Below are 113,461 nucleotides of genomic sequence, written 5' to 3' on the forward strand. Positions count from 1 at the left end.
GGGGACCCTGTGGGAGAGTAGGACACCGCCGAACAATCATTCAGAAAGGGCCTCCAGCCGTCAGGTTGGGGGCCCTTTCGCATGCCCGGAAACGGGGATGGCAGGATCGGACCCATGAGTTACCGAGTACGACGGGTGTCGGCGGACGAGTGGCTGGCGCTGCGTGAGCTGCGGCTGGCGGCCCTGCGGGACACTCCCACCGCCTTTGTGACGCAGTACGCCGATGAGCGCCTGACACCGGACGACGAGTGGCAGGCCAGGGCGTTGCACGCGTCCGGGGCGGCGGCGCTGCCCGATGGCCGGCGCACGGCGACGCTGGTGCTGGAAGCTGCGGAGTCGGGCCGCTGGTGCGGGATGGTGAGCGCGTTTCAGGAGCCCGAGGCGGTCAAGCCGCAGGTGCATCTGGTCGGTGTCTATGTCGCCCCTGCGGACCGGGGGCGGGGTGCGGGGGCGGCCGAGGCGCTGGTCCGGGCCGCGCTGGAGTGGGCCTGGGACGAGGGCGGCGCCGAGCGGGTCCGGCTGTTCGTACGGGAGGACAACCAGCGGGCGCTGTCCTTCTACCGACGGTTGGGGTTCGCGGAGAGCGGCGTGACCATGCAGTATCCGCCGGACCTGTCGTTCACCGAGTACGAGATGGAGTACCTGGCGCACTGAACCTGGACCCGGGCGGCCCCGCCGTCACAGGCGGCCGGCGGCCTTGAGGGCCAGATAGGCGTCGGCCAGGGCCGGGGGGAGGTCGGCGGGCGGGGCGTCCACGACGGTGACGCCGTGCCGGATGAGCCGGTCGGCGGTGCGGCGGCGGTCGGCGCGGGTCTGCTCGGCGGACGCGGCCCCGTACACGGCGTCGAGCGTGCCCCGGGCGGCGGCCAGTTCGGCCACCCTGGGGTCGCTCACCGAGGCCACCAGCACCTCGTGGCGGCGGGTGAGGCCGGGTAGCAGCGGAAGCAGCCCCTGCTCGGCGGGGGCGCTGTCCAGGCTGGTCAGCAGGACGACCAGCGAGCGGTGCGGCACCCGCTTGAGCACCGCCGCCGTCAGCGCGCGGAAGTCGGTCTCCACCAGGGCGGGTTCCAGCACGGCCATGGCGTTGACGAAGGACGGCAGCACCTCGGCGGCGGCCCGGCCCTGCACCGAGGCCCGGGTCCGCAGGTCGTGGGCCAGCAGGTCGACCCGGTCGCCGGCCCGGGTGGCCAGGGCGGCCAGCAGCAGTGCGGCGTCCAGGGCCGCGTCCAGCCGGGGGGCGTCACCGACCCGGCCGGCGGAGGTGCGGCCGGTGTCGAGCACGATCAGGAGGTGGCGGTCCCGCTCCGGCCGCCAGGTGCGGACCGCGACGGCGGAGCGCCGGGCGGAGGCGCGCCAGTCGATGGACCGTACGTCGTCACCGGGGATGTACTCGCGCAGGCTGTCGAACTCGGTGCCCTGACCGCGGACCAGCAGTGAGGTGCGGCCGTCGAGTTCCCGCAGCCGGGCCAGCCGGGAGGGCAGGTGCTTGCGGCTGGTGAACGGCGGCAGCACCCGCACCGACCAGGGCACGGTGTGCGAGCCCTGCCGGGCGGCCAGCCCCAGCGGGCCCGTCGAACGGATCGTCACCCGGTGGGCCCGGCGGTCCCCGCGCCGGGTGGGGCGCAGCACGGTGGTGGCCCGGCGGCGCTCGCCGCCGGGGATGTCCAGCCGGTGCCGGGAGGCGGCCTGCTCGGTGCCGGGCGTCCAACTGCTCGGCGGCCAGGCGTCCCGCAGCCGGGCGCGCAGCCGCCGCCGGCTGGGGTTGCCGACGGTCAAGGTGACCTGCGCGGACTCCCCGAGCCGTACCGAGGTGTCGCCGGACCGGGACAGTTGGAGGGTGCGGACCGGGGCGGCCAGCAGCAGATCGGCGGCCACCCCGGCGAGCAGCACTCCGCAGACCAGGCCGAGACCGGCGGCGGACGGCAGCAGCAGGCCCACGACGAGGACGCCGGCCAGGGCGAGCAGGGCGGTGCGGCCGGTGAGGGCCATGGCGGCGCTCCTAGGGCGGGGTCAGCGGGGGACGGGCACGTGCGCGAGGACGGTCTGGATGACCGAGTCGGGGGTGACGCCCTCCATCTCGGCCTCCGGACGCAGTTGCAGCCGGTGCCGCAGGGTGGGCAGGGCGAGCGCCTTGACGTCGTCGGGGGTGACGTAGTCGCGCCCCGCCAGCCAGGCCCAGGCGCGGGAGGTGCCGAGCAGCGCGGTGGCGCCGCGCGGCGAGACGCCCAGTGCGGTCGAGGGCGATTCGCGGGTGGCCCGGCAGATGTCGACCACGTACGCGAGGATCTCCGGCGCGACGGTCAGCCGGTCGATCTCGGCACGGGCGGCCTCCAGGTCCTCCGGTCCGGCGACCGGGCGGACCCCGGCGGCGTCCAGGTCGCGGGGGTTGAAGCCGGCCGCGTGCCGGGCCAGCACCTGGACCTCGTCGTCGCGGGTGGGCAGCGGCAGGATCAGCTTCAGCAGGAAGCGGTCCAGCTGTGCTTCGGGCAGCGGGTAGGTGCCCTCGTACTCCACCGGGTTCTGGGTGGCGGCGACGAGGAAGGGGTCGGGCAGCGGGCGGGGGATGCCGTCCACGCTGACCTGGCGTTCCTCCATGGCCTCCAGCAGTGACGCCTGGGTCTTGGGCGGGGTGCGGTTGATCTCGTCGGCCAGCAGCAGGTGGGTGAAGACCGGCCCCGGCTGGAAGGAGAACTCGGCGCTGCGGGCGTCGTACACCAGCGAGCCGGTGACATCGCCGGGCATCAGGTCGGGGGTGAACTGGATGCGCTTGGTGTCGACCCGCAGGGCCTTGGCCAGGGTGCGGACCAGCAGGGTCTTGGCCACGCCGGGGACGCCCTCCAGCAGCACATGGCCACGGCAGAGCAGCGCGACGACCAGGCCGGTGACGGCCGGGTCCTGGCCGACGACGGCCTTGCCGATCTCGGCCCGCAGCGCCTCCAGGGCCTGCCGGGGGTCGCGGGCGGTCGCCACCGGGGTGGGCCGCGCCGGGTGCGGGGGCCGGGCGTCGTGCTCGGTCACGGCTGTCGTACCTGCCTTTCCAGGGTGTCCAGATCGTCGGCGAGCCGCAGTAGGGCGGCGTCGTCGGCCGGGGCCGCACCGTACAGCAGTGCCTGCGGCTCGGCGGGGGTGCGGTCGCCGGGGAGGCGGGCGGCGACGGCGGCGGTGAGTGCGGCCGGGTCGGCCTCCGGGCGGGCGGGGAGGCCGAGGGTGGCGGCCAGCCGGGCGCGGGCGGCGCGGCGCAGCGCGTCGGCGGCCCGGTCGCGGGCCCGAGCGCGGCGGTAGAGGCGGGCGCGGCCCTCGGTGGTCTCGGCGGCGCGGACGACCACCGGGAGGTTCTCCGGGACGACCGGGCCGAGGCGGCGGGCCCGCCAGGCGGCGGCGAGCAGGGCGGCCACGCCCGCCTGGAGCAGCCCCCAGCGCCAGCCGGCCGGCAGCAGGTCGACCAGGGTGCGGTCGCCCTCGCCGGTGGCGGCGGAGTGGTCGTAGTCCGGCAGGTACCAGACCAGCCGCTGGTGGGCGCCGAGCAGTCCGAGGGCGAGGGCGGCGTTGCCGTCGTCGTCCAGCCGGTCGTTGGTGAGGAAGCGGCCGGAGCCCAGGACGACGGTGTCGCCGCTGGAGGGCCGGCGGCTGTCGACCAGTGTGGGCCGGCCGTAGCGGAGGTAGCAGCCCTGGGCGGGGCCGGAGACCTGGTAGAGCGCGCCGCCGAGTTCGGCGCTGCCGGCCCGAGCGGCCTCCGGCAGTGAGCAGCCGGGGGCGGCGCTCGCGGAGGGGACGGTCAGCGTCCTGCCGCCGCTGGTCACCGGCCGGACGCCGGGGGCCAGGGCGTCCAGCTCGTCGCGGCCGGGGGCGATGAGGACGACGCGGCCGCCGTGGGCGTGCACGGCGCGGTCCAGTGCCTGCGACTGGTCGGGGGTCAGTACGTCCGGGCCGGGGAGCAGCACGGTGACGGGGTGGCCGTCGTCCAGGGCCTGGCCGGGGGCGGCGGTGTCCACGGTGACGCCCTGCTGCTCCAGCAGCCGGGCCAGCGCGCGGCTGCCGTCGGGGGCGGTGGAGCGGGGGTCGAGCGCCGGGTAGCGGGTGCTGCCGCTGAGTGCCGCGTACAGCAGGCCGCCGATGAGCAGCACCAGGGCGGCGGCCAGCAGGCCACGGGAGCGCTGCCACAGCCGGGCGGCGGTGGGGGCCAGGGAGGTGGCCGTGGGGGAGGTGGCCGTCGGCGTCATGCGGGGCCTCCGCTGCGGGCGGGCGCGGTGGCGGCCTGGGCGGGGCGGGCGTGCCGCAGGGCGTCGTCCACCTCGGTGACCTGCTGGTAGGCCTGGGGGTCGCCGGGCTTGCCGCCGTAGCTGACGGCGTCGAAGGTGCGGACGGCCCGGCGCAGCGCGGCCGCGTGGTCGGGCAGGGCGCGGCCCGCCTCGGCGGCGGCCTCGTCGGCGGTGCGGCCGGGGCGCTCGTCCAGCAGCGCGCGCTCCTCCAGGGCGCGTACGACGGCGCGAGTGCGCTCCCGTACGGCGTCGTCCCAGCGGGCGGCGGCGGCGTGCTGTTCGGCGGCGGCGCGGTGCTCGGCGGCGGTGCGGGGGCGGTCGTCGAAGAGCGCGGCGCCGGTGGTGCGCGGCGACCGCCGGGGCGCGCCGAACCGCCACCACAGGGCGAGGCCCGCCGGCAGCAGGACGACCAGCAGCACCAGCAGCCCGGCCCGGCCGCCGACACCGGTGCCGCCGACCTGGTCGAGCATCCGGTCGAACTGCTCCCACACCCAGTGCAGCAGACGGGTCAACAGGCCGGGGTCGTCGCGGTGGTACGCATGGTCGGACAGCTCCCGCCGGGCCGCCTCCCGGGCCGCCTCCCGGGGCAGGATGACGGGGACGCCGCCGTCCGTGAGGACGGCGGCGCGCAGCTGCTCCCCCCGGCCGCCCACGCCGGTCAGGCCCCGGGAGCGGTGTCGCCGAAGCCGGGCAGGCCGGCCGCCCGGCCCAGTTCGATGTCCAGCGCTTCACGGCGGATGCGCTGGTCGATGTAGAGGAGCACATTGATCGCCGAGGTGACCGGCAGCGTGACGGTGGAGGCGATGGCCGTCCCGATACCCACGATGACCAGGGTGGAGAGCGGCAGGGTGTAGCTGTTGCCGGTGGAGTCGTCCAGCACCCCGCCGAGGCCGCCGACGGCCAGGCCGACGATGGTGGCCGGCATCACGATGATCACCGAGACGAAGCCGGTCACCACCCGGCCGAGCAGCGTGACGCCGAAGATCCGCCACCAGCTGCCGCGCACCAGCCGCGACGAGCGGGACAGCGACGCCTTGACGCCCTGCTTCTCCAGCATCAGGGCGGGCGCGGCCAGCGAGAACCTGATCCACAGCCAGACGATGCAGCCGACCGCCGCCAGCAGGCCGAGCACCAGCAGCGGCATCCAGACATCGCGGCCGCTGCCCGCCAGCGCGGCCAGGCCGGCCGGGAGCAGCAGGACGCCGCCGACGGCCACCAGCAGGGCCGTCAGCGTCAGCACCAGCCCCACCATCGGCAGCAGCCGAGGTCGGGTGGCGGCCCATGCCTCACCGAACGTGACCGGTCGGCCCAGGACGGCCCGGCTGACCACCACCGTCAGCAGCGAGGTGGCGATCAGCCCGGCGAAGGTGAGCACCAGGGAGTTCACCAGGCTGCCCGTCGAGGTGGAGCCGCTGCCGGACAGGGCGTCGGCGCCGGACAGGGTGGTGGTGCTGCCCCAGCCGATCAGGGTGGTGGTGAGCGTGCTCACCACGGCCACCAGCAGGGAGATGCCGAGCGCGGTCCGCCAGTAGCGGCGGGTGGTGGACACGGCGCCGTCCAGGACCTCGCCGACGCCCAGCGGGCGCAGCGGGATGACGCCGGGCTTGGGGGACGGCGGTGCGCCCCAGCCGGGGAAGCCGGGGGCGCCGGGGAAGCCCGGGGGCGGGCCGCCGTAGCCGTAGCCGCCGCCCGGGTACGGGGGCTGCGGGCCCCAGCCGGGGGCGGCGCCCCAGGCGGGCGGCCCCTGCGGTGCGGCGGGCCCCGGCGGCGGGCCCTGCGGTGCCGACGGCCCGGGAGCGCCCGCCGGTGCGGGGGCGCCGCCGGTGGGGCGGCCGTCCTCGCGGGGCGGCTCGGGCGAACCGGGCGGTGCCCAGCCCGGAGTGTCGGTCATCGCTGCTCCTTCGAGGGGACATACGGGCGAGGGGACATACGGGCGAGGGGACATACGGGATGAGGTGCGCGCCCGTGTGGCGCCCATCGTGCCATGGTGCGATCGAACGCCGTACCCGGTCCGGGGGACCGGTGGCCGGTGGCGGCGGGGGAGACGGCGGCGCAGAGCTGTTCGAATTCCCGGTTGCCGTCCGTTCTGGTGGCGCACCGGTGCAGACTGGGCCAATGGCCGACTTCACCGCTGCCCCGCCGGGCGCGCCCCCACCCCTGCGCTGGGACGACTCCCCGGACGGCCCCGCCCTGCTGCTGCTCGACCAGACCGGGCTGCCCGCCGAGGAGCGGGAGATCGCCTGCACCAGCATCCCCACCCTGGTCGACGCCGTCCAGCGGCTGGCGGTGCGCGGCGCCCCGCTGCTCGGGCTGGCCGGTGCGTACGGGGTGGCGCTGGCCGCCGCCCGGGGCGGCTCGGTGGACGACGCCGCTGAGCGGCTGGCCCGAGCCCGGCCCACGGCGGTCAACCTGGCCCTGGGCGTGCGCCGGGCCCACGACGCCCACCGGGCGCACCTGGCCGCCCGGCCCGGCGACCTGGCCGGTGCGGCCGCCGCCGCGCTGGCCGCCGCCCGCGCGCTGCACCGCGAGGACGCCGCCGCCAGCGCCGCCATGGCCCGCCACGGGCTGGCGCTGCTGGACCGGCTGGCCCCCGGCGGCGCGCTGCGGCTGCTCACCCACTGCAACACCGGCGCCCTGGTCTCCGGCGGCGAGGGCACCGCCCTGGCGGTCGTGCTGGCCGCGCACCGCGCCGGGCGGCTGAACCGGCTCTGGGTGGACGAGACCCGGCCGCTGCTCCAGGGCGCCCGGCTGACCGCGTACGAGGCGGCGCGGGCCGGGCTGCCGTACACCCTGCTCGCCGACAACGCCGCCGGGTCGCTCTTCGCCGCCGGGCGGGTGGACGCGGTGCTGATCGGCGCCGACCGGATCGCCGCCGACGGCAGCACCGCCAACAAGGTCGGCAGCTACCCGCTGGCGGTGCTGGCCAGGTACCACGAGGTGCCGTTCGTGGTGGTCGCGCCGAGCACCACGGTGGACCCCCGGACGCCGGACGGGGCGGGCATCGAGGTGGAGCAGCGGGCCGCCCATGAGGTGGCCGAATTCGCCGGGGTCGCGGTTGCGCCCCCGGGGGCGGCGGCGTACAACCCGGCCTTCGACGTCACTCCGCCGGAACTGATCAGCGCGATCGTCACCGAGAAGGGCGTAGTCTCCCCCGTGGATGTGAGCGGGATGACACGGTTGTGCGCCGTGTCACCATCGAGTGATGAGACGATGTGAAGCATGAAGGGACGCGTCCTGGTCGTCGACGACGACACCGCACTGGCCGAGATGCTGGGCATCGTTCTCCGTGGCGAGGGTTTTGAGCCCTTCTTCGTCGCGGACGGTGACAAGGCTCTGGCCATGTTCCGGGAGAGCAAACCCGATCTGGTGCTCCTCGATCTGATGCTGCCCGGCCGCGACGGAATCGACGTCTGCCGGCAGATCCGGGCCGAGTCCGGGGTGCCGATCGTCATGCTCACCGCAAAGAGCGACACGGTGGATGTGGTCGTCGGCCTGGAGTCGGGGGCCGACGACTATGTGATCAAGCCGTTCAAGCCCAAGGAGCTGGTGGCCCGGGTACGCGCCCGGCTGCGCCGCGCCGAGGAGCCCACCCCCGAGCAGCTGGCCATCGGTGACCTGGTGATCGACGTCGCCGGGCACTCCGTGAAGCGGGACGGGCGGTCCATCCCGCTCACCCCGCTGGAGTTCGACCTGCTGGTTGCGCTGGCCCGCAAGCCCTGGCAGGTCTTCACCCGCGAGGTGCTGCTCGAACAGGTGTGGGGCTACCGGCACGCCGCCGACACCCGGCTGGTCAACGTCCATGTGCAGCGCCTGCGCTCCAAGATCGAACGGGACCCGGAGCGGCCCGAGATCGTGGTGACCGTGCGTGGCGTCGGTTACAAGGCCGGGCCCAGCTGACGTGAGCGGGCAGCACTACCAGGACTCCCCGCCCGACGGTTCGGTCGGCGGGGAGTCGGCGTCCGGGGGCGGTTCGCCGCGCGCCGGCCACGGCCGGGTGCGGCCGCTGGCCAGGCTGCTGGGCCGGCAGGTCAAGCGGCCGTTCCGGCGCAGCGCGGCGCTCTGGCGGCGGTCCATCCAGCTCAGGGTGGTCGCCACCACCCTGCTGCTGTCGCTCGGCGTGGTGCTGCTGCTCGGCGTCGTCGTGGTGGCACAGGTCCGCACCGGGCTGCTGGGCGCCAAGCGGCAGGCCGCCGAGAGCCAGGCCAGGGGCGGCTTCTCGGTGGCCCAGAAGCAGATCGAGGCCGCCAACGACGTGCTGCCCAAGGCCGCCGCCGGTGCCCCCGACCCCGCCACCGAGGACATCGGGGACTGGATCACCAAGCAGATGGAGCAGCTGGCCAGCAGCGGCCAGGGCGTCTACTCGGTGGTGGCCCTGGTGCCCTCCGCCGCCCTGGTGCAGCCCGGCGACGGCCCCGGCGTCAGCAGCCAGCGCAGCACCGGCAACGTGCTGCCGCAGTCCATCCCCCAGCAGCTCCAGCAGCGGCTGGCGGCGCACCCGGGCACGGTGGGGGAGCAGCCCACCACCATCCTGCGCGACCGGGGCGACGACCGGCGCCGCGAACCGGGCCTGGTCATCGGCAAGCAGCTGACCGGCCCGGACAACACCGACTACCAGCTGTACTACGTCTTCCCGTTCGGCCAGGAGACCAGGACGCTCGGCCTGGTCACCACCACCCTGGCCACCGCCGGGGTCTTCGTGGTGGTGCTGCTCGGCGCCATCGCCTGGATGGTGGTCCGGATGGTCGTCACACCGGTCCGGATGGCCGCCGGGATCTCCGAGCGGCTGGCCGCCGGCCACCTCGACGAGCGGATGAAGGTCACCGGCACCGACGACATCGCCCGGCTCGGTGAGTCCTTCAACGAGATGGCCAATGCGCTCTGGGCGCAGATCCGCCAGCTGGAGGAGCTCTCCCGGGTGCAGCGGCGGTTCGTCTCCGACGTCTCGCACGAGCTGCGCACCCCGCTGACCACCGTCCGGATGGCCGCCGACCTGCTGTACGAGGGCCGCGAGGACATGGACGCGGCGTCCGCCCGCTCCGCCGAACTGCTCCAGGGCCAGCTGGACCGCTTCGAGTCGCTGCTCTCCGACCTGCTGGAGATCAGCCGTTTCGACGCGGGCGCCGCCATCCTGGACGCCGAGCCCGCCGACCTGCGCGAGATCGTCTCCCGGGTGGTCGAGGCCGCCGAGCCGCTGGCCCAGGCCAAGGGCAGCGCGCTGCTGGTACGCGGCGCCGAGGAGCCGGTGATGGCGGAGGTCGACCCCCGCCGGATCGAGCGCATCCTGCGCAACCTGGTGGTCAACGCGCTGGAGCACGGCGAGGGCCGGGACGTGGTCGTCCGGCTGGCGTCCGGTGACGGCTCGGTCGCGGTGGCCGTACGCGACCACGGCATCGGCCTCAAGCCCGGCGAGGCGTCCCGGGTCTTCCACCGCTTCTGGCGGGCCGACCCGGCCCGGCAGCGCACCACCGGCGGCACCGGCCTCGGGCTCTCCATCGCGCTGGAGGACGCCCACCTGCACGGCGGCTGGCTCCAGGCGTGGGGCGAGCCCGGCGGCGGCTCGCAGTTCCGGCTGACCGTGCCGCGCACCCGGGGCGCCGAGATCGGCCGCTCGCCGCTGCCGCTGGAGCCGGAGGACTCCCGGCACAACCGCGGCCTGGGCGCGCCCGGCACCCCGTACCGCCGGATCGCCAGGACCGGTGCCACGGCGCTGCCCGCCGGGGAGACGCCCCCGGAGGCGCCGGAGAACGGCGGCGGCGGCTTCGGACCCGGGCTCGGCGGGGTGCTCACCATCGGCCCCGGGCTGGGCCCCGGCGCCCGGTCGGCACGCCGGCCGACGGCCGACCCCTCCGATGTACGGGCCGCCTCGGCGGGATACCGTGCGACCGGCGCGCATGTGGTGGTGGAGCGCGGCACAGGACAGCCGGGAGCGGCCGGGTCCCCGCCTCCGGGCGAGGACGGGGAGGAGCGGCACCGTGCCGAGGAGGACTGACCGGCGGCTGCTCGCCGCAGCCCTGCCGCTGACGCTGCTGCTCGCCGGGTGCGCCGCGATGCCGGACAGCGGGGACGTGTCCGAGGTCAGCGCCGCCGAGCGCGGCGACGACCAGAACCTGCAGGTCCGGGTCTTCCCGGTGCACCCGCTGAAGGGCCTCGACCCCCAGGAGCTGTTGCAGAACTTCCTGGACGCCACCATCGGTGACGAGGCCGGGTACGACACCGCGAAGGAGTACCTGACCAAGGAGGAGGCCGCCCAGTGGCGGCCCGAGGCGGGAGTGTCGGTGCTGGCCGACAATCCCCGGGTGCGCGCGGGCAGCATCGGGAAGACGCAGGCGCGGGTGACCGTCGAGGGCACCCGGGTGGCGGTGCTGGACTCCAACAAGACCTTCAAGCCGTCGGACAGTGCCTTCCACGCCGCGTTCTCCTTCGAGAAGGAGAACGGCGAGTGGCGGATCTCGCAGCTCCCGGACGGCCTGATCGTCAACCAGACCAACTTCCGCAATGTCTATGAGCGGGTCAACCGCTACTTCTACGCGGCCGCCGACCCCTCCCGGCCGTCCGCCCGGCCGCCGGCGCTGGTGCCCGACCCCATCTACCTGCGGCGCCGGATCGACCCGCTGACCGCCGCCGCCAAGGCCCTGGCCGCCGGTCCCTCCCGGTGGCTCGCCCCGGCGGTGACCTCCGCGTTCAACGGGGTGACCGTGCTGTCCCGGCAGGTCGGCCCGGACGACGCCGGGGTGGTGCAGGTACGGGTGAGCGCGCGCGGGCTGAGCAGTCGGCAGGAGGACTGCCGCCGGATGGCCGTGCAGCTGCTGCGCACCTTCAAGGACCAGTCGGGCAACGGGGTGGAGCAGGTCGATGTCTCCGGCCCCGACGGCGGCGGCTGCCAGATCTCCGGCCAGGAGGCCGGCCCCTTCGCCAACCAGGACATGCTCGGCGAGATCTACTACCAGGACTTCGACAGTGGGCGGCTGCTGATGCTGGGGGTCGACGAGGTCTCCGGTACGCCGGTGGCCGGACCGCTCGGTGAGGCGTCGCCGCAGCAGCCCCGGGCGGGCGCCATCGCGGTGCGCCGCGACGCCACGCTGGCCGCCGAGGTGACGCTGGACGGCCGGGAGCTGCGCGAGGTGGGCCTCTCGCAGGGCGCCAAGGCCGGGCCGGTGCTGGTCAGCAGCGCGGGGCCGAAGCCGCAGCAGGCGCTGTCGCTGCCCAGCTGGGACGGGAACGGCGACCTCTGGGTCGCCGACCGCGACCCGGCCGCCCCGAGCGTGAAGATGGTGCGGGGCGACCGGGCGTACCCGGTCTATGTGGAGGGGCTGGAGGGGCGCACCGTCCAGGGGCTGAAGCTCTCCTCGGACGGCACCCGGGTCGCCCTGCTGCTGGCGGACCCCGCCGGTGTGCGGACGGTGGCGATGGGCCTGGTGCGGCACTCGGGGACCGAGACGGCTCCGCAGGCGGCCATCACCGGCCTTCAGCCGGTGGCCCCGCAGCTCGTGGACGTCACGGCGGTCTCCTGGGCCGACACCGACCAGTTGGTGGTGCTGGGCAAGGAGGCCGAGGGCGTCAAGCACCCGCAGCTGGTCGGCGTCGACGGTTCGCGCGACGAGGACACGACGTTGCAGGCCATCGACGGCATGACCCGGGTGGCGGCGGCGGAGGACCCGCACGCGCCGGTGTACGCGGACTCCCAGGACCACAAGATCTACCGGCTGGAGCTCAATGGGCAGTGGCGTGCGGTGGCCCGCAACGCCATCGCGCCCGTCTACCCCGGCTGAGCTCGGCCCCGGTTGTGTGCTGCCCCTGCTGAGCTTCATCCCGGCCGACCTACTCCGGCCGGGTCGGCGTCGCCCGACCCACCCGCCGTACGGTGGCAGCCACCGTGGCCGCCGCCGGTAGCGCCGCCCCGGCGGCCGTGACGGCGCGGGCCGCCTCCGCGAGGGTGGCGCCGGTGGTGACCAGGTCGTCCACCAGGACCACCCGCCGCCCGCGCAGCCCGGCAGCGGCGGCGGGCCGCACCGCGAGCGCACCGGCGAGATTGCGGCGGCGGTCGGCCGCGCCGAGACCCGCCTGGTCGGCGATCGCGCGCACCGGCCGCAGCACGGCGGCGGCCCGGCAGGGGACGCCCGCCCGGCGCAGCTCCCGGGCGGCGGCGCGGGCCAGTCGGTGCACCGGGTCATGGCCCCGGGCGCGCACCGCGTGGCCGGCGGAGGGCACCGGCACCAGCAGCAGCGGCCGCCCGTCCGCCGGGTGGCGGGCGGTGGCGGGCACGGCGGCGGCCAGCGCCCGGCCGAGCGGCCCGGCCAGCCGCAGCGCGCCACGCTCCTTGTGGGCGAGCAGCAGGCCGCGCACGGCCCCCGCGTAGGGCGCGGCGGCGTACACCGGGGGCAGGCCGGGCGGCGGCGGGTCGGGGCGGACCGGGCGGCCGACGGCGCTCTCCAGGGCATGGCGGCAGTCGGCGCACAGCTGGGTGCGGCCGCTGCCGCAGCCGGCGCAGCGGCTCGGCAGCAGCAGGTCGAGCAGGGCATCGGGCAGGCCGGGGCGCCGGTCGGCGGTCGCCGGGTCCATGGGGAGGGAGTTGCTGGGGGCGGAGTCGCCGGGGGCGGAGTTGCTGGGGACGGGATTCACGGCGGTGGGGCTCATGGCGGCGGGATTCACGGCGGCGGGTGCTCCTCTCGGCGGGTGCGTCGGGCACCACACTGCGCGGCGGCGGGCCACGTTGGGGCCGGTTCGCGCCCCGTTCATCCGAACGGGGGTATGGCTGGGGGCTCAGGTGTACGAGTGGCGGCGCGCGATCGGGCCCCGTCCGCCGGTGTGCGCTCGGGTGCGCCCGTACGCGGGTCGCTCACAGGGCGGAATCTGCGGGGGAGGTGTTCCATGGGGTTTCAGCCGTCCCTGGTGGGGAGGAAGGGGGGAGAGAGGCAGTTCCGCCCGCCGGTCCGGCCGCTGGGTGAACCGGAGGGCGGCGGGGCTGCGGACTCGGTGGGCCGAGCGGGGCCTGGCCCCGCCCGGCGTCAGCGCAAGGGAACGGAGTTCTGCGTGGACATCGTCGTCAAGGGCCGCAAGACCGAGGTGCCCGAGAGGTTCCGCAAGCACGTGGCCGAGAAGCTGGAGAAGATCCAGAAGTTCGACGGCAAGGTGATCAGCCTTGACGTCGAGGTGTCCAAGGAGCGAAACCCGCGCCAGGCGGACCGCAGCGAGCGCGTCGAGATCACGGTGCGCACCCGCGGCCCGGTGATCCGTGCCGAGGCCTGCGCCGGCGACGCGTACGCCGCACTGGACATGGCCAGCAGCAAGCTCGACGCACAACTGCGCAAGGCCGCCGACCGCCGGCGGGTGCACAAGGGCGGCACCGGCCGTACGCCGATGAGCGTGGCCGAGGCCACGGCGGCGCTGGCCGCGCTGCCGGAGACCTCCCCGACCGCCGAGGAGCAGCGGGCGGCGGTGACGCGGACCCGGATCGGGTCGCTGGAGGTGGAGGGCGACGGGCCGCTCGTCGTCCGGGAGAAGGTGCACGCCGCCGCTCCGATGGCGCTGGACCAGGCGCTCTACGAGATGGAGCTGGTGGGGCACGACTTCTACCTCTTCGTCGACACCGACACCGGACTGCCGAGCGTCGTCTACCGCCGCCACGGCTACAACTACGGCGTGATCCACCTCAAGGCCGACGGCTCCGGGCCCAACGGCGAGTTGGGCGGCGCGGGCGGTGCCCTCGGCGAGGCGGACGAGGTCTAGCGGACGAGGCCCAAACGGGTCCGGCCGCCCGGCCCCCGAGCGCGGGCTCCGCGCCGGGCCGGGTGAGCGCGGATCGTACGGAGGCGTCCGGCCCGGTGGCAGTTGCCGGGCCGGACGCCGTCGTCCGGTGGCCTCGTCGGATGCCCGATCGGATACGGACGGCCGCTGAGTGTGATCGCGTTCCCTGTCGCCGTGGAATGATGGCGCACAATCCCCGAGCAGCACAGGGGTGTCCGACCAGGCACGTGGCCACCGCACCGGCCACGAGGGGGAGGAGCGTATGGGGGAGCGTTTCAGCAGGGGACCGGCCGACCGGGGCGGTCCGCCGTCCGCCGCCGGGCCGCCCGAGGAGCCGCAGGGCGGCGCCGAGCCGATCCGGGTGCTGGTGGTCGACGACCATGCCCTGTTCCGGCGCGGGCTGGAGATCGTACTGGCCCAGGAGGACGACATCCAGGTGGTCGGGGAGGCGGGGGACGGCGCCGAGGCCGTCGAGAAGGCCGCCGACCTGCTGCCGGACATCATCCTGATGGATGTGCGGATGCCGCGCCGCAGCGGCATCGAGGCGTGCACGGCCATCAAGGACGTGGCGCCCAGCGCCAAGATCATCATGCTGACGATAAGCGACGAGGAGGCCGACCTCTACGAGGCGATCAAGGCCGGTGCCACCGGCTACCTGCTCAAGGAGATCTCCACGGACGAGGTGGCCACCGCGATCCGCGCGGTAGCCGACGGCCAGTCGCAGATCAGCCCGTCGATGGCCGCCAAGCTGCTCACCGAGTTCAAGTCGATGATCCAGCAGCGCTCCGACGACCGCCCGCTGGTGCCCGCCCCCCGGCTCACCGACCGTGAGCTGGAGGTGCTCAAGCTGGTGGCGACCGGGATGAACAACCGGGACATCGCCAAGCAGCTCTTCATCAGCGAGAACACCGTGAAGAACCATGTGCGCAACATCCTGGAGAAGCTCCAGCTGCACTCCCGGATGGAGGCCGTCGTCTACGCGATGCGGGAGAAGATCCTCGAAATAGGCTGACGCGCGTCGCTCAGCCTGCCGACACGGCCGCGGTGAGCGGGCCCGCCAGGGACTCCGGCACCACCCGCTCCACCCGCACCGCGTCGCACCCCACCCAGCCGGCCGCCTCCCGCAGCGCCCGTGCCATCGGCTCGACCGCTCCGGGCGACACCAGCGACGCCTGACGGGCGATCAGCGTCCGCCCCTCGCGCGCCGGGTCGACCCGCCCGACCAGCCGGCCGCCCGCCAGCAGCGGCATCGCGAAGTAGCCGTGCACCCGCTTGGGCCGGGGCACATACGCCTCCAGCCGGTGGGTGAAGCCGAAGATCCGCTCGGTGCGGGCCCGGTCCCAGATCAGCGAGTCGAACGGGGAGAGCAGCGTGGTGCGGTGGCGCCCCCGGGGCGGCGCGGCCAAGGCGGCGGGGTCGGCCCAGGCCGGGGCAGTCCCGCCGCCGCGACCCCACCCCCGCACCGTCACCGGGAGCAGCCCGGAGTCGGCCACCACCGCGTCCACCTGCTCCGCCTTGAGGCGGTGGTAGTCCGCGAGGTCGGCCCGGGTCGCCACCCCCAGCGCGGCCCCCGCCTGCCGGACCAGTCGGCGCAGGCAGCTGCCGTCGTCCGGCTCCTGCGCCAGCAGCTCGGCGGGCACCGCGCGCTCGGCCAGGTCGTAGACCCGCTTCCAGCCCCGCCGCTCGGTGCAGACCACCTGGCCGATGTCCAGCAGCCACTCGATGGCGATCTTCGTCTCGGACCAGTCCCACCAGGGGCCGCCCTTGCGCGCGCCGCCGAGGTCGGTGGCGGTCAGCGGCCCGTCGCCGCGCAGCCGGGCCAGCACCTCCGCGCAGGACCGCTCGGCGTCCGTCAGCCGGTGCCAGCGGTGCCCGCGCGCGACGAAGGCCCGCCGCCGGAAGGCGAACAGCGGCCACTCCTCGATCGGCAGGATGCACGCGGCGTGCGACCAGTACTCGAAGCTGGTGCCCGCCCCCCAGTAGGCGCCCTCCACCGCCGACCGGTCCACCGCGCCCAGTCGCGCGTACGGCACCAGCTCGTGCGAGCGGGCCAGCACCGAGATGGTGTCCAGCTGGACCGCTCCCAGGTGGCGCAGCACGCCGCGCACCCCGCCCCGGCGGTCGGGCGCGCCGAGCAGCCCCTGGGCGCGCAGGGCGATGCGGCGGGCCTCGTCGGCGGACAGCTCGGCGGTGGGCTTGGGCGACGGCGCTTCGGTCATGCCCGGCAGCGTAGAGAACACCACTGACAATCGGCCTGGGGAGTCGGCAACCGCCCCGGCGGAGCGGTCAGCCGTACGGCCCGGCCAGGGCGCGGGCGGCCGGGTCGGTGAGCAGCAGTGCGCCGACCCAGGCGTCCTGCCGGGCCCCGCGCTGGTCGAGGTAGCCGCGCAGCGTCCCCTCGAAGGTGAAGCCGACCCGGGCCACCACGGCGCGGGAGGCGTCGTTGCCCACCGCCGCCAGCCACTCCAGGCGCTGGATGCCCAGCGAGCGGAAGGCCCAGTGGGCGATGGCGGCGACCGCCTCCGCGGTGTAGCCGTGGCCCCGGTGCTCGCGGGCCGTCCAGTAGCCGATCTCCGCGTTCCCCGGCCGACCGGGGAGGGAGAGCCCCACGGAGGAGGCCAGCAGGTCGCCTTCCCGGGTGAAGGCGCCCCAGTGGTAGACGGTGTCGTTGCGCCAGCCGTCCGGTGCGATCCGGTTGACGAAGCCCTCGGCGTGCTCCCGCAGATAGGGCGAGGGGACCGAGGTCCAGCGCTGGACCTCCTCGTCCTGGCAGGCCCGGTGCACGGCCTCGGCGTCACCGGGCGACAGCGGCCGCAGGGTCAGCCGAGCGGTGTGCAGGGTCACGGGTTCCATGCGCCCGAGTATCGCGGAACGGCCGACGGCGCGGACAGCCCGCCGGGTCGGGAACACGGCGGTTCCGTCGTACGTCGTGAAGGGTGCACGGGGCGCGGCGGCGCCCGTTTCGTCCGGCAAGGCATGGCATGAGTAGGATTGCCCGGCCGGATGACACGGGATCACAGCGTCGACGGACCTCCCGGGGTGCTTGCCTCCTCGCATACGATGGCCGGTGCGGTGGGGAAGCTCCGCCGTGCAGTCGTGCGCCCGCAGTCGAGTGTCCGCAGTCGAGTGCCAGTCCAGGCAAGGAGCCCACTCACGTGTCCGTCTTCGACAAGATCCTGCGCGCCGGCGAAGGCAAGATCCTTCGCAAGCTGCAGCGGATTGCCGCCCAGGTCAACTCCATCGAAGAGGACTTCGTCAACCTCACGGACGCCGAACTTCAGGCGCTGACCGACGAGTACAAGCAGCGGCTGGCGGATGGCGAGACCCTCGACGACATCCTGCCCGAGGCGTTCGCCACCGTTCGGGAGGCGGCCAAGCGCGTGCTCGGCCAGCGCCACTACGACGTGCAGATGATGGGCGGCGCAGCGCTGCACCTCGGGTACGTCGCCGAGATGCGCACCGGCGAGGGCAAGACCCTGGTCGGCACGCTCCCGGCGTACCTCAACGCGCTGACCGGCAAGGGCGTCCACCTGATCACGGTCAACGACTACCTCGCCGAGCGCGACTCGGAGTGGATGGGCCGGGTGCACCGCTTCCTCGGCCTCGAGGTGGGCGTGATCCTGGCGAACATGACGCCGGCCGAGCGCCGCAAGCAGTACGCCGCCGACATCACCTACGGCACCAACAACGAGTTCGGCTTCGACTACCTGCGCGACAACATGGCGTGGTCGCAGGACGAGCTGGTGCAGCGCGGCCACAACTTCGCCATCGTCGACGAGGTCGACTCCATCCTGATCGACGAGGCCCGTACGCCGCTGATCATCTCCGGCCCGGCCGACCAGGCCACCAAGTGGTACGCCGACTTCGCCAAGCTGGTGCTGCGCCTGAAGCGCGACCGCGACTACGAGGTGGACGAGAAGAAGCGCACCGTCGGCATCCTGGAGGACGGCGTCAGCCGGGTCGAGGACTACCTCGGCATCGACAACCTCTACGAGTCGGTCAACACCCCGCTGGTGGGCTTCCTCAACAACGCCATCAAGGCCAAGGAGCTCTACAAGAACGACAAGGACTACGTCGTCATCAACGGCGAAGTCATGATCGTCGATGAGCACACCGGCCGCATCCTGGCCGGCCGCCGCTACAACGAGGGCATGCACCAGGCGATCGAGGCCAAGGAGGGGGTGGAGATCCAGAACGAGAACCAGACCCTGGCCACCATCACCCTCCAGAACTTCTTCCGCCTCTACGACAAGCTCGGCGGCATGACCGGTACCGCCATGACCGAGGCGGCCGAGTTCCACCAGATCTACAAGCTTGGCGTGGTGCCGATCCCCACCAACCGCGACATGGCGCGGGTCGACCAGCCGGACCTGATCTACAAGACCGAGCCCGCCAAGTTCCGCGCGGTGGTCGAGGACATCGTCGAGAAGCACGAGAAGGGCCAGCCGGTCCTGGTCGGCACCGTCTCGGTGGAGAAGTCCGAGTACCTGTCGCAGGAGCTGCGCAAGCGCGGTGTGCCGCACGAGGTGCTCAACGCCAAGCAGCACGAGCGCGAGGCGCAGATCGTCGCGCAGGCCGGCCGCAAGGGCGCCGTCACGGTGGCCACCAACATGGCCGGCCGTGGCACCGACATCATGCTGGGCGGCAACGCCGACCACCTGGCCGCCGCCGAGCTGGCCCAGCGCGGGATCTCCCCGGCGGAGACCCCGGAGGAGTACGAGGCCGCCTTCCCGGCCGCCTTGGAGAAGGCCAAGGCCCAGGTCAAGGCGGAGCAGGAGGAGGTGCAGGCGCTCGGCGGCCTGTACGTCCTCGGCACCGAGCGCCATGAGTCCCGCCGGATCGACAACCAGCTGCGCGGCCGTTCCGGCCGCCAGGGCGACCCGGGCGAGTCCCGGTTCTACCTGTCGCTGGGCGACGACCTGATGCGGTTGTTCAAGGCCGGCATGGTCGAGCGGGTGCTGGCGATGGCGAACGTCCCGGAGGACGTGCCGATCGAGTCCAAGATGGTCACCCGCGCCATCGCCTCCGCGCAGTCCCAGGTCGAGCAGCAGAACTTCGAGATCCGGAAGAACGTCCTCAAGTACGACGAGGTGCTCAACCGGCAGCGCGAGGTCATCTACGGCGAGCGCCGCCGCGTCCTGGAGGGCGAGGACCTCCAGGAGCAGATCGGCCACTTCATGGACGACACGGTCGACGCCTATGTGCGGGCGGCGACCGGCGAGGGCTTCGAGGACGAGTGGGACCTGGAGAAGCTCTGGACCGCCCTCAAGCAGCTCTACCCGGTCAGCGTCGCGCTGGATGAGCTGGAGGAGGAGGCCGGCGGTACGGCCGGTCTGACCTCCGACTTCATCGAGGAGGCGGTCAAGGAGGACATCCGCGCCCAGTACGCGGCCCGCGAGGAGCAACTCGGCTCGGAGATCATGCGCGAGCTGGAGCGCCGGGTGGTCCTGTCGGTGCTGGACCGCCGCTGGCGCGAGCACCTCTACGAGATGGACTACCTCCAGGAGGGCATCGGCCTGCGGGCGATGGCCCAGCGCGACCCGCTGGTGGAGTACCAGCGCGAGGGCTTCGACATGTTCGGCGCCATGATGGAGGGCATCAAGGAAGAGTCCGTCGGCTACCTGTTCAACCTGGAGGTCCAGGTCGAGCAGCAGGTCGAGGAGGTCCCGGTCGAGGACGCCGCCACCCCGGTGGAGCTCAGCAAGGCCGAGGAGAGCCGCCCGGAGATCCGCGCCAAGGGCCTGGAGGCCCCGCAGCGCCAGCGCCTGCACTACAAGGCCCCGTCGGTGGACGGCGAGGGCGGCGTGGTCGAGGGCGAGTTCTCCGAGGACAACGCCACCGACGGCGAGGACGACGGGCTGACCCGCGCCGAGCGGCGCAAGGCCGGCAAGGGCCGCCGCCGCAAGAAGTAGCGGTCGACGCGACAGCGGACGGAGGGCGCCACCCCGGCACGGCCGGGGGCGGCGCCCTCCGTCATGGGCGCGGCGGGGCCGGGGCTCAGCGGGCGTCCACGGTGGCGCACTGCCACTGCTGCGACCGGGGGTGCCGCTCCAGCCGGAAGGCCAGCATCCGGCTGCGCGGGCCGAGGTCCACCCGCGCGCAGACCTCCAGCACACCGGGCGCCGGCGCGCTGTCGTACACCCCGCGCACCACCGGGCGGCTGCCGCCCGCAGCGGGCCGGAGCGCGCCCCGGCGGACCAGCAGCGCCAGCTCGCCGTACGCGGTGTGCGTGGTGTGCCGCGACAGCTGCCCGGCCGGCCGGGCGCCCGCCATCACCTCGACCAGCCGCAGCGCGAACCGGGTGGCCAGGTCATTGAGGTCGCTGCGCGGCGGTGCGCAGCGGGCCGCGCCCGGCGCCCCCGCCGCCGGGCGCGGCCGTCCGACCCGCCGGGCGTGCACTCGGCCCAGGCGTACGGCCGTCCCGGCGGGCGGCGCCGGATGCCGGTCCGGGCACCGGGTGGCGGGTGCGCTCGGCAGCAGTCGGCGGATTTCGGGCAGCGGTACGGTCAGGGCGGCGGACCGTGCGGGATCGACCATGCTCAGCACCCCCGTGGCGGCAGTCGGTTGACGGCTCCTTGCTACCGGCCGCCGCCCCGGCGCCGCAAAGCCCGGGGAACGCCCGCCCCGGGCTCCGGAAATTCACCTGTCCGGGTGAGACGGGCCGTGGCGGGGCAGGTGGGGACGGGGTCGGATGGGGGCGGGCCCCGGTGCTCCGGGCTGGTGGGGGTCATCCGATCGGGTACGGCCGGGGCGGGGGTGGGGGCTGTCTTCCGGCCGGGGCGGGGGTGGTTGCGCGTACCGGGTCGGGTCGGTGGGGCGTGGGTGGGTGGGGTGCGGGGGCGACGGGAATCACGTTGAGGTGTGCGGGGCGCTGCGGGCCTGATGCGCGCAGCGGGTGGGGTGGTGGTTACGGGGGGACCGGATCGGGCCCGGGGTGGACGGGGCCGGGTGGGGTGTATGGGCGCCGCCGGTGGCGGTGGGGGCCGGAATGGTGCGCCGGGTGGTGGAGGTTGTCCCAAGGGGCGCGGCCGGGTACGGGTGGCGTCTGCCCTCACGGAGGGGCAGCGGTTACCGTCGGGGGTGCAGAGCCCACGGTGCGGCCGACGGTGCCGCCCGTCCCGCACGCGGTACCGGTGAAGGGTGGCAGCCGCATGGTGACGGATGTGTCCGACGTCGGGGACCCGGAGGAGGCCGGCCGCCGCGCGGCGTCGGCGGGCGCGGCCGATCCGGCGCGGCCCCGGCGCGGCCTGGTGCTCGGCGGCGGCGGGATGCTCGGGGCGGCCTGGGCGGTCGGCGCACTCTGCGCGATGCAGGAGGCCACCGGTTGGGCCCCCGGCGGCGCCGAGGTGATCCTCGGTACCTCCGCCGGCGCGATCCTGGGCACCCTGCTGGCCTCCGGCGCCGAACCGTACGAGCTGCGGGACCATCAGCAGGGCCGGCCGATCGTCACCGGGCCGCTGGTCGGGGTGGACTTCGACTACGACACGGCGGTCGGCGGGGCGCTGCCGCCGCGCCCCCGGCCGGGCATCGGCTCGCCGGACCTGCTGCGGCAGACCGTGCGCCATCCGCGCGACTACCCGTTCCTGACCATGGTGTCGGCGTTCGTGCCGCCGGGGCGCGGCTCGGTCGGGCCGATCGGTGACCTGGTCCGGGGGCTGGTCCCGGCCGGGAACTGGTCGGACCACCCCGGCCTGCGGCTGGTCGCGGTGGACTACGGGACCGGCCGCCGGGTGGTCTTCGGCGACCCGGACGCGCCCGAGGCCGGGGTGGCCGAGGCGGTGATGGCCTCCTGCGCGATCCCGGGCTGGTTCGCGCCGGTGGCGGTGGACGGCCGCCGCTTCATCGACGGCGGCGCCTGGTCGGCCACCAACGCCGACCTGCTGCTGGGGCGCGGCCTGGACGAGGTGTACGTCCTGGCGCCGATGGCCGTCCGGATCAGGCCCCTGGACGCCGCCGGGCCCCGGCCGCGCGGCGCGGCGGCGCTGCGCGAGTGGCGGGAGCGCGACCGGCCCAGGGGCGTACTGGCGCACCTGGTCAGCCGCTACCGGCGCGCGGTCACTCGGCAGATGCTCCGCGAGGCCCGCCTGCTGCGGGCCGAGGGCACCCGGGTCCGGCTGCTGGCCCCCACCCTGGACGACCTGACGGCGATGGGCCCCAACATGATGGACCCGGCCCGGCGCCCGGAGGTGCTGGAGACGGCGCTGCGTACCTGTAGTACGGCGTTGGCGGCGTTGCGTGCGGAGGCGGCGGCGGGGTGAGCCTGGCCCTGCGGGTGGGGGCGGGCGGTGCGGGGTGGCTGTGGTGGGTCCGGGCCGTGGTCTGGCGGTGCTGCGTACGTGGGGTGGGGTGTTGGCGGTGTTGCGTGTGGCGGCGGTGGGGTGGGCCTGGCCCTGCGGGTGGGGGCAGGCAGGCGGTGCGGTGGGGCTCCGGCGTCCGGTGGTGGGGGGCGGTGCTGCGTACGTGTGGTGCGGCGGCGGGGTGATCGGGTGATCGGGGGCCGCCGTATCCTGGGGGCGGTGCGGTCCCCGGGGCCGCGCCCGGGTCGCGTCCCCATGGGTGGCCGGCCCGGAGACCCACGATGCGGAGCGGCCCCGATGCGCGTGTACGTCCCCACCACCCTCAGCCTGCTGGCCGTGGCGCATGCCGCCGGGGAGCTCGGGCCGACGCCGCTGTCCGCGTACGCCGTGACCCCGGCGCTGCGCGAGTGGTATGTCAGCGACGACATCGAGGAGCTGGAGTACGCCGCGCTGGTCCGCGCCGGGCAGGCCTCGCTGCGGCTGCTGGCCGCCGACCCGGCCGCCCCGCGCCGCCGGGCCGTGATCGCGCTCGACGTCCCCGACAAGGCCGTCCTGCTGGACACCGGGGCCGAGTACCAGGACCAGGCGTCGCTCGGCCAGGTGCGGCTGGCCGATCCGGTGGCGCTGGCTCGGGCGGCGGCGGTGCACGTGGACGCGGACGACGCGGCGGACGACGTGGCCGCGGCGGCGGCGGCCGTACCGGCGGCCGACGCGGGCGACGAGGACGCCCGGTTCACCGTGGACGGCGCGGAGGACCACGAACTGCTCTGGTACGCGACCCAGGAGATCCCCGCTCTGCTGCCGTGAGCCCCGGCCGGGCAGGACTGCGCCGGTGACGCTGTCGGTGGTGCCCGGTACCGTTCGGCTGTGCGCGCACATCTCGTCTGGGACTGGAACGGGACGCTCTTCCACGACATGGAGGCCGTGGTGGCGGCCAGCAATGCCGCCTTCGCGGAAGTCGGCCTGCCGCCGCTGAGCCTGGACCGCTACCGCCTGCTCTACTGCATACCGATACCCCGCTTCTACGAGCGGCTGCTCGGCCGGGCACCCACCGCCGAGGAGTGGCAGCGGATGGACCGGGTCTTCCACGACCACTACACCGAGCACAGCGCCGGCTGCTCCCTCACCCCGGGCGCCGAGCTGCTGCTGGAGCAGTGGGAGACGGCGGGCCGCAGCCAGTCGATCCTCTCCATGTACGGGCATGAGGAGCTGGTGCCGCTGGTGCGCGGCTTCGGCATCGAGCGCCGCTTCGTCCGGGTGGACGGGCGGACCGGCCCGTCCGGCGGTGGCAAGGCGGAGCACCTGCTGCGCCATCTCACCGCGCTCGGCGACCGGGTCGACCCCGCCCGTACGGTGGTGATCGGCGACGCGGCGGACGACGGGCTGGCGGCCGCCGCCGCAGGGGCCCACGCGGTGCTGTACACCGGCGGCTCGCACGCCCGGGAGAGCCTGGCGGCGGTCGGCGTGCCGGTGGTCGACTCGCTGGCCGAGGCGGTGTCGCTCGCCGCCGACCTGGTGCGCTGAGCGGGGCCGGGCCCACCCGGGCCCGGCCCCGGCGGCTCAGCCGAGCGGAGCCTTGCTGCGCAGCACCTCGACGAAGGCCCGCATCCAGCCGGGGTGGTCCGGCCAGGCCCGCGCCGAGACCAGGACGCCGTCCACCACGGCCTCGCCGTCCTCGTACACCGCCCCGGCGGCGGCGATGTCCGGCTCCAGCGCCGGATAGGCGGCGGTGCGCCGCCCGGCCAGCGACCCGGTGGCCGCGCTGATCAGCGGCCCGTGGCAGACCTGCGCCACCGGCTTGTCGCCCCCGAAGAAGTGCGCGGTGATCCGCTTGACGTCCGGGTTGTTGCGCAGGTACTCGGGCGCCCGCCCGCCGGGGATCACCAGCGCCGCGTAGTCGGCCGGGTCCACCTCGGAGAAGGCCAGGTCGGCGGGCCAGGTGTAGCCCGGCTTCTCGGTGTAGGTGTCGAAGCCGTCCTCGAAGTCGTGCACCACCAGGCGCAGCTTCTTGCGGCTGGGCGCCGCGATGTGCACCTCGTACCCCTCCTCGCGGAGCCGCTGGTAGGGGTACAGCACTTCGAGTGACTCCGCTGCGTCACCGGCAATGATCAGAATCTTGGTCGTCATGCACCCCGGCATACCCAGCAGCGGCCGGGATTAGTACGCCGGACTCGCCCCTACCGTCCGGTAGTTGTACAAGTCGTCCACCGAGGCAGGTACCCGGTCGCCCATTGCTACGGACCGGCCCCTGACAGTCCGCAGACGCACGGTTAGGCTGGCCGGAAGGCCGAGGGATGAAAGACCTGTCGTACCCAGGTGCATGGCATTTCATGCGTGGCATCCGCCACCTGCACCGGGGTTGCGGGAGGATACGGACGGACCCGGCGCGGTACCAGACCAACCGAGTCACGCAACGGCGCGCGACAGGAGCCAGATAGCCATGCAGACCAAGCTGGACGCAGCCAAGGCCGAGGTGCTCGCCCGAGCCGCCCAGGCCGCTGAGAACAGCCAGGTGGGGGCAGTGCAGGGGGAGGGTCTGGGCAATGGCGCCCTGACCGCCTATCTGCGCCACTACTACCAGCACACGGCCCCGGAGGACCTGGTCGACCGCGACCCGGTCGACCTCTACGGGGCCGCCGTCTCCCACTTCCGCCTCGGCCGGGCACGCCCCCAGGGCACCGCCGAGGTCCGCGTCCACACCCCCACCGTCGAGGAGAACGGCTGGTCCAGCGGCCACACCGTGGTCGAGGTGGTCACCGACGACATGCCGTTCCTGGTGGACTCCGTCACCAATGAGCTCTCCCGCCAGGACCGCGCCATCCACGTGGTCATCCACCCGCAGATGCTGGTCCGCCGCGACATCACCGGCAAGCTGCTGGAGGTGCTCGACGCCGACCCCAGCACCCGCGACCGGTCCGCCGAGCCGCCGGCCGACGCCGTGGTCGAGTCCTGGATGCACATCGAGGTCGACCGCGAGACCGACCGCGAGGACCTGCGCCGGATCGAGGCCGACCTGCGCCGGGTCCTCACCGACGTCCGCGAGGTCGTCGAGGACTGGGCCAAGATGCGCGACTCCGCGCTCCGGCTCGCCGACGAGCTGGCCGAGCAGCCCCCGGCCGGCCTGCCCGCCCAGGAGGCCGACGAGGCCCGCGAGCTGCTGCGCTGGCTGGCCGACGACCACTTCACCTTCCTCGGCTACCGCGAGTACGACCTGGTTGAGTCCGGCGACAGCGGGCAGGAGGCGCTGCGCGCCGTCCCCGGCACCGGCCTGGGCATCCTGCGCCCCGACCCGCGCGGCGGCTCGCCCGACGGCCACCCGGCCAGCGAGGCGTTCGGCCGGCTCAGCGCCGCCTCCCGCGCCAAGGCCCACGAGCCCACCCTGCTGGTGCTCACCAAGGCCAACAGCCGCTCCACCGTGCACCGCCCGTCGTACCTGGACTACATCGGCGTCAAGAAGTTCGACGCCGACGGCAATGTCACCGGCGAGCGCCGCTACCTGGGCCTCTTCTCCTCCGCCGCGTACACCGAGTCGGTCACCCGCGTCCCGGTGGTCCGCCGCAAGGTGCGCGAGGTCGTCACCTCCTCCGGCTTCCCGCCGGAGAGCCACGACGGCCGCGACCTGCTCCAGATCCTGGAGACCTACCCCCGGGACGAGATCTTCCAGACCCCGGTCGAGGAGCTGCTCGCCATCGCCGGCAGCGTCCTCTACCTCCAGGAGCGCCGCAAGCTGCGGCTCTTCCTGCGCCAGGACGAGTTCGGCCGCTACTTCTCCGCGCTGGTCTACCTGCCGCGCGACCGCTACACCACCCGGGTCCGGCTGCGCCTGATGGACCTGCTGATGGAGGAGCTGGGCGGCCCCGGCCCGGCGAAGGAGGGCGACGAGCCCGGCGCCACCATCGACTACACGGTCTGGAGCACCGAGTCCGTCCTCACCCGGCTGCACTTCGTGGTCCGGGTCGCCCCCGGCAGCGAACTGCGCCGGCTCACCGAGGCCGACACCGAGCGGATCGAGGCCAGGCTCGCGGAGGCGGCCCGCTCCTGGATGGACGGCTTCCACGAGGTGCTGCTCGCCGAGTGCGGCGAGGAGCGCGCCGCCGAGCTGTCCCGCCGCTACGCCAACGCCTTCCCCGACGGCTACCGCGCCGACTTCTCGCCGCGCACCGCCGTCGCGGACCTGCGCCAGCTGGAGTCGCTGGCCGAGGCCGGCGACTTCCGGCTCAACCTCTACCAGCCGGTGGGCGCCGACGACGACGAGCGCCGCTTCAAGATCTACCGCAGTGGCGGCGCCATCTCGCTCACCGAGGTGCTGCCCGTCCTCCAGCGGCTCGGCGTCGAGGTGATGGACGAGCACCCGTACGAGCTGCGCCGCTCCGACAACTCGACCGCCTGGGTGTACGACTTCGGGCTGAAGCTGCGCCGCACCGGGGAGCTGGGCGACGAGGCCCGCGAGCGCTTCCAGGACACCTTCGCCGCCGTGTGGACCGGCCAGGCGGAGAACGACGGCTTCAACGAGCTGGTGCTGAGCGTCGGGCTGACCTGGCGTCAGGCCGTGGTGCTGCGCGCGTACGCCAAGTACCTGCGCCAGGCCGGATCGACGTTCTCCCAGGACTACATGGAGGACGCGCTCCGCAACAACACCCACGCCACCCGGCTGCTGGTCAACCTCTTCCAGGCCCGGCTCTCCCCGGCCCACACGGTGGCCGGCCTGGAGCTGACCGAGGGCATCCTGGAGGAGCTGGACGGCGCGCTGGACCAGGTCGCCTCGCTGGACGAGGACCGCATCCTGCGCTCCTTCCTGCACCTGATCAAGGCGACCCTGCGCACCAACTTCTTCCAGCGCTCGGAGAGCGGCGAGCCGCACCCGTACCTCTCGATGAAGTTCGACCCGCAGGCCATCCCCGACCTGCCGGCCCCCCGCCCGGCGTACGAGATCTGGGTCTACTCGCCGCGCGTCGAGGGCGTCCACCTGCGGTTCGGCAAGGTCGCCCGTGGCGGTCTGCGCTGGTCCGACCGCCGGGAGGACTTCCGCACCGAGGTGCTGGGCCTGGTCAAGGCCCAGATGGTGAAGAACACCGTCATCGTGCCGGTCGGCGCCAAGGGCGGCTTCGTCGCCAAGCAGCTGCCCGACCCGTCGGTGGACCGCGACGCCTGGCTGGCCGAGGGCATCGCCTCGTACCGCACCTTCATCTCCGCGCTGCTGGACATCACCGACAACCTGGTGGCCGGCCAGGGCGTCAAGCCCCCGCAGGACGTGGTGCGCCACGACGGCGACGACACCTATCTGGTGGTCGCCGCCGACAAGGGCACCGCCACCTTCTCCGACATCGCCAACGAGGTGGCCGAGTCCTACGGCTTCTGGCTCGGTGACGCCTTCGCCTCCGGCGGCTCGGCGGGCTACGACCACAAGGGCATGGGCATCACCGCGCGCGGCGCCTGGGAGTCGGTCAAGCGGCACTTCCGCGAGCTGGGGCACGACACCCAGAGCGAGGACTTCACCGCCGTCGGCATCGGTGACATGTCCGGGGACGTCTTCGGCAACGGCATGCTGCTCTCCGAGCACATCCGGCTGGTCGCGGCCTTCGACCACCGGCACATCTTCATCGACCCCGCGCCGGACGCGGCCGCCTCCTACGCCGAGCGGCGCCGGCTGTTCGACCTGCCGCGCAGCTCCTGGGCGGACTACGACACCGCGCTGATCTCCAGCGGCGGCGGCGTCTTCCCCCGTACCGCGAAGTCCATCCAGCTCACCGCGCCGATGCGGGCCGTCCTCGGCCTCCCGCCCGGCACCACCCGGCTCACCCCGGCCGAGCTGATGAAGGCGATCCTGCTCGCCCCGGTCGACCTGCTGTGGAACGGCGGCATCGGCACGTACGTCAAGGCGAGCACCGAGTCCAACGCCGAGGTCGGGGACAAGGCCAACGACGCCATCCGGGTCGACGGCGGCGACCTGCGGGCCAAGGTGGTCGGTGAGGGCGGCAACCTGGGCTGCACCCAGCTGGGCCGGATCGAGTTCGCCACCTCCGGCGGCCCGGACGACACCGGCGGCAAGATCAACACCGACGCCATCGACAACTCGGCCGGCGTGGACACCTCCGACCACGAGGTGAACATCAAGATCCTGCTCAACCGGGTGGTCGCGGACGGCGACATGACCGTCAAGCAGCGCAACGCCCTGCTCGCCGAGATGACCGACGAGGTCGGCACGCTGGTGCTGCGCAACAACTACGCGCAGAACACCGTGCTGGCCAACGCCGTCGCCCAGGCGTCCAGCATGCTCAATGTGCACGCCCGGATGATGCGCCGGCTGGAGGCCGACGGCGACCTGGACCGCGCGCTGGAGTTCCTGCCGAACAGCAGGCAGCTGCGCGAACGCCAGCAGGCCGGGCGTGGGCTCACCCAGCCCGAGCTGGCGGTGCTGCTCGCCTATGTCAAGATCACCCTGGCCGAGCAGCTGCTCGCCACCGACCTGCCGGACGACCCGTACTTCCGCGACTCGCTGCATCGGTACTTCCCGGCCGCACTGCGCGACCGCTTCCCCGAAGCGGTCGACAAGCACGCACTGAGCCGGGAGATCATCACCACCCAGCTGGTCAACGAGACCATCAACCGGGGCGGCTGCACCTTCGCCTTCCGGCTCCGCGAGGAGACCGGCGCCACCATGGACGAGATCGTCCGCTCGCACACCGCGGCGCGGGCCGTCTTCGACCTGGAGCGGATCTGGGGCGAGATCGAGGGCCTGGACAACCGGGTCCCGGCCGAGACCCAGACCAGGATGCGGCTGCACTCCCGGCGGCTGGTCGAGCGGGCCACCCGCTGGCTGCTCAACAACCGCCGCCAGCCGCTGGACATCGCCGAGACCATCGAGGTCTTCCGGGACCGCTGCGACCAGGTCTGGTCCCAGCTGCCCAAGCTGCTGCGCGGCGGCGACCTGGACTGGTTCCAGGGCGTCTACGACGAGCTGCTGGCGGCCGGCGTCCCGGACGCCCTCGCCACCCGCTGCGCCGGGCTGTCCTCCGCCTTCCCGACCCTGGACATCGTCGAGGTCGCGGACCGGGCGGGCGCGGACGTCTCCGAGGTCGCGGAGCTGTACTACGACCTGGCGGACCGGCTCCAGATCAGCCACCTGCTGGACCGGATCATCGAACTGCCCCGCACCGACCGCTGGCAGTCCATGGCCCGCGCGGCCATCCGCGAGGACCTGTTCGCCACCCACGCGGCGCTCACCGCCGAGGTGCTGGCCTGCGGCGAGGCCGGTGACCGGCCGGAGCAGCGGTTCGAGGCCTGGGAGAGCCGCAACGCGACCCTGATCAACCGGGCCCGTGCCACGCTCGACGACATAAGGGCATCGGAGAGCCAGGACCTGGCCGGGCTCTCGGTCGCCATGCGGGTCATCCGTACCCTGCTGCGGACCGGCTCCATGCGCTGACCGCGCACCCCGGCCCCGCAGCCGCCGCCCCCGCCGACCCCGCGTCGGCGGGGGCGGCGGCACGATGGGCACGGCCGCTCGGCGGAGCCCGGTCAGCAGCGGCCGACCGGCACTCCTGGCGCCCGGCAGGCCGGGCGGGCGGGGGATGCGGCTCAGCCCCCGCCCGCCCGGGGTGGGTCAGATCAGGCCCTGGGCGACCATGGCCTCGGCGACCAGCTCGAAGCCGGCGATGTTGGCGCCGACCACGTAGTTGCCCGGACGGCCGTAGCGCTCGGCCGTCTCATGACACGAGCGGTGGATGTGCCCCATGATCTGCGCGAGCCGCTCCTCGGTGTGGGCGAAGGTCCACGAGTCGCGGGAGGCGTTCTGCTGCATCTCCAGGGCGCTGGTGGCCACGCCGCCCGCGTTGGCGGCCTTGCCCGGCCCGTACAGCACGCCGGCGCCCTGGAGGATGCGGACGCCCTCCGGGGTGGTCGGCATGTTGGCGCCCTCGGCGACCGCCTTGACGCCGTGCTCGACCAGGGTCGCGGCGTCGGCGCCGTTGAGCTCGTTCTGGGTGGCGCAGGGCAGCGCCACGTCGCACGGCACCTCCCAGACGCCGGTGCCGGTCACGAAGTGCGCGCCCGCGCCGCGCCGCTCCGCGTAGTCGGACACCCGGCCGCGCTCGACCTCCTTGATCTGCTTGAGCAGCTCCAGGTCGATGCCCTTCTCGTCGACCACATAGCCGGTGGAGTCGGAGCAGGTCACGACGGTGGCGCCGAGCTGCTGCGCCTTCTCGATGGCGTAGATCGCGACATTGCCGGAGCCGGACACCACGACCCGCTGGCCGTCGAGGTCCTCGCCCCGGGTGCGCAGCATCTCGGCGGTGAACAGCACGCAGCCGTACCCGGTGGCCTCGGTGCGTGCCTGGGCGCCACCCCAGCCCAGGCCCTTGCCGGTGAGCACGCCGGACTCGTAGCGGTTGGTGATCCGCTTGTACTGGCCGAAGAGGTAGCCGATCTCGCGGCCGCCGACACCGATGTCACCGGCCGGGACGTCGGTGTACTCGCCCAGGTGCCGGTAGAGCTCGGTCATGAAGGACTGGCAGAACCGCATGATCTCGGCGTCGGAGCGGTTCTTCGGGTCGAAGTCGCTGCCGCCCTTGCCACCGCCGATCGGCATGCCGGTCAGGGCGTTCTTGAAGATCTGCTCGAAGCCGAGGAACTTCACGATCCCCAGCGTCACCGACGGGTGGAACCGCAGACCGCCCTTGTACGGGCCGAGCGCGCTGTTGAACTCCACCCGGAAACCGCGGTTGATGTGGACCTCGCCGGAGTCGTCCGACCACGGCACGCGGAAGATCAGCTGGCGCTCGGGCTCGGAGACCCGCTCGATGATCTTGGCCTCGGCCAGCTCGGGCCGCTTGGCCAGCACGGGGTCCAGGGTGTCCAGGACCTCTCGGACCGCCTGGTGGAACTCGGTTTCGCCGGGATTGCGTTGCAGGATCTGTGCGTAGATCGACTCGATACGCTGGGTTACGGACATCCGGGCAGGCTCCTTCTCGACGAGGTGGCGTCGCAGGGTGTGCAGGGCATCCGTACGTGTACTCCGGCACGACGCTGGGCCGGGACTTCCGTACGTCGTTACGGACAGCTTCCCAGATGTCCGGCGATTGCGGGGGACCGGGACCACTCCGTCATTTCACGGCGCCGGCCATCACCCCGCTGACGAACTGGCGCTGGAAGGCGAAGAAGACCACCAGCGGCACGACCATCGAGATGAAGGCACCGGACGCCAGGATGTCGATGTTGTTGCCGAACTGGCGTACCTGCTGCTGGAGCGCCACCGTGATCGGCGCCGAGTCCGCATCGGCGAAGATCAGCGCCACCAGCATGTCGTTCCACACCCAGAGGAACTGGAAGATCCCCAGCGAGGCGATGGCCGGACCGCCCAGCGGCATCACCACGGTGAAGAAGACCCGCAGCTCACCGGCGCCGTCCAGCCGGGCCGCCTCCAGCAGCTCGCGCGGGATGCCGGCGAAGAAGTTGCGCAGCAGGAAGACCGCGAACGGCAGCCCGAAGGCCACATGGAAGAGGACCACGCCCAGCAGGCTGCCGAAGATCCCGAGCTGGCCGAACAGCTTGGACAGCGGGATCAGCGCCACCTGGACCGGGACCACCAGCAGGCCGATGACCAGCAGGAACAGCCAGTCGCGGCCGGGGAAGTCCAGCCAGGCGAAGGCGTACCCGGCCAGCGAGGAGATCAGCACCACCAGCACGGTGGCGGGCACGGTGATCAGCGCGGTGTTCAGCAGCGAGTGGGTGATGGTGTCGTTGGAGAGCAGGTTGGTGTAGTTGTGCACGGTCAGTTGGGCGGGTTTGGTGAAGACCTGCCACCAGCCGGACTGCTGGATGTCGATCGGCCCGCGCAGCGAGGAGGCCAGCAGCCCGACGGTGGGCAGCAGCCAGAACACCCCGACCAGCAGCAGCACGATCCGCACCGCGCCGCCCGCCAGCCGGGAGGCGGCGCGGGCCGCCAGGTTCGGCCGGCGGCGGACGGCGGGCGCGGCGGCGGGCACCGGGGCCGTGTCCTGAAGGGTCGTCATCGGCGGTTCTCCCTCCGGAAGCGGCGGATGTTGAAGAGCATCGCGGGGAGCACCAGCAGCAGCAGGATGATGCCGATGGCGCTGCCCACGCCCTGGTTGCCGCCACCGCCGAAGGAGGACAGGTAGAGCTGGAGGGCGAGGACGTTGGCGTCCTGCTGGGTGGAGCCGGGCGCGATGATGTAGACGAGGTCGAAGACCTTGAGGACGTTGATCACCAGCGTCACCAGCACCACGACCAGCACCGGCGCCAGCAGCGGCACGGTCACCTTGCGGAAGACCTGCCACTCGTCGGCTCCGTCGACCCGGGCCGCCTCCAGCAGTTCCCGGGGCACCGAGGTCAGTCCGGCGGCGATCAGCACCATGGCGAAGCCGGCCCACATCCAGATGTACGCGCCGATGATCGCCGGGGTGACCAGGGTCGGGCCGAGCCACTCCACGCCGGCGTACTGGGCGGTGAAGTTGGCGGCGGGCAGCCGCAGCCGGGCGCCGGCCGCCTCGGCGGGCAGCGTGAAGGTGCCGTCCCTGCCGGAGGTGGCGCGGGCGACGACCCGGCCGTCCTTGACGGCCTCCACCCGCACCCCCGACAGGGCCTTCTCCCCGGGGTCGACCTTGCCCGCCGTACCGCCGCCGCCGGGCGCGAAGTCCAGCCAGACGGTCCCCGCGATGGAGTCGCCGGAGGCGGTGGCGGCCCTGGCCGGTGCCTGGGAGGCGACCGAGGCGGGCGGCAGGCCGACCAGCGGCAGCGCCGCCGGGGTGCCGGGCACGGCGGTGGCGGTGGTGGTGAAGGAGCCGCCGCCGGACGCCTTGAGGTCCCCGTCGGCCCGGGGCCGGGCGCCGGGGTAGGCCGACGCCTTGGCGAAGGTGTCGTGCACGCCGACCACCACCGCGTTGGCCACGCCCTTGTCCGGGTCCTGGTCGTAGACCAGCCGGAAGATGATGCCGGCGGCCAGCATGGAGATGGCCATCGGCATGAAGACCACCAGCTTGAAGGCGGTGCCCCAGCGGATGCGTTCGGTCAGCACCGCGAAGACCAGGCCGAGCGCGGTGGTGGCGATGGGCGCCACCACCACCCAGACGGCGGTGTTCTTCAGCGCGGTCAGGGTGGCGGAGGTGGTGAAGACGTCGCCGTAGTTGCCGAGGCCGACGAAGTGCCTGAAGTCGTCGATGCCGTACAGGCTGCGGACCAGCGTCCAGAGGATCGGATAGAGGACGAGCGCGCCCAGCAGGACCAGGGCGGGCAGCAGGAAGAGCACCGCGATCCAGGGGCGGGTGCCGAGCACCCGCCCCCGGTCCGGGCGCGCCACCGGTGCGGGGACTGCCGGAGCGGCCATCTGCCGACGCCCCGTCAGTTCCCGTACGCCTTGGCGGCGTCGGCTTCGAGCTTCTTCTGGGCCCCGGCCACGTCCTTCGGGTTCGCCAGGAAGTCCTGGAGGTCCTTCCACTCGCCCATGCCCTTGGTGCCGCCGAAGGCGGCGGGGGCCTGGTCGGACATGTCGAAGCGGAAGTCGTCGCCCGCGTCGATCAGCGACTTGGCGATGCCGCGTGCGACGTCATTGGGGTAGACCGACAGGTCGAGCGACTTGTTGGGGGAGAGGAAGCCGCCCTGCGCCGCCGCCACGGCGGCGGCCTCCGGGGAGGCCAGATACGTCAGCAGCGCCTGCGCGGCCGGGGAGTCCTTCATGGCCACCGCCACGTCGCCGCCGCTGACCACCGGTGCCTTGCCGCCGTCCACCGCCGGGAACGGGAACTCCTTGGCGTCCTCGCCTACCTTGGCCTTGGTCTCACTGGCGATGTTGACGGCCACGAAGTCGCCCTCGTACACGATGCCCGCCTTGGGCGGCTCGGCGAACGCCTGGTCCACCGAGGCCGGGAACTCGGTCTGTAGCGCGCCCTTGGCACCCCCGGCGATCAGGGTGTCCTTGCCGAACAGCTGCCCGAGGGTGGTGAGCGCCTTGGCGACCGACGGGTCCGTCCACTTGATCTGGTGCTTGGCCAGCTTGTCGTACAGCTCGGGGCCGCCCTGCGAGAGGTAGACGTTCTCGAACCAGTCGGTGAGCGTCCAGCCGTCGGCGCCGCCGATGGAGACCGCCGGGGTGCCGGAGTCGGAGATCGTCTGGGCGGTGCCGAGGAAGTCGGCCCAGGTCTTCGGCTCGCTCACCCCGGCGTCCGCGAAGACCTTGGTGTTATACCAGACGGTCGACTTGTTGGCGGCCTTGAAGTACACCCCGTACTGCTTGCCGCCGTACGCGCCGAGATCCTTCCAGCCCTTGCCGTAGTTGGCGGTCAGCGTGGCGTCCACCTCGGCGGAGACCGGCTTCAGCCAGCCCGCCTTGGCGAACTGCTGCAACACGCCCACCTGCGGCAGGAACGCCACGTCCGGCGGCGCGCCGCCCTGCACCTTGGTGCCGAGGAAGGTGGAGACATTGTCCCCGGTCGGTACGAAGCTGGTCTTGGCGCCGGTCCGCTTGGCGAAGTCGTCCAGCACCTGCTGGAAGTTCTTCTGCTCGGCGCCGGTCCAGATCGCCGCCACCGACAGGCTCTGGCCGTGCAGGTCCGGCAGCTTCAGCGTGGCCGCCGGACTCGCCGCGTCCCCGCCCGTCGCGCCGTCGGGACCGGAGGCACCGCCGGCGCTGCTCGGTGCCGCTGTGCCGCCCCCGCCGCCGCTGCCGCACCCGGCGGCGGTGAGCGCCAGCGCGGTGGCGGCGGTCACCACCAGTGCGGTGCGGGTGCGGCCTGCGGCCTTGGTGGAACGTGTACGTATAGTCAGGTGCATGACGTAATCCCTCCCGTGGACCGGCCGTGGCCGCACGTGGCCGGGCCGGGAGGCGTCGGCGCTGACGCGCGGGTCGCGGCGCGGGTCGTCTCGCGTCCCCGCACAGTCCTACGCCGGGCCCACAGGCGTCGCAAGACCCTGCGTGACGGTCAGTCGCCTACTGTGACCGAACCGTGTCGCCGGTCGACGGGACTGTGCGCAGCCGATCTACCCCCACGGCCCGGGATCATGCCCTGTGAGGCTGAAGTGACGGCTGGTGAGCCCGGCGCGGCGGCGGCGCCGCGCGCCCGGCTGCGGGGCCGACCCGGGTCCGTCGTACGGGTGGTGCGGAAGCCGGGGCGCCGGGCCGCGCCGGGCCGCGCCGCCGTCGCGCCGCCGTCGCGCCGCCCGGAACCCCGGCCCCGCTGCGCGCTGATCGCGGCGGGGCAGCGGGCGGCGTTGGTCGTGTCATAGATGTCAGGACTGCGGTCGGGGCTGGTCATCGGGCAGTGGAGCGGCGCGGGGGCGGGGTCAGAGCAGCGGCGGGGCCGGGTCGGCGGACAGGGACTCGGCCGCCCGCTGGAGCGCGCTGGCGAGCAGCGCCAGGTCGGTCGGGCCGTTGCCCAGCTCGCGTACCGGGCGGCGGGTCGGCGGGGCGCCGGTCTGCGCCCAGTCCAGCGCCACCACGCTCGGCCGCAGCGTCGCCGTACGCGGAATCCGGCCGCTCACCCTGGCCGTCTGAAAGTCCGTCACCCCGCCGTCCGGCAGCCGCAGATAGCCCCGGCCGGGGGTGTCCTCCGCCAGCGCGGCCGCGTCCTCGACATGGACCAGCAGCCGGGAGCGGGCCGGGTCGTCGGTCCGCAGCGCGATCCGCAGCAGGGCCGCCTCGTCCACCTCGGTGCCCGCCGTCCACTCCGGCCGCCCGGTGGAGACGGCCAGGTGCACCCCCAGCCGCCCGCCGCGCACCGCGACCTCGGCCAGCGCCTGGGCCAGCGCCGACCGGGCCGGCCCTGCCGCGTCCCCGGCGGCGGGCCGGGCGGAGCCGTCGCCCAGCAGGGCGTCGAAGTCGTCCACCACGATCAGCAGCCGACCCGGCGGCGCGGGCGGCAGCGTCCCCGGGGCGGCGGACGGCCCGCCGTCACCGGGCGCCGCGCCCTCGTACCCCCGACCGGGCCCGCTCCCCGGCGCTCCCCGCAGGCCGCCACCGGCCCGCGCCGCCGCCCGGTCGCGCTCGGCGTCGTCCGGCGCGGTGCGCGGCGCCACCACCCGGACACCGCCGGTGCCGACCCCGACGCTCACGGTGGCGGTGCCGCGCCGCAGCACCCGCTCCGCGTACCAGGAGGTGAAGTCCCGCCCCTGGAACAGCGCGGCCCGCCGCTCCAGCTCGGCCAGCAGCGCGTCGGCCGCCTCCCGGGTGCGCGCCGGGTCGACGTCCGCGCCCAGATAGGTGGTGACGTGCGGCAGATCGGTGCAGGCGTACAGACCGAGCGCCGGATCGTCGGACTCCCGGCCCTCGATGATCACCACGCCCAGCCGGTCCGGCCGCTCCGCGACGGCCAGCGAGGCGACCAGGGTGCGCAGCAGCTCCGTCTTGCCCGAGCCGGGCGCGCCGCCCACCAGCAGATGCGGGCCGCCGGGCAGACCGGGCGCGGTCAGCTCCGGATCGGCCAGGTCGAGCGTGCAGCGGTCGTCGCGGGCGGTGCCCAGCATCGCCACGGCCGAACCGGTGGTGGCGGGCAGGTCGGCCCAGCGGCCGGAGATCTTGGCGGGGGTGACCATGTCCAGGTCGAGCAGGTCCAGCAGCCGCAGCGCGGTGGGCAGCGGCCCCCGGGCGGTCGGCGCCGACTCGCGCAGCGGCGCCAGCGCCCGAGCCAGCCGCTCCGCCCAGGCGGTGGAGACGGCGTCCAGCGCCACCCCGTCGACCACCTCGCGCGCCCCGGCCGCGCCGGGCCGCTCCACCCGCAGCAGGGTGGCGACCTCGCCGCCGATCACGGCGGTGGCCCCCAGCCCCGGCGGCAGCGACTCCGGCCGCTCGGCCAGGCAGACCGGGTGCACCCCGGCGGCCGGTCCTTCGGCCAGCAGCCGGGCCACGCCCTGCCGGGCGTCCTCCGACCCGGGGTCGCCGTCCAGCAGCAGTACGGCGGCGGGGCCGCCGGGCCGTACCGAGCCGTCCAGCCGGGCCGTCAGCTCCGCGATCCTGGCCTGCGCCTGGGCGGCGTCCAGCCCCACCAGCAGCCGGCACTCCTGGCCCCGGGCCGGCCGCAGCTGCGGCAGCCAGAACGCCCAGGACCACTCCGCCGTCCGCTCCTCCGCCGCCCGGCCCGGATCGGCGCTGACCAGCACCAGCTCCAGCGCGGAGGGCGCGTGCAGGGCCGCGAGCTGCGCGGTCACCGCGCGGGCCAGGGCGGCCAGCCGGGGCCGCGCCCCCGCCAGGCCCAGGCTGCCCGCCGCCCGCAGCCCGACCGCGACCGGCACGCCGGGCAGCGGCTCGCCCGGCTCGGTGCCGGGCCGGTCGGCGGTGCCCAGCCGCACGGTGAGGGCGTCGGGGTGGTCGGGGCCGCGCTCCCAGCGGTGCGGGCCGCGCCCGAGGGCGCCGAGCAGCAGCGCCGCCGGGTCGGGCAGCCGCTCGCGCAGCGCGGCGGCCTCCCGGGCGCGGGCCAGCGCCTGCTCCTGCGCCGCCGTACGGGTCTCCTCGGCCGGGCCGCGACCGCCGCGCCGCAGCCCGTCGCCGAGCCGCAGCCCGTCGCCGAGCCGCAGCCCGTCACCGAGCCGCAGTGAGCGCAGGCCCCGGCCGCGCCCGGCGGCGGGCTCGGGCGGGCGCTGCGCCGGGGCGGCGGGCGGGGTGCTGGGCCGGGCGGGTGGCGGGGGCGCGGCGGTGAGCCGCAGATGGCCCTGGCCGTCGGGGGCGGCGGCGCGGGACCCGGCGGTCTCGGTGGGCGTCGGGGGCGCCGCCGGGACCGCCAGCGTCAGCGAGGACTCACCGAGCCGCAGCAGCCCGCCGACCGGCAGCAGCACCGGCTCGGTGCCGACCAGCGCGCCGTCCAGCGCGGTGCCGTTGGTGGAGCCCAGGTCCGCGACGGCCACCCGGCCGTCGGGGGAGATGTGCAGCTCCAGGTGGAGCCGGGAGACATCGGGGTCGTCCAGCGGCACGTCCGCGTCGCCGGAGCGGCCGACCCGCACCAGGCCCGGGTGCAGCAGGTGCACCCCGCCCGCGTCGGGGCCGCCGACCACCCGCAGCTCGGCCGCCGCCGGACCGGCGTCCCGGTCGGGGTCGGCGGCGTGCTCGGGGGCGGGCTCGCCGAGGAAGAGGACCGCGCCGTCGACCAGCGGCGGGTGGCCCAGCAGGGTGCGCTCGTCGAGGCGGTGGGCGCCGGCGTACAGGTGCACATGGGTGGCCGCGCGGCCACCGCGCACTCCGACCGCGCCCGCCAGTGCTCCGGCGACCGCGCCGAGCGCGGTGCCCGCCGGAGCGGTGACGAGCACATCTGCGGCGAGCCCGTCCGTGGACGGACCGCTGTGCGGCCGGTGGACGGTCAGCCGGATCTGCATGTCGCCCGAGGTCCCTTCTGGGGTCGTGCGGCGCCGCGCCGTCCGCACGGCGCGGGCCATCATGCCCGCCCGGGTGGGCCGCCGGCCGACCGGCCGCCCCGCCGCCTCGGCGACGGGGAGCAGCATGCCCAACGAGCAATTCCCACGCGGGTGGTGGCAGCATCCTCCCACCCGCGACTGACAGTGTGTGTCGGGTACCGGATTTGATGATCTTGCGATCATCCTCACATGCCGTCGACGGTGGGCGCACGGCCTTTCGGGGCCATTCGGCGGCGCGCGTCAACCGAAGCGCGCCGCCCTGCGTCTGTCTCCCTGACACGAGTGCGGCGGCCGGAACGGTTCCCGGTCCGCAGCGATGCCCGTACCGGGCTCGGTCCCGGCGGCCCCAGGGCGTCGGACACGGTTACAGTTGCCGGAAACACGGGCCGCCGCAGCACTCGACCGGTGCGCGGCCCCGCGAGGACGGCACGGCGAGGAGCGCATCAGTGCGGCCGGTAGGCAGCAAGTATCTGCTCATGGAGACGCTCGGACGGGGCGCCACGGGCACCGTCTGGCGTGCCCAGGTGCGCGAGGACGCGGCCGTGCCCGGCATCGAGCCCGGCCGGCAGGTGGCCATCAAGGTGCTGCGCGAGGAGCTCGCCAACGACCCCGATGTGGTGATGCGCTTCCTGCGCGAGCGCTCGGTGCTGCTGCGGCTGGTCCACCCGAACATCGTGCGGGTGCGCGACCTGGTGGTCGAGGGCGATCTGCTCGCCCTGGTGATGGACCTGGTCGAGGGGCCCGACCTCTACCGCTATCTGCGCAGCAACGGCCCGCTGAGCCCGATCGCCGGCTCGCTGCTGATGGCCCAGATCGCGGACGCGCTGGCGGTCAGCCACGCCGACGGCGTGGTGCACCGCGACCTCAAGCCGGCCAATGTGCTGCTGGCCACCACCGAGCTGCCCGCCGAGCAGGGCGGCGGCGAGCAGATGCACCCGATGCTCACCGACTTCGGCATCGCCCGGCTGGCCGACTCGCCCGGCATCACCCGCACCCATGAGTTCGTCGGCACCCCCGCGTATGTCGCGCCGGAGTCGGCCGAGGGCCGCCCGCAGACCTCGGCGGTGGACGTCTACGGCGCCGGGATCATGCTGTATGAGCTGGTCACCGGCCGTCCGCCGTTCCGGGGCGACGGCCCGTTGCAGATCCTGCACGCCCATCTGGCCCAGGAGCCGGAGCGGCCCGGCGGCATGCCGGAGCCGCTGTGGACGGTGGTCGAGCGCTGCCTGCGCAAGGACCCCGCCGAGCGGCCCGGTGCCACCTCGCTGGCTCGGGCGCTGCGGGTGGTCGCGGCCGGTGTCGGCGTGCACGCCAGCCCCGCCCAGGTGGACGAGGCGCTGGCGGTGGGCGCGCTGCTGCTGCCCGACCCGGACCCGGCGCGGGTGCCCGCCTCCGGCGGCCCCTTCGGCGCCCCGGACGCCGATCCGACCCGGGTGCTGGGCACCTCCGCACCCGACGGCGGTGCGCAGTACGACCCGGCGGCGGCCACCCGGCTGATGGGTGCCGCAACGGCCGGGCCGCTCGCCGGGTACGACTCCGAGGACCGCACCCGGATGATGCCGCCCGCCGACACCGGCCAGGGCGACCGCACCCGGGTGCTGCCGCCGGTCGGTCCGGACGGACCGGCCGGCGCGGACGGCTTCGGCGGCCAGAACGGTCCCGGCGGCCAGAACGGTCCCGGCAGCCCGGCCGGGCCGCAGCCCGAGCAGCCGCACCCCTGGCAGACCCAGCTGCGCGCCGCCCGCGACCGCAACCAGCAGACCGAGGTCGGCTATCCGGAGCCGGAGGAGCTCCGGCAGCTCCAGGAGCCCCGGATCGCCCCGCCGCCCTACCAGCAGCGCCCCGCCGCCCGGCCGCAGCAGGACGCGGGCTACGGCTACCCCCAGCAGCCCGGCGACCCGCGCCGCGCCGCCCCGCAGCAGTACCGGCAGCCGCCGGCCGCGCCGCCCCCGTACCAGCAGGAGCAGTACCGGCAGGAGCAGTACCGGCAGCAGCAGTACCGGCAGCAGCCGTACGAGCAGGAGCAGTACCAGCAGCCGTACGAGCCCGCCCCGGCCCCCGAGCCGCAGCGCCCCCCGGCGCGCCGCGCCGAGCCCGCCCCGGCCCGGCGCAGTGAGCCGGCCCCGGCCCGCCGGCCCGAGCCCGCCCCGGAGCGGCGGTCCGAGCCGGAGCCGGCCCGTGAGGCCGCCCCGCGTCGGGAGCCCCGGCAGCGCAGCCGCAACCGGATGTACATCCCGGGCCTCGGCTGCTTCAAGGGCTGCCTGATGGTGCTGGTCATCCTGGCCCTCGCCGCCGTCGCCCTGTGGAACTTCACCCCGCTCCCGGACTGGTGGCACCACGTCCAGGACACCACCCACGGCACCACACAGTGGATCACCGACCACTGGCACAGCTGGACATCCTGACCCGGGAACCCGGGCCGACCGACGATATTGACGGTTTATCGACTTTCGGCCCGTCAACTCCCCGTGGAAGCGGTGCGGCGTCCCCTCGCCGCCCGTTCTCCGCGTAGTTTGGTCGCTGACGCACCGACCCCCCGAGCGCGCCGGGCCGCGGAGCACCACCGAGTGACGCGGACCGCGGGCGCGCTCCCTCGGCTCACGGAGCAGCATTGGCACGCAAGATCGGCAGCCGGTACACCGTTCACCAGGTGATCGGCCGGGGGTCCGCAGGCACGGTGTGGCTCGGCGAGGGCCCTGACGGCCCGGTCGCGGTCAAGCTGCTGCGCGAGGACCTCGCCTCGGATCAGGTGCTGGTCGGCCGGTTCGTCCAGGAGCGGACCGCACTGACCAGCCTGGACCACCCCCGGGTGGTCGGCATCCGCGACCTGGTGGTGGACGGCAGTGACCTCGCCCTGGTCATGGAGCTGGTGCACGGCACCGACCTGCGCACTCGCCTGGACCGGGACGGCGTGCTCGCCCCGCAGGCCGCCGTCGCGGTCGCCGCCGACGTGGCCGACGCGCTGGCGGTGGCGCACGCCGCCGGGATCGTGCACCGCGACGTCAAGCCGGAGAACGTCCTGCTGGACCTCGCCTCCTCCACCGGCCCCGGCGGCGCCCCCCGCGCCAAGCTGACCGACTTCGGCATCGCCCGGCTGGTCGACGCACCCCGCCGCACCCGGGCCACCCGGATCATCGGCACCCCCGACTACCTCGCCCCCGAGATCATCGAGGGCCTGGAACCCCGCGCCGCCGTCGACATCTACGCCCTGGCCACCGTCCTGTACGAGCTGCTGGCCGGCTTCACCCCCTTCGGCGGCGGCCACACCGGCGCCGTACTGCGCCGCCATGTCACCGAGACGGTCCCGCCGCTGCCCGGCCTGCCCGACGGCCTGTGGAAGATCATCGCGGAGTGCCTGGCCAAGGCCCCGGCCTCCCGGCTGCGCGCCACCGAGATGGCCGAGCGGCTGCGCGAGCAGCTGCCCGCCCTGGCCGGTATCCCCCCGCTCACCGTCTCCGCACCCGGCACCGAGCCCGCCGAACCGCCCGCCGCCCCGCCGGACGAGCCCGACGCCGAGGACGGCACCGCCCGCCCCCGCCGCCGGCGCGGCGCCGCCGTACCGCTGGTCTCCGGCCCGCAGCCCGACTCCACCCGGGACACCCACACCTCGCTGCGCCGCCCCAACGCCGACGAGCTGGCCTCCTTCGCCGCCGCCTCCCGCGCCGAGCGGGAGCGCCGCGCCCCCGGCGCCGACGGCGCGGACGACCAGCGGGCCCGCAGCCACCGGGGCCACCCGGCCGGCCCCGGCTCGGTGACGCTGCGCCGCCGCCGACTGCTGGCCGCCGGGCTGGCCGTGCTGGTGGTGGCGGGCGCGGTCGGCGCGTACGAGGCGCTCACCGGGCGCGGGGACACCGACGCGGGCCAGGGACCGGCCGGCCACGGCACCGCCAGCGCCGCCCCCGCCGCGCCCGGCGGCAGGAAGAGCCCCGGCAAGGACAGCGGCAAGGGCACCGAGCGCGGCGCCGGGCTGCCCACCGCCCCCGCCGCCGCCGAGGACGTCGCCTCCGGCGGCCCCGGCGCCGAGACGGCCGCGCTGCCCTCCTGGGCGGCCTGGCAGTCCGTCCCGGCGGCGCCCACCCCGCTGGCGGGCGGCGTCCGGGCGGTCCGGGTGGACGGGGTGACCTTCGCCTTCGCCACCGACCGGGACGGCGCCGTCCGCTACATCACCCGTAGCGGCAGCGGTACCGCCTTCGGCCCGTGGCGGCGGCTCACCGGCATACATGTCAGCGGCGACCCGGCGCCGGTCGCCATGCCGGACGGCCGGATCGTGCTCTTCGCCCTGGGCACCGACCGGCTGCTCTACCAGCGCACCTACGCGGGCGGCGGCTGGTCGCAGTGGGGCCAGCTGGACGGCCGCACCCGGCTGGACTCGCCGCCCGCGGCCACCGCCGACGACTCCAACGACCGGATCGACCTGGTGGCCCGGATCGGCTCCGACCTGGCCACCGCCTCCTATGTGCATCGCACCTGGAGCGCCTGGGCGACGGTGACCACCGCCGGCCGGATCACCGGCGACCCCGGGCTGGCGGCCGGGGCGGACGGCCGGCTGGACGCCTTCGTGGTCCGCGCCGCCGACTCGGCGGTGCTGCGGGTCACCGCGCTGCGCGGCGCCTGGCACCCGGCCGAGCCGGTCCCCGGCCTGACCGGCGGCCGGGCCGAGCCCGCCGTGGCGGCCGACGGCGCCCTGTACGTCTTCGGCCGGGGCCTGGCGGGCGGTCTCGCCCAGGCGGTGTCGCACTCCGGCGGCCTGGCCTGGCGCTCCGGTGCCGTCCCGGGTGCGGCCTCGGGCGGCCGGTTCGGCGCCGGGGCGGTGGCCGAGGGCGGCCGGGTGGGGCTCTTCGCCCGTGCCGAGGATGGCACCCTGCACTACACGCGTACGGTCTGAGCAGCCGTTTCACCGGCCGCGCCGCACCCCTCGGGGCGCGGCGCGGCCGGCCGTACCGGTAGCCGGGGACCGGTTCCGGCACGGAGCCATTACGCTGGGGGCGTGGCAGCTGTCGATCCTTCCGAAGAGCTCAAGTCCCTCGAATCGACCATGGGGTCGATCGAGGCAGTCCTCGACCTGGACAAGATCCGGGCCGATATCGCACGCCTTGAGGAGGAGGCCGCCGCGCCGGACCTCTGGGACGACCTGGCGAACGCGCAGAAGGTCACCAGCAGGCTCTCCTTCCTCCAGGGCGAGCTGCGCAAGGTGGAGGCGCTGCGCGGCCGGATCGACGACCTGGCGGTGCTGTTCGAACTCGCCGAGGCCGAGAACGACGCGGACACCCGCGCCGAGGCGGACGCCGAGCTGGCGTCGGTCGGCAAGGCCGTCGACGAGCTGGAGGTGCGCACCCTCCTCTCCGGCGAGTACGACGCCCGCGAGGCGCTGGTCAACATCCGCGCCGAGGCCGGTGGCGTGGACGCGGCGGACTTCGCCGAGCAGCTGATGCGGATGTACCTGCGCTGGGCCGAGCGCCACGGCTACTCCACCGAGGTGTACGACACCTCGTACGCGGAGGAGGCCGGCATCAAGTCCGCGACCTTCGCCGTGAAGACCCCGTACGCCTACGGCACGCTCTCGGTGGAGCAGGGCACCCACCGCCTGGTGCGGATCTCGCCGTTCGACAACCAGGGCCGCCGCCAGACGTCCTTCGCGGGCGTCGAGGTGCTGCCGGTGGTCGAGCAGAGCGACCACGTGGACATCGACGAGTCCGAGTTGCGGATCGACGTCTACCGCGCGTCGGGCCCCGGCGGCCAGGGCGTCAACACCACCGACTCGGCGGTGCGGATCACCCACCTGCCGACCGGCATCGTGGTCTCCTGCCAGAACGAGCGCTCCCAGATCCAGAACAAAGCGAGCGCGATGAACGTCCTCCAGGCGAAGCTGCTGGAGCGCCGCCGCCAGGAGGAGCAGGCCCGGATGGACGCCCTCAAGGGCGACGGCGGCAACTCCTGGGGCAACCAGATGCGGTCGTATGTGCTGCACCCCTACCAGATGGTCAAGGACCTGCGGACCGACCACGAGGTCGGCAACCCGCAGGCGGTGCTGGACGGCGAGATCGACGGCTTCATCGAAGCGGGCATCCGGTGGCGCAAGCAGCAGGAAGTCTCCGTGTGAGGTCGGCGGACTGCCCGTTGAGATGAACGATTGGCGCAGTATCGAAGCGGGCATCCGGTGGCGCAAGCAGCAGGAAGTCTCCGTGTGAGGTCGGCGGATTGCCCGTTGAGATGAACGATTGGCGCAGTATCGAAGCGGGCATCCGGTGGCGCAAGCAGCAGGAGACCGCCACGGTCTAGCGGTAGCGGTCGCATCGGGCGGTCCACGTCGGATCGGGCACGCCGAGACAGGGCCCCGGGAGCCGTAGCTCCCGGGGCCCTGTCGTGCGCGGGCGGGCCCGGGTGGGTCAGGCCAGGGCGTGGCGCGCTATGAACAGCACGGCGGCCATCGCGGCCACCAGGGCGAGCAGCGTGGTGAGCGAGATCCCCGCGAACGGGTTCTGCTGCTGCAACCGCGCACGGTTGGCCCGGCACACCGGGCAGCGCCCCTCGTTGACCGGTCCCGCGCAGTTGGCGCACACCAGACGGTCGCAGGTCATGCGATCTCCTCCTCATTCTGCCAACGCACCGGATCGGCGGCTTCGTTCCCGCGTCCTTCACCGACTGTTCTGCCCACGGGGGCCGGCTTTCCCACGGGTACCGGCCGCGGAGACGACGGGGGAGGGCCTTTCGGTTCGTCCCCTCCACTGTGCCAGGTCCGGCCGGATCAGGCCCGTGTACCGCATACCGGCGGGTAACGGCGAGTGCCGGACAGCTTCGGCCGGGCAATCCGGCGGGGAGAAAGGCGGGATTTATTCCCTTTCATCCGTGAAATCCCCCACCTTTGCCCTCCGCTCGCCTGCACGCGGAGCCGCCGTTCGCGTAGGGTCCACCACCGGGGGGAGCGGTGGACTCCGCTCCTGCCGCCCTCCGCCCCGCTGCCAAGGGGAGAGGGACCCATCCGCGACGAGGCGCCCGCCGACCCTCCTAGACTGGCGAACCGTGATGCAGCCGTGATCAGATTCGACAACGTCTCCAAGACCTATCCGAAGCAGAACCGTCCCGCCCTGATGGATGTCTCGCTTGAGATCGAGCGGGGCGAGTTCGTCTTCCTGGTCGGCTCCTCCGGGTCCGGGAAGTCGACCTTCCTCCGGCTGATCCTGCGCGAGGAGCGGCCCAGCCAGGGCGCGGTGCACGTGCTCGGCAAGGACCTGGGCCGGCTGTCCAACTGGAAGGTCCCCCACATGCGGCGCCAGCTCGGCACCGTCTTCCAGGACTTCCGGCTGCTGCCGAACAAGACGGTCGCCCAGAACGTCGCCTTCGCCCTCGAAGTGATCGGCAAGCCCAAGGGCGCCATCGGCAAGGTGGTCCCCGAGGTCCTCGACCTGGTCGGCCTGGCCGGCAAGGAGGACCGGATGCCCGGTGAGCTCTCCGGTGGTGAGCAGCAGCGCGTGGCCATCGCCCGCGCCTTCGTGAACCGTCCGATGCTGCTGATCGCGGACGAGCCCACCGGCAACCTGGACCCGCAGAACTCGGTCGGCATCATGAAGCTGCTCGACCGGATCAACCGCACCGGCACCACCGTGCTGATGGCCACCCACGACCAGGCCATCGTCGACCAGATGCGCAAGCGCGTGATCGAACTGGACAAGGGCCTGCTGGTCCGCGACCAGTCCCGTGGCGTCTACGGCTACCAGCACTGACCACAGCAATCCCGGCGCCGTCCGCACCCCGCCGCGGCGGCGCCCCGAGCAGCAGCTAGGACATCATGAGGGCCCAGTTCGTCATGTCGGAGATCGGTGTAGGACTCCGGCGCAATCTGACGATGACCGTCGCGGTCGTGGTGAGTGTGGCGCTCTCGCTCGCCCTCGCGGGTGCGAGTTTCCTCGTCCGTGACCAGGTCAACTCCATGAAGGGGTACTGGTACGACAAGGTTCAGGTGGCCGTCTACCTCTGCAACAAGGACGACGCCACCAGGTATGTCGCCTGCTCCGGCGGCGCCGCCACCGACCAGCAGAAGGCCGAGATCAAGGCCGATCTGGAGAAGCTGCCGGTCGTCGCGGAGGTCCAGTTCGAGAACCGGCAGGACGCGTACAAGCACTGGAAGGAGCTCAACCCGGACAACCCGCTGGCCAGCGTCGTCGGCGCCTCCGGGCTGCCCGAGTCCTTCCGGGTCAAGCTCAAGGACCCCAAGCAGTACGACGTCATCGCCAGCGCCTTCGACGGCAAGGCCGGCGTGCAGTCGGTGGAGGACCAGCGCAAGATCCTGGACAACCTCTTCAGTCTGCTCAACGGCCTCCAAACCGCGGCGTTCGTGATGATGGCGCTGATGGTTTTCGTGGCGCTGCTGCTGATCGTCAACACCGTCCGGGTGTCGGCCTTCAGCCGCCGCCGCGAGACGGGCATCATGCGCTTGGTCGGCGCCTCCAACTTCTATGTGCAGATGCCGTTCATCGCGGAGGCAGCGTTCGCCGCGCTGCTCGGCGCGGCGCTGGCCTCCGGGCTGCTGCTGCTGGGCAACGTCTTCGTGCAGGACTGGCTCCAGCCCCGGGTGCAGTCCGTGGTCTTCATCGGCCTGCCCGAGGTGCTGCGGGTGATCCCGCTGCTGGTGGTGATCGGTATCGCGATGGCGGCGGTGGCCGCGTTCTTCACACTGCGCAAGTACCTGAAGGTTTGACGGACCCCGGTGGTCCGCGCACGGATCGGGCCCCGACCCCCGGTGACACCGGGGGTCGGGGCCCGATCGCGTACCGTGACGCCGCCGCTCCCCGGTGACCTGGTGCTCCGTCAGGGCACGTCGCTTGTCCTACACTCCAGAGCCATGTCCGGTACGTCGTCTCGTCGGATGCGTCAGGGCGCCACCCTGTCGCTGGTGTTCGGTGCGGTGCTCGCCACCGGTGCCGCCACCGGCGCCTGGGGTCAGTCGGCCGGGCCCGCGCCCCGGCACGGCGTCGCCGCGTACGCCGCCGCTGTCGACCCGGCCGGGCGGGACCTCACCCCCGCGGAGGCGCGGCGGCTGGTCGGCGAGAGCGGCGACCGCTGGGCGGCCTACTACAGCCCCGGGGAGTACGCGGACTTCGCGCAGAGCCTGGACGGCGCCTACGTCGGGGTCGGCCTCTGGGTGCGCCGGGAGCAGGACGGCGTCGCCGTCTCCCGGGTCCAGCAGGGCACCCCGGCGGCGCGGGCGGGCATCCGGGCCGGCGACCGGCTGCTGCGGATCGACGGCGCACCGGCCGACCGGATGCCGGTGACCGAGGTGGTGGCCCGGCTGCGCGGCACCGGGGACGGCGACGGCGGGGACGGCGACGGCGGGGACGACGACGGCGGGCCGGGCGGCGGGGACCGGGCCAGCCGCGAGGCCCCGGACGGCCGCGCCACTCCGCTCACCGGCGGCGGCGCCGAGGCCGGCTCCACCGTCACCCTGGCCGTACGCAGCGGCAGCTCCCCGGTCCGCGAGGTCACCCTGCGCCGCACCGTGCTGGCCACCCAGGACGTCACCGTGGACCACCCGGGGCCGGATGTCACCAGGATCGCGGTGGCCGCCTTCACCAGCGGCGTCGGCGCCGAGGTGGCCGACGCGCTGCACACCGCCGCCCGGCGGCGGGCGGCCGACGGCGCCAGGCACGGCGGCGTCGTCCTCGACCTGCGGGGCAACTCCGGCGGCCTGCTGGCCGAGGCCGTCGCCGCCGCCTCCGCCTTCCTGGACGGCGGGCCGGTCGGCACGTACCAGGTGCGCGGCGTCGACCGGGAACTGACCGCCGAACCGGGCGGCGACACCGCCACCCCGCTGGTGGTGCTGGTGGACAGCGGCACCATGAGCGCGGCCGAACTGCTGGCCGGGGCGCTCCAGGACCGCTGCCGCGCGGTGGTGGTCGGCAGCCGCACCTTCGGCAAGGGCACCGTCCAGGAGCCCAGCCGGCTGGCCGACGGCTCGGTGCTGGAGCTGACCGTGGGCCGCTACTACACCCCGGCCGGCCGCTCCCCGGACGGCACCGGCATCGTGCCGGACGTCTCCGTCCCCGCCCGGTCGGGCCCCGCGCAGGCCGAGCAACTGGCGCTGACGGTGCTCTCCGGGCTCGGCGGCGGCCGCAGCGAGCCGTCCCGGCCGTAATGGGCTCCCGTCCGGGCGCGCCGGATGCGACAATATCGGCGCTATGGCAAAGGAAAAGGGAAGCAAGCTCATCGCGCAGAACAAGAAGGCGCGGCACGAGTACACCATCCTCGACACCTACGAGTGCGGCATGGTGCTCACCGGTACGGAGGTGAAGTCACTTCGCGAGGGCAGGGCCAACCTCACCGACGGCTACGCCTACATCAGCGGCCGTGAGGCGTGGATCGACAACGTGTTCATCCCCGAGTACACCCAGGGGACGTGGACCAACCACTCGGCGCGGCGCAAGCGCAAGCTGCTGCTGCACCGGATGGAGATCCGCAAGCTGGAGGCGAAGACCAAGGAGACCGGCCACACGCTGGTCCCGCTGTCGCTCTACTTCAAGGACGGCAGGGTGAAGCTGGAGCTGGCGGTCGCGGTCGGCAAGAAGCTGTACGACAAGCGGCAGGCGCTCCGCGAGAAGCAGGACAAGCGCGAGACGGCCCGTGCCTTCGCCCGCGCCAACCGGCGCACCGGCTGACCGGCCCGGCCGACCGGCCCGGCTGACCGGCCCAGCTGACCGGCCCAGCTGACCGGCCCGGCCGACCCGTCGGCAGGGCACCGGAATCAACTGGACCGGCCGCACGTTGGACCGTACGATGGGCGATGCACCGGCAGGCGCCGTGGAGAGGGCCGGCCGGAGCTGCTTGAAAACAAAACATGGGGGTGATCGGTTTCGACTGGGGATGTCGAAACAGGGGAAGCGAGCCGAGGAACGCGGCAATGATCTCGTTAACCATCTGCCGCAAAAAAATAATCGCCAACTCCAAGAGCGATTCCTTCGCTCTCGCTGCCTGAGCAGCGAGTACCGAAGGTGTCAGACCGGGTGTGTTCCCGACCCGGACCCTGGCATCAGCTAGGGAACTCACCGTCCGGCCCGGTTACGGGGCCGTCCGGAACATCAAACAGTAACTGAGCCCGTCGGCAGCTTGTCTGCGTGACTGCCGGGGCTGAGAAAATCACAGCAGACTGCGCTCGGAGAAGCCCTGAATCAACTCCACAGGACCCGGGTTCGATTCCCGGCACCTCCACCACACCCCATGTACGCGATGGCCGTCTTCCACCCGGAAGGCGGCCATCGCGCGTTTCCCGGCTGCGCCGAGCGGGTTGCCTGCGGCGGCACGCCGCCCGGGGGAGGGCATCCGGTCGCGGAGTGCGGGTAGACGGGTCCGGTACGTCACCGCGCGGGGCGAGGAGGACCGATGGGGCGGGCGATCGGCGAGCTGCTCGGCTGGTGGGTGCTGCTGCTCGCGCTGTACACGGTCTTCATCAGCAGTGTCGGCACCCTGGAGCTGGTGGTGGGCGCCGTCGGCTCGGCGCTCGGCGCGGCCGGGGCGCACGCCGTGCGGCGGGCCGCCGACGCCCGCACCGGCCGGTTCGGCCGGGCGGTGGCGGCCGGGGCCGCCTGGCCCGGCACCCTGCTGGCCGAGACCGGGCAGCTGGCCGGCGCGGTGGCCGCCACGCTGCGCGGGCGGCCCCGGCACGGCGGCGTCCACCGGGTGCGGCTGCGGCCCGACGCCGGCGGCGCCTGGGCGTCCGCGCTGCTCTCCAGCACCCCCGGATCGTGCGTCCTGGACGCCGACGGCCCGGAGCTGACGGTCCACCTGCTCGGCGCCCGGCCGTCCGCCGTCCAGCGCGCCATCCAGGCGGCCGACGGCCCGGCGGGCGCCCGGTGAACGCCTGGCTGTCGGCCGCCACCGTCCTGCTGGTCGCCGCCCTGGGCCCGGCGCTGGCCGCCGCCTGCCGGGGCACCGCGGCCGCCCGGCTGGCCGGGCTGGCGCTGGCCGGGCCGGCGGGCTGCGCGGTACTGCTGCTGCTCGCCCAGGGCTTCGACCGGGCCGCCGCCTACACCGATGTGGCGCTGGTGCTGGCGGTGCTCACCCCCACCGGGACGCTGGTCTTCGCCCGCTTCCTGGGCGGCGACTCCGCAGCGCGAGCGGAGCCGGGCAGCAGCGGTTCGGGCAGCAGCGGTTCGGGCAGCAGCGGTACGGGCAGCAGCGGTACGGGCGCGGGGGAGCGGCGGTGACCCCCCGCCACCTGGTCGCCCTCGCCCTGCTGGTCTGCGGCATCGCCGTCCTGCTGCTCTCCGCGCTCGCCCTGCTGGTGCTGCCCGGCCCGTACGCCCGGCTGCACGCCCTGTCGCCCGCCGGGTCGCTCGGCGCGCCGCTGGTGGCGGTCGCCCTCGCGGTGGACACCGGGCCGGGCCGCGCCGCCGTGAAGCTGCTCTTCATCGCGGTGCTGCTGGCTGCGGGCGGGGCCGTCACCACCATGGCGATCGGCCGCGCCACCGCCCAGCAGCAGCGCCTGCTGCGGAAGGACGCCCCCGAGTGAGCCCCACCGACGTCCTGATCGCCGCCGCGCTGCTGCTCACCGCCGCTGCGGCCACCGCCGCCGCCCTCACCCGGGAGCCGGTCCGGCAGGCCGTGCTGCTGGCGGTGCTCGGTGTGGTGCTCGCGGTGCTGTTCACCGTGCTCCAGGCCCCCGACGTGGCGCTCTCCCAGCTGGCCGTGGGCTCCGCGGTGACGCCGCTGCTGATCCTGCTCACCGTCCGCAGGCTGCGCCGGGGCGGCAAGGGCCGCGACCGCGACGGGGGCGCCGGATGAGCCGCACCGCCCGGCTGCGGCTGCTGCTCGCCTCCTGCGCCGTGCTCGCCGGGTACTGGACGGCGGCCGTCGGCGGACTGCCGCCGTTCGGCACCCGGGACCACCCCTACGGCGCCCGGTCGGTGGCCGCCGCGCTCCGGCACCACACCGCCAACGCCATCTCGGCGGTCAACTTCGACCAGCGGGCCTTCGACACCCTGGTGGAGGAGTCCATCCTCTTCGCGGCGGTGCTCGGCGCCGTGGTGCTGCTGCGCCGGGCCCGCGACGAGCGGGAGACCGAGCCCGCCCCCGGACACGTCCTGCCCGCCACCCGGCTGCTGGGCGCCGCGCTGCTGCCGCTCACCGTACTGACTGGCTGGTACGTCGTGGCGCACGGCCAGCTCACCCCCGGCGGCGGCTTCCAGGGCGGGGTGATCCTGGCCACCGCGCTGCACCTGGCGTACGTCGCCGCCGACTACCGGGCGCTGGCCCGCATCCGGCCGCTGACCGTGGTCTCCGTCGCGGACGCGCTCGGCGCCGGGGCGTTCGCCGCGCTCGGCCTGGTCGGCCTGGCCGGTGGCAGCGCCTACCTGGCCAACACCCTGCCGCTGGGCACCTTCGGGCAGCTGGCCTCCGGCGGCCTGGTACCGGTGCTCAACGCGGTGGTGGGCATCGAGGTGGCCTCCGGGATCGTGGTGCTGCTCTCCCGCTTCCTCGACCAGGCGATCGAGATCGACTCCCCCGAGGAGGACCACCGCCGATGACCGTCCTTCCGTTCCTGGTGGCCGGCTGGATCTTCCTGGTCGGCGTGTACGGGATGGCCACCAGCCGCAACCTGGTGCACGCCGTGGGCTGCCTGGCGGTGGCCCAGTCCTCCACCTATGTGCTGCTGCTCGGCGTCGGCTACCGCCGGGGCGGCACCGCGCCGGTCTTCGCCGGGATCGGCCCCGGCACGCCCGTGGTCGACCCGGTGGTGCAGGCGCTCGTCCTCACCGACATCGTGGTCGGCGCGACCGTCACCGCGCTGCTGCTCTCCCTGGTCGTCCAGATCCGCAAGCGGCACGGCACCGTCGACCCGGAGCGGCTCTCGGAGCTCCGGGGGTGAGCGGCGCCGGACCGGCCACGGCCGACCTGCTGCCGCTGGCCGTCGCGCTGCCGCTGCTGGGCGCGACGCTGTCGGCCCTCGCCGGACGGTGGCTGCCCCGGACCGCCACCGACACGCTGGCCACCGTCTGCGCCACCGCCACCGTGGCCGACCTGGCGGCGCTGCTGCTGCGGTCCGGCGACCGGCGCACCGTGGAGTGGCTGGGCGGCTGGCGGCCGGTGCACGGCCACGGCGTGGGCATCGTGCTGGTCGGCGACGGGATCGGGATCGGCCTCGCGCTGCTGGCCGCGACGCTGGTGCTGGCGGTGCTCTGCTACTCCTGGCGGTACTTCGACGAGCCCGCCAGCGGCCACCCCGGCACCTTCCCCGCGCTGCTGCTGCTCTTCGAGGCGGGGATGTGCGGCTTCGCCCTCACCGGCGACCTCTTCAACGCCTTCGTCTTCTTCGAGCTGATGAGCGTGGTCGGCTACGCCCTCACCGGCTTCCACGTGGAGGACCCCCGCCCGCTCCAGGGCGCGCTGACCTTCGGCGCGGTCACCTCGCTCGCCGCGTACACCTCGCTGCTGGGCATCGGCCTGGTCTACGCCCGCACCGGGGAGCTGGGGTTCGCCCAGCTCGGCCGGGCGCTGGACGACCACCCGCGCCGGGACGCGCTGCTGGCCGTCGCGCTCGGCCTGGTGCTGGTGGCGCTGCTGGTCAAGGCCGCCGTCGTACCGTTCCACTTCTGGCTGCCCGACGCGCACGCGGTCGCGCCCACCCCGGTCTGCATGCTGCTCTCCGGCGTGATGGTGGAGCTGGGCCTGTACGGGGTCGCCCGGGTGTACTCGGTGGCCTTCGCCGGGCCCGGCGGCGTACCGCAGGACACCGTCCGGCCGCTGCTGCTGGCCGCCGGGGTGCTCACCGCGCTGGTCGGCGCCGCGATGTGCTGGCAGCAGCGCCACCTCAAGCGGCTGCTGGCCTTCTCCACCGTGGCGCACACCGGGCTGTTCCTGGCCGGTGCGGCCCTGTTCGCGCCCGGGGCGGCGGCGGGCACCGCGCTGTACGTCCTCGGGCACGCCGGGGTGAAGGCCGCCCTGTTCGGCTGGACGGGGGTGCTGCTGGACCGGCACGGCTCGGTGGACGAGCACGGGCTGCACGGCCGGGCCCGGGACATGCCGGTCACCGGTGCGCTGTTCGCCCTCGCCGCGCTGGCGCTGGCCGGGCTGCCGCCGTTCGGGCTCGGGCTGGGCAAGGCCGTCGCCGAGCATGCCGCCGGGGAGTACCAGCCGTGGCTGCCGGTGGTCTACCTGCTGGTCTCCGCCGTGACCGGGGGAGCGGTGCTGCGGGTCGCACTGCGGATCTTCGCCGGGGCCGGGCCGCAGCCGGTGGAGCGCCCCACCGACCGCCCGGAGACCACCGGCGGCGGCGAGGAGCCGGAGATCACCGACCCGTCCCGGCGCATCCCCCGCCCGATGCTGGCGGTACCCGCCGTGCTGCTGGCCGGCGCGCTGGCGCTGGGCCTGGCCCCGACCGGCGGCGTGGCCCGCGCCGCCGCCGGGTTCACCGACCGGGCCGGCTACCTCGCCGCCGTGCTGGGCGGCCCGGCCCACCCGGCGCCCGCCGCGCCGCCCACCGGCTGGACGGGCTCCGGCGCCGCGCTGGGCCTGCTCTCCGCCGCCGTCGCCTGCGCGCTGGCGGGCTGCGCCGTCCAGGGCCGCCGGATCTTCCCCCGGGCGGCGCGGCGGGCCCGCGCGCTGGCGGCCGGCTGGAGCCCGCTGCGCCGGCTGCACTCCGGCCACCTCGGGGACTACCTGGCCTGGCTGACGGCCGGCACCGCCGTGCTGCTGGTCGCGCTGAGCACCGGTCTGCGCTGACCCGCCGCCCCCGGCCGAGGGGCGGATGGCGAGAACGCCGCCCCGATCGGAGCCCGGAAGCGGACAGCGGCGCCGCCGCGACGTACGATCTTCTGTCCGCTGCTTCCCTCCACCGGTGGCCTCCGGTGGACGAATCGGGGGAATCCGGGCGGCCCGCGATGTGTTGGCCACCGGACGCAGCACCTATCCGCACCGCAGTTCCGCACCTCAGCAGGACGTACGACAGGGGGCTCCTTGGGCGCGCACGGCACAGCCCAGCACACCACCACCACGGCCTCGGCCGACCCGCACGAGACCGTCCGCGACCGCGAGATCGCGGAGGAGCAGCGGCACCTCGACGTGGTCTACCGCCGACTGGAGGAGAAGCTCGCGGAGGCCGAGTACCTCCTTGAGGACGCCGCCAAGCGGGTCCAGGTCGGCACCCCGGGCGCGCTCGCCGAGCGCGACGCCCAGGTGTACCGGGCCGGCGCCCACCTGCACCGGCTCAACAGCGAGTTCGAGGACTTCCTCTTCGGCCGGATCGACCTCCAGCAGGCGGACAGCCCGGAGGAGCACGGCGTCCCCTCGCAGACCCCGCTCGACCCCGACGACCCGACCATCGCGGAGACCCTGCACATCGGCAGGCTGGGCGTACTGGACGCCGAGTACGGCCCGCTGGTGATCGACTGGCGGGCCCCCGCCGCCGCGCCGTTCTACCGCGCCACGCCGGTCGAGCCCGGCCGGGTGGTGCGCCGCCGGGTGATCCGCTCCAAGGGCCGCCGGGTGGTGGGCGTCGAGGACGACCTGCTCCGGCCCGACCTGCCGACCGACCTCGCCGTGGTCGGGGACGGCGCGCTGATGGCCTCGCTCGGGCGGGCCCGCTCGCACACCATGCGGGACATCGTCTCCTCCATCCAGAAGGAGCAGGACGAGGTCATCCGGGCCCCCGCCGCCGGCGCCACCCTGGTCACCGGCGGCCCCGGCACCGGCAAGACCGCCGTCGCCCTGCACCGCGCCGCGTACCTGCTCTACCAGGACCGCCGCCGCTACGCGGGCGGCATCCTGGTGGTCAGCCCGACGCCGCTGCTGGTCGCCTACACCGAGGGCGTGCTGCCGTCGCTCGGCGAGGAGGGCCAGGTCGCCATCCGCGCGGTCGGCAGCCTGGTGGACGGCGTCGAGGCCACCACGTACGACACCCCCGAGGCCGCCAGGATCAAGGGCTCCTCCCGGATGGTGCAGGTGCTGCGGCACGCCGCCCGAGCGGCGCTGGACACCCCCGACACCCCGGCGGAGCTGCGGGTCGTCGCACTCGGCCAGGTGCTGCGGCTGGACGCCGGCCGGCTGCGGGAGGTGCGCCGCACCGTGCTGGGCGGCACCACCCCGGTCAACCTGCTGCGCCCGCGCGCCCGCCGGCTGCTGCTGGACGCCCTCTGGGGCGAGGCCACCCGGCACCGCCCCCGGCCCGCCGACCGGGCGGAGCGGGAGCGCTGGCAGGAGGAGCGGGAGTCCTTCGACGAGTACCTCTCGGACGACGACGCCTTCCTGGACTTCCTGCGGGCCTGGTGGCCGCCGCTGACCCCCCGCCGGGTGCTGGCGACCCTGCGCGCCCGGGGCCCGCGCGCCGCCGACGGCGAGGGCGCCCGCGCCCTGGGCCGGATCGCCCGCCGGGTGCTCACCCCGGAGGAGGTGCGGCTGCTGGCCGCCTCCTGGCGGCACCTGGCCGACGACGGCAGCGGCGCGCTCTCCGCGCACGACGTGGCGCTGGTGGACGAGCTGCGGCTGCTGCTGGGCGAGGCCGCCCGGCCGCGTACCAGGGAGGTCGACCCCACCGACCAGCTCACCGGGCTGGACGAGGTCACCACGTACGCCGACCGGATCTCCCGGGACCGCTCCCGCCGCGACGGCCCGGTGGAGCGCACCGAGTACGCCCACGTCATCGTGGACGAGGCGCAGGACCTCACGCCCATGCAGTGGCGGATGGTCGGCCGCCGCGCCCGGCAGGCCACCTGGACCATCGTCGGGGACCCGGCGCAGTCCTCCTGGCCCAGCCCCTCGGAGGCCCGGGAGGCGATGGACGAGGTGCTCGGCGGCAAGCCCCGCCGCCGCTACACCCTGACCACCAACTACCGGAACCCGGCGGAGATCGCCGAGGTGGCCGCCCGGGTGCTGGCCCTGGCCGCGCCCGGCACGCCGTCGCCCACGGCGGTGCGCTCCACCGGCGTCGTCCCGCGCTTCGCGGCGGCGGCCGACCAGGACGGGCAGCTGGCCGCCGCGGCCCGCGCCGAGGTGGAGCGGCTGCTGGCCGAGGTCGACGGCACGGTGGCCGTGGTGGTGCCGATGGAGCGCCGGGCGGAGGCGGCCGGCTGGATCGCCGGGCTGGGGGACCGCACGGTGGCGCTGGGCAGCCTGGAGGCCAAGGGCCTGGAGTACGACGCGACGGTGGTGGCCGACCCGACCGGCATCGCCGGTGAGTCGGAGGCCGGGCTGCGGGTGCTGTACGTGGCGCTCACCCGGGCCACCCAGCGGCTCACGGTGCTCTGCGGGCCGGACGACCTGCCGGACAGCGAGGGGGTGCCGGCGCTGCTGCGCTGAGCACCGCGCGGACGCGGAACGGCCGGGCCCCTCCCGAAGGAGGGACCCGGCCGCTTCCAGGTCTGTGACACCGACCCGCCATGCTCGCCTCGCGGCAAGTGGTCGCTCGAAGCGACTAAGGTTGGGCCCGGGGGCTTGGATCGAGCCGGTGCCGTATCCAGACTAACCCATGGGCACCGCGCACCATTCCCGTCGCGCGAGATTTCCCGCGCCACCCCCGTTCGGCGCACCCGGCACCGGGCCGGGCCCGCCCACCGGGGCGCCGCCTAGATCAGGCGGACCCGCTCGGCCTGCGGGCCCTTCTGCCCCGGGGTGACGTCGAACTCGACCCGCTGGTTCTCCACGAGCTCCCGGTAGCCGCTGCCCTCGATGGCGGAGAAGTGGACGAAGACGTCCGGGCCGCCTCCGTCCTGCTCGATGAAGCCGTAGCCCTTCTCCGCGTTGAACCACTTGACCTTGCCCTCAGCCATGTCCTGTCCCTGCCTTGCTGCGCCTGGCTGCCGCCGCTCCGGCGGTCTCCCAGAGCATAGGCGCCCGAGATGTCCGTTTCATGGACCCGCCGACGGGCGTACTGCAAAGGAGTGACCGGGCCGCTCGGGGCCGTACGGGACCTGGTTTTCGGCTACCAGGTGGTAGGTGGCAGCATCGGAGCCCTAAACAGCACAGATGGTGTGCGAAGCGAAGCACGGAAGAAGGACGTCAATGGCGACGGTGCCCAGTGTGTCGAACTCGATCACGGTGCGGATGGAGCTGCCCGCCAGGGGCAACGCCGTCAGCATGATCACGACTGCGGTGGAGTCCTCCGGCGGGTCGGTCACCGGCCTCGACGTCACGGCCTCCGGCCATGAGCGGCTGCGGATCGACGTCACCGTGGCGGCCTCCTCGGTGGCCCACGGCGAGGAGATCGTGGAGAAGCTGCGCGCGATCGACGGCGTCTCCATCGGCAAGGTCTCCGACCGTACCTTCCTGATGCACCTCGGCGGCAAGATCGAGATGTCCGCCAAGCACCCCATCCGCAACCGCGACGACCTCTCCATGATCTACACCCCGGGTGTCGCCCGGGTCTGCATGGCCATCGCGGAGAACCCCGACGACGCCCGCCGCCTCACCATCAAGCGCAACACCGTCGCCGTGGTCACCGACGGCTCGGCCGTGCTGGGCCTCGGCAACATCGGCCCCAAGGCGGCGCTGCCGGTGATGGAGGGCAAGGCGGCGCTGTTCAAGCGGTTCGCCGGGATCGACGCCTGGCCGCTCTGCCTGGACACCCAGGACACCGACCAGATCGTGGAGATCGTCAAGGCGATCGCGCCCGGCTTCGCCGGCATCAACCTGGAGGACATCTCCGCGCCCCGCTGCTTCGAGATCGAGGCGCGGCTGCGCGAGGCGCTGGACATCCCGGTCTTCCACGACGACCAGCACGGCACCGCCATCGTGGTGCTCGCCGCGCTCACCAACGCGCTGCGGGTGGTCGGCAAGGACATCGGCCGGGTGCGGGTGGTGATGTCCGGCGCGGGCGCGGCCGGCACCGCCATCCTCAAGCTGCTGCTGGCCGCCGGTGTGCGACACGCCGTGGTGGCGGACGTGCACGGCGTGGTCCACTGCGGCCGCGAGGACCTGGGCACCGCCGCCGACGGCACCGCGCTGCGCTGGATCGCCGAGCACACCAACCCGGACGGCGTCACCGGCACCCTGAAGGACGCGGTGCGCGGCGCCGACGTCTTCATCGGCGTCTCCGCCCCCAATGTGCTGGACGGCGACGACGTGGCCGCCATGGCCGACGGCGCGGTGGTCTTCGCGCTGGCCAACCCGGACCCCGAGGTCGACCCGGCGGTGGCCCGGCAGACCGCCGCCGTGGTGGCCACCGGCCGCAGCGACTTCCCCAACCAGATCAACAACGTGCTGGTCTTCCCGGGGGTCTTCCGGGGCCTGCTGGACGCCCAGAGCCGCACCGTCAACACCGAGATGATGCTGGCCGCCGCGCGGGCGCTGGCGGCCACCGTGCAGTCCGATCAGCTCAACGCCAACTACATCGTTCCGAGCGTCTTCCACCCGGACGTGGCCAAGACGGTGGCCGCCGCCGTACGGGAGGCCGCACAGGCCACCGGCAGCGCCCCGGTGCACGTCCCGGCGGGCACCGTCGGCATCACCGAGAGCGGCGACGGGGTGGCCCCGGCGCTCTGACAGGCCGGCCCCGGCCGCTGAGCGGCGCGTTTTCCCTTGCGACACAAGGGCAGGGGGCTTTTGGGGTTGTCAGTGCCAGGGCGTACGGTAGCCCTGCACCGGCGCGGCGTGTCCGACAAGTACGGAACATCCGCCTTCGGTGTCCGGCGAGAGTCAGCCGAGCGCCGCCTCCGTCGCGGCGGTCGCGGACGGCGCGTCACCGTCCCGGCGGACGGGCGCTGTTCGTGTGACTCTCCCGGGTGCTGGATTGGCTTTCTCGGTGCTGGTGGGGGCAGGATTCGTCCCGGGCAGGCGGCGGACCCGGCCTGGGACAGCGGATCGGACCCCTGCCCACCGCAACGTGCGGATCGGTGACCGAGCCGGGAGCCCCCTCGGGCCCCCCGGAAACCGTGACGCGAACAGACCACAGGAGTACACATGAACCGCAGTGAGCTGGTGGCCGCGCTCTCCGAGCGCGCCGAGGTGACGCGCAAGGACGCGGACGCCGTCCTGGCCGCCTTCGCCGAGGTCGTGGGCGACATCGTCGCCAAGGGCGACGAGAAGGTCACCATCCCCGGCTTCCTGACCTTCGAGCGCACCCACCGCGCCGCGCGCACCGCCCGCAACCCGCAGACCGGCGACCCGATCCAGATCCCGGCCGGCTACAGCGTGAAGGTCTCCGCCGGTTCCAAGCTGAAGGCCTCGGCCTCCGGCAAGTGATCCCCCCGGGCCGGGCTCCGCGCCCCGCCCGACCGCTCCACCCCGAGGCCGGGGCGGGCCCCTCCCCGGAGGGCGCCCGCCCCGGCCTCGGGCTTGGGCCGCGCTTCCGGCCCTGTACTAGGCTAAGTACATGACTCTCAAGCGGACCAATGTCTACGCCGACGTCGACGACCTGGCGATCATCAAGGAGGCTGCGGCCCGCCAGGGAGTCTCCGAGGCGGAGATAATCCGAGAGGCCATCCACCTGGCGGCCATGGCGAACCGTGAGTGGGACGAGCCGTTCGTCAGTCGGCGGTTCCACGGTTCGGGGCGCCCGGCGGTCAAGGAGACGGTCCGGGACGCGGTGGTCGACGCGGTGGGCCGTAAGCCCGGTGCGGAGGACGCGGCGTGATCCTCATCGCCGACACCTCGGGGATTCTGGCCGCGTACGACGAGAACGCCGCCGAGGCCGACGCCTGCGCCAGCGCGCTGTCCGAGGCGGGGGTGGTCGTTCTCTCGCCGCTGGCGCTCGCGGAGATCGACCATGTCGTGACCCGCGAGTTCGGGCGCGACGCGGCCATGGAGATCATCGACGACATCCGCCGCTGGTCCCGCGCCGGGAGAGTGGTGATGCCAGAGATCACGACGGCGGGGATCGACGCCGCCCAAGGGCTGCGCGCCCGCTACGCAGCGCTGGACCTCGACCTGGTGGACGCGGTGAACGTCGTGCTCGCCGCCGAGTTCCGGACGGACCTGGTGCTGACCCTGGACCAGCGGGACTTCCGGGCCGTGCGTCCGCTCGGTGCGCACAAGACGTTCCGGCTGCTGCCGTTCGACCTGTAGGGACGGCCGCGCCGGGCCCCGGGAGGTTCCGGGGCCCGGCGCGGGGGCGGGGGTCAGGTGGTGGGGGTCAGGCGGTGGTGGGGAGTTCGACGCTGGCGCCGAGGGCGCGGAGCTTGTCCATGAAGTTCTCGTAGCCCCGGTTGATCAGGTCGATGCCGTGCACCGTGGAGGTGCCCTGGGCCGCGAGTGCGGCGATGAGGTACGAGAAGCCGCCGCGCAGGTCGGGGATGACCAGCTCGCCGCCGTGCAGCTTGCTGGGGCCGGAGACCACGGCGGAGTGCTGGAAGTTGCGGCGGCCGAAGCGGCAGGGGGTGCCGCCCAGGCACTCGCGGTAGAGCTGGATGTGGGCGCCCATCTGGTTGAGCGCGGAGGTGAAGCCGAGCCGCGACTCGTACACCGTCTCGTGGACGATGGACAGCCCGGTGGCCTGGGTGAGCGCCACCACCAGCGGCTGCTGCCAGTCGGTCTGGAAGCCCGGGTGGACGTCGGTCTCCAGCGCGATGGCGTTGAGCTCGCCGCCGGGGTGCCAGAAGCGGATGCCCTCGTCGTCCACCTCGAAGGCGCCGCCGACCTTCCGGAAGGTGTTGAGGAAGGTCATCATCTCCAGCTGGCGGGCGCCGTGCACATAGATGTCGCCGTGCGTCGCCAGCGCCGCGCAGGCCCAGGAGGCGGCCTCCAGCCGGTCCGGCAGGGCGCGGTGGTTGTAGCCGCCGAGCCGGTCCACGCCGGTGATCAGGATGGTGCGGTCGGTGCCCATGGAGATGATGGCGCCCATCTTCTGTAGCACGCAGATGAGGTCCACGATCTCCGGCTCGATGGCGGCGTTGGCCAGCTCGGTGACGCCCTCGGCCAGCACGGCGGTGAGCAGCACCTGCTCGGTGGCGCCGACCGACGGGTAGGGCAGCCGGATCTTGGTGCCGCGCAGCCGCTGCGGGGCGGTGAGGTAGAGGCCCTCGGCGTTCTTCTCCACCACCGCGCCGAACTGGCGCAGCACGTCCAGGTGGAAGTCGACCGGCCGGTCCCCGATGTGGCAGCCGCCCAGCCCGGGGATGAAGGCGTGGCCGAGCCGGTGCAGCAGCGGGCCGCAGAACAGGATCGGGATGCGGGACGAGCCGGCGTGGGCGTCGATGTCCGCGACGTTGGCGCTCTCCACGTGCGAGGGGTCGAGGATCAGCTCGCCCACCTCCTCGCCGGGGCGGACGGTGACGCCGTGCAGCTGGAGCAGGCCGCGGACGACCTTGACGTCCCGGATGTCGGGGACGTTGCGCAGTCGGCTCGGCTCGTGGCCGAGCAGGGCGGCGACCATGGCCTTGGGCACGAGGTTCTTCGCGCCGCGGACACGGATCTCGCCCTCCAGCGGGGTGCCGCCGTGGACAAGCAGGACGTCGTCGGTCATGTTTCTCGCATTCCCGGGGTGTGCGGTCGGGGCGGGGGTGATGCTCGCAGGGGTCCCTCGTGCCCGGTGCCGGGCTACGGGGAGGGCGGGAGGGCCGCACCGGCCCTCGGCGGAGGCGCCCGTCGCTTCTGCGGGCCCACCACACCCTGAAGATGGTAATGCTCCCGCGCCCGGTTCCCGTCTGCGGCGGCCCTCGCGGCGGGCGGCCGAAACCCCCAGGTGGCCGGAGTCGGTGTGAGGTACCTCACGGCGGCCCGCCCGGTGGACGATCTTGGCCGATCCCGGCCGTCTCCCGGCGCTCCGGGGCCGCCCTGCGGCCGCGTCGGCTGTCCGTGCGACGCCGTCATGCGGGATCATGTCCAGCATGACCGAGGTCTCCTCGCTCACCGGACGGCTGCTTGTCGCAACGCCCGCGCTGACCGACCCCAACTTCGAGCGCGCCGTGGTGCTCCTCCTCGACCACGACGAGGAGGGGTCGCTCGGGGTGGTGCTCAACCGGCCCTCCGAGGTGGAGGTGGCCGCCGTGCTCGAACCGTGGGCGCCACTGGCCGGCGCCCCCGCCGTGGTGTTCCAGGGCGGCCCGGTGGCGCTGGACTCCGCGCTGGCGCTGGCCGTGGTGCCCGGTGAGCCGACCGAGGAGGACCCGCTCGGCTGGCGGCGGGTGCACGGCGCCATCGGGCTGGTCGACCTGGAGGCGCCGCCCGAGCTGCTGGCCGCCGAGCTGGGCTCGCTGCGGGTCTTCGCCGGGTACGCGGGCTGGTCGCCGGGCCAGCTGGAGGACGAGCTGATCGACGGCGCCTGGTACCTGGTGGACTGCGAGCCGGGGGACGTCTCCAGCCCGGAGCCGGACCGGCTGTGGCGCTCGGTGCTGCGCCGGCAGCGCGGCGAGTTGGCCATGATGGCCACCTACCCGGATGATCCGAGCCTCAACTGACCGGCCCGGCCACCGGGGGCGGACCGGGTCGGGCCGACCGGGTCGGTCCGGCGGCGGAACCGTGCGACCGGGCTGGTGTCCTCCGGTCCGCGCGCACCTAAACTTGGGTCGTATGAGCACTCTTGAGCCCGAGCGCGGCCTCGGCACCGGCACCCTCGTCGAGCCGACTCCCCAGGTTTCCCAGGGGGACGGCGACCACGAGCGCTTCGCGCACTACGTCCAGAAGGACAAGATCATGGAGAGCGCGCTCTCCGGCTCGCCGGTGGTCGCGCTCTGCGGCAAGGTGTGGGTACCGGGCCGCGACCCGAAGAAGTACCCGGTCTGCCCGATGTGCAAGGAGATCTTCGAGTCCATGCCGCGCGGCGGCGGGGACAAGGACAAGAGCGGCAAGGGCGGCGGCAAGGGCTGACGCCGGTCGGCCGGACGGCTGCGGATTGGTCTATGCCAATCGTGTACAGCGGGGCAGGATGAGCCGTATGGACCTGATACCTGCCCCGCTGGACGCCCACCGGTACGGGGACGGCAAGTGCGTCGCCCTCGGACCGGACACCGCGCTGTCCGCAGGCCCCGGCGCCGAACAGGCCGAGCGGTGGCTGCGCGCCGAGCTGGGCGCGGCCACCGGCTTCCGGCTGTCCCCGCACGAGGCCGCGCCCGGTGATGCGCTGCGGCTCGCCGTCCACCCGCTGGTCACCGAGGAGCTGGGCCCCGAGGGCTACCAGATCAGGGTCTCGCCCAACGGCACCGACGTCTTCGGCGGCGGCCCGGCCGGGGTCTTCTGGGGCGCCCAGACCCTGCGCCAGCTGCTCGGCCCGGACGCGTACCGGCGCGCCCCGCTGCCCGGCGAGCACCGCTGGCGGCTGCCGATCTGCCAGATCGAGGACGCCCCCCGCTTCGGCTGGCGCGGCCTGATGCTGGACGTCGCCCGGCACTTCCTGCCCAAGCGGGACGTGCTGCGCTACGTCGACCTGATGGCCGCCCACAAGCTCAATGTGCTCCATCTCCACCTCACCGACGACCAGGGCTGGCGGATCGAGATCCGCCGCCACCCCCGGCTGACCGAGGTCGGCGGCTGGCGCGAGCGGTCCATGGTCGGCTTCCGCGACGGCGACCGCCGCGACGACCGCCCGCACGGCGGCTGCTACACCCAGGACGACCTGCGGGAGATCGTCGCGTACGCCGCCGAGCGGCAGATCACCGTCGTCCCCGAGATCGACATCCCCGGCCACTCCCAGGCCGCCATCGCCGCCTACCCCGAGCTGGGCAACACCGACGTGGTGGACACCGGCGCGCTGCGCCCCTGGACGGACTGGGGGGTGAGCCCCAACGTCCTCAACGCCGAGGACGCCACCCTGCGCTTCTACGAGCAGGTGCTGGCGGAGGTGCTGGAGATCTTCCCCTCCACCTTCGTCCACCTGGGCGGCGACGAGTGCCCCAAGGAGCAGTGGCGGGCCAGCCCCGCCGCCCAGGCCCGCATCCGGCAGCTGGGCCTGGCCGACGAGGACGCGCTGCAGAGCTGGATCATCCGGCACTTCGACCGCTGGCTGGCCGAGCGCGGCCGGCGGCTGATCGGCTGGGACGAGATCCTCGAAGGGGGCCTCGCCGAGGGCGCCGCCGTCTCCTCCTGGCGCGGCTACGCGGGCGGGGTGGCGGCCGCGCTGGCCGGCCACGACGTGGTGATCTGCCCCGAGCAGCAGGTCTACCTCGACCACCGGCAGGCCCCGGGCGACGACGAGCCGATCCCCGTCGGCTTCGTACGCACCCTCGCGGACGTCTACCGCTTCGAACCGGTGCCGCCGCGGCTGCGCGCCGACCCGGCGGCCGCCCGCCGGGTGATCGGCACCCAGGCCAACCTGTGGAGCGAGATGGCCGACGGCTCCCGGGACGTCGACTACCGGCTGTTCCCCCGGCTCGCGGCCTTCGCGGAGGTGGCCTGGTCCCGGCTGCCCGCCGATCCCGGGGAGCGGGACGTCGCCGGGTTCGAGCGCCGGATGGCGTCCCACTACGCCCGGCTGGACGCGCTGGGCGTGGAGTACCGCCCGCCCGGCGGCCCGCACCCCTGGCAGCGCTGGCCCGGGGTCGTGGGGCGGCCGATCGACGGCCTTCCCCCCAACGTGTGACATACGCGCCGGCCGGCCGGGGAACCACCGCACCGGCCCGTCCGTAGGAACAGCCGTGATCACCCGCGCCCGGTCCGTCCGGGTTGCGGAGCCTTTGACGGCGGCGCCGCTCCGCGCGCGGCGGGGCGGCGCCGCACCCCGTAGATGATCACCGTGCATTCTGTGCCAGAGTTGCCCCGCCCGGCGGGTTTGCACGTACCGTACGGGCGGAGAAGGGGCGGCGAGATGAGCAAGCGGAGCGCGGTGAGAACAGGGTGAACCGGACCATCATGCTGCCGGCCACCCTCGACGAGGCGGTGGCGGCACTGGCCGCCGCGCCGGCCGCCGTGCCGGTCGCGGGCGGCACCGATCTGATGGGCGCGGTCAACGCCGGACTGCTGCGCCCGCCCGCCCTGGTCGGCCTCGGCCGGATCAGCGAGCTGCGCGGCTGGCGGTACGAGGACGGCGGCACCGCCGTCCTGGGCGCCGGGCTCACCCACGCCCGGATGGGCCGCCCCGACTTCGCCGCCCTGATCCCCGCGCTGGCCGACGCCGCCCGCACGGCCGGACCCCCGCAGATCCGCAACTCCGGCACCCTCGGCGGCAACATCGCCACCGCCGACCCGGCCGGCGACACCCTGCCGGTGCTCGCCGCGCTGGAGGCCACCGTCACGCTGACCGGCCCGGCCGGCTCCCGCGAGATCCCGGTCAGCCACCTGCTCACCGGCCTGGACCCGATCCGGCCCGGCGAACTGCTCGGCTGGGTGCGCGTCCCGCTGCTGCACGCCCCGCAGGTCTACCTCAAGGCCACCGGCCGCAGCGGCCCGGCCCGCGCCAGCGCCTCGGTCGCCCTGGTGCTGGACCCGGCCCGCCGCGCGGTGCGCTGCGCGGTCGGCGCGGTGGCGCCGGTGCCGCTGCGGCCGCTGGAGGCCGAGGCGTGGGTCTCCGCCTGCATCGACTGGGAGGGCGAGCGCGGCATCGACCCGGCCGCGCTGACCGCCTTCGGCGAGTACGTCGCGGGGGCCTGCGTCCCCGATCCCCAGCACCTGGCCGACCCGCAGAGCTTGGCCGACCCGCAGCACCTGGCCGACCCGCAGAGCTTGGCCGACCCGCAGAGCCCGGCCGAGCCGCCCCCCGGCGGCGTCGATCCCGGCGCCCCCGCCGGGGGGCCGCTCGCCGACGCCCAGCGGCTGCGGCGTACCGTGTCGGTCCTGGCCCGACGTGCACTGGGGAGGGCGCTCAAGTGACGGACCACCCGACTTCCCTCCACGCCCCCTACGGCGCGGAGGAGGCCATCGGCGGCGAGGCCGACGGCGAAGCGGCGCAGGCGTACGACGCCATGGCGGTGGGGACCGAGGAGCGGCCCTGCGCCTCGTACACCCTCCGCGTCAACGGCGCCGACCGGCCGGTGGCCGACGCCTGGATCGGCGAGAGCCTGCTCTACGTGCTGCGTGAGCGGCTGGGCCTGGCCGGGGCCAAGGACGGCTGCGAGCAGGGCGAGTGCGGGGCCTGCTCGGTGCAGGTGGACGGGCAGCTGGTCGCCTCCTGCCTGGTACCGGCGGCACTGGCGGCGGGCAGCGAGATCCACACCGTGGAGGGCCTGGCCGTCGACGGCGTCCCCTCCGATGTGCAGCGGGCGCTGGCCGACGCCGGGGCCGTGCAGTGCGGCTACTGCGTGCCCGGGTTGGCGATGGCCGTCCACGACCTGCTCCAGCGCAACCACCGGCCGAGCGACATCGAGGCCCGGCAGGCGCTCTGCGGCAACCTGTGCCGCTGCACCGGCTACCGGGGTGTGCTGGAGGCCGTCCGCACGGTCGCCGGGGCCCGTACGGCGGCCGCTGCCGCGCCCGGCCCGGAGGCCGTGGAGGACGAGCCGCAGCAGGACGCCGTCCCGATCCCGCAGCAGGCCGCCGAGGCACCCGCCGAGGCCGTCGCCGCTGCCGCCGCCGCGTCGGCCGAGCCGGAGCCCGAGCCCGAGCCGACCGCCGAGCCGCCGGTCTACCAGGACCCGTCGCAGCAGCCGTACGACCCGGCCGGCTACCCGGAGCCGGGGTACCAGGACCTCCCCTACCAGGGCATGGAGCACCAGGGGCCGGAGCACCAGGGGCCGGAGCACCAGGACCCGGCCTACCAGGAGACGGCCCATCAGGGCACGGGGTATCAGGACCCGGCGTACCAGGGCCCCGAGTATCAGGACGCCGAGTATCAGGACGCCGAGTACCAGGACCCGGCGTACCAGGACGGCCGGCCGCCCGCCGAGTACCAGCCCGCCGCCGAGCAGCAGCAGCCGCCCGCCGCCGAGCCCGAGTTGGACCCGCTGTTCGGCCCGCTGGACGCCGTGCTGGAGGCCGCCGCGCCGCCGCAGGCCGGGCCGCCCGCCGCCGGGTACGCCACCTACGCCCCCGACCCCTACGGCACCGGCGTCTACGCCGAGCAGCCGCACGGCGAGGGCGCCTACCACCCCGACCCGTACCGGCAGCGGCTCGGCGCCGACACCACCCCCGTACCGGTCCTCTACACCCCGGACAGCCAGGCCGCCTACGACCCGGCCCACGGCCTGGGCCCGCAGTACGGCGCGCCGCCGGACCATGACGGGACGCCGCCGTACGGCACCCCCCTCCCCGAGGACGAGCGCGCATGACCTCCCCCACCGACACCGCCTCGGGCATCCCCGGTCCCGGCTCCTCCCCGGAGCGCGGCAGCGCGGCCGGCGGCGCGCTGGGCGGCCTGTTCCGCCAGGCCACCCCCGGCACCACCGCGCCCGGCACCACCGCGCCCGGCACCGCAGCCGCCGGGCCGGCCGGCGCCACCGGCCCCGCCGCCGAGCCGGCCGCGCCGCCCGAGCCGGAGCCGTTCGGCCTGGGCACCTCCCCGGCCCGCGCCGACGCGCTGCCCAAGGCGCTCGGCATCTACCCGTACGCCGCCGACCTGTGGGCCGAGGGCCTGCTCTGGGGCGCGGTGCTGCGCTCGCCGCACCCGCACGCCCGGATCGTCTCGGTGGACGCCACCGCCGCGCTGGCGCTGCCCGGCGTACACGCCGTGGTCACCGCCGCCGACCTGCCGACCGACCACGAGGGCCGGATCGCCGGCGCCCCGCACGGCCCGGTGATCGCGGACCGCCCGGTGCTCGCCGCCGACGTGGTGCGCCACCACGGCGAACCGGTCGCCGCCGTCGCCGCCGACCACCCCGACACCGCCCGGCTGGCCGCCGCCGCCATCGCGGTGGAGTACGAGGTGCTGGAGCCGGTCACCGACCCGGAGAAGTCCTTCCACGCCGCGCCGCTGCACCCGGACGGCAATCTGCTGCGCCACCTGCCGCTGCGCTTCGGCGACCCGGAGGCGGTCGGTGACGTGGTGGTGGAGGGCCTGTACCAGGTCGGCCGCCAGGACCCGGCGCCGCTCGGCGCCGAGGCGGGCCTCGCCGTGCCGCGCCCCGACGGCGGCGTGGAGCTGCACCTGTCCTCCACCGACCCGCACGGCGACCGGGACCGCACCGCGGCCTGCCTGGGCCTGGAGCCGGACCGGGTGCGGCTGGTGGTCGCCGGGGTCCCCGGCGCCACCACCGACCGCGAGGACCTGTCCTTCCAGGTCACCCTGGCGCTGCTGGCGCTGCGCACCGGCCACCCGGTGAAGATGGTGCTCAGCCGCGAGGAGTCCTTCCAGACCCACACCACCCGCCACCCGGCGCTGCTGCGCTACCGCCACCACGCCGACGCCGAAGGCCGGCTGGTCAAGGTCGAGGCGCAGATCCTGCTGGACGGCGGTGCGTACGCCGACATCTCCAGCGAGGCGCTGGCCGCCGCCGCCGCCTTCTCCGCCGGACCGTATGTGGTGCCGCATGTCTTCGTGGACGCCTGGGCGGTGCGCACCAACAACCCGCCGGCCGGCCGGATGCGCGGCGAGGGCGCGCTCCAGGCGTGCTTCGCCTATGAGTCGCAGTTGGACAAGCTGGCCGCCAAGCTGGGCATCGACCCGCTGGAGATCCGCCGCCGCAATGTGATGGCCACCGGTGACCTGATGCCCACCGGACAGTCCGTCACCTGCCCGGCGCCGGTCGGTGCGCTGCTGGACGCGGTCGCCGCCGAGCCGCTGCCGCCGCTGCCGGTGGACGAGCCCGACACCGAGTGGCTGCTGCCCGGCGGTCCGGGTGGCGCGGGCGATCCGGCGGCGGTGCGCCGGGGCATCGGCTATGCGGTGGGCATGGTGCACATGCTGGGCGCCGAGGGGGCCGACGAGGTCTCCACCGCCACCGTGCGGATCAGCGGCGAGCACGCCACCGTCATCTGCGCGGCGGTCGACGCCGGGCAGGGCTTCGCCACCCTGGCCAAGCAGATCGTGCAGGACGTGCTGGGCGTCACCGAGGTGTGGATCGCCCCGGTGGACACCGACCAGCCGGCCGCCGGGCCCACCTCGCGGGGCCGGCAGACCTGGGTGTCCGGCGGCGCGGTGGAGCGGGCCGCCCAGATGGTGCGGCACCAGCTGCTCCAGCCGATCGCGGCCGACTTCGGCATGTCCCCGGAGCTGCTGCAGATCGCCGACGGCAAGATCACCTCCTATGACGGGGTGCTCGGCATGCCGGTGAGCGAGGCGTTGGAGGGCAAGGAGCTCTGGGCCACCGCCCAGTGCCGCCCGCACCCCACCGAGCCGCTGGACGACACCGGGCAGGGCGACGCCTTCGTCTCCATCGCCTTCTGCGCGATGCGGGCCGTGGTCGACGTGGACATCGAGCTGGGCGCGGTACGGGTGGTGGACGTGACGGTCGCCCAGGACGTGGGCCGGGCGCTCAACCCCCGGCAGATCGAGGCCCGCATCGAGGCCGGGGTGACCCAGGGCGTGGGCCTGGCGCTGCTGGAGGAGCTGCACACCGAGGACGGCCGGGTGGTCAACCCGTCGTTCACCGGCTACCGGCTGCCCACCGCGCTGGACGCCCCCGAGGTGCGGATCGCGGCGCTGCTGGAGGAGCGGGACGTGGTGGCCAGCTTCGGCGCCAAGGCGGTCGGCGCGGCCCCGGCCGTGGTCGCCCCCGCCGCCGTGGCCGCCGCCGTCCGGGCCGCCACCGGCCGGGCCGTCACCCGGCTGCCGGTGCGCCCGCAGGACGCCGTCGTCTGAGGCATTCCGGCGGGCTCCGGCCCGGCCCGGAAATGCATGACGGTATTCCACGGCGCATCATCGGAAATGCGCCGTGGAATACCGGTGGACATGGTGTGGATATATTGAGGCCATGACCGGATTCGAACCGGCGTAAACCGCTTTGCAGGCGGTTCCCTGAACCACTCGGGCACACGGCCAGGACGGGGGCGAGCAGCCCTCGACAGGGGGGAGCGGGAGGAGCACGCGCACGACAAGGCGCGGGACAGCGGCGTCAGAACTGACAGGACACGCTGCGACAGGCGCCGACGACGGCACTCTGACAGGTGGTGCGGCAGTTGCTGCGACAGCAGGTGGCGGCGGCGTACGCGGCACAGGTGCAGCGCGCCGCAGTGGGCACCGTCTTCCTGTCCATCAGCCGACTCCTGTCACCTGGTCAACCGTCACCGGTTCGAGGGGCGCTCGGCCGGTCGGCCTTCGCGTTCGTCCTCGTGCAATTCATCTTGGCGGTCCGACGGGGCCGTGTCAACCATCCCCGGGAATTCCCTGGGTAATTCCCGGAGGTTTATCGGCGGCCCGTGGTGCGCAGGGCCGGGGGCCGGGGGCCGGGGGCTGTGGGGGACCAGGACCGACGACCGAGCCGGCTACGACCACAGGTCAGGATCAAAACCCGGTATGAGGCCTTACCCTGAACGTCATGACCCCTGCCTCCTCGCCGCTGCGCGCCGACCGCCGACCCGACGACCTCCCCGGCGACCCCGGCACGGCTACGACAGGCAGCGCGGCGGAGCAGGAACACGGGGTGCTCAGCGGCCCGTACCGGGCACTCACCCTGGGCATCGTCTCGGTGGTGCTGCTGATCGCCTTCGAGGCGACGGCGGTCAACACGGCCATGCCGGTGGCCGCGCAGCGGCTGCACGGCCTCGGGCTGTACGCCTTCGCCTTCTCCGGCTACTTCACCACCAGCCTGTTCGCCATGGTGGTCTCCGGCGAGTGGTGCGACAAGCGCGGCCCGCTGGCGCCGCTGTTCACCGGAATAGCCGTCTTCGGGGCCGGGCTGCTGGTGGCGGGCACGGCGGTCAACATGTGGGTCTTCGTGGCCGGCCGGGCCGTCCAGGGGCTCGGTGGCGGGCTGGTGATCGTCGCCCTGTATGTGGTGGTCGGCCGGGCCTTCCCGGAGCGGCTGCGGCCCTCGGTGTTCGCGGCCTTCTCCGCCTCCTGGGTACTGCCGTCGATCATCGGCCCCGTGGTGTCCGGCGCGGTGACCGAGCACCTGGGCTGGCGGTGGGTCTTCCTGGCCATCCCCGCGTTCATCCTGCTGCCGCTGGCGGTGATGGCCCCGGCGCTGCGCCGCGTGGAGCGGGCCGAGCGGGAGCGCGGCGCGGCGGCGCCGCCCAGCTGGAACCTGGACCGGCGGCGCATCCTGCTGGCACTGGCCGTCTCGGCGGGCGCCGGGCTGCTCCAGTACGCCGGGCAGCGGCTGGACGCCGTCGCGCTGCTGCCCGCCCTGGCGGGCGCGGCGCTGCTGGGCCCGGCCATCGCCCGGCTGCTGCCGGCCGGCACCTTCCGGGCGGCGCGCGGGCTGCCCACGGTGATCCTGCTGCGCGGGGTGGCGGCGGGGGCGTTCTTCGCGGCCGAGGCGTTCATCCCGCTGATGCTGGTCACCCAGCGGCACCTGTCGCCCACCCTGGCCGGGCTCTCCCTCACCAGCGGCGGGCTCTCCTGGGCGGCGGGCTCCTGGCTCCAGGGGCGGCCGTGGGCCGGGCGGCACCGGCACGGCCTGATCCGGGCCGGGTTCCTGCTCACCGCCGTGGCCATCGCGGGCGCCGCGCTGGCGCTGGTCCCGGGGGTGCCGCCGGTCGTGGTCGCGGTGGCGTGGATGCTGGGCGGCGGCGGGATGGGGCTGACGATCGCCAGTGTCAGCGTGCTGATGATGAGCCTGTCCGCCCCGGACGAGGCCGGCGCCAACTCGGCGTCCCTCCAGGTCAGCGACGCACTGGGCAACATCCTGCTGGTCGGCCTCGCCGGGGTGCTCTTCTCCGCCCTCGGCGGCGCGGCGGTCGGCCACGCCACCACCACGGCCACCGGCAGCACGGCCGGCTTCGGCGTGATCTTCGCCGTGATGACCGCCATCGCCCTCCTCGGCGCCGCCACCTCCGGCCGCATCCGGGTGCCCGCGCCCGCCCCGGAGCTCACGTCGGCGTGATCAGTTCCACCCGGTCGTCCACGCCCAGCCAGCGCTTGTCACCGGTGAGCACGGCCAGCGCGCCGATCTGCCGCCCGGCGGCCAGCACCAGGGCGTCCGGCAGCCGGATGACCGGCTGCCGGGCGCGGAGCGCCGCCGCCGAGCGGGTGGTCGGCCGGTCGATCGGCAGGACGTCGTCGACCAGTACGTCGATGGCGGCCTCGACCCGCTGTGCCACGGCCGGACCCTGCCGGTTGGCCCCGACCAGGGCCTCCGCCAGCACGGATGCCGGGATGACCAGGGTGTGCCCGGCCGCTCGGTGGGCGAGTACCGCGTCGCGGGCGGCGGCGTGCAGCGCGTCGCCCGGGTCGAGGACGCCCAGCAGCACGCTGGTGTCGACCACTACCGCTCCCATGCGTCCCGCTCCGCTTCGAGGTCGCTCGCCGCGGACAGGCCCGGGAAGGCTCCTATGACCCGGTCCAACGGGTCTGCCTCCCGGACCAGCAGCAGTCTGCCCTCGCCGTCAGCCTCGACGCGCAGCCGGTCGCCGGGCTCCAGATGGGCCCCGCGCAGGGCGGAGACGGGCAGGGTCACCTGGTTCTTGCTGGAGATCTTGGTGGTGCAGCGAACCCGCTTTACTTTCTCGGCCATAAAGTAAAGGTTAATCTCCCGGCGTCACCCCGACAACCGCTCTCCCAAGTGCCGACCGCAGCCTGCCGACGCCCCCCGGGCCGGTAGTCTGGGCGGGTTGCCCGACTACCGACCGGCTGGGTGCTGAGCCGCTGACCTGCGGCGATGCCCGACGAACCCCTCGGAGACCGTGAGTACCGCGACTACCCCCCACCACCTTTCCCCGGCCTTCCCCGGGCGTGCCCCCTGGGGCACCGCGGGGAAGCTCCGCGCCTGGCAGCAGGGAGCCCTGGACAAGTACCTCGAGTCGCAGCCGCGCGACTTCCTCGCGGTCGCCACGCCCGGCGCCGGCAAGACGACGTTCGCGCTGACGCTGGCGTCGTACCTGCTGCACAGCCATCTGGTGCAGCAGGTGACGGTGGTCGCGCCGACCGAGCACCTGAAGAAGCAGTGGGCCGAGGCGGCGGCGCGGATCGGCATCCGCCTCGATCCGGCCTACTCCTCGGGGGCGCTCTCGCGCGACTACCACGGCATCGTGGTGACGTACGCGGGCGTCGGCGTGAACCCGATGCTGCACCGCAACCGCACCGAGGCCCGCAAGACCCTGGTGATCATGGACGAGATCCACCACGCGGGTGACAGCAAGTCCTGGGGCGAGGCCTGCTTCGAGGCGTTCGAGCCCGCCACCCGGCGGCTGGCGCTCACCGGCACGCCGTTCCGCTCGGACACCAACCCGATCCCGTTCGTCGGCTACGAGGCGGGCGGCGACGGCATCCGGCGCAGTGTGGCGGACTACACCTACGGCTACGGGCACGCGCTGGCCGACCATGTGGTCCGCCCGGTGATCTTCCTCTCGTACAGCGGCAACATGCGCTGGCGCACCAAGGCCGGGGACGAGGTCGAGGCCAGGCTCGGCGAGCCGATGACCAAGGACGCCATCGCGCAGGCGTGGCGCACCGCGCTGGCCCCGCAGGGCGAGTGGATGCCCAATGTGCTGCGGGCCGCCGACCGGCGGCTCACCGAGGTCCGCAAGGCCATCCCGGACGCCGGGGGGCTGGTGATCGCCTCCGACCAGACCGCCGCCCGCGCCTACGCCAAGATGATCCGCGAGCTGACCGGACACAAGCCGGTCCTGGTGCTCTCCGACGAGGCCGAGGCGTCGCAGCGGATCTCCGACTTCTCCGACGGCGACGAGCGGTGGATGGTCGCGGTCCGGATGGTGTCCGAGGGCGTCGACGTGCCCCGGCTCGCGGTGGGCGTCTACGCGACCTCCATCTCCACACCGCTGTTCTTCGCCCAGGCCGTCGGGCGGTTCGTCCGGGCGCGCAAGCGCGGTGAGACGGCATCGGTGTTCCTGCCGTCGGTGCCGATGCTGCTGGGCTTCGCCAATGAGATGGAGCTCCAGCGCGACCATGTGCTGGACCGGCCGAAGAAGGAGAGCGAGGGCCTGTTCGACCAGGAGGACGCGCTGGTCGCGCAGGCCAACCAGGCCAAGGACGGCCCGGACGGCGGGCAGGAGGGGCTGTCCTTCGAGGCGCTGGAGTCGGACGCGGTCTTCGACCGGGTGCTGTACAACAGCATGGAGTTCGGCATGCAGGCCCACCCGGGCAGCGAGGAGGAGGACGAGTACCTCGGCATCCCCGGGCTGCTGGAGCCGGACCAGGTCCAGCTGCTGCTCCAGAAGCGGCAGCACCGGCAGATCCAGCGCAGCAAGGGCCGACCCGCCGGTGAGGCCGACCTGCTGGAGCTGCCCGCCGAGAAGCGGCCCGTCGTCACCCACCAGGAGCTGCGCGAGCTGCGCAAGGAGCTCAACGGCCTGGTCGGCGTCTGGCACCACCGCACCGGCCAGCCGCACGGCACCATCCACAACGAGCTGCGCCGGGTCTGCGGCGGGCCGCTCACCGCGCAGGCGACGGCGGGGCAGCTGAAGGCGCGGATCGCCAAGATCCAGGAGTGGGCCAACCGCTCGGCATGACAGAAGCGGGCGGGTCCGGTTCCGTACGGGAACCGGACCCGCCCCGGGCGGTCGCGCGGCTCAGGAGGCCCCGGCCAGCAGCGCCGCCGACGGCCGGCCGGCGTGGGCCAGCGCGGTGGAGACCAGCACATCGAGCAGCGCCGGGTAGGAGAGCCCGGCCGCCTCCCAGATCTGCGGGTACTGGGAGTGGGCGGTGAAGCCGGGGAAGGTGTTGACCTCGTTGAGCACCGGCACGGTGCCGCCGCGCAGGAAGAAGTCCACCCGGATCAGCCCCTCGCAGCCCAGCGTCTCGAAGGCGGTCAGCGCCATCCGCTGGACGGTCGCCGCGATCCGCTCGTCCAACCGGGCCGGGATGTCGAAGCGGGTGCTGCTGTCCTGGTACTTCGCCTCGTAGTCGAAGAACGCCTGCCCGCCGCCGACCCGGATCTCCAGCGGCGGCCCGGCCTCCAGCCGCCCGTCCGGGTGCTCCAGCACCGCGATGTCCACCTCGCGGCCGACCACCGCCTCCTCCACCAGCACCTTGGAGTCCGACTCCCGGGCGGTGGCGATCGCCGCGTCCAGCTGCGCCCAGTCGTCGACCCGGCTGACGCCCAGGCTCGACCCGGCACGGACCGGCTTGACGAAGACCGGCAGCCCCAGCCGCTCCCGCTCGGCGGCAGGCAGCGAGTCCTCGCCGGGGCCGAGCAGCACCGACGCGGCCACCGGCAGTCCGGCGGCGGCCAGCAGCCGCTTGGTGACGTCCTTGTCCATCGCGGCGGCGCTGGCGAGCACGCCGTTGCCGACATAGGGGACGTCGAGCATCTCCAGCAGGCCCTGCACGGTGCCGTCCTCCCCGTACGGACCGTGCAGCGCGGGCAGCACCACATCGGCGCCGCCCAGTGCGGGCGCGGCGTCGCTGAGCGACTGCCAGGCCGGGGCGCCGGCCGCCGGGGTGAGCTGCACCAGGTCGGCCACGCCGTAGACGCCGGCGGGCAGGTCGGTCGGACCGGCCACCCACTCGCCGCCGGTCGTTATTCGGATCGGCCGGACCGCGTACCGGGAGCGGTCCAGATTGCTGACCACGCTCGCCGCCGAGGCGCACGAGACATCGTGCTCGCCGCTGCGGCCGCCGAACAGCACGGCGACCTCGATCCTGCTCTTGTCACGCACAGTCACTGTCCTCCTCGATGGGGCCGGCTCCGGCCGGCAGATAGCGGCGCGGTACCCGGGCGCCGATCCCGGTGAGCACTTCGTGCGCATTGGTGCCGGCCCACGCGGCCCACTCGGCGGCGGTCGGCTCGCCCCGGTCGCCCGAGCCGAAGACGATCACCCGCTCACCGATCGTCACCGGTACGTCACCGGCGTCCAGCACGCACTGGTCCATGGCGATCCGGCCCGCCACCGGCCGCCGCCGGCCCGCGACCCACATCGAGGCCCGGCCGCCGGCCGCCCGGGGCACGCCGTCCGCGAAGCCGAGCGGCACCAGCAGCAGGGCGGTGTCCTGCCCGGTGGTGTACTCGTGCCCGTAGGAGACGCCCTCGCCGGCCGGCACCCGGCGGGCCATGATGGCACGGGCCTGGAGGGTCATCGCCGGGCGCAGCCCGAAGCGGCGGCCGATGACCGGCTCCACCCCGTACAGCCCCACCCCGGCCCGCACCAGGTTGTAGCGGGTGGCCGGGGCGTCCAGCGCGGCGCCGGAGTTGGCCAGGTGCAGCAGCTCGGGCCGCAGCCCGGCCCGCCGGGCGGCCTCCACCGCCGCGTCGAACTGCCGCACCTGCGCGGCGGTGGTCGGGTGGCCCGGCCGGTCCGCCTGCGCCAGGTGCGACCAGATGCCGCGCACCCGCAGCAGCCCGCGCTGCTCGAAGGCGCGCGCCGCCGCCACCAGCTGCGGCCACTCCTCGGGGGAGGAGCCGCCCCGGTGCAGCCCGGTGTCGACCTTCAGATGGACGGCGGCCACCACGCCGGCCCGCTCCGCGCAGGCCGCCACCCCGGCCAGATGGGCCTGCGAGGGGACGGCGAGGTCGACGCCGGCCAGCAGCGCGGCGGTGAAGTCCTCGCCGGGCAGGTGCATCCAGCTGAGCATCGGGGCGTCGACCCCGGCCCGGCGCAGCTGCATCGCCTCGGTGACCGAGGTGACGCCCAGCCAGTCGGCGCCGTGCGCCAGCGCGGCGCGGGCGACCGGCAGCGCCCCGTGCCCGAAGCCGTCGGCCTTGACCACGGCCATCAGTGCGGCGGGCGCGGACCGCTCGGCCAGCAGCGCCGTGTTGTGGGCGATGGCGGCGAGGTCCACGACGGCCTCCGCGCAGACCCCGTCGGCGTCGGCGGCCGCCAGCGCCCGAGCAGCACGCTGCCCGGCCTCCGCGAGCTGCCGCTCGGTCGCCGCACTGATCCGCATCCGCGAGCCTCCTACCTGCTGTGCTGCTGCCCACTCCGCACGCGCTGCTTCGGGGCGGGCCGGTCCCGCACGGCCACCGGTGAGCTTACGGTGAGCAGGAGTGCTCATACGTACGCCGTGGTTCCCGCCATGCGGCGCGCGACCGCCCGCGTACGCCCCGCGTACGGGCGCCGGCCGGCGCGGAAGCGCCGGGCATTCCGGCCGCCGAAGACCAGGATATGGTGGCGGGCGCCGCAGCCGGGCGGCCGTGCCCCACCCCCGGCGGCCCGGCGTGACCCGCGCCACACGGCCCCGCGCCGGACGGGTGCCGCCCCCGCGCCCAGCCCGCTCGGCCCACTCCCGCCCGCCGGGCCCCGCGCCGCAGCCGGGCCCGAAAGTCGGTGCGTGTCCGAACTCCGGACTCCCGGCCGTGAACAGGACACGAATCGGTCACGGTGGCGAGGTGGTTCGACCGACTTGTCCGTCTTCGTTCCTCGGTCGACTCTCGATCATGACCGAATTTTGGACAACCACTTCCGCTGCGCACCCCACCTCACTACCGTTCGTGCACGCTTCCTCGCGGAAGCGCCGCCGGGCCGACGCGCCGCCGACGACGCCGTCGCCGAGCCCTGCGCGCCCCGACCGTGGACCTTGACCTCGCGTCAGGCCCGGTGCCCGTCGCGAAAGGAACGCGCGTCGTGACCGCTGAGACCTCGCAGACCCTCGATCGCGGAGTCAGAGTCCTCAAGCTCCTCGCCGACTCCGAGCGCGGCCTGACCGTCACCGAGCTGGCCGCCCGACTCAGCGTCAACCGCACCGTGGTCTACCGGTTGCTGGCCACCCTGGAGCAGCACGGCCTGGTCCGCCGGGACATCGGCGGCCGGGCCCGGGTCGGCCTCGGCGTGCTGCGGCTCGCCCACCGCGTCCACCCGCTGCTGCGCGAGGCGGCGCTGCCCGCGCTGCGCAGCCTGGCCGAGGACCTGGGCGCCACCGCGCACCTGACCCTGGTCGACGGCAGCGAGGCGCTGGCCGTCGCCGTCGTCGAGCCCAGTTGGACGGACTACCACGTGGCGTACCGGACCGGGCTGCGCCACCCGCTGGACGAGAGCGCCGCCGGGCGCGCCATCCTGGCCGCCCGTGGCCAGGTGCCCGGCCAGCGGACGGAACCCGGCTTCGTCGTCACCCGGGCCGAGGAGCAGTCCGGCGCCTGCGGGGCGGCCGCCGCGCTGGTCGGGCTGAGCGGCATCGAGGGCAGCGTCGGCGTGGTGATGCTCAGCGGACTGGTACCGGAGCGGGTCGGCCCCCGGGTGCTGGAGGCCGCCACCGAGGTGGCCGACGCGCTGCGCTGACCCCCGCGCACCGGCGTGCCGGGCGGACCGGTGCGCGCGCGGGCGGCGGGCTGTGTTTTGATGCCGGACGTGCCTGCCGCCATGCCGTCCCCCCGCGTCCGTGCCCTCGCGCTCTGCGTCCTGCTGGCCGCCGCGCTGTTCGCGGTGGTCGCCTTCGTACCGCTGCCGTACACGATCATGCAGCCCGGGATCACCGCCGACACCCTCGGCAGCTACGAGGGCCAGCAGGTGATCGCGATCACCGGCCGGCCGGTGCGCCACACCACCGGGCAGTTGCGGATGACCACCATCGCGGCCACCTCGCCCGGTGAGGGGATCAGCCTGGGGCGGGCGCTGGCGGCCTGGCCGGACCAGGACGAGGCCGTGGTGCCCCGGCAGGCCGTCTACCCGGCCGGGAAGTCCGTCGAGCAGGTGGAGCGGAAGAACACCGCCGACATGATCCAGTCGCAGGACGCCGCCACCGCCGCCGCGCTGGCCCGGCTGCACCTGAAGCCCGGCCAGGTGAAGGTCACCCTCACCCTGGCCGACGTGGGCGGTCCCAGCGCCGGGCTGCTGTTCACCCTCGGCATCATCGACAAGCTGGCCGGCAACGGCAGCGGCGGGGACCTCACCGGCGGTCGGGTGATCGCGGGCACCGGCACCATCGACGCGGCCGGGCGGGTCGGCGCGGTCGGCGGGGTGGCGCTGAAGACCCAGGCCGCCGCCCGGGACGGGGCGACCGTCTTCCTGGTGCCGGTGGCCGAGTGCCAGGACGCGCGGGTCAACACGCCCAAGGGGCTGCGGCTGGTCCCGGTGCGGACCCTGGACGACGCGCTGAGCGCGCTCAAGGCGCTGGACGACGGCGGCCGGGTGCCGTCCTGCTGAGCCAGCCGTGCTGCTGGGCTGCCGTCCTGCTTGAGCTGGGGCGGGCCGCCGTCAGCGGGCCTTGATGAACCCCTGCCGGACCAGCCACTCCTTGGCGACCTGGCGGGCGTCCCGGCCGGCCACGTCGACCTGGGCGTTGAGCTGCCGCGCGGTCGCGGTGGAGAGCCGGGCCGAGATGGGGTCCAGCAGTCCGGCGATGGCCGGGTGCGCCTTGAGCGTACTGCTGTGGATCATGGGCGCCGCGTTGTAGTTGGGGAAGAAGTGCCGGTCGTCCTCGAGCACCTGTAGGCCCAGCTGGGTGATCCGGCCGTCGGTGGTGTAGACCTCGCCGAGCAGGCAGGCGCGGCCCTTGGCGGTGGTGGTGTAGACGATCCCGGCGTCCATGGTGCGGATGTTCGCCTTGGGCAGGTCCATCCCGTACGCCTTGAGCATCCCCGGCAGTCCGTCGCGGCGCACCGCGAACTCGTTGTCCACGCAGAGGGTGACCGCCGACGGCTGCCGCCGGGCGAGCGCGGCCACCTCGGAGAGCGTCCGCAGGCCGTACCGCCCGACGTTGGCCTTGTTCCCGGCGAGGGCGTAGGTGTTGTTCAGGCTGGCGGCCGGGAGCCAGGTGACGCCGTTCTTCAGGTCGGCGTCGCGGACCGCCAGCCACTGCTGGTGCGGGTCGGTGATCGGCCGGGTGTGGCCCAGGTAGGTGATCCAGGCGGTGCCGGTGTAGTCGTACATCGCGTCGGCGGTGCCGGAGACCACCGCCTGGCGGGCGCCGATGGAGCCGGAGATGTTGGTGCGGTCGTTCACCGTGGCGCCGGCCGCCTTGAACGCCAGCCCGATCATCTCGGCCAGGATCACGTTCTCGGTGAAGTTCTTGGAGGCGATGGTGAGGCCGGCGCCCTTCAGCGGCAGCCCCCGGCCGATCGAGCCCGGTACGACGTCGTCCGCGATCACCGACCCGCTGTGCAGCCCGCAGCCGACCGGCCCGGCCGCCAGCAGCAGCGCCGCCGCCACCGCCCGCAGCCGCCGGGCCCTCACCGCCCGGCCTCCAGGCCGCGCGGGCTGAGCCGCAGCTCCGCGATGGACGCCAGCCAGTCCACCAGCAGCGCCAGCGTCACCGCCAGCACCGACCCCACGATCAGCACCCGGGTGCGCTGGGTCAGGATGCCGTTGGTGATCAGATTGCCCAGGCCGCCGCCGCTGACGAAGGCCGCCAGGGTGCTGGTGCCGACGTTGAGCACCAGCGCGGTGCGCACCCCGGCCAGGATCAGCGGCACCGCCAGCGGCAGCTCCACCCGGGTGAGCACCCCCAGCGGCGACATCCCGATGCCCCGGGCGGCGTCCAGCAGCGCCGGATCGATGGCCCGCAGCCCGGTCATGGTGTTGCTGAGCACCGGCAGCACCGCGTACGCCACCATGCCGACCAGGGCGGGCTTCTGCCCGATGCCCAGCCAGAAGGTCAGCAGCGCCAGCAGGCCGATCGCCGGGGTGGCCTGCCCGAGGTTGGCCAGCCCGACCGCCGGCGGCACCGCCGGGCGGGCGGCGCGGCGGGTGAGCAGGATGCCGGCCGGGATCGCGATCACCAGTACGAAGACGGTGGAGACGGCGGTCAGCTCGATGCTCTGCCGGATGTACAGCCGCACCTGGCCGCCGCCGAGCGAGGCCCGCTCGATCGGGTCCAGCGTGGCGCCGCGAATCCACAGCCAGGTGGCGAGCAGCAGCGCCGCCAGCACCAGCGGGGTGACGACCAGCTTGCCGACCGGTACCCGGCGCGGCGGCCGGGCCGACGCCGGACGGTCCCGGCCCACCGCGTCGTCGTCCGGGCCGCTGCCGTCCGGGTCCCTGCCGTCCGGGTCCCTGCGGTCCGGGTCCCTGTCCCCCGGGTCCCTGTCGCCGGGCACGGGCGGGGGCGGGGGCGGCGCGGTCATGAGACGCCCCCCTCCTGGTCCAGCCCCTCCAACTGCTGCCCGGTGGCCGGGGCGCGCTGCTCCGCCAGCTCGTGCTGGTGTTCGACGGCGGCCAGCCGGTCGGCCTCCAGCAGCTCATGGACCGAGTTCAGCAGGGTCTCCATGTCGACCACGCCCAGGTACTGGCCGCGCCGCCCGGTGACCGCCACCCGGCCGCTGCTGTCGGTGAGCACCGCCTCCAGCGCGTCCCGCAGTGTCGCGTCCCGGGTCACCGTGTCCCCGACCAACGTGCCCGCCCGAGCCAGCGAGCCCCTGGCCCGCATCAGGTCGCCGCGCCGCAGCCACTTGTACGGCCGGTTGCGCCGGTCGAGCAGCAGCAGCTCGTTGCCGCCGCCGGTGCGCAGCCGGTTGAAGATCGCCTGAAGCGGCTCGTCCAGGGTGACGGCGGGGAAGTCCGCGATGCCCACGTCCCGGACCCGGGTGAGGTTGAGCCGCTTGAGCGCCGCGCCCGCGCCGACGAAACCGGAGACGAAGTCGTCGGCCGGATTGGTGAGGATCGCCTCCGGGGTGTCGAACTGGGCGATGTGCGAGCGCTCCCGCAGCACCGCGATCCGGTCCCCGAGCTTGATCGCCTCGTCGAAGTCATGGGTGACGAAGACGATCGTCTTGTGCAGCTCCTGCTGGAGCCGGATCAGCTCGTCCTGGAGGTGGTCGCGGGTGATCGGGTCGACCGCGCCGAACGGCTCGTCCATCAGCAGCACCGGCGGATCGGCCGCCAGCGCACGGGCCACGCCCACCCGCTGCTGCTGGCCGCCGGAGAGCTGCCGGGGGTAGCGGCCGTGGAACTCCCGGGGGTCCAGGCCCACCAGGTCGAGCATCTCCTCCACCCGCTCGCGGATGCGCGGCCGCCGCCAGCCGAGCATCCGGGGCACCTGGGCGACGTTCTCGGCCACCGTCATGTGCGGGAAGAGCCCGGACGCCTGGATGGCGTAGCCGACCCGGCGGCGCAGCTTCACCGCGTCGATGTCGGTGACGTCCTCGCCATTGATCCTGATCCGGCCGCTGCTCGGCTCGATCAGCCGGTTGACCATCCGCAGCAGGGTGCTCTTGCCGCAGCCGGACGGGCCCACGAAGACCACCGTCTCGCCCGCGCCGATCTCCATCGTGACGTCGTCCACCGAGGGCGCCGGGTTCCCCGGGTAGCGCTTGGTGAGCCGCTCCAGCTCGATGGTGGCGCCGGTGACCGCGCCCGACCCGTCCCGCCGCTCAGCCACGGAGCCCCCGCGAGGTGGTCAGCCGGCCCAGCAGCACCAGCGCCGCGTCGAACAGCAGCGCGAGGACGATGATGCCGATGGTGCCGGCCAGTACCTGGTTGAGCGCGTTGGCGCTGCCCAGCCCGGAGATGCCGCTGAAGATCTCATTGCCGAGGCCCGGCCCGGACGCGTACGCGGCGACCGCCGCGATGCCCATGCTCATCTGGGTGGCCACCCGGATGCCGCCCAGCACGGTGGGCCAGGCGACCGGCAGCTCCACCTTCGCCAGCTGCGCCAGCCGGTTCATCCCGATGCCCCGGGCGGCGTCGACCAGCCCCGGGTCCACCCCGCGCAGCCCGGCGATGGCATTGCGGATGATCGGCAGCAGCGCGTACAGCACCAGTGCGGCCACACTCGGCGGCACCCCGAGCCCGAGCACCGGGATCAGCAGGCCGAGCAGGGCGTACGAGGGGATGGTCAGCACGGTGACCGTGGTGGCGATGACCGGCCGCGCCACCCGCTCGCTGCGGTAGGCCAGCACCGCCACCGCGATCCCGACCAGGGTGGCGACCACCATGCACTGGAAGACCAGGCTGGCCTGCTGGTACGTGTCGGTGAGCAGCTGCTGCCGCCGGCTGCTGACGTAGTCCCAGAGGCTCACCGCCGCACCTCCCTGCTCTCGGTCCCCCCGGCCGGCCCCGGCCTCAGTCCGTACCGGACGCCTGGGCCACCAGGGGGAGCACCCGGTACGGCACCGGGTTCTCCAGCGCTATCGCCGTGGCGGCGCGCACAATGCCATCAAAACCCACCACCCGGTCGATCACCCGCTGGAGATCGGCGTTGGAGCGGGCCACGATCCGGCAGAGCATGTCGCCCTGGCCGGTGATGGTGTGCAGCTCCAGCACCTCCGGCACCGACGCCAGATGCGCCCGTACGTCCTGGCCCTGGCCCTGGGAGATCTCCAGGGTCGCGAAGGCGGTGACCGGGTAGCCGAGCGCGGCCGGCTCCAGCTCCGGGCCGAAGCCGCGGATCACCCCTCTGGCCCGCAGCCGGTCGAGTCTGGCCTGCACGGTGCCGCGCGCCACCCCGAGCTGCCGGGAGCACTCCAGCACCCCGATCCGGGGCTCTGCGGCCAGCAGGGCGATGAGGCGGCCGTCGAGGCGGTCCAGCGGGCTGTCGTCCATGGGGGCTCCGATCGCTGCGCAACCTGTGTACCGGAATGCTGCCCATCCGGTGGAACCGCTGTACAGACTGCCCGGCGTTTCCGCGAACAGTTGCGCATCCGGCAGGACACGGCCACGGTAACCCCACACAGCTGTACACCGGGCACACACACCTGCCCACCGGGACCGGATGCGTACGCCCCACAGGGAGGCCGCGATGACCGACACCACTCTGCACCCCAGCCCCGCCCACCCCGCCGGGGCCGACCCCTTCCCGGTACGCGGCATGGACGCCGTCGTCTTCGCCGTCGGCAACGCCAAGCAGGCCGCGCACTACTACTCCACCGCCTTCGGCATGCGCTGCGTGGCCTACGCGGGCCCGGAGACCGGCAGCCGTGAGACGGCGGCCTATGTGCTGGAGTCCGGCGGCGCCCGGTTCGTCTTCGAGTCGGTGGTCAAGCCCGCCACCGAGCGCGGCCGCTTCCTCGCCGCGCACACCGCCGAGCACGGCGACGGCGTGGTCGACCTGGCCATCGAGGTGCCGGACGTCCGCGCCGCCTACGGCTACGCCGTCGAGCACGGCGCCACCGGTCTGGCCGAGCCGTACGAGCTGACGGACGAGCACGGCACGGTGGTGCTCGCCGCCATCGCCACCTACGGGCAGACCCGGCACACCCTGGTCGACCGCTCCGGCTACCAGGGCCCGTACCTGCCCGGCTATGTCGCCCGGGGGCCGATCACCGCGCCGCCGGCCCGGCGGTTCTTCCAGGCGGTCGACCACTGCGTCGGCAATGTCGAGCTGGGGCGGATGGACGAGTGGGTGTCCTTCTACAACCGGGTGATGGGCTTCACCAACATGAAGGAGTTCGTCGGCGACGACATCGCCACCGAGTACTCGGCGCTGATGTCCAAGGTCGTCGCGGACGGCACCCGCAAGGTGAAGTTCCCGCTGAACGAGCCGGCGGCGGGCAAGAAGAAGTCGCAGATCGACGAGTACCTGGAGTTCTACGGCGGCCCCGGCGTCCAGCACATCGCGCTGGCCACCAATGACATCGTCGCCAGCGTGCGGGCGATGCGGGAGGCCGGGGTGGAGTTCCTGGACACCCCCGACAGCTACTACGACACGCTGGGGGAGTGGGTCGGTGAGACCCGGGTGCCGCTGGCGGAGCTGCGCGAGCTGAAGATCCTCGCCGACCGCGACGAGGACGGCTACCTGTTGCAGATCTTCACCAAGCCGGTCCAGGACCGGCCGACGGTCTTCTTCGAGATGATCGAGCGGCACGGCTCCATGGGCTTCGGCAAGGGCAACTTCAAGGCCCTCTTCGAGGCCATCGAGCGGGAGCAGGAGAAGCGCGGCAACCTCTGATCCGAGCGGCGTGACCTTGCCCGACCTGCGAACGTGCGGAAGAGTTGCAGGTCGGGCCAGGCACGTACCGCCAAGGGAGACGACGCGTCATGAGCGATCTGCTCGAACTGCTGCTGGAGGGGCTGCCGCCGGAGGCCGTCGCCACCGACCCGGACGTCACCGCCGCGTACCGCCACGACATGGCCGGATTCTGCGCGGCGGGCAACCCCGCCGTCGTCGTCCACCCCACCACCGTGGAGCAGGTGCAGCATGTGATGCGCACCGCCACCCGGCTGCGCGTCCCCGTGGTGCCGCAGGGCGCCCGCACCGGGCTGTCCGGCGCCGCCAACGCGGTGGACGGCTGCATCGTGCTGGCCATGGGCAAAATGGACCGCATCCTGGACATCGACCCGGTCGACCGCACCGCCACCGTCGAGCCCGGCGTGGTCAACGCCGCGCTCTCCCGCGCCGTCGCCGCCCACGGCCTGACCTACCCGCCGGACCCGTCCAGCTGGGAGTCCTGCACCATCGGCGGCAACATCGGCACCGGCGCCGGCGGCCTGTGCTGCGTCAAGTACGGCGTCACCGCCGAGTACGTCCTCGGCCTGGACGTGGTGCTGGCCGACGGCCGGCTGCTGCGGACCGGCCGCCGCACCGCCAAGGGCGTCGCCGGCTACGACCTGACCCGGCTGTTCGTCGGCGCCGAGGGCACCCTGGGCGTCGTCGTCCGGGCCGTGCTCGCCCTGCGCCCTGCGCCCGCCCCGCAGCTGGCGCTGGCCGCCGAGTTCCCGTCCACCCGAGCGGCGGGCGATGCCGTCTGCGCCGTGATGGCGTCCAGCCGCACGCCGTCGCTGATGGAGCTGATGGACCGCGCCACCGTACGGGCCGTCAACGACATGACCCGGATGGGGCTCCCGGAGACCACCGAGGCGCTGCTGCTGGTCGCCTTCGACACCCCCGACCCGGCCGCCGACCTCGAAGCGGTCGGTGAGCTGTGCCTGGCCGCCGGGGCCACCGAGGTGGTGCCCGCGAGCGACCCGGCCGAGTCCCAGCTGCTGCTGGAGGCCCGCCGCCAGGCGCTGCCCGCCCTGGAGCGGCTCGGCACCACCCTCATCGACGACGTGGCGGTGCCCCGCTCGCAGCTGGCCGCGCTGCTGGACGGCGTCGCGGCCATCGCGGACCGCCATGAGCTCACCATCGGCATCTGCGCCCACGCCGGGGACGGCAACACCCACCCCGTGGTGGTCTTCGACGCCGCCGACCCGGCCGCCACCGCCCGCGCCCACCAGGCGTTCGACGCGATCATGGCGCTCGGTCTGGAACTGGGCGGCACCATCACCGGTGAGCACGGCATCGGCCTGCTGAAGAAGGACTGGCTGGCCCGCGAGCTGGGCCCGGTCGCGCTCGAACTCCAGCAGGGCGTACGGGCGGTCTTCGACCCGCTCGGCATCCTCAACCCCGGCAAGGTGCTCTGAGACCCCGGCTGCCCGCCGCTACTCCGCGCCCTCCTCACCGGCGGCGCTGACCCCGAGCATGCCGTCCAGCTCGCTCAGCGTCGCCACCAGGTGGTGGACATCGCCCGTACCCTCCAGCAGCAGCAGGACGTCGGCGCTGCCGGGGACCGGTTCACCGGCCTCCGGCAGTGTCGTCCCGTGCCCCCGGCGGATGCCCGCGCCGTCCTCCTGCCAGGGCGCCCGGTCCACCCGTACGTCCAGCACCCGGAAGCCGCCGCCGGTGCAGAGCGACAGCACCCGGGCCAGCAGCCCGCCGCCGACCGCGTAGTGCAACTGGAGCTCGACCCGCTCGGACGACAGCACGGCGGGCAGCCGCCGGGTCAGCAGCGGATACCCCCGGACGACCAGGAAGTGCACCGCCGTGGCGCTGATCCCCAGCAGCGCCAGCCCGCCGCCGCAGGCCATGCCGATCGCACAGGTGAGCCAGACGGTCGCGGCGGTGGTTAGGCCGCGTACCGCGTCCCGCCGGACGAAGATCAGCCCGCCGCCGATGAAGCCGATGCCGGAGACGATCTGCGCCGCCACCCGGGACGGGTCGTAGGACACGTGCTGAAGCATCAGCACATTGCTGAAGCCGTGCTGCGACACCTCCATGAACAGGGCGCTGCCCACCCCGACCAGGGTGTGCGTCCGCAGCCCGGCGCTCTTCTGCCGGGTCTCGCGCTCCAACCCGATCAGGGTGGAGAGCACCAGCGCCACGCCGAGTTCCGCGAGCTGCCGCAGACCCTGGCCGCTGCCCGGCGCCCAGAGCGGTGAAGCGATCGACTGCACCAGGGCGCCTCCGTGATAGCTGCTCTCATCGGATTTCCATCACTACCCGAAGTCGACACCCGCTATCCGAACCGTCAATCAGCCGTTGACGACCTGCACCCACGGCGGGTGGCCGTTCCAGGTCACGAAGACCGAACTGGTGCGGCCGCCCCGGGAGAAGTCCACCCGCATCCAGTGGTCGCCGGGCCAGGTCTGCACCTCCCACCCCGGGTCGGGCGTCGCCGAGACCAGCTCGGCCGAGCCGGGGTGCAGCTCCAGCACCAGCTGGCCGCCCGTCACCGCCACGCTGCGCACCTCCCCGGCCGCCGCCGACTCCGCCGATGCTGACGACGCTGACGATTCCGTCGGCCGGGGCGTCGTGGGCCGCGCCGAGACCGGAGCCGCAGCCGGGGTCGAGGCCGGTGCGGGCGGTGCGGGCGGTGCGGGCGGTGCGGGGGACCCGGCCGCCGGGACCGACAGCGGACGCGGCGGGTCGAACGCCTGCTCCGCCAGCACCGAGTGCACCCCGAGCCAGGACAGCGCCACCGCCGCCCCGGTGGTCACCGCCCACGCGCTGATCTGCACGATCCCTCTCCGCATCGGGGGCCATCCTGCCGCATCCGGCCCCCGCCGGGACCCTGCGCGCGGGCCGCACGGTGGCGTACGGTGCGGGCCATGCCAACCGTGCTCGTGGTCGAGGACGACCCCTTCGTCCGCTCCGCCCTCATCCGGCACCTCTCCGACTCGGGCCACGCCGTACGCAGCGTCGGCACCGCGCTGGAAGCCCTGCGCGAGATCGCCCAGATCGGCTGCGACCTGGTCGTCCTCGACCTCGGACTGCCCGACCTCGACGGCGGCGAGGCCCTGAAGATGATCCGGGGCCTCACCAACGTCCCGGTGATCGTCTCCACCGCCCGCGACGACGAGGCGGAGATCGTCCGGCTGCTCAACGACGGCGCCGACGACTACCTGGTCAAACCCTTCTCCGGCGAACACCTCTCCGCCCGGATGGCCGCCGTACTGCGCCGCGCCGCCGCCGGGGCCGCCGCCACCCGGCTGCTGCGCGTCGGCGGCCTCACCATCGACGTCCAGCGGCGCACGGCAGCACTGGACGGCGCACCGCTGGACCTCACCCGGCGCGAGTTCGACCTGCTGGCCTTCCTCGCCGCCCGGCCCGGCGTGGTCGTCCCGCGCCGCGAACTGCTGTCCGAGGTCTGGCGGCAGACGTACGGCGGTGACCAGACCATCGACGTGCACCTGTCCTGGCTGCGCCGCAAGCTCGGCGAGACCGCCGCCCGGCCGCGCTATCTGCACACCGTGCGCGGCGTGGGCGTCCGGCTGGAAGCCCCGGGCGACCCGGTGCGGGAGCCGCAGCCGTGAGATGGGCGCTGGTCAAGGCGGCCGTCGCCGGGACCACCATGGTGGCGCTCGCCTTTCTGATCCCGCTCGGCCTGATGGTCCGGGAGACCGCCCGCGACCGGGCCTTCGCCGCCGCCGAACGCCAGGCCGCCGCCCTCGGCCCCGCCCTGGCCATCACCACCGACCGCGCAGCCCTGGAACGGGCCGTCGCCAGCACCCGGGCCGGCGCCGAGCACCGGATCGCCGTCCACCTGCCGCCGCCCGGCACCGCCACCGCCGTCGGCACCGCCCGCGCCGCCGCCGCCGACCTGGCCACCGCCACCCGCCGGGGCCGCTCCTTCACCGTCCGGGTCCCCGGCGGGTTCGCGCTGCTCCAGCCGGTCGCGGTCGGCGTCGACCGCAAGGCCGTGATCGAGGTGTACGTCCCCGCCGCCGACCTCACCCGGGGCGTCGGCACCGCCTGGCTGGTGCTCAGCCTGGTCGCACTGGCCCTGGTCGCCCTCTCGGTCGCCGTCGCGGACCGGATGGGCGCCCGCATCGTCGGCGCGGCCCGCCGACTGGCCGCTGCCGCCCGCGCGCTGGGCTCCGGCGACCTCGCGGTGCGGGTCCCGCTGGACGGACGCCCGGCCGACGGCGGCCCCCCGGAGCTGCGGGAGGCCGCCGTCGCCTTCAACGCCATGGCCGACCGGGTCGTCCAACTGCTCGCCGCCGAACGGGAGCTGGCCGCCGACCTGTCGCACCGGCTGCGCACCCCGCTCACCGTGCTGCGGCTGAACGCCGCCGCGCTGGGCGGCGGCGAGGCCGCCGACGCCACCCGGCACGGGGTCGCCCAACTGGAACGCGAGGTCGACCGGATCATCCGCACCGCCCGCCGCACGGCGGCCGACCAGCCCGCCGTCGCGGTGGGCTGCGACGCGGCCGAGGTGGTCCGCGAACGGGTCGGCTTCTGGTCGGCCCTGGCCGAGGACGAGGACCGCCCCTGGCGGCTGACCGGCGCCGAAGGACCGGCACCGGTCCCGGTGCAGCGCGGCGACTTCGCGGCGGCGGTGGACGCGCTGCTCGGCAACGTCTTCCGGCACACCGGGCAGGGCACCGCCTTCGCCGTGGAGCTGCGCACCGGCGAGGACGGCGTGCTGCTGCTGGTCTCCGACGCCGGTACGGGCATCAGCGACCCCGCCGCCGCACTGCGGCGCGGCGGCGGCGCGGGCGGCGAGGGCTCCACCGGGCTCGGCCTGGACATCGTCCGCCGGACGGCCGAGGCCACCGGCGGCGACCTGGCGGTGGGCCGCTCCCCGCTCGGCGGCGCCGAACTCCGGCTGCGCCTGCGGACCAGGGCCGACCCCCGGCCCGCCCCACCCGCCCGTCGCCCACACCGCCGCCGCGCGCCCGCCCGCCGCTGACGCCGGCCCCGCCCCGGGGGCGCCCGGCGTCCGCTCCCCGCCGTGCGCCGTCCCGGTCTGCCCCGCGCCTCGCCCTGCCGTGCCTGCCCGGCGCTCGCTCCCCGCCGTGCGCCAGCCGCTGACGCGCGGCCCGGGTGCCCGGCGCCCGCTCCCCGCCGTGCGCCAGCCGCTGACGCGCGGCCCGGGTGCCCGGTGTCCGCTCTCCGCTGCGCGCCGTCCCGTTCTGCCCCGCGCGCCTGGGCCTGCCGTGCCTGCCTGGCGCCCGCACCGCCGTCATACGCCCGCCGCTGACGCCGGCCTCGCCCCGGGAATGCCCGGCGCTCGCCCGCCCCTGGCGCCCGCATCGCCGCCGCGCGCCCGCCCGCCGCTGACGCCGGCCCCGCCCCGGGGGTGCCCGGTGTCCGCTCCCCGCCGTGCGCCGTCCCGTTCTGCCCCGCGCCTCGCCGTCCCGTTCTGCCCCGCGCCTCGCCCTCCCGTGCCTCCCCGGCGCTCGCCCACCGCCGCGCGCCCTCTGCTGACGCCCGCCCTGGGCGCGGCCCGGGAATGCCCGGCGCCCGCTCCCCACTGCGCGCCGTCCCGTCCCGTCCAGTCCTGCTCCTGCCCCCGGCCCCGGCCTGCCGTGCCTGCCCGGCGTCCGCTCCCCGCCGTGCGCCGTCCCGTCCTGCCCCTGCGCCCGCCCCGGGGCGCTTGCCCGCCGTCGTACGCCCGCCTGTACTGTCCGCGCGCCCCCGGCCGCCCCCGCTGCTCCCGGCCGCAGCCCGGCCCCGGGGATGCCGGGCGCGGCAACGGGCAGTAGCCGGGACGCCGCCCGCCACCCCGGGCCCCCGGCGACCGTCCCCCGCCGGGGAACCCGGCCGTGGCGGGCGCATCGGGTAGGGTCGCGGCGTTCGACGTGGGATGGAGTACTGCGGTGACAGTGGTGGACCAGGACCGTCCGGCGCCGGACGTCACCGGGCCGGAGCCGGCCGGGCGCGGCGCAGTGCTCCGCGCCCTGCGGGACGCCCCCCGCCGCCCCACCCTGACCGCCGCCGCCGTGGCGCTGGTCTCGCTGCTCGGCTACGCCGTCGCCCGGCACCTGGCCGGCTCCTCGATGATCGACATGATGGTGTACCGGGCCGAGGGCCGCGCCGTCGCCGACCACAGCGATCTCTACGCCATCCGGGTCTCCGAGTGGGCGCTGCCCGCCACCTACCCGCCGTTCGCCGCGATGCTCTTCGTCCCGACCGGATGGATCGGCGTCTCCGCGCTGCGGGCCCTGGTCACCGGCGGCAACCTGGTCCTGCTCGGCGTACTGGCCTGGCTCTCCTGCCGGCTCGTCGGCTGGCCGCGCCGCGAGCTGCGCCCGGTGGCGGTGCTGCTGACCGCCGGCCTGGGCGTCTGGCTGGAACCCGTCTGGACGACCCTGCGCTACGGGCAGGTCAACCTGGCGCTGGCCTGCCTGGTGCTCTGGGACCTCACCCGCGCCGGCGGGCGGCGCGGCACCGGCATCGGGATCGGCATCGCGGCCGGCATCAAGCTCACCCCCGGCCTGTTCGCGGTCTATCTGCTGCTCACCGGCCGGGTCCGGGCCGCCTTCACCGCCTTCGCCACCTTCCTGTGCACGGTGGCGGTCGGCTGGATCGCGCTGCCCGACGCCTCGCACGGCTTCTGGGGGACGTACCTCTTCGACTCCAGCCGGGTCGGCAAGACCGAGATCGTCGACAACCAGTCGGTGCGCGGCGCGGTGGCCCGGCTGCTGCACGACACCGACCCCGGCCCCGCCGCGCTGCTGGCCGCAGCAGTGGTGGGGGTGTTCGGCCTGGTGGTCGCGGTACGGGCGTCCCGCAGCGCCCCGCACCTGCCGCGCGCCGAAGCGTGGGGCGTGCTGTGCACGGCCGTCACCGGGCTGCTGGTCTCGCCGATCAGCTGGACCCACCACTGGGTGTGGTGCGTGCCGCTGGGCATGCTGCTCTGCGCAGAGGCGTCGCGGGAGCGGTCCCGGCCGCTGCCGGTGCGCAGGCTGCGCTGGCGCCCGATCGTCGCCGTCGTCCTCTTCGGATTCTGCTGCTACAGCATGTGGATGGTGCCGCACAAGGGCACCCGGGACCTGCACCTCTCCGGCTGGCAGCAGCTGCCGGCCGCCGTCTACCCGGTGCTGGGGATCGCGGTGCTGGTCCTGGCGGCGCTGCGCCTCCGGCGGCGGCTGACCGCCGCCGGAGCCCGGTCCTCGACGGTGCCCGCGCAGCGCCCCCTCGACCGGCGGCGGGCCCCCGCGCCCCGCTGACCGGTCCGGCACCCGTCACGCCAGCAGCTCGGCCAGCGCGCCGTCCAGGTCCAGCGACTCGCCCTCGCAGCCCGGCGGCACCAGCCGGTGCGTCCGCTCCAGCCAGCCCAGCACCGCCGTCAGCGGCGCCTCGATCAGCGCCTCGCCGGCCGGCGAGTTCAGCGCCATGTTCAGCACCCCCTGCCGGCCCGGCTGCGACGGCCAGATCCGTACGTCGCCCTGCCCGCACTCCCGGAAGGTGCCCTCCACCAGCAGCTCCCGGGCGAACACCCAGGTCACCGGGGCGGCCGAGCCGAGGTGGAAGGTGATGTGCACCGCGTAGGGGTCGTGCGCGCCGTACGACAGCAGGGCGGGCACGGGGACGCTCCGCTCGGGTGAGAGCACGAGGTTCAGCTCCAACTCGTGCTCGACCAGGGTCTCCATGGGTGTGACTTCCTCTCTGCACCGGCCTCTCCCGGGGGTAGGACGCGCATGCCCCGCCCCGGGCCTGTGATACGTGGGAGCGCCCGGACGGTGGACTCTTACGCGGGTTTTCCCGACCGGTCCGCCGCGCTCCCGCCCCCGGCGCCGGGTGCCAAGCGAACCGGATCGAGCCCTTCGCCGCCCGATCCTTCGACAACCCGCCCACCGAAGGCCACCGGAGTACTACGCTTTGTCACTGCGCGGGTGCGCGCCGTGTCGAGGCGTGCCCGGGTGGCCCCTCGCGTCCCGCCGCCGCGCACCACGGACGCCGTGGCGGGAGCGGGGCGTGCGTACCAGCGGGGCCATCCCCGACAGCCAGAGCCGACCACGGGACTGGGGACAGATGACGGACCGACCCTCTTCCGGCAGTACGGCCGGCGCGCCCGCGCCCGGCTACTACCCCGACCCCTCCATCCCCGGGTACGTCCGCTACTGGGACGGCCGGGGATGGGCGCCCGGCACCAGTAGACGCGCGCCGGGCCCCGGCGAGGTGCTGCCCGCGCCCCGGGTGGTGGCGCGGCGCGCGGCGCCCTCGGCGCGGTCCGTGCCGCCGCCGGTGGCGGCCGCCCCGGTCGCCGCCGAGGACGAACCGGAGCCGGGCGGGGTGGCCTGGGCCGAGCCGACGGCGGTCGAGCGGTCCGGGCCGGTCTTCTTCGACGAGACCACCGGCGGCACCTCCTTCACCACCGGCCCCCGGACCGGCGCCATGCCGAGCCCAGCGCTGCCCGCCCGCCGGGCCCCCGAGCCGGCGGACCCGGCGACCCCGCCACCGGCGCCGCCCGCCGCCCCCCGGCGCCCGGCGGCGCCGGTGCCGCCACCGCCGGTGACCACGGCCGCCGACGCCGTGGCCGCCCCGGCGGCGCACGCGGACCCGGAGTGGCCGACCGGTGGTCGGCAGCGCGGCCCGGCGGACCCCCAGGCGGCTCCGCGCTGGGTCTCCTGGGGCGCCGTCGAGACCGGTGCCGGGGCGGCCCCGGCGCCCGAGCGGCGCCGCACACCGGCCTGGGCGGCCGGCGCCCCCACGGCGCCGACCGCCGTCGCCCGCACCGCCCCGGCCCGCACCGCCGCGACCCGGCCCGCCGCGACCACCCGTACCGCGACCACCCGTACCGCCGCCGTGCCGCCGCCCACCCGGGCCACCGCGCCCGCCCCGGCCCCCGGCCCCGCCGCTGCCGCCGCCCGGCCGCAGGGCGCCGACCGCCGCGCCGCGCCCCCGGCCGGGCGGCGGGCGGCCCGGCCCGCCGGGTACGGGCGGCGGCTGTTCGCCCGGCTGGTCGACGGCCTGGTCGTCGCCGCCCTGGCCACCGCCGCCGGCGTTCCGCTCGCCGCCGCCGCGGTGCACCACCTCCAGGCCAAGATCGACGCCGCCCGGGAGTCCGGCCGGTCGATGCGGATCTGGCTGGTCGACCCCACCGTGCTCGGCCAGGCCGGCGGCTTCCTGGCCGTCCTGCTGCTGATCGGTTTCCTGTACGAGGTGCTGCCCACCGCCCGGTCCGGCCGCACCCTGGGCAAGCGGCTGGCCCGCATCCGGGTGCTGGACGCGGCCGCGCGGCGGCCACCGGGGCTCGGCGGCGCGCTCCGCCGCTGGCTGGCCCAGCTGCTGCTGGGGGCGGTGCTGCTGCCGGGCTTCCTCGACCTGCTGTGGTGCCTCCTCGACCGGCCGCTGCGGCAGTGCTGGCACGACAAGGCGGGGGGCACCTTCGTCGCGTCCGACGGGTGACCGCCGCTGACTCGAATGGCGGTCAAAACGGTACGCATACCGGCATATCGATCGCAGTCCGATGTTCTACTCGGACTATGACCAGCCAAGACCCGAACCGACCGGACCCCGGGGAGCAGGGGGACCAGCCGCCCTCCTTCGACAAGCCGCCGCCGTCCGCCGGTCCGTACGGCGGCCCGCCGTACGGCACACCCCCGCCGCCGTACGGGTCCGGCTCCCCGTACGACTACCCGGGCGGGACACCGGGCGGGGCGCCGGGCGGTGTCCCAACCGGTGTCCCGGGGGAGCCGATCCCGGGGATGCCGCCGCTGGGCGGGCTGGGCCGGCGGCTGCTGGCCCGCATCATCGACGCGGTGCTGATCGGCGCCCTGGTCAGCCTGGTGCTGGGCTGGTTCGTCAACTGGAACAACCGGAGCGGCGAGGCCACGCTCTCCATCGTCGGCGGCCTCGTCTACTGGGTCTACGAGAGCCTGATGCTGTCACGCGACGGCCAGACCGTCGGCAAGAAGGTCACCAAGGTGCGGGTGGCCCGACTGGTCGACGGGGGCGTGCCGGTCGGCGGCATCGCCTGGACCCGGGCCGCCGTCTACAGCCTGCCGTCCGTGCTCTGCTGCGGCTTCTGGGTGATCATCGACGGCGGCTGGTGCCTCTTCGACCGGCCGTACCGGCAGTGCCTGCACGACAAGGCCGCGCGGACCGTGGTGGTCGACGCCCGGCACTGAGCGAACCGGACTGACGGCGCTGCGCGGGCACGCCGGGTCAGGGCCGCCCGGAGCTCGGGCGTGCGAAGCCCGCGTCGGCGGTCTGGGCCGGCCGCCGGCCGCGGCCCTGGGCGGGAACGGCGGCGCCGCCCGAGCCGATGACCCGGGAGGCCGCGGGCTCGGCGCGACGGGAGCGGGCGATCAGCGGCAGGGCGGCGGCCAGGGTCCCCAGCGCGACGGCCACGACCACCAGCACGGTGACGACCGGCAGGCTGTCCGTACCCGACACGGCGAGCATGACCACGGTCGCGGACACGGTGACGAGCGTTCCCCAGCAGATCTGGGCGGGGGTCGGGCGGGGCATGGTGGTTCCGTCCTTCGCATCGGGGACGTCCGTGACAGGCTGACCGACTGCCCCCCGCGCGAGGCGGGGCAGGGGTTTCACTGTGCTCTACCCGGTCCATGCACAGGTGAGTCCACCCTAACCGCCGACGGCGATGCATGGGGGGCGCACGGGCTCACGGCCCCGGTGGCCGGGCTGTGGTGCTGCTCACGTCCACGGCCGCGGCCGTCCGCCGAATGATTGACGTACGGTCAGCCCGGTGGCGATAGCCTCCGGTGCGTGACCACCCCCGACCGCGCCGCCGCCACCGCCCGCCCCTGGCCCCGCACCGAGGCCGAAGCCCTGGCCGAGCAGGCGCGGCTCCGCGACCGGGTCGACCGCACCGGCCCCGGCCCGGCCGTCGAGGACGGCGGCACGGTGGCCGGCGTGGACGTCGCCTACGACGACGAGCGCGGCCTGGTGGCGGCCGCCGCCGTGGTGCTCGACATCGCCACCCTGGAGGTGCTGGAGCAGGCCACCACCGTCGGCCGCAGCGCCTTCCCCTACATCCCCGGACTGCTGGCCTTCCGCGAACTCCCCGCCGTACTGGAGGCGCTGGCCCGGCTGAGCACCCCGCCCGACCTGATCGTCTGCGACGGCTACGGCATCGCCCACCCCCGCCGCCTCGGGCTCGCCAGCCACCTCGGCGTACTCACCGGCATCCCCAGCTTCGGCGTCGCCAAGACCCCGTTCACCTTCACCCACCAGCCACCGGGACCCGCCCGGGGCGACCGCACCCCGCTGCTCGACGGCGGCGAGGACGTCGGCCGCGCGCTGCGCACCCGCGACGGCGTCAAGCCGGTCTTCGTCTCGGTGGGCCACGCCGTCTCACTGGAGCACGCCTGCGCCCACACCCTCCACCTCACGCCCCGCCACCGCCTCCCGGAGACCACCCGCGCCGCCGACTCCCTCTGCCGCCGCACCCTGGCGGGGGCGCAGCGGTCCGGCGGTCCCGGGACCGAGTGACCGGTTCGGGTGAGGGTCCGTTCAATCGCGGCCCACGCTGTGTTAGACATGAGTGCTCAGAACGTGGGTGGAGGCCGAGGGGGAGGCAGACCGTGGCCGGTTCGGGCTACAGGGTCCAGGTCGAGAACCTGCAGGACTTCGCGAAGAAGGTGCGCGGCCTGCTGTCCGAGTTCGACGCCGGTGCGAACGGCGAGCGGGCGCATGCCGACAGTGCCTTCGCGGCGGGCAGCCTGGGCCCCTTCGCGGAGGCCCGGCAACTGTCGGACGCGTACGGCAATATGCGCGAGGGGCTTCGCGACATGCTCGACCTGCTCTACCAGGCCGTGGACGGGGCCCAGAAGAACGCCGACGCCACCGCCCGCAACTACGACGAGCAGGAGCACGGCACGGCCGCCGACCTGCGGTACGACTCCACGGGGTCCGGGCCCGCAGCCGCCCCGCCGTCCGCCGCGGCGGTGGAGAAGAGCACCAAGTGGTGACCGGGAACGGGGAGTACCGCCATGGGTGAGGCCACGACCGACTTCAGCCAGTACAGCCACGGCGACCTGAAGAACATGGTCGACGCCATGAACTCCGGCGCCGTGATGCGGGCCGCCGACCCGTGGCGCCGCGCGTACGACACCCTCAAGGACATCCGCAGCGCCCTGCGGACCTACTCCGGCCAGGCCACCACCGACTGGGACGGCCAGGCCAGCGACGCCTTCGCCGCCTCCATGGCCAAGTTGGCCGACAGCGTCAACAACGGCGCCGAGTACGCCAACAACGCCGCCGTGACGCTGGAGATCGTCGCCGACTCGATCGACGAGGCCAAGGCGGCCATGCCCGACGAGCCGTCGGCCTGGGACAGCGCCACCGACTGGGTGGGCGACCGGGTGTCGTCGATGTTCGGCGCCGACGACGCGGACACCAGGGAGAGCGAGGCTCAGTCCCGCAAGCAGCAGGCGGTCGCGGTCCTGCAGACGCTGGCCTCGCGCTACCGGGCTTCGGTGGGGGTGCTGAAGGTGCCCACCGGCGGGGCTGACGACAAGGAGCGTGAATGGCCGCCACCACCCGACCTGAGCGGAGCGGGCGCCATCGGCGGCGTGATCGTCGGCGCCGGTCTCGGTGGGATCGCCGGAGCATCGGGCGGCGGCAGCAGCTCCGGTGATTCGCGGCGCAGCCACGCCACGGCCGTGCCCAGCAGCGTCGGCACGGCGGCCGGGGGGACACCGGCGCTGACCGACCCCGCCGTGCACGGGGGTACCGCGACCACGGTGACCCACGCCCCCGCCTCCCCGGTGACCGGGGCGGCCACCGGCATCGACGGATCGACCGTCGGCATCACCGGCGGTGTCCGGACGACGGGCGTGGCACCGGGGGCGCTCCCCGGTGGCGGCGCTCCCGGCGCCTCGCACGGCATCGGCGGGGGCCTCCCGGTGGCGGGCGGCGGGCTCACCGGAGGCGTGCGCACCGCCGGTGGGCTCACCGCCGGCGCCGGGCGCGGCAGTGCGCCGATCGAGGGCGAAGCCGGTCGCACCGCCGGCGGGGCCGGCGGCCGGTCGCGGTTCGGGGCCGGAGCCGGTCGGGGTGGCGGTGGCGGTCCCCTGGACGCGGCGGCCCTGGGGCAGGGCACGGGCCGCGCAGCCGGCGGCTATGGCACCGGTGGCGGTGCGGGCGGCGGCCTGGGCGCCGGTGCCCGCTCGACCGCCGGCCGGGCCGGCGGCCTGAGTCGGCGGTCCGGCGGTGTGGTCGGGGAGAGCATGGAGGGCGGCCGGGGCGGTGCCTTCACCGAGGGCGGTACCGGGATCGGCAGCCGGTCGCGGGTGGGTCGGTCCGGCGGCTCCGCGGGTGGCTCCGCGGGCGGGGCCGGTGGCCTCGGCGGCGCCCGGGGTGGCAAGCGGGAGAAGGAGCGCCGGGGGGAGCGACCGGACTACCTGGTCGAGGATGAGGAGACCTGGATCGACGGCGCCCGGCCCAATCCCGACGTGGTGGAATGACGGTCCGACATGCCAGCCGATCGTCCCGCAGACAGCAGGTCTGCGGGACGATCGCATGATCGAGCGAGGTGGCCGAAGTTGAGGTTCAGGGCACTGGGGCGCGCCACGGCGCTGGTCGCCGCGTTGGGGCTGATGTGGGGCGCCGGGACGGGGAGTGCCTCGGCCGATCAGGTGCGTGACGGGCAGTGGCCACTGATCAAGTACAACGTGGTTCAGGACGTCTGGCCGATCAGCAAGGGCCAGGGGGTGATCGTCGGTCTCATCGACAGCGGGGTGTCGGCCGGCCAGCAGGACCTCACCGGCCAGATCCTGCCCGGTGCCGACTTCTCCGGAGGGCACTCGGACGGCCGCACCGACGAGAACGGCCACGGCACCGAGATGGCGGGCCTGATCGCCGGTCATGGGCACGGGGTGGGCGGCCAGGACGGCATCATGGGTCTGGCTCCCGGGGTCAAGATCCTGCCGGTCAAGGTCCACCTGGCGGCCGATCGTATGGACCTCAGCGGGGACGTCCGGCTGGCTGACGCGATCCGTTATGCGGTGGACCACGGCGCCAAGGTCATCAACATGTCGTTGCGTACGTCGGGTGGTCACGACAGCGGCGAACGCGAAGCCGTCCGCTACGCGGTTGACCACGATGTGGTGCTGGTAGGTGCCACGGGCAACGACGGCTTCGACCGGGTCGCCTATCCCGCCGCCTTCCCCGGGGTCATTGCCGTCGGCGCTGTCGATGTGGACGGCAAGGTCTGGGACAAGTCGAACCACGGCCCCGAGACCACGCTCTCCGCTCCCGGCGTCCACATTCCTCACGCGGAGGCCGGCTCCACCGGTGGCTACAACCTGGGCAGCGGCACCTCCGACGCCACCGCCTATGTCTCCGCCACCGCCGCCCTGGTGCGCGCGAAGTATCCCGAACTGTCCGCCGGCCAGGTGATCAACCGGCTCATCAAGTCGGCGGTCGCGCCGCCCGACGGCAGCAAGGCGCCCAACGACCGCTACGGCTACGGCATCGCCAGCCCCCGGCAGGCGCTGAGCGCGGACATCCCCGCCGGGGCGAAGGAGAATCCGCTGCTGGGCCGGGCCGAGGCGCAGCAGGACGACGGGCAGCCGTCGACCTCGGCCGTGCCGTCGCAGCCCGCCGCCGCAGCGGCGGGCGGTACGCGGTCGGCCGTGCCCGGCGGCAGCGGGGACGCCGCCGCGCCGCAGGCGGCGGACGGCGGCGGGGTGCCGGTGTGGGCGATCATGGCCGGGGCCGTGGTGGTGCTGCTGCTGGTGGTCGTGGTGCTGCTCGTGGTCCGGCGGCGCCGTGGCGGTGGTGGCGGGCCGGGCGGCCTCAGCGGACCCGGCGCCGGGTACCCGCCGTACGCACCGCCGCCGCAGCAGCAGCCGTACCCCGGGCAGTGGCAGCAGCAGCCGTACGGGCAGGGGTACCCCCAGCCGCCGCAGCAGCCCAACCCGTACCAGCAGCCCGGCCAGCAGCCCGGCCAGCAGCCCAATCCCTACCAGCAGTGACACCCCCGGGTGCCGGGCTCCGCGCCCGGCACCCGAAGGCGCCGTCGCCGTTCAGGCGGTGACGGTGGCGGGCTGCTCGAAGCGGCTCCAGACGTCGTCCGCGGTGCCGTCCGGGCCGAACAGGTTGGCCACCCCGGTCGGGGTGGGCACGCCGAACCGGGTCGGGCCGTCCGGCTCGGTCGGGTCGCGCAGCAGGGCGGCCAGCCCGTTCAGCGCCGCCGCCAGCCGGGGCGCGTTGGCCTGGTGCACGGTCGGCTGCGGACGGCCCGTCAGGTCGTACGGCGTCCAGCAGCCCCCGTAGGTGGCCAGGTCCACCGCCACGAAGCTGTCGGTGGCCAGCGCGCCGCAGTCGAACATCCGCGCCTCGCGGTGCTCGGCCCCGTCGGCGTCGTACCAGCGCCCGGGGCAGGCCAGCCGCGACACGACGGAGCCGATCGGCCCGCGTGCGGCGGCGGCCCGGACCTCGTCGACGATGCGGCGGGCGTTCTCCTCCAGGGAGTTGCCGCGCAGCTCGAAGACGCCGTGGTGCAGCGGGCTCTGCGGTGCGCCGTACCGGCCGACCTCCACCGAGATCCGGCGGACCGGCCCGGAGAGGCGGTTGGCCACCAGGACGTACAGCACGGAGAGGGCCGCGCCGACGCAGTCGGTGATCTCGTCGCCGGTGGTGGAGCCGCTGTTCCAGGTCCAGCGGGCGACGGGGCTGGAGGTGATCAACTGATGTCCTCGTTCCAGGGGAAGAACCGGCCGCCGGCGGGCACGCCCACCCTCCCGGTGTCGGTCTCGACCACGAACTGCGCCCGCTGCCGGCTGTAGAGCTCGGTGAGCTGCCGGAGGGTGCCGTCCGCCCGCAGGTCGTCCAGCGAGCCGGAGGTGTGCAGCCAGAGCACCTGGTGGTCGGCGCCGCTGCCGGTGGTCTGCAGCAGCTCCTTCTGGGCGGTGCGCACCAGCTGGGAGGGGTCGTCGAGGTCCTTGAAGCGGTACGCGTAGCTCTGCCCGTCGCCGCCCCGGGCGACCAGGGCGGTGTCGGAGCGGGTGCCGTCCCTGCCCTCGGTGGGTGCGAAGCTGAGGTCGTCGACGCCGTGGTCCGACATCTTCGCGGCCAGGTCCAGTTGGTGCATGGCGGCCGGTGCGGTGTCGGCGTTGGCGAGCATCGACACCGTGTCCTTGAACCCGGGCTTGTCGTCGTACCGGCCGGAGGCGATGGTCTCGGCGGCCTGCTCGCCGTGCGGGTGGCTTTCGAGGACGGTCACCACCTGGTCGGTGTCCGCGCCGCTCAGGCCGAGGGCGTGGGCCTCGGCGCGCAGCCCGATCTCCAGGCCGCTGCCGGCCACGAGCGGGCGGGCCGGCTCGGCGGCGTCGCCGCCGGTACCGGCGTCGCCGCCGGTTTCAGAGCCGGCGCCGGTATCGGCACCGGTGCCCGGATCGGGGACCGCGGCCGGTTCGGTCGTCACCGGCGTGGGGATGAGCACGTCCGGTTGGTAGCCGAGGTCGGCCGGGGCGCCCGCACCGCCGCCACCCGCGCCGCCGAGGACCGGCGGGGCGGGGGCTTGGGCCACCGGCGGGCCGACCGAGTCGATGCCCGTACTGCTGCCACCACCGCCACCGCCACCCGCGCCGCCCAGGTCCGGCGACGAGGGCGTGCTCGGCGTGGGGCCGCCGCCCGCCGCGCCGCCACCGCCGCCGGAAGGCCCGCCGCTGCCGCCGGAGCCGCCGCCGGTGGCCGGGGGCGTCACCTCGTGGGAGCCCTTGCCCAGGCCGTCCATCCGGTCGCCGGACGACTGGTCGGCCTGGCGCAGCGCCCGGCCCTGGTCGCCCAGCCGGTGGCCGGTCGTGGCCAGGCCGGAGGCCAGCTTGCCGCTGATCTCGTGGATCTTGTCCGCGATCTCCTGCGCCGGTCCGGCGGCCGACGAGGTCAGCGAGTCGTTGCCCAGGCAGTCCGCCAGCCGCCGGCCCAGGTCGGCCAGCCGGTCGCCGGCCGTCTCGAAGTCCTGGGCTGCCTGCTCCAGCCGGGATTCGGCCGCCTCGAAGTCCGCCGGGTCGCCGGAGGTCTGGTCCCCCGCGCCGCCCGACCCCTGGCCGGGCAGGCAGACGTTGCCGCCGTCGGTCGGCAGGGGATACCGCCCCTCCCCGCCGACCTGCCCGGACGGCGTACCGCCGCCGTCCCAGCCGGAGCCGCCGTCGTCCGACGGGCCGCCCTGGCCACCCCCGGAGCCGCTGCCGTCCCCACCGTCCCCGTCGTCCCCGCCACCGCCGATGGTGATCCCGCCGACATCGATGTTGAGGCCGCCGTCCCCGCCGTGGTTCGGGTCGCGGGTCTCGTCGTGCCCGCCGCCCTGCCCGCCGCCGCTCTGCGGGTCGGGGTCGCCCGGCCGCCGGCTGCCCGGCGGGTGCTCGGGCGGGGTCCGGGTCTGCGGGGGGTGCTGGTGCGAGCCGCCGGTCGGATGGTGGGTCGGCGGCTGACCGGGGCGGTGACCGGATGCGTGGCTCATCGGTTGCCCCCAGTCCCGCTACCGGCGGAGATGCCGTTCTTCACGCCGTCGACCGCCGCGTTCGCCCAGGTGCTGGGGTCGGTCGCCGCGCCGACGAAGCTGTTGACACCGTCCGAGATGCCCGCCCGGACGGCCTCCCCGACGTCATAGCCGTCGCGGACGCCGGTGTAGTTCTCCAGCCCCTGCTCCACCAGCTGAAGGATGATCTTCTGCACGGCGGCCAGCGCGGCGTCCTCGACGATGCTCAGCAGGGTCTGCGCCAGGCTCTTGGCCAGCTGCTCCAGGATCTCCCGGACGGCCACCCGGGTCACCTGGGTGGCGGCCAGCGCGCCCGCCTCGGAGAGCCCGAAGGTGAGCGGTGCGGCGGCCTGAGCCGCCATCACCTCGGCGAACAGCGCCCACAGCTGGGCGATGACCGACAGCTTGCCCGCCTCGATCAGCCCGGCGGCGATGTCCAGCAGCCCCGCGTAGGTGCGGGCCACCTCGCCCAGGTGCTCCATGCCCTTGGACTGGCGGTCGTCCCAGTGCCGGCCGAAGGCGTCGATGGCCTTGCCGGTGGTGACGGAGCGCAGATATCCGGTCGCGTTGTCCGAGAAGGTACGGATGTCGTCGAGCTCGGCGGCGAACGTCCGGTACTCGTTCGCTATCGCCCGGAGTTCGTCCTCGTCCACATTGGGCCAGACGATTCCGATCAGTTCCAGGATCTCGTCCAACTCGCTGGGCAGCATCACTGCCATGCCTTCTCCCCCCGCTCGGCCTCCCGGCGTCGACGTGCCGGTCGGCGCGACAGTTTAGGGCTTGCCGGGGGCCCGGCACAGTCAGGGGTTTGAGCCCGGCGCAGTTGAACTGACTGTGCGTCATGGTCGTACGAGGGGCCGCAGTACCCGTGACCAGCGGCTCACCCGTCCGAGTGAAGGCGGCCGGCGGTGTTCGCCGGATGTTCGAGCGCGAGTGGGCGGACTCCAGTGCGATGCTGTCCGGAATCAGCGACGGCTCTGTAACAGGCTCCCGGTTCCGGATAGCGGACGGCGGTCGCTGGGGATCGTCTGCCCATGAGCCATCAGATCCCTTCCCCGGCCCCCTCGCTCGACGAGCTGGCCCGGTCCCAGCACAACGTGGTGACGTCCGGTCAGCTGCGCGCCCGAGGCATCCCCGCCAAGACGGTCAGCGGCCGCTGTCGTCCGGGCGGTCCATGGCGGCGGCTGCTGCCCCGGGTCTTCCTGCTCCAGCCGAGCGCCCCGACGCCCGAGCAGCGGCTGTGGGCCGCACTGCTGTACGCGGCGCAGAACGGCCTGGTCGAGCGGCGCGGCGCACCCGCGATCACCGGCGCGGCGGCGCTGGCGCTGTACGGGTTCGCCTCGGTGCCCCGGTTGCCGGCCGTGACCGGGGTGGAAGTGCTGGTGCCCCGTCAGCGGCGGCTGCGGGACGCGGGGGAGGTGCGCATCCTCCGTACCGACCGGGCGTTGGAGGCGCGGCTGGTGCACGGCCTGGCCTGTGCGCCGATCGCGCGGGCGGTGGCCGACGCGCTGTCGGTGTGGGGCGCCGAGGGCCTGCGGCCGGGCGCCGTCCGTGAGCTGCTGCGGGAGGCGGTCGCGGCCGGGGGCTGTCCGGTCCGGGAGCTGGTCGGGGAGCTGGCCGACGCCGGGCTGACGGCGGAGCCGCCGGTGCGGGCCGCACTGGACGAGGTGCTGGCGGACGTCCGGGAGGCGGCGGGGGAGCGGCTGGCGGCGCTGCTGGACGGCGGGCGGCTGCCGGAGCCGGTACGCGGTGCGGAGCTGCGCACCCGGGGCGGCACCTTTGTGGCGGTGCCGGACCTGTACTGGCCGGAGTCGGCGGTGGCGGTGGAGCTGGACTCCGAGCTGCGGTGCGTGAGCGAGGGTGAGGCGGCGTGGGCGCGGGGCTGCCGGCAGCGGATGGAGCACCTGGGGGTGCGGGTGGTGTGCCTGACGTCGGACCGGTTGGCGGCCGAGCCGGCGGCGGTGCGGGAGGAGGTCCGGGCGGCCCTGGCGGCGGGCGGGGTCGATCCGGTGCCGCTGCTCGCCGATCCGGCGTGACGGTGGGCCTGGCGGTGGGCCCGGTGGCGGGTGTGACGGGCCGTACGGTGGCCGGTGCGGCTGATCGAGTGGACAAAGCAGATGGTCCGTTAATCCTATTAATGCTGTGGTTAGCGTCCAGGGTTATGGATGACATCGCTCCGCCTGTACAGCGCATCGGGAGGCCGGGTCTGTCCCGGCGAGGATTCATCGCCGCCATGGCGACCACCGTGTCGGCCGTCGCGGGCGTCACCGGGATAACTCTTGCGGAGCGGGCGGCGGCGGCCGGGAGGCGCCTGCCGATCCCCGACATGCTGGTGCCCACCGAGCGGGACGGCGTCACGGTCTTCCCGCTCCGCCTGGGGTACGGCACCCATGAGCTGCTCCCCGGGGTGAGCAGCCGCACCGCCGGGTTCAACGGCTCGTACCTCGGGCCGACCGTACGGGTGCGCAACGGGCAGCGGGTCCGGATGGAGGTCACCAACGACCTGGACGAGGACGTGGCGGTGCACTGGCACGGCGCCCATGTGCCGCCGGAGGACGACGGCGGGGTGCACGCGGCCTTCCCGCCCGGCGAGACGTGGAAGCCGGAGTTCACCATCAAGCAGGAGGCCGCGACGCTCTGGTACCACCCGCACACCATGGGCAGGACCGCCGCTCAGATCGCCATGGGGCTGGCCGGGATGCTCATCGTGGACGACGGTTCCAAGGCGTCGTCCAGCCTGCCGGGCGACTACGGCACCGACGACATCCCGGTGATCATGCAGAGCGTGGCCGTGGGCGACGACGGCGACATCAGGTCCGAACCGCTCGGCCGGCGCGACGGCGACGTGTCCTTCCCGCTGGTGGTCAACGGGGCGACGGTGGACGACGAGCCGCTGACCTTCACCGCGACCAAGGGCCGGGTGCGGCTGCGGCTGCTGAACGCCTCGCTCGCCGATGTGCTCACCGTGGCCCGCGCGGACGGCCGACCGCTGGAGCAGGTCGCCACCGAGTCCGCCTTCCTGGACAGGCCCACCCGGGTGGACCGGGTGCGGCTGGTGGCGGCCTGCCGGGCGGAGATCGTGGTCGACGTGGCCGAGGAGGTCGCGCTCAATGTCACCGTCCAGACCGGGCTGAGGCGCGGCGGCAACGGCACCCACACCTTCCTGCGGCTGCTGCCGGGCTCGACGCGGCGCAAGCTGCGGGCGCTGCCGTCCCGGCTGAACAACATCCACCGCTTCGACGTCTCCGGGGTCAAGCCCCGCACCATCGCGCTCAGCGACCGCCGGGGGCTGCTGGGCATCAACGGGGTGTCCGGCCAGACGATGGAGGCGATGGACCACAACATGATCGTGGTCCGCGAGGGCGATCTGGAAGTGTGGGACATCGTCAACCAGGCGCCGGGCAACCACTCGTTCCACGTCCACGACGTGCCGTTCCAGCTGGTCTCGATCAACGGCCGGCGACCCCACGGCGTCGAGCTGGGCTGGCGGGACACGATCGAGATTCCGCACCGGGCGCGGGTGCGGATCGCACTGCGGTTCACCGACTTCGCGTCGGAGAAGTACACCTACATGCTGCACTGCCACATGGCGCAGCACGAGGACCTGGGGATGATGACCTCGCTGATGGTCAAGCCCAGATGACGGACGGGCCCAGCTGACGGACGGGCCCAGCTGACGGACGGGCCCAGCTGACGGCCTGACCCGGGTGGCCCCCGCCGCCCGGGTCAGGCCGGGGGCGGCACCGGCGCGCCGGTGAGGGTGATCCCGGCGGCGCGCAGCTGCTCCAGGGCGCGCTCGGTGGTCTCCCTGGCGACGCCCGCCGTGAGGTCCAGCAGCACCCGGGTGCGGAAGCCCTCCCGGGCGGCGTCCAGCGCGGTGGCCCGCACGCAGTGGTCGGTGGCCAGGCCGACCACGTCCACCTCGGTGACCTCGCGCGAGCGCAGCCAACCGGCCAGCGGTACGCCGTTCTCGTCCACCCCCTCGAAGCCGCTGTACGCGGCGGCGTGGGCGCCCTTGTCGAAGACGGCCTCGACCGCGCCGGAGATCACCGTGGGGGCGAAGTTGGGGTGGAAGCCGACGCCCTCGGTGCCCGCGACGCAGTGGACGGGCCAGCTGTGGACGTAGTCGGGGTGGTCGGAGAAGTGGTCGCCCGGGTCGAGGTGGCTGTCGCGGGTGGCGACGACATGGGCGTACCCCACCGTGCTCTCCGCGACCAGGTCGGTGATCGCCGCCGCCACCTCGGCGCCGCCCGTGACGGCGAGGCTGCCGCCCTCGCAGAAGTCGTTCTGCACATCGATGACGATCAGTGCCCGGTGCATGGGTTCCTCGCTTGGGAAGCTGAGCCGAAGGGTCGGGGTGGTCGGGGTGGTCCTGGTGGTCCCAGTGGTCCTGGTGGTCCCAGTGGTCCCGGTGGGACGCGTCAGAGCGTAGGCAGTGGCGGCGCCCGGTGGCAGAGGGCGTGCTGCTCCCCCGTATGCGCCCCTGCCCGCACCGGCCCGCCCCACTCGGCCAGGGGGCCCCGATCAGGACACCAATTCGGTGGGGAGCACCGGCTCGCCCCGGGACAGCTGTGTTGCCGACAGCGGCAGCCGCGCCCGTACGGCGGCGTGCCGCTCCCGGGCGGCGGCCAGCGGCTCCCGGCCGACGATCTCCCCGCCCCGCACCAGCGGCACCTGGAGCAGCCGGTCGGCCAGCTCGCGCGGGACCGGCCCGGTGCCGACCACCTCCGCCTCGGCCACCCCGTCCGCGTCCGTCCGCCGGGCCGCCCACTTGCGGCCGCCCCGGCTGGTCTTGGCGCCCGCCGACCGCTTGGCGACCGGCACCAGCGGGGCCTGCGGGTCGGCCGTGGAGGCGCGGGCAACCAGCTTGTACACCATCGAGCAGGTCGGATGCCCGCTGCCGGTGACCAGCGAGGTGCCCACCCCGTAGACGTCGACTGGCGCGGCGGCGAGTGCGGCGATGGCGTACTCGTCCAGGTCGGAGGTGACCAGGATGCGGGTGTGCCCGGCACCCAGCTCGTCCAGCTGGCGGCGCACCCGGTGGGCGAGCAGCAGCAGATCGCCGGAGTCGATCCGGACCGCACCCAGCGAGGGCCCGGCCACCTCGACGGCGGTGCGCACCGCCTCGGTGAGGTCGTAGGTGTCGACCAGCAGGGTGGTGCCCCGGCCCATGGAGGCGACCTGCGCGGTGAAGGCGTCCCGCTCCGTGTCGTGCAGCAGGGTGAAGGCGTGCGCGCTGGTGCCGCCGGTCGGGATGCCGTAGCGGAAGCCGGCCTCCAGGTCGGAGGTGGAGCCGAAGCCCGCGATGTACGCGGCCCGCGCGGCGGCGGCCGCGCCCTGCTCATGGGTGCGCCGGGCGCCCATCTCGATGCACGGGCGGTCGCCGGCGGCGGCGGTCATCCGGGACGCGGCGGCGGCGACGGCCGAGTCGTGGTTGAGGATGGAGAGCACCACCGTCTCCAGCAGCACCGCCTCGGCGAAGCTGCCCTCGACGGTGAGGATCGGCGAGCCGGGGAAGTAGACCTCGCCCTCGGGGTAGCCGTGCACATCGCCGCTGAAGCGGTACCCGGCCAGCCAGTCGAGGGTGTCGTCGTCCACCACGCCGTTGGCGGAGAGCCAGTCCAGCCGGGTGCTGTCGAAGCGGAAGGACTCGATGGCGTCCAGCACCCGGCCGATGCCGCCGACCACCCCATACCGGCGGCCCTCGGGCAGTCGGCGGGTGAAGACCTCGAACACCGAGCGTCGGTGCGCGGCGCCGCTGCGCAGTGCCGCCTGCAGCATGGTCAGCTCGTAGTGGTCGGTGAGCAGCGCCGTGGAAGGCGCGCCGGGGGCGCGCTCGGCGCCGGATGCGTCCGTGACGTCCATGCCGATGATGCTACCCCCTTAACGTCACTCTGACGATTTCCGATGGGCGGACCCGCGCCGCACCGGCCCGGAATCGCAACCGGGCCGCCAGGGTGGCAGCATGGGGGTGTGGGGTGGTGCCCGGCTGGGCACGCACGCGACCCGCTCGGGGCCCACGCGCAGCCCGGTCGGGTTGCCAACGCCGTGGAGAACGCAGAGGGGAACGAAGTCGTGAGCGTCGCGCCGACCGAGATCGAGCGCACCGAGTCGGAGTCCGCCGCAGCGGCGGTCCCCAACCCCGACACCCCCTGGGTGACGATCGTCCACAACGACCCCGTCAACTTGATGAGTTACGTGGTCTACGTCTTCCAGTCGTACTTCGGCTACCCCAAGGACAAGGCCCGCAAGCTGATGCTGGACGTGCACCAGAAGGGCCGCGCGGTGGTCTCCAGCGGCAGCCGCGAGGAGATGGAGCGGGACGTGCAGGCCATGCACGGGTACGGCCTGTGGGCCACGCTCAGCCAGGACCGGTAGGCCCCGGCGGGCACGGCCCGTGTGACGGACGACAGCGAACGACGATGAAGGGCACCCGGAAACCCTGATGGCCGGACTGTTCGAAGCCGCCTCCGGCGGCGGCGCGGTGATCGCGCTGGACGAGGTGGAGACCTCCATCCTGCGCAGCCTGGCGGTGCAGATGCTGGAGCTGATCGGCCCGGGACCGGCCGAGGAGGAGCAGGCCGACCCGCTGGCGGCGCTGTTCGCCGAGGGCCCCTCCGCGCCGCCCGAGGACCCGGCGCTGGCCCGGCTGTTCCCCGACGCGTACGGGGAGCCGAACCAGGCGCAGGACGACGAGCAGCGGGCCGCCTCCGCCGAGTTCCGCCGCTTCACCGAGGTCGACCTGCGGACCCGCAAGCGGGAGGACGCCCTGGCCGTGGTGCACGCGCTGGACGCCCTGGGCTCCGGCGGCGAGCGGGGCGGGGTGCTGCGGCTGGACGCGGAGCAGTGCCGCCGCTGGCTGGGCGCGCTCAACGACCTGCGGCTCACCCTGGGCGCCCGGCTCGACGTGGCCGACGACGGCGAGGACGACCGGCTCTACCGGCTGCCCGACGACGACCCGGCCAAGCCGCTGGTGATGGCCTACCTGTGGCTAGGGGCGATGCAGGAGTCGCTGGTCGAGGCGGTGCTGCCCTGAGTCGCCCCGAAGGGGTGAATCACCGCCGCTGATGCCCGGAATCGGGGCGAATGTCCGAACGGCCGGTGGTACGACTGCGCTCAGCACGCCCGGAGCCCCCCGCCCCGGGCTGCGGACGAAAGGGCGCCTCACACCCATGGCAGCACAGCAGCACCCTGCCGTACCGGACCCCGCCGCACCCGGCCCCAGCGCACCCGGCCCGAGCGCGTCCGGCCCGGAAGCCCCGCCGACCCCCGGCGGCGACGAGGGGTACGCCCGGGGGCTCGGCGGCCGGCAGGTCCAGATGATCGCCATCGGCGGCGCCATCGGCACCGGCCTCTTCCTGGGCGCCGGCACCGCCATCCACCGGGCCGGCCCCAGCCTGCTGCTCTGCTACGCGGTCGCCGGCGCGGTCGTCTTCTGCATCATGCGGGCGCTGGGCGAACTGCTCACCTACCGCCCGGTCTCCGGCAGCTTCGCCGAGTACGCCCGCGAGTTCCTCGGGCCGTTCGCCGGCTTCGCCACCGGCTGGACCTACTGGCTGATGTGGGTGGTCACCGGCATGGCCGAGGTGACGGCGGCGGCCGTCTACATCCACTACTGGGCGCCGGCCGTCCCGCAGTGGGCCAGCGCGCTGCTCTTCCTGCTGCTGCTCTACGCCGCCAACCTGATCTCGGTGCAACTCTTCGGCGAGATCGAGTTCTGGTTCTCGCTGGTCAAGGTCACCGCGATCGTCGGCATGATCCTGATCGGCGTCGGGGTGCTCACCCTCGGGCTCGGCAAGGCCGCCGACACCGCCTCGGTCAGCCATCTGTGGGCCGACGGCGGGCTGTTCCCGGCGGGCGTCGGCAGCAGCCTGATGACGCTTCAGATCGTGCTCTTCGCCTACCTGGGCGTGGAACTGGTCGGCGTCACCGCAGGTGAGAGCCGGGACCCGCAGCGGACCCTCCCCAGGGCCATCAACACCCTGCCGCTGCGGATCGGCGTCTTCTACATCGGCGCGCTGCTGGTGATCCTCTCCCTGGTCAGCTGGCGCGAGTTCCAGCCCGGCGTCAGCCCGTTCGTCGCCGTCTTCGGCCGGGTCGGCATCCCGGCGGCCGGCGGCATCGTCAACTTCGTGGTGCTCACCGCCGCGCTGTCCTCCTGCAACTCCGGGATGTACTCCACCGGACGGATGCTGCGCGACCTCGCCCTCAAGGGCCAGGCCCCCGGCGCCGTCACCCGGCTGAACGCCCGCCGCACCCCCGCCGCCGCCGTCACCGTCTCGGCGCTGCTGATGGGCGTCGGCGTCCTGCTCAACTACACCGCCCCCGCCAAGGCGTTCCTGTACATCACCTCGGTCGCCACCGTGGCCGCCATTTGGACCTGGTCCGTCGTGCTGGTCTGCCAGCTCCGCTACCGCAGCGCCTACCGGGCGGGTCGGCTGCCCGCGCCGACCTTCCGCGCCCCCGGGTCGCCGTGGACCGGCTGGGCGGCGCTCGGCTTCCTGGCCCTGGTCACCGTGCTGATCGGCATCGACCGGGAGGCCCGGGTGGGGCTGTACGTCTTCCCGGCCTGGCTGCTGCTGCTGACCGGCGGCTACGCCGTGCTCAGGCGCCGCAATCCGGCCGCCGTGGCCGCCCATGGCGAGCAGCGGTCGGCGCTGCTCGGCGAGACCTGAGCCGGACCGGACCCGCCAGGGGCCCCGGCTTATCCTGAGCCGCATGCTGACCATCACCCGAGAGCTGCACGACGCGATCGTGGCCCATGCCCGGACCGACCATCCGGACGAGGCATGCGGTGTCGTGGCCGGGCCGGCCGGGAGCGACCGGCCGGAGCGGTTCATCCCGATGCTGAACGCGGCCCGGTCGCCCACCTTCTACGAGTTCGACTCCACCGACCTGCTGAAGCTCTACCGGGAGATGGACGACCGGGACGAGGAGCCGGTGATCGTCTACCACTCCCACACCGCCACCGAGGGCTACCCGTCCCGTACCGACGTCTCGTACGCCTCCGAGCCGGGCGCCCACTATGTCCTGGTCTCCACCGCCGAGTGCGGCAACGACGAGGGCCCCTTCCAGTTCCGTTCGTTCCGCATCGTGGACGGCGAGATCACAGAGGAAGACGTCCGGCTGGTCGACGCCTACCAGGACTGAGCCCGGCCGGCAGCACGAGCGGCGCCCGGCGGCCCGCGCATATCGACATCCGAGACGCAGTCATCCGGAGAGTGGGACGGCCATCCCAAATCGCGGGTGGGAATCGATACGATGACCGTATGCGTTCCGTCGATGTGAGCTCCAAGGCCCCGGGCGTCCGCCTCGTGGCGCGGCTGCACATCGACCTGTGCCGCCTCGCCAGCGCGATCTGTCCTACCGCAAACCGCCGCTGACCGGCCGTTGCCGTCGTCGGCGCGCCCGCGCGACCGGGCCCCGCGAGCACCCGGGGCCGCCCCCGCATCCCCACCCTTCCTTGCCGGCGCCCTCCGGCGCCCCCCCACTCCCCAGGAGCGCAGCCATGGCCATCGAGGTCCGCATCCCGACGATCCTCCGCACCTACACCGACGGTCAGAAGGCCGTCGAGGGCAGCGGGGCCACCCTGGACGCCCTCTTCGCCGACCTGGACTCCCGCCACCCCGGCATCCGCGAGCGCCTGGTCGACGGCGGCGAGCTGCGCCGGTTCGTCAACGTCTACCTCAACGACGAGGACGTCCGCTTCCTGGACGGGATCTCCACCGGCGTCGCCGACGGCGACAGCATCACCATCCTCCCGGCCGTGGCCGGCGGCGCGCGCTGATGCGTTACGACACCCCGCTGGACGCCGTCGGCAACACCCCGCTGGTGGGGCTGCCGAGGCTCTCCGCCGCCGTCCCCGGGAACGACTCCGGGGGCGTGCGGCTGTGGGCCAAGCTGGAGGACCGCAACCCCACCGGCTCCATCAAGGACCGCCCCGCGCTGCACATGATCGAGCGGGCCGAGGCCGACGGGCGGCTCACCCCCGGCTGCACCATCCTCGAACCCACCAGCGGCAACACCGGCATCTCGCTCGCCATGGCGGCCAAGCTCAAGGGCTACCGGATGGTCTGCGTGATGCCGGAGAACACCAGCTCAGAGCGGCGCGAGCTGCTCACCATGTGGGGTGCGGAGATCATCCCCTCCCCGGCGGCGGGCGGCTCCAACACGGCCGTACGGGTCGCCAAGGAGATCGCCGCCGAGCACCCCGACTGGGTGATGCTCTACCAGTACGGCAACCCGGACAACGCGGGCGCCCACTACGCCACCACCGGCCCGGAGATCCTGGCCGACCTGCCCACCGTCACCCACTTCGTGGCCGGCCTGGGCACCACCGGCACCCTGATGGGCGTCGGCCGCTACCTGCGGGAGAAGGTCCCCGGCGTGCAGATCGTCGCCGCCGAGCCCCGCTACGACGACCTGGTGTACGGCCTGCGCAACCTGGACGAGGGCTTCGTGCCGGAGCTGTACGACGCCGAGGTGCTGACCACCCGGTTCAGCGTGGGTTCGCAGGACGCCGTGGTGCGGACCCGCGAGCTGCTGCGCGAGGAGGGCATCTTCGCCGGGGTCTCCACCGGCGCCATCCTGCACGCGGCGATCGGCGTGGGCCGCAAGGCGGCGCGGGCCGGCGAGCGGGCCGACATCGTCTTCGTGGTCGCGGACGGCGGCTGGAAGTACCTCTCCACCGGCATCTACACCGCCGAGACCACCGAAGCCGCAGTCGAAGCCCTCCAGGGCCAACTCTGGGCCTGACCCCCCGGGGGTTGCCCACCAACACCCTGGGCAA

96 protein-coding genes, 1 tRNA gene, 1 other RNA gene and 1 pseudogene are annotated in these 113,461 nt (G+C 74.4%); 62 read left to right on the forward strand and 37 right to left on the reverse strand.

What is annotated here, in order from left to right:
- Positions 1 to 114 precede the first annotated feature (114 nt).
- Positions 115 to 654 (forward strand): GNAT family N-acetyltransferase, encoded by a 540-nt coding sequence (locus ACIQGZ_RS23930; protein ID WP_402605131.1) that lies wholly within the window; start codon positions 115 to 117, stop codon positions 652 to 654.
- A 24-nt stretch (positions 655 to 678) separates the two neighbouring features.
- Here the strand turns inward: ACIQGZ_RS23930 and ACIQGZ_RS23935 are convergent, their stop codons facing one another.
- Genes ACIQGZ_RS23935 through ACIQGZ_RS23955 form a run of 5 tightly spaced genes read right to left on the reverse strand, consistent with a single transcriptional unit; the run spans position 679 to position 6,150 of the window.
- Positions 679 to 1,989, reverse strand: coding sequence for a DUF58 domain-containing protein (locus tag ACIQGZ_RS23935; RefSeq protein WP_402605134.1), 1,311 nt, complete (start codon positions 1,987 to 1,989; stop codon positions 679 to 681).
- A gap of 21 nt (positions 1,990 to 2,010) precedes the next feature.
- Complete coding sequence (locus ACIQGZ_RS23940; protein WP_402605443.1) at positions 2,011 to 2,970, reverse strand: AAA family ATPase; 960 nt, start codon at positions 2,968 to 2,970, stop codon at positions 2,011 to 2,013.
- 44 nt (positions 2,971 to 3,014) lie between these two features.
- Positions 3,015 to 4,220, reverse strand: coding sequence for a DUF4350 domain-containing protein (locus ACIQGZ_RS23945; RefSeq protein WP_402605137.1), 1,206 nt, complete (start codon positions 4,218 to 4,220; stop codon positions 3,015 to 3,017).
- A complete protein-coding gene (locus tag ACIQGZ_RS23950; protein ID WP_402605140.1) occupies positions 4,217 to 4,912 on the reverse strand; it encodes a DUF4129 domain-containing protein in 696 nt (231 codons plus the stop codon). The genes ACIQGZ_RS23945 and ACIQGZ_RS23950 overlap by 4 nt, the downstream gene beginning before the upstream one ends.
- Before the next feature lie 5 nt (positions 4,913 to 4,917).
- Positions 4,918 to 6,150, reverse strand: coding sequence for a glycerophosphoryl diester phosphodiesterase membrane domain-containing protein (locus ACIQGZ_RS23955; RefSeq protein WP_402605143.1), 1,233 nt, complete (start codon positions 6,148 to 6,150; stop codon positions 4,918 to 4,920).
- A 224-nt stretch (positions 6,151 to 6,374) separates the two neighbouring features.
- Here ACIQGZ_RS23955 and mtnA point away from each other — a divergent pair, with 224 nt between their 5' ends.
- From mtnA to ACIQGZ_RS23975, 4 genes are read left to right on the forward strand one after another with little or no spacing between them, the layout of a single operon-like run.
- Positions 6,375 to 7,475: an S-methyl-5-thioribose-1-phosphate isomerase gene (gene mtnA / locus ACIQGZ_RS23960; RefSeq protein WP_402605146.1), complete on the forward strand. Its 1,101-nt coding sequence runs from the start codon at positions 6,375 to 6,377 to the stop codon at positions 7,473 to 7,475.
- Between the two features lie 3 nt (positions 7,476 to 7,478).
- A complete protein-coding gene (gene mtrA, locus ACIQGZ_RS23965) occupies positions 7,479 to 8,156 on the forward strand; it encodes an MtrAB system response regulator MtrA (protein ID WP_402605149.1) in 678 nt (225 codons plus the stop codon).
- 1 nt (position 8,157) lies between these two features.
- Positions 8,158 to 10,248, forward strand: coding sequence for an MtrAB system histidine kinase MtrB (gene mtrB, locus ACIQGZ_RS23970; RefSeq protein ID WP_402605152.1), 2,091 nt, complete (start codon positions 8,158 to 8,160; stop codon positions 10,246 to 10,248).
- A complete protein-coding gene (locus tag ACIQGZ_RS23975) occupies positions 10,232 to 12,028 on the forward strand; it encodes an LpqB family beta-propeller domain-containing protein (protein ID WP_402605155.1) in 1,797 nt (598 codons plus the stop codon). Before mtrB ends, ACIQGZ_RS23975 begins: the two co-directional genes overlap by 17 nt.
- 49 nt (positions 12,029 to 12,077) lie before the next feature.
- Here ACIQGZ_RS23975 and ACIQGZ_RS23980 read toward each other — a convergent pair whose 3' ends face one another.
- Positions 12,078 to 12,818 (reverse strand): ComF family protein, encoded by a 741-nt coding sequence (locus tag ACIQGZ_RS23980; protein WP_402605445.1) that lies wholly within the window; start codon positions 12,816 to 12,818, stop codon positions 12,078 to 12,080.
- A 471-nt stretch (positions 12,819 to 13,289) separates the two neighbouring features.
- Here ACIQGZ_RS23980 and hpf point away from each other — a divergent pair, with 471 nt between their 5' ends.
- Both hpf and ACIQGZ_RS23990 read left to right on the forward strand, forming a co-directional pair.
- Positions 13,290 to 13,985, forward strand: a complete 696-nt coding sequence (gene hpf, locus ACIQGZ_RS23985; protein WP_402605158.1) for a ribosome hibernation-promoting factor, HPF/YfiA family — start codon at positions 13,290 to 13,292, stop codon at positions 13,983 to 13,985.
- A 280-nt stretch (positions 13,986 to 14,265) separates the two neighbouring features.
- Positions 14,266 to 15,015: a response regulator gene (locus ACIQGZ_RS23990; protein ID WP_402605161.1), complete on the forward strand. Its 750-nt coding sequence runs from the start codon at positions 14,266 to 14,268 to the stop codon at positions 15,013 to 15,015.
- A gap of 10 nt (positions 15,016 to 15,025) precedes the next feature.
- On the opposite strand, the gene ACIQGZ_RS23995 is transcribed toward ACIQGZ_RS23990, so the two are convergent.
- Positions 15,026 to 16,222, reverse strand: a complete 1,197-nt coding sequence (locus tag ACIQGZ_RS23995) for a winged helix-turn-helix domain-containing protein (protein WP_402605164.1) — start codon at positions 16,220 to 16,222, stop codon at positions 15,026 to 15,028.
- A 67-nt stretch (positions 16,223 to 16,289) separates the two neighbouring features.
- Positions 16,290 to 16,856 carry a GNAT family N-acetyltransferase gene (locus ACIQGZ_RS24000; RefSeq protein WP_402605167.1) on the reverse strand — a complete coding sequence of 189 codons (567 nt, stop codon included), beginning with the start codon at positions 16,854 to 16,856 and terminating at the stop codon, positions 16,290 to 16,292.
- A gap of 302 nt (positions 16,857 to 17,158) precedes the next feature.
- On the opposite strand from ACIQGZ_RS24000, the gene secA reads away from it, so the two are divergent.
- Positions 17,159 to 19,915, forward strand: a complete 2,757-nt coding sequence (secA, locus tag ACIQGZ_RS24005; RefSeq protein WP_402605169.1) for a preprotein translocase subunit SecA — start codon at positions 17,159 to 17,161, stop codon at positions 19,913 to 19,915.
- 85 nt (positions 19,916 to 20,000) lie between these two features.
- On the opposite strand, the gene ACIQGZ_RS24010 is transcribed toward secA, so the two are convergent.
- On the reverse strand, positions 20,001 to 20,540 hold the full coding sequence (locus ACIQGZ_RS24010; protein ID WP_402605172.1) for an Rv3235 family protein: 540 nt from the start codon (positions 20,538 to 20,540) through the stop codon (positions 20,001 to 20,003).
- Positions 20,541 to 21,166: 626 nt separating this feature from the next.
- On the opposite strand from ACIQGZ_RS24010, the gene ACIQGZ_RS24015 reads away from it, so the two are divergent.
- From ACIQGZ_RS24015 to ACIQGZ_RS24025, 3 genes are all read left to right on the forward strand, one after another.
- Complete coding sequence (locus ACIQGZ_RS24015; protein ID WP_402605175.1) at positions 21,167 to 22,261, forward strand: patatin-like phospholipase family protein; 1,095 nt, start codon at positions 21,167 to 21,169, stop codon at positions 22,259 to 22,261.
- Positions 22,262 to 22,597: 336 nt separating this feature from the next.
- Complete coding sequence (locus tag ACIQGZ_RS24020) at positions 22,598 to 23,107, forward strand: DUF6912 family protein (protein ID WP_402605178.1); 510 nt, start codon at positions 22,598 to 22,600, stop codon at positions 23,105 to 23,107.
- 60 nt (positions 23,108 to 23,167) lie between these two features.
- On the forward strand, positions 23,168 to 23,824 hold the full coding sequence (locus tag ACIQGZ_RS24025; RefSeq protein ID WP_402605181.1) for an HAD family hydrolase: 657 nt from the start codon (positions 23,168 to 23,170) through the stop codon (positions 23,822 to 23,824).
- Between the two features lie 36 nt (positions 23,825 to 23,860).
- Here the strand turns inward: ACIQGZ_RS24025 and ACIQGZ_RS24030 are convergent, their stop codons facing one another.
- The gene (locus ACIQGZ_RS24030) at positions 23,861 to 24,427 is read right to left on the reverse strand and encodes a DJ-1/PfpI family protein (RefSeq protein ID WP_402605184.1); all 567 of its coding nucleotides are present in this window, start codon (positions 24,425 to 24,427) and stop codon (positions 23,861 to 23,863) included.
- Between the two features lie 313 nt (positions 24,428 to 24,740).
- On the opposite strand from ACIQGZ_RS24030, the gene ACIQGZ_RS24035 reads away from it, so the two are divergent.
- Complete coding sequence (locus tag ACIQGZ_RS24035; protein WP_402605187.1) at positions 24,741 to 29,726, forward strand: NAD-glutamate dehydrogenase; 4,986 nt, start codon at positions 24,741 to 24,743, stop codon at positions 29,724 to 29,726.
- Positions 29,727 to 29,903: 177 nt separating this feature from the next.
- Here the strand turns inward: ACIQGZ_RS24035 and gdhA are convergent, their stop codons facing one another.
- From gdhA to ACIQGZ_RS24060, 5 genes are all read right to left on the reverse strand, one after another.
- Positions 29,904 to 31,250: an NADP-specific glutamate dehydrogenase gene (gdhA, locus tag ACIQGZ_RS24040; protein WP_402605190.1), complete on the reverse strand. Its 1,347-nt coding sequence runs from the start codon at positions 31,248 to 31,250 to the stop codon at positions 29,904 to 29,906.
- 151 nt (positions 31,251 to 31,401) lie between these two features.
- Complete coding sequence (locus ACIQGZ_RS24045; protein WP_402605193.1) at positions 31,402 to 32,310, reverse strand: carbohydrate ABC transporter permease; 909 nt, start codon at positions 32,308 to 32,310, stop codon at positions 31,402 to 31,404.
- Positions 32,307 to 33,641 carry a carbohydrate ABC transporter permease gene (locus ACIQGZ_RS24050; RefSeq protein WP_402605196.1) on the reverse strand — a complete coding sequence of 445 codons (1,335 nt, stop codon included), beginning with the start codon at positions 33,639 to 33,641 and terminating at the stop codon, positions 32,307 to 32,309. The genes ACIQGZ_RS24045 and ACIQGZ_RS24050 overlap by 4 nt, the downstream gene beginning before the upstream one ends.
- A gap of 14 nt (positions 33,642 to 33,655) precedes the next feature.
- Positions 33,656 to 35,083 carry an ABC transporter substrate-binding protein gene (locus ACIQGZ_RS24055; protein ID WP_402605199.1) on the reverse strand — a complete coding sequence of 476 codons (1,428 nt, stop codon included), beginning with the start codon at positions 35,081 to 35,083 and terminating at the stop codon, positions 33,656 to 33,658.
- Between the two features lie 510 nt (positions 35,084 to 35,593).
- Positions 35,594 to 38,611, reverse strand: a complete 3,018-nt coding sequence (locus ACIQGZ_RS24060; RefSeq protein ID WP_402605448.1) for an FtsK/SpoIIIE domain-containing protein — start codon at positions 38,609 to 38,611, stop codon at positions 35,594 to 35,596.
- A gap of 485 nt (positions 38,612 to 39,096) precedes the next feature.
- On the opposite strand from ACIQGZ_RS24060, the gene ACIQGZ_RS24065 reads away from it, so the two are divergent.
- From ACIQGZ_RS24065 to prfB, 3 genes and pseudogenes are all read left to right on the forward strand, one after another.
- Positions 39,097 to 41,055 carry a protein kinase gene (locus ACIQGZ_RS24065; protein ID WP_402605202.1) on the forward strand — a complete coding sequence of 653 codons (1,959 nt, stop codon included), beginning with the start codon at positions 39,097 to 39,099 and terminating at the stop codon, positions 41,053 to 41,055.
- A 206-nt stretch (positions 41,056 to 41,261) separates the two neighbouring features.
- Positions 41,262 to 42,560: pseudogene (locus ACIQGZ_RS24070) on the forward strand (serine/threonine-protein kinase); the annotation flags it as partial.
- 1,077 nt (positions 42,561 to 43,637) lie between these two features.
- Entirely contained in the window at positions 43,638 to 44,750 is a 1,113-nt protein-coding gene (prfB, locus tag ACIQGZ_RS24075) for a peptide chain release factor 2 (protein WP_402605205.1), read from the forward strand.
- 286 nt (positions 44,751 to 45,036) lie between these two features.
- Here the strand turns inward: prfB and ACIQGZ_RS24080 are convergent, their stop codons facing one another.
- On the reverse strand, positions 45,037 to 45,228 hold the full coding sequence (locus tag ACIQGZ_RS24080; protein ID WP_402605208.1) for a hypothetical protein: 192 nt from the start codon (positions 45,226 to 45,228) through the stop codon (positions 45,037 to 45,039).
- 453 nt (positions 45,229 to 45,681) lie between these two features.
- On the opposite strand from ACIQGZ_RS24080, the gene ftsE reads away from it, so the two are divergent.
- The 13 genes from ftsE to ACIQGZ_RS24145 all read left to right on the forward strand — a co-directional run bounded on the left by ftsE (position 45,682) and on the right by ACIQGZ_RS24145 (position 56,929).
- Positions 45,682 to 46,371, forward strand: a complete 690-nt coding sequence (ftsE, locus tag ACIQGZ_RS24085) for a cell division ATP-binding protein FtsE (protein WP_402605210.1) — start codon at positions 45,682 to 45,684, stop codon at positions 46,369 to 46,371.
- Positions 46,372 to 46,436: 65 nt separating this feature from the next.
- The gene (gene ftsX / locus ACIQGZ_RS24090) at positions 46,437 to 47,345 is read left to right on the forward strand and encodes a permease-like cell division protein FtsX (RefSeq protein WP_402605213.1); all 909 of its coding nucleotides are present in this window, start codon (positions 46,437 to 46,439) and stop codon (positions 47,343 to 47,345) included.
- Between the two features lie 144 nt (positions 47,346 to 47,489).
- On the forward strand, positions 47,490 to 48,779 hold the full coding sequence (locus ACIQGZ_RS24095) for a S41 family peptidase (RefSeq protein WP_402605216.1): 1,290 nt from the start codon (positions 47,490 to 47,492) through the stop codon (positions 48,777 to 48,779).
- Positions 48,780 to 48,822: 43 nt separating this feature from the next.
- Complete coding sequence (gene smpB / locus ACIQGZ_RS24100) at positions 48,823 to 49,299, forward strand: SsrA-binding protein SmpB (RefSeq protein ID WP_402605219.1); 477 nt, start codon at positions 48,823 to 48,825, stop codon at positions 49,297 to 49,299.
- A 181-nt stretch (positions 49,300 to 49,480) separates the two neighbouring features.
- Positions 49,481 to 49,852: a transfer-messenger RNA gene (gene ssrA, locus ACIQGZ_RS24105) on the forward strand.
- Between the two features lie 168 nt (positions 49,853 to 50,020).
- Entirely contained in the window at positions 50,021 to 50,494 is a 474-nt protein-coding gene (locus ACIQGZ_RS24110; RefSeq protein WP_402605222.1) for a hypothetical protein, read from the forward strand.
- The gene (locus ACIQGZ_RS24115; RefSeq protein WP_402605225.1) at positions 50,491 to 50,844 is read left to right on the forward strand and encodes a monovalent cation/H+ antiporter complex subunit F; all 354 of its coding nucleotides are present in this window, start codon (positions 50,491 to 50,493) and stop codon (positions 50,842 to 50,844) included. The genes ACIQGZ_RS24110 and ACIQGZ_RS24115 overlap by 4 nt, the downstream gene beginning before the upstream one ends.
- The gene (locus ACIQGZ_RS24120; RefSeq protein ID WP_402605228.1) at positions 50,841 to 51,149 is read left to right on the forward strand and encodes a cation:proton antiporter; all 309 of its coding nucleotides are present in this window, start codon (positions 50,841 to 50,843) and stop codon (positions 51,147 to 51,149) included. The genes ACIQGZ_RS24115 and ACIQGZ_RS24120 overlap by 4 nt, the downstream gene beginning before the upstream one ends.
- Positions 51,146 to 51,421: a hydrogenase subunit MbhD domain-containing protein gene (locus ACIQGZ_RS24125; RefSeq protein ID WP_402605231.1), complete on the forward strand. Its 276-nt coding sequence runs from the start codon at positions 51,146 to 51,148 to the stop codon at positions 51,419 to 51,421. The genes ACIQGZ_RS24120 and ACIQGZ_RS24125 overlap by 4 nt, the downstream gene beginning before the upstream one ends.
- Entirely contained in the window at positions 51,418 to 52,164 is a 747-nt protein-coding gene (locus tag ACIQGZ_RS24130) for an MnhB domain-containing protein (protein WP_402605235.1), read from the forward strand. Before ACIQGZ_RS24125 ends, ACIQGZ_RS24130 begins: the two co-directional genes overlap by 4 nt.
- Positions 52,161 to 52,505 (forward strand): sodium:proton antiporter, encoded by a 345-nt coding sequence (locus tag ACIQGZ_RS24135; RefSeq protein WP_402605238.1) that lies wholly within the window; start codon positions 52,161 to 52,163, stop codon positions 52,503 to 52,505. The genes ACIQGZ_RS24130 and ACIQGZ_RS24135 overlap by 4 nt, the downstream gene beginning before the upstream one ends.
- Entirely contained in the window at positions 52,502 to 54,358 is a 1,857-nt protein-coding gene (locus tag ACIQGZ_RS24140; protein WP_402605241.1) for a complex I subunit 5 family protein, read from the forward strand. Before ACIQGZ_RS24135 ends, ACIQGZ_RS24140 begins: the two co-directional genes overlap by 4 nt.
- Positions 54,359 to 54,592: 234 nt before the next feature.
- Positions 54,593 to 56,929, forward strand: a complete 2,337-nt coding sequence (locus tag ACIQGZ_RS24145) for a HelD family protein (protein WP_402605244.1) — start codon at positions 54,593 to 54,595, stop codon at positions 56,927 to 56,929.
- 266 nt (positions 56,930 to 57,195) lie between these two features.
- Here ACIQGZ_RS24145 and ACIQGZ_RS24150 read toward each other — a convergent pair whose 3' ends face one another.
- Positions 57,196 to 57,399 (reverse strand): cold-shock protein, encoded by a 204-nt coding sequence (locus tag ACIQGZ_RS24150; RefSeq protein WP_402605247.1) that lies wholly within the window; start codon positions 57,397 to 57,399, stop codon positions 57,196 to 57,198.
- Positions 57,400 to 57,631: 232 nt separating this feature from the next.
- Here ACIQGZ_RS24150 and ACIQGZ_RS24155 point away from each other — a divergent pair, with 232 nt between their 5' ends.
- From ACIQGZ_RS24155 to ACIQGZ_RS24170, 4 genes are all read left to right on the forward strand, one after another.
- Positions 57,632 to 59,110, forward strand: coding sequence for an NAD-dependent malic enzyme (locus ACIQGZ_RS24155; protein WP_402605250.1), 1,479 nt, complete (start codon positions 57,632 to 57,634; stop codon positions 59,108 to 59,110).
- 417 nt (positions 59,111 to 59,527) lie between these two features.
- Positions 59,528 to 59,809 carry an HU family DNA-binding protein gene (locus ACIQGZ_RS24160; RefSeq protein ID WP_055585110.1) on the forward strand — a complete coding sequence of 94 codons (282 nt, stop codon included), beginning with the start codon at positions 59,528 to 59,530 and terminating at the stop codon, positions 59,807 to 59,809.
- 130 nt (positions 59,810 to 59,939) lie between these two features.
- Entirely contained in the window at positions 59,940 to 60,200 is a 261-nt protein-coding gene (locus ACIQGZ_RS24165; protein WP_402605253.1) for a CopG family transcriptional regulator, read from the forward strand.
- A complete protein-coding gene (locus tag ACIQGZ_RS24170) occupies positions 60,197 to 60,631 on the forward strand; it encodes a PIN domain-containing protein (RefSeq protein WP_402605255.1) in 435 nt (144 codons plus the stop codon). The genes ACIQGZ_RS24165 and ACIQGZ_RS24170 overlap by 4 nt, the downstream gene beginning before the upstream one ends.
- A gap of 67 nt (positions 60,632 to 60,698) precedes the next feature.
- Here the strand turns inward: ACIQGZ_RS24170 and murA are convergent, their stop codons facing one another.
- Positions 60,699 to 62,027, reverse strand: coding sequence for a UDP-N-acetylglucosamine 1-carboxyvinyltransferase (gene murA, locus ACIQGZ_RS24175; protein ID WP_402605258.1), 1,329 nt, complete (start codon positions 62,025 to 62,027; stop codon positions 60,699 to 60,701).
- Positions 62,028 to 62,382: 355 nt separating this feature from the next.
- Here murA and ACIQGZ_RS24180 point away from each other — a divergent pair, with 355 nt between their 5' ends.
- The 6 genes from ACIQGZ_RS24180 to ACIQGZ_RS24205 all read left to right on the forward strand — a co-directional run bounded on the left by ACIQGZ_RS24180 (position 62,383) and on the right by ACIQGZ_RS24205 (position 70,166).
- Positions 62,383 to 62,961, forward strand: a complete 579-nt coding sequence (locus tag ACIQGZ_RS24180) for a YqgE/AlgH family protein (RefSeq protein WP_402605261.1) — start codon at positions 62,383 to 62,385, stop codon at positions 62,959 to 62,961.
- A gap of 112 nt (positions 62,962 to 63,073) precedes the next feature.
- On the forward strand, positions 63,074 to 63,370 hold the full coding sequence (locus ACIQGZ_RS24185) for a DUF3039 domain-containing protein (protein ID WP_402605263.1): 297 nt from the start codon (positions 63,074 to 63,076) through the stop codon (positions 63,368 to 63,370).
- Between the two features lie 67 nt (positions 63,371 to 63,437).
- Positions 63,438 to 65,078, forward strand: coding sequence for a beta-N-acetylhexosaminidase (locus ACIQGZ_RS24190; protein WP_402605265.1), 1,641 nt, complete (start codon positions 63,438 to 63,440; stop codon positions 65,076 to 65,078).
- A gap of 269 nt (positions 65,079 to 65,347) precedes the next feature.
- Positions 65,348 to 66,304 (forward strand): FAD binding domain-containing protein, encoded by a 957-nt coding sequence (locus ACIQGZ_RS24195; protein WP_402605451.1) that lies wholly within the window; start codon positions 65,348 to 65,350, stop codon positions 66,302 to 66,304.
- On the forward strand, positions 66,301 to 67,698 hold the full coding sequence (locus tag ACIQGZ_RS24200) for a 2Fe-2S iron-sulfur cluster-binding protein (protein ID WP_402605267.1): 1,398 nt from the start codon (positions 66,301 to 66,303) through the stop codon (positions 67,696 to 67,698). Before ACIQGZ_RS24195 ends, ACIQGZ_RS24200 begins: the two co-directional genes overlap by 4 nt.
- Entirely contained in the window at positions 67,695 to 70,166 is a 2,472-nt protein-coding gene (locus tag ACIQGZ_RS24205; RefSeq protein WP_402605270.1) for a xanthine dehydrogenase family protein molybdopterin-binding subunit, read from the forward strand. Before ACIQGZ_RS24200 ends, ACIQGZ_RS24205 begins: the two co-directional genes overlap by 4 nt.
- Positions 70,167 to 70,273: 107 nt before the next feature.
- Here the strand turns inward: ACIQGZ_RS24205 and ACIQGZ_RS24210 are convergent.
- Positions 70,274 to 70,345 (reverse strand) — tRNA-Cys (locus ACIQGZ_RS24210).
- 497 nt (positions 70,346 to 70,842) lie between these two features.
- On the opposite strand from ACIQGZ_RS24210, the gene ACIQGZ_RS24215 reads away from it, so the two are divergent.
- A complete protein-coding gene (locus tag ACIQGZ_RS24215) occupies positions 70,843 to 72,351 on the forward strand; it encodes an MFS transporter (RefSeq protein WP_402605272.1) in 1,509 nt (502 codons plus the stop codon).
- Here ACIQGZ_RS24215 and ACIQGZ_RS24220 read toward each other — a convergent pair.
- Positions 72,338 to 72,745: a type II toxin-antitoxin system VapC family toxin gene (locus tag ACIQGZ_RS24220; protein ID WP_402605274.1), complete on the reverse strand. Its 408-nt coding sequence runs from the start codon at positions 72,743 to 72,745 to the stop codon at positions 72,338 to 72,340. The genes ACIQGZ_RS24215 and ACIQGZ_RS24220 overlap by 14 nt on opposite strands.
- Positions 72,733 to 72,981 (reverse strand): AbrB/MazE/SpoVT family DNA-binding domain-containing protein, encoded by a 249-nt coding sequence (locus ACIQGZ_RS24225; RefSeq protein WP_402605276.1) that lies wholly within the window; start codon positions 72,979 to 72,981, stop codon positions 72,733 to 72,735. Before ACIQGZ_RS24225 ends, ACIQGZ_RS24220 begins: the two co-directional genes overlap by 13 nt.
- A 169-nt stretch (positions 72,982 to 73,150) precedes the next feature.
- On the opposite strand from ACIQGZ_RS24225, the gene ACIQGZ_RS24230 reads away from it, so the two are divergent.
- Complete coding sequence (locus tag ACIQGZ_RS24230; RefSeq protein WP_402605278.1) at positions 73,151 to 74,935, forward strand: DEAD/DEAH box helicase; 1,785 nt, start codon at positions 73,151 to 73,153, stop codon at positions 74,933 to 74,935.
- Positions 74,936 to 74,995: 60 nt separating this feature from the next.
- Here ACIQGZ_RS24230 and ACIQGZ_RS24235 read toward each other — a convergent pair whose 3' ends face one another.
- Positions 74,996 to 76,084 carry a D-alanine--D-alanine ligase family protein gene (locus ACIQGZ_RS24235; RefSeq protein ID WP_402605280.1) on the reverse strand — a complete coding sequence of 363 codons (1,089 nt, stop codon included), beginning with the start codon at positions 76,082 to 76,084 and terminating at the stop codon, positions 74,996 to 74,998.
- Entirely contained in the window at positions 76,077 to 77,309 is a 1,233-nt protein-coding gene (alr, locus tag ACIQGZ_RS24240; RefSeq protein WP_402605282.1) for an alanine racemase, read from the reverse strand. The genes ACIQGZ_RS24235 and alr overlap by 8 nt, the downstream gene beginning before the upstream one ends.
- Before the next feature lie 677 nt (positions 77,310 to 77,986).
- Between alr and ACIQGZ_RS24245 the strand changes: the two genes are divergently transcribed.
- Positions 77,987 to 78,637, forward strand: a complete 651-nt coding sequence (locus tag ACIQGZ_RS24245) for an IclR family transcriptional regulator (protein ID WP_402605284.1) — start codon at positions 77,987 to 77,989, stop codon at positions 78,635 to 78,637.
- 60 nt (positions 78,638 to 78,697) lie between these two features.
- The gene (locus ACIQGZ_RS24250; RefSeq protein WP_402605287.1) at positions 78,698 to 79,501 is read left to right on the forward strand and encodes a S16 family serine protease; all 804 of its coding nucleotides are present in this window, start codon (positions 78,698 to 78,700) and stop codon (positions 79,499 to 79,501) included.
- Between the two features lie 51 nt (positions 79,502 to 79,552).
- Here ACIQGZ_RS24250 and ACIQGZ_RS24255 read toward each other — a convergent pair whose 3' ends face one another.
- Genes ACIQGZ_RS24255 through ACIQGZ_RS24275 form a run of 5 tightly spaced genes read right to left on the reverse strand, consistent with a single transcriptional unit; the run spans position 79,553 to position 83,836 of the window.
- Positions 79,553 to 80,530 carry a glycine betaine ABC transporter substrate-binding protein gene (locus ACIQGZ_RS24255; protein WP_402605290.1) on the reverse strand — a complete coding sequence of 326 codons (978 nt, stop codon included), beginning with the start codon at positions 80,528 to 80,530 and terminating at the stop codon, positions 79,553 to 79,555.
- Entirely contained in the window at positions 80,527 to 81,420 is an 894-nt protein-coding gene (locus tag ACIQGZ_RS24260; RefSeq protein WP_402605293.1) for an ABC transporter permease, read from the reverse strand. The genes ACIQGZ_RS24255 and ACIQGZ_RS24260 overlap by 4 nt, the downstream gene beginning before the upstream one ends.
- Complete coding sequence (locus ACIQGZ_RS24265; RefSeq protein WP_402605296.1) at positions 81,417 to 82,673, reverse strand: betaine/proline/choline family ABC transporter ATP-binding protein; 1,257 nt, start codon at positions 82,671 to 82,673, stop codon at positions 81,417 to 81,419. Before ACIQGZ_RS24265 ends, ACIQGZ_RS24260 begins: the two co-directional genes overlap by 4 nt.
- Positions 82,666 to 83,313, reverse strand: a complete 648-nt coding sequence (locus ACIQGZ_RS24270; RefSeq protein WP_402605298.1) for an ABC transporter permease — start codon at positions 83,311 to 83,313, stop codon at positions 82,666 to 82,668. The genes ACIQGZ_RS24265 and ACIQGZ_RS24270 overlap by 8 nt, the downstream gene beginning before the upstream one ends.
- 43 nt (positions 83,314 to 83,356) lie before the next feature.
- Positions 83,357 to 83,836 (reverse strand): Lrp/AsnC family transcriptional regulator, encoded by a 480-nt coding sequence (locus ACIQGZ_RS24275; RefSeq protein WP_402605300.1) that lies wholly within the window; start codon positions 83,834 to 83,836, stop codon positions 83,357 to 83,359.
- Between the two features lie 196 nt (positions 83,837 to 84,032).
- On the opposite strand from ACIQGZ_RS24275, the gene hppD reads away from it, so the two are divergent.
- Together hppD and ACIQGZ_RS24285 are read left to right on the forward strand one after the other, a co-directional pair.
- Positions 84,033 to 85,181: a 4-hydroxyphenylpyruvate dioxygenase gene (gene hppD / locus ACIQGZ_RS24280; RefSeq protein WP_402605302.1), complete on the forward strand. Its 1,149-nt coding sequence runs from the start codon at positions 84,033 to 84,035 to the stop codon at positions 85,179 to 85,181.
- 89 nt (positions 85,182 to 85,270) lie between these two features.
- The gene (locus tag ACIQGZ_RS24285; RefSeq protein ID WP_402605305.1) at positions 85,271 to 86,635 is read left to right on the forward strand and encodes an FAD-binding oxidoreductase; all 1,365 of its coding nucleotides are present in this window, start codon (positions 85,271 to 85,273) and stop codon (positions 86,633 to 86,635) included.
- Between the two features lie 18 nt (positions 86,636 to 86,653).
- Here the strand turns inward: ACIQGZ_RS24285 and ACIQGZ_RS24290 are convergent, their stop codons facing one another.
- Both ACIQGZ_RS24290 and ACIQGZ_RS24295 read right to left on the reverse strand, forming a co-directional pair.
- The gene (locus tag ACIQGZ_RS24290) at positions 86,654 to 87,445 is read right to left on the reverse strand and encodes an MgtC/SapB family protein (protein WP_402605308.1); all 792 of its coding nucleotides are present in this window, start codon (positions 87,443 to 87,445) and stop codon (positions 86,654 to 86,656) included.
- Positions 87,446 to 87,523: 78 nt separating this feature from the next.
- A complete protein-coding gene (locus ACIQGZ_RS24295) occupies positions 87,524 to 88,009 on the reverse strand; it encodes a hypothetical protein (protein ID WP_402605311.1) in 486 nt (161 codons plus the stop codon).
- A 90-nt stretch (positions 88,010 to 88,099) separates the two neighbouring features.
- Here ACIQGZ_RS24295 and ACIQGZ_RS24300 point away from each other — a divergent pair, with 90 nt between their 5' ends.
- The 3 genes from ACIQGZ_RS24300 to ACIQGZ_RS24310 all read left to right on the forward strand — a co-directional run bounded on the left by ACIQGZ_RS24300 (position 88,100) and on the right by ACIQGZ_RS24310 (position 92,446).
- Positions 88,100 to 88,804, forward strand: a complete 705-nt coding sequence (locus ACIQGZ_RS24300; protein ID WP_402605313.1) for a response regulator transcription factor — start codon at positions 88,100 to 88,102, stop codon at positions 88,802 to 88,804.
- Positions 88,801 to 90,183: a sensor histidine kinase gene (locus ACIQGZ_RS24305; RefSeq protein WP_402605315.1), complete on the forward strand. Its 1,383-nt coding sequence runs from the start codon at positions 88,801 to 88,803 to the stop codon at positions 90,181 to 90,183. The genes ACIQGZ_RS24300 and ACIQGZ_RS24305 overlap by 4 nt, the downstream gene beginning before the upstream one ends.
- 910 nt (positions 90,184 to 91,093) lie before the next feature.
- The gene (locus ACIQGZ_RS24310) at positions 91,094 to 92,446 is read left to right on the forward strand and encodes a glycosyltransferase 87 family protein (RefSeq protein ID WP_402605317.1); all 1,353 of its coding nucleotides are present in this window, start codon (positions 91,094 to 91,096) and stop codon (positions 92,444 to 92,446) included.
- Between the two features lie 15 nt (positions 92,447 to 92,461).
- On the opposite strand, the gene ACIQGZ_RS24315 is transcribed toward ACIQGZ_RS24310, so the two are convergent.
- A complete protein-coding gene (locus ACIQGZ_RS24315; protein WP_402605320.1) occupies positions 92,462 to 92,869 on the reverse strand; it encodes an SsgA family sporulation/cell division regulator in 408 nt (135 codons plus the stop codon).
- A 382-nt stretch (positions 92,870 to 93,251) separates the two neighbouring features.
- Between ACIQGZ_RS24315 and ACIQGZ_RS24320 the strand changes: the two genes are divergently transcribed.
- Together ACIQGZ_RS24320 and ACIQGZ_RS24325 are read left to right on the forward strand one after the other, a co-directional pair.
- Positions 93,252 to 94,628, forward strand: coding sequence for an RDD family protein (locus ACIQGZ_RS24320; RefSeq protein ID WP_402605323.1), 1,377 nt, complete (start codon positions 93,252 to 93,254; stop codon positions 94,626 to 94,628).
- A 77-nt stretch (positions 94,629 to 94,705) separates the two neighbouring features.
- Positions 94,706 to 95,350, forward strand: a complete 645-nt coding sequence (locus ACIQGZ_RS24325) for an RDD family protein (protein ID WP_402605326.1) — start codon at positions 94,706 to 94,708, stop codon at positions 95,348 to 95,350.
- Positions 95,351 to 95,387: 37 nt separating this feature from the next.
- Here ACIQGZ_RS24325 and ACIQGZ_RS24330 read toward each other — a convergent pair whose 3' ends face one another.
- Positions 95,388 to 95,693: a hypothetical protein gene (locus ACIQGZ_RS24330; protein ID WP_402605329.1), complete on the reverse strand. Its 306-nt coding sequence runs from the start codon at positions 95,691 to 95,693 to the stop codon at positions 95,388 to 95,390.
- 258 nt (positions 95,694 to 95,951) lie between these two features.
- On the opposite strand from ACIQGZ_RS24330, the gene ACIQGZ_RS24335 reads away from it, so the two are divergent.
- The 4 genes from ACIQGZ_RS24335 (at position 95,952) to ACIQGZ_RS24350 (ending at position 100,165) form a co-directional block, all read left to right on the forward strand.
- Positions 95,952 to 96,677 carry an endonuclease V gene (locus tag ACIQGZ_RS24335; RefSeq protein WP_402605332.1) on the forward strand — a complete coding sequence of 242 codons (726 nt, stop codon included), beginning with the start codon at positions 95,952 to 95,954 and terminating at the stop codon, positions 96,675 to 96,677.
- A 92-nt stretch (positions 96,678 to 96,769) separates the two neighbouring features.
- A complete protein-coding gene (locus ACIQGZ_RS24340; RefSeq protein ID WP_402605334.1) occupies positions 96,770 to 97,156 on the forward strand; it encodes a hypothetical protein in 387 nt (128 codons plus the stop codon).
- A gap of 21 nt (positions 97,157 to 97,177) precedes the next feature.
- Positions 97,178 to 98,653, forward strand: coding sequence for a WXG100 family type VII secretion target (locus tag ACIQGZ_RS24345; protein ID WP_402605336.1), 1,476 nt, complete (start codon positions 97,178 to 97,180; stop codon positions 98,651 to 98,653).
- Between the two features lie 78 nt (positions 98,654 to 98,731).
- The gene (locus ACIQGZ_RS24350; RefSeq protein WP_402605339.1) at positions 98,732 to 100,165 is read left to right on the forward strand and encodes a S8 family serine peptidase; all 1,434 of its coding nucleotides are present in this window, start codon (positions 98,732 to 98,734) and stop codon (positions 100,163 to 100,165) included.
- 51 nt (positions 100,166 to 100,216) lie between these two features.
- Here the strand turns inward: ACIQGZ_RS24350 and ACIQGZ_RS24355 are convergent, their stop codons facing one another.
- Genes ACIQGZ_RS24355 through ACIQGZ_RS24365 form a run of 3 tightly spaced genes read right to left on the reverse strand, consistent with a single transcriptional unit; the run spans position 100,217 to position 103,391 of the window.
- On the reverse strand, positions 100,217 to 100,879 hold the full coding sequence (locus ACIQGZ_RS24355) for a hypothetical protein (RefSeq protein WP_402605341.1): 663 nt from the start codon (positions 100,877 to 100,879) through the stop codon (positions 100,217 to 100,219).
- The gene (locus ACIQGZ_RS24360) at positions 100,876 to 102,654 is read right to left on the reverse strand and encodes a WXG100 family type VII secretion target (RefSeq protein ID WP_402605344.1); all 1,779 of its coding nucleotides are present in this window, start codon (positions 102,652 to 102,654) and stop codon (positions 100,876 to 100,878) included. Before ACIQGZ_RS24360 ends, ACIQGZ_RS24355 begins: the two co-directional genes overlap by 4 nt.
- A complete protein-coding gene (locus ACIQGZ_RS24365) occupies positions 102,651 to 103,391 on the reverse strand; it encodes a hypothetical protein (RefSeq protein ID WP_402605346.1) in 741 nt (246 codons plus the stop codon). Before ACIQGZ_RS24365 ends, ACIQGZ_RS24360 begins: the two co-directional genes overlap by 4 nt.
- A gap of 315 nt (positions 103,392 to 103,706) precedes the next feature.
- Here ACIQGZ_RS24365 and ACIQGZ_RS24370 point away from each other — a divergent pair, with 315 nt between their 5' ends.
- Together ACIQGZ_RS24370 and ACIQGZ_RS24375 are read left to right on the forward strand one after the other, a co-directional pair.
- Entirely contained in the window at positions 103,707 to 104,708 is a 1,002-nt protein-coding gene (locus ACIQGZ_RS24370) for a hypothetical protein (protein WP_402605349.1), read from the forward strand.
- A 197-nt stretch (positions 104,709 to 104,905) separates the two neighbouring features.
- The gene (locus ACIQGZ_RS24375; RefSeq protein ID WP_402605351.1) at positions 104,906 to 106,315 is read left to right on the forward strand and encodes a multicopper oxidase family protein; all 1,410 of its coding nucleotides are present in this window, start codon (positions 104,906 to 104,908) and stop codon (positions 106,313 to 106,315) included.
- 83 nt (positions 106,316 to 106,398) lie between these two features.
- Here the strand turns inward: ACIQGZ_RS24375 and ACIQGZ_RS24380 are convergent, their stop codons facing one another.
- Together ACIQGZ_RS24380 and ACIQGZ_RS24385 are read right to left on the reverse strand one after the other, a co-directional pair.
- Entirely contained in the window at positions 106,399 to 106,992 is a 594-nt protein-coding gene (locus ACIQGZ_RS24380) for an isochorismatase family protein (protein ID WP_402605353.1), read from the reverse strand.
- 204 nt (positions 106,993 to 107,196) lie between these two features.
- Entirely contained in the window at positions 107,197 to 108,537 is a 1,341-nt protein-coding gene (locus tag ACIQGZ_RS24385) for a nicotinate phosphoribosyltransferase (protein WP_402605356.1), read from the reverse strand.
- 210 nt (positions 108,538 to 108,747) lie between these two features.
- Between ACIQGZ_RS24385 and clpS the strand changes: the two genes are divergently transcribed.
- From clpS to ACIQGZ_RS24420, 7 genes are all read left to right on the forward strand, one after another.
- Positions 108,748 to 109,050 (forward strand): ATP-dependent Clp protease adapter ClpS, encoded by a 303-nt coding sequence (gene clpS / locus ACIQGZ_RS24390; protein WP_402605359.1) that lies wholly within the window; start codon positions 108,748 to 108,750, stop codon positions 109,048 to 109,050.
- A 67-nt stretch (positions 109,051 to 109,117) separates the two neighbouring features.
- A complete protein-coding gene (locus ACIQGZ_RS24395; RefSeq protein ID WP_402605362.1) occupies positions 109,118 to 109,708 on the forward strand; it encodes a DUF2017 domain-containing protein in 591 nt (196 codons plus the stop codon).
- A gap of 136 nt (positions 109,709 to 109,844) precedes the next feature.
- Positions 109,845 to 111,347 (forward strand): amino acid permease, encoded by a 1,503-nt coding sequence (locus ACIQGZ_RS24400; RefSeq protein ID WP_402605364.1) that lies wholly within the window; start codon positions 109,845 to 109,847, stop codon positions 111,345 to 111,347.
- Positions 111,348 to 111,390: 43 nt separating this feature from the next.
- A complete protein-coding gene (locus ACIQGZ_RS24405; RefSeq protein WP_402605366.1) occupies positions 111,391 to 111,822 on the forward strand; it encodes a Mov34/MPN/PAD-1 family protein in 432 nt (143 codons plus the stop codon).
- 119 nt (positions 111,823 to 111,941) lie between these two features.
- Positions 111,942 to 112,055, forward strand: a complete 114-nt coding sequence (locus ACIQGZ_RS24410; protein WP_402605369.1) for a putative leader peptide — start codon at positions 111,942 to 111,944, stop codon at positions 112,053 to 112,055.
- Between the two features lie 125 nt (positions 112,056 to 112,180).
- Positions 112,181 to 112,459: a MoaD/ThiS family protein gene (locus tag ACIQGZ_RS24415; RefSeq protein WP_402605371.1), complete on the forward strand. Its 279-nt coding sequence runs from the start codon at positions 112,181 to 112,183 to the stop codon at positions 112,457 to 112,459.
- A complete protein-coding gene (locus tag ACIQGZ_RS24420) occupies positions 112,459 to 113,427 on the forward strand; it encodes a PLP-dependent cysteine synthase family protein (protein WP_402605374.1) in 969 nt (322 codons plus the stop codon). Before ACIQGZ_RS24415 ends, ACIQGZ_RS24420 begins: the two co-directional genes overlap by 1 nt.
- Positions 113,428 to 113,461 lie beyond the last annotated feature (34 nt).

It is taken from the genome of Streptomyces sp. NPDC092296 (assembly GCF_044755465.1).
Classification (GTDB): domain Bacteria; phylum Actinomycetota; class Actinomycetes; order Streptomycetales; family Streptomycetaceae; genus Peterkaempfera.

Excerpts from the sequence above, each read along its gene's own strand:
- ACIQGZ_RS24405 (WP_402605366.1), top strand. The coding sequence starts at position 111,391 with ATGCTGACCATCACCCGAGAGCTGCACGACGCGATCGTGGCCCATGCC.
- murA (WP_402605258.1), bottom strand. The coding sequence starts at position 62,027 with ATGACCGACGACGTCCTGCTTGTCCACGGCGGCACCCCGCTGGAGGGC.
- ACIQGZ_RS24035 (WP_402605187.1), top strand. The coding sequence starts at position 24,741 with ATGCAGACCAAGCTGGACGCAGCCAAGGCCGAGGTGCTCGCCCGAGCC.
- ACIQGZ_RS24110 (WP_402605222.1), top strand. The coding sequence starts at position 50,021 with ATGGGGCGGGCGATCGGCGAGCTGCTCGGCTGGTGGGTGCTGCTGCTC.
- alr (WP_402605282.1), bottom strand. The coding sequence starts at position 77,309 with ATGCGGATCAGTGCGGCGACCGAGCGGCAGCTCGCGGAGGCCGGGCAG.
- ACIQGZ_RS24385 (WP_402605356.1), bottom strand. The coding sequence starts at position 108,537 with ATGGACGTCACGGACGCATCCGGCGCCGAGCGCGCCCCCGGCGCGCCT.
- ACIQGZ_RS24050 (WP_402605196.1), bottom strand. The coding sequence starts at position 33,641 with ATGGCCGCTCCGGCAGTCCCCGCACCGGTGGCGCGCCCGGACCGGGGG.
- ACIQGZ_RS24300 (WP_402605313.1), top strand. The coding sequence starts at position 88,100 with ATGCCAACCGTGCTCGTGGTCGAGGACGACCCCTTCGTCCGCTCCGCC.
- ACIQGZ_RS24330 (WP_402605329.1), bottom strand. The coding sequence starts at position 95,693 with ATGCCCCGCCCGACCCCCGCCCAGATCTGCTGGGGAACGCTCGTCACC.
- ACIQGZ_RS23955 (WP_402605143.1), bottom strand. The coding sequence starts at position 6,150 with ATGACCGACACTCCGGGCTGGGCACCGCCCGGTTCGCCCGAGCCGCCC.
- ACIQGZ_RS23945 (WP_402605137.1), bottom strand. The coding sequence starts at position 4,220 with ATGACGCCGACGGCCACCTCCCCCACGGCCACCTCCCTGGCCCCCACC.
- ACIQGZ_RS24220 (WP_402605274.1), bottom strand. The coding sequence starts at position 72,745 with ATGGGAGCGGTAGTGGTCGACACCAGCGTGCTGCTGGGCGTCCTCGAC.
- ACIQGZ_RS24060 (WP_402605448.1), bottom strand. The coding sequence starts at position 38,611 with ATGCAGATCCGGCTGACCGTCCACCGGCCGCACAGCGGTCCGTCCACG.
- ACIQGZ_RS24190 (WP_402605265.1), top strand. The coding sequence starts at position 63,438 with ATGGACCTGATACCTGCCCCGCTGGACGCCCACCGGTACGGGGACGGC.
- ACIQGZ_RS24415 (WP_402605371.1), top strand. The coding sequence starts at position 112,181 with ATGGCCATCGAGGTCCGCATCCCGACGATCCTCCGCACCTACACCGAC.
- ACIQGZ_RS24195 (WP_402605451.1), top strand. The coding sequence starts at position 65,348 with ATGCTGCCGGCCACCCTCGACGAGGCGGTGGCGGCACTGGCCGCCGCG.
- ACIQGZ_RS24030 (WP_402605184.1), bottom strand. The coding sequence starts at position 24,427 with ATGACGACCAAGATTCTGATCATTGCCGGTGACGCAGCGGAGTCACTC.
- ACIQGZ_RS24095 (WP_402605216.1), top strand. The coding sequence starts at position 47,490 with ATGTCCGGTACGTCGTCTCGTCGGATGCGTCAGGGCGCCACCCTGTCG.
- ACIQGZ_RS24380 (WP_402605353.1), bottom strand. The coding sequence starts at position 106,992 with ATGCACCGGGCACTGATCGTCATCGATGTGCAGAACGACTTCTGCGAG.
- ACIQGZ_RS24320 (WP_402605323.1), top strand. The coding sequence starts at position 93,252 with ATGACGGACCGACCCTCTTCCGGCAGTACGGCCGGCGCGCCCGCGCCC.
- ACIQGZ_RS24395 (WP_402605362.1), top strand. The coding sequence starts at position 109,118 with ATGGCCGGACTGTTCGAAGCCGCCTCCGGCGGCGGCGCGGTGATCGCG.
- hppD (WP_402605302.1), top strand. The coding sequence starts at position 84,033 with ATGACCGACACCACTCTGCACCCCAGCCCCGCCCACCCCGCCGGGGCC.
- ACIQGZ_RS24020 (WP_402605178.1), top strand. The coding sequence starts at position 22,598 with ATGCGCGTGTACGTCCCCACCACCCTCAGCCTGCTGGCCGTGGCGCAT.
- smpB (WP_402605219.1), top strand. The coding sequence starts at position 48,823 with ATGGCAAAGGAAAAGGGAAGCAAGCTCATCGCGCAGAACAAGAAGGCG.
- ACIQGZ_RS24130 (WP_402605235.1), top strand. The coding sequence starts at position 51,418 with ATGAGCCGCACCGCCCGGCTGCGGCTGCTGCTCGCCTCCTGCGCCGTG.
- ACIQGZ_RS24275 (WP_402605300.1), bottom strand. The coding sequence starts at position 83,836 with ATGGACGACAGCCCGCTGGACCGCCTCGACGGCCGCCTCATCGCCCTG.
- ACIQGZ_RS24260 (WP_402605293.1), bottom strand. The coding sequence starts at position 81,420 with ATGACCGCGCCGCCCCCGCCCCCGCCCGTGCCCGGCGACAGGGACCCG.
- ACIQGZ_RS24325 (WP_402605326.1), top strand. The coding sequence starts at position 94,706 with ATGACCAGCCAAGACCCGAACCGACCGGACCCCGGGGAGCAGGGGGAC.
- ACIQGZ_RS23930 (WP_402605131.1), top strand. The coding sequence starts at position 115 with ATGAGTTACCGAGTACGACGGGTGTCGGCGGACGAGTGGCTGGCGCTG.
- ACIQGZ_RS24010 (WP_402605172.1), bottom strand. The coding sequence starts at position 20,540 with ATGGTCGATCCCGCACGGTCCGCCGCCCTGACCGTACCGCTGCCCGAA.
- ACIQGZ_RS24205 (WP_402605270.1), top strand. The coding sequence starts at position 67,695 with ATGACCTCCCCCACCGACACCGCCTCGGGCATCCCCGGTCCCGGCTCC.
- ACIQGZ_RS24055 (WP_402605199.1), bottom strand. The coding sequence starts at position 35,083 with ATGCACCTGACTATACGTACACGTTCCACCAAGGCCGCAGGCCGCACC.
- ACIQGZ_RS24400 (WP_402605364.1), top strand. The coding sequence starts at position 109,845 with ATGGCAGCACAGCAGCACCCTGCCGTACCGGACCCCGCCGCACCCGGC.
- mtrA (WP_402605149.1), top strand. The coding sequence starts at position 7,479 with ATGAAGGGACGCGTCCTGGTCGTCGACGACGACACCGCACTGGCCGAG.
- ACIQGZ_RS24160 (WP_055585110.1), top strand. The coding sequence starts at position 59,528 with ATGAACCGCAGTGAGCTGGTGGCCGCGCTCTCCGAGCGCGCCGAGGTG.
- gdhA (WP_402605190.1), bottom strand. The coding sequence starts at position 31,250 with ATGTCCGTAACCCAGCGTATCGAGTCGATCTACGCACAGATCCTGCAA.
- ACIQGZ_RS24150 (WP_402605247.1), bottom strand. The coding sequence starts at position 57,399 with ATGGCTGAGGGCAAGGTCAAGTGGTTCAACGCGGAGAAGGGCTACGGC.
- ACIQGZ_RS23980 (WP_402605445.1), bottom strand. The coding sequence starts at position 12,818 with ATGGACCCGGCGACCGCCGACCGGCGCCCCGGCCTGCCCGATGCCCTG.
- ACIQGZ_RS24365 (WP_402605346.1), bottom strand. The coding sequence starts at position 103,391 with ATGGCAGTGATGCTGCCCAGCGAGTTGGACGAGATCCTGGAACTGATC.
- ACIQGZ_RS24370 (WP_402605349.1), top strand. The coding sequence starts at position 103,707 with ATGAGCCATCAGATCCCTTCCCCGGCCCCCTCGCTCGACGAGCTGGCC.
- ACIQGZ_RS24215 (WP_402605272.1), top strand. The coding sequence starts at position 70,843 with ATGACCCCTGCCTCCTCGCCGCTGCGCGCCGACCGCCGACCCGACGAC.
- ACIQGZ_RS24360 (WP_402605344.1), bottom strand. The coding sequence starts at position 102,654 with ATGAGCCACGCATCCGGTCACCGCCCCGGTCAGCCGCCGACCCACCAT.
- ACIQGZ_RS24345 (WP_402605336.1), top strand. The coding sequence starts at position 97,178 with ATGGGTGAGGCCACGACCGACTTCAGCCAGTACAGCCACGGCGACCTG.
- ACIQGZ_RS24165 (WP_402605253.1), top strand. The coding sequence starts at position 59,940 with ATGACTCTCAAGCGGACCAATGTCTACGCCGACGTCGACGACCTGGCG.
- ACIQGZ_RS24185 (WP_402605263.1), top strand. The coding sequence starts at position 63,074 with ATGAGCACTCTTGAGCCCGAGCGCGGCCTCGGCACCGGCACCCTCGTC.
- ACIQGZ_RS24155 (WP_402605250.1), top strand. The coding sequence starts at position 57,632 with ATGGCGACGGTGCCCAGTGTGTCGAACTCGATCACGGTGCGGATGGAG.
- ACIQGZ_RS24420 (WP_402605374.1), top strand. The coding sequence starts at position 112,459 with ATGCGTTACGACACCCCGCTGGACGCCGTCGGCAACACCCCGCTGGTG.
- ACIQGZ_RS24135 (WP_402605238.1), top strand. The coding sequence starts at position 52,161 with ATGACCGTCCTTCCGTTCCTGGTGGCCGGCTGGATCTTCCTGGTCGGC.
- ACIQGZ_RS24410 (WP_402605369.1), top strand. The coding sequence starts at position 111,942 with ATGCGTTCCGTCGATGTGAGCTCCAAGGCCCCGGGCGTCCGCCTCGTG.
- ACIQGZ_RS24225 (WP_402605276.1), bottom strand. The coding sequence starts at position 72,981 with ATGGCCGAGAAAGTAAAGCGGGTTCGCTGCACCACCAAGATCTCCAGC.
- ftsX (WP_402605213.1), top strand. The coding sequence starts at position 46,437 with ATGAGGGCCCAGTTCGTCATGTCGGAGATCGGTGTAGGACTCCGGCGC.
- ACIQGZ_RS23935 (WP_402605134.1), bottom strand. The coding sequence starts at position 1,989 with ATGGCCCTCACCGGCCGCACCGCCCTGCTCGCCCTGGCCGGCGTCCTC.
- ACIQGZ_RS24315 (WP_402605320.1), bottom strand. The coding sequence starts at position 92,869 with ATGGAGACCCTGGTCGAGCACGAGTTGGAGCTGAACCTCGTGCTCTCA.
- mtnA (WP_402605146.1), top strand. The coding sequence starts at position 6,375 with ATGGCCGACTTCACCGCTGCCCCGCCGGGCGCGCCCCCACCCCTGCGC.
- ACIQGZ_RS24180 (WP_402605261.1), top strand. The coding sequence starts at position 62,383 with ATGTCCAGCATGACCGAGGTCTCCTCGCTCACCGGACGGCTGCTTGTC.
- ACIQGZ_RS24285 (WP_402605305.1), top strand. The coding sequence starts at position 85,271 with ATGAGCGATCTGCTCGAACTGCTGCTGGAGGGGCTGCCGCCGGAGGCC.
- ACIQGZ_RS23990 (WP_402605161.1), top strand. The coding sequence starts at position 14,266 with ATGGGGGAGCGTTTCAGCAGGGGACCGGCCGACCGGGGCGGTCCGCCG.
- ACIQGZ_RS24080 (WP_402605208.1), bottom strand. The coding sequence starts at position 45,228 with ATGACCTGCGACCGTCTGGTGTGCGCCAACTGCGCGGGACCGGTCAAC.
- ACIQGZ_RS23995 (WP_402605164.1), bottom strand. The coding sequence starts at position 16,222 with ATGACCGAAGCGCCGTCGCCCAAGCCCACCGCCGAGCTGTCCGCCGAC.
- ACIQGZ_RS24045 (WP_402605193.1), bottom strand. The coding sequence starts at position 32,310 with ATGACGACCCTTCAGGACACGGCCCCGGTGCCCGCCGCCGCGCCCGCC.
- ACIQGZ_RS24250 (WP_402605287.1), top strand. The coding sequence starts at position 78,698 with ATGCCGGACGTGCCTGCCGCCATGCCGTCCCCCCGCGTCCGTGCCCTC.
- ACIQGZ_RS24375 (WP_402605351.1), top strand. The coding sequence starts at position 104,906 with ATGGCGACCACCGTGTCGGCCGTCGCGGGCGTCACCGGGATAACTCTT.
- ACIQGZ_RS24000 (WP_402605167.1), bottom strand. The coding sequence starts at position 16,856 with ATGGAACCCGTGACCCTGCACACCGCTCGGCTGACCCTGCGGCCGCTG.